Below are 115,343 nucleotides of genomic sequence, written 5' to 3'. Positions count from 1 at the left end.
CGCCGTGCTCGACGATCTGGCCGCGCAGGTCGAGGCCAACGCCGGTAACCACTTCTCGGCGCCGGACCGCGACGACGTCGCGGCGCTGCTGCGCTGGCTGGGCAACGGCAACTTCCTGCTGCTCGGCTACCAGCGTTGCCACGTGCACAACGGTCAGGTCTCCGGCGACGGGTCACCCGGCCTCGGCGTCCTGCGCACCCGCACCGGCTCCCGCCCCCGGCTGACTGACGACGACCGATTGCTGGTGCTCGCGCAATCCGTGGTGGGCAGCTATCTGCGCTACGGCGCCTACCCGTATGCCATCGCGGTGCGCGAATACGAGGACGGTGCAGTGATCGAGCACCGCTTTGTCGGGTTGTTCACCGTGGCCGCCATGAACGCCGATGTCCTGGAAATCCCCACGATTTCGCGCCGGGTCCGTGAGGCGCTGGCAATGGCCGACAGTGACCCGATCCACCCGGGCCAGCTGCTGCTCGACGTCATCCAAACCGTTCCCCGCTCGGAGCTGTTCACGCTCAGCTCCGAGCGGCTTCTGGCGATGGCCAAGGCGGTGGTGGATCTGGGACCGCAACGAAACGCGTTGCTGTTCCTGCGCGCCGACCGCCTGCAGTACTTCGTCTCCTGCCTGGTCTATCTGCCCCGCGACCGCTACACCACGGCGGTGCGGCTGCAGATCGAAGACATCCTCGTTCGCGAATTCGGTGGTACCCGACTGGAATTCACCGCCCGGGTCAGCGAATCACCTTGGGCCCTGATGCATTTCATGGTCCGCCTGCCCGCCGATAGCCCCGACGCTGCGCCGGTCGACGTCTCCGACGTCAACCGGATCCGCATTCAGGCGCTGCTGAGCGAAGCGGCGCGAACCTGGACCGACCGGCTCGTGGCCGCCGCCGCGGAGGGGTCCGTGGGGCACGCCGACGCCGAGTACTACGGGGCCGCCTTCCCCGAGGTCTACAAGCAAGCCGTCACCCCGGCCGACGCCATCGACCACATCGCCATCGTCAATGAGCTGCAAGACAACTCGGTCAAGCTGGTGTTCGCCGAGACCGGCGACGGCACCGCCCAGCTGACCTGGTTCCTGGGCGGACACACCGCCTCGCTGAGCCAGCTGCTGCCGATGCTGCAGAGCATGGGTGTGGTGGTGCTCGAGGAGCGCCCCTTCACGGTCAACCGGTCCGACGGGATGCCGGTGTGGATCTACCAATTCAAGATCTCACCGCACCCGACCATCCGGCTGGCCTCGACGCAGGCCGAGCGCGACGCGATGGCCGAGCGGTTCGCCGACGCGGTCACCGCGATCTGGCAGGGCCGCCTCGAGATCGACCGGTTCAACGAGCTGGTAATGCGCGCGGGACTGCGATGGCAGCAGGTCGTGCTGTTGCGGGCTTACGCAAAGTATCTGCGGCAGGCCAACTTTCCGTACAGCCAGTCCTATATCGAAGCGGTGCTCAACGAGCACCCCTCTACCGCGCGATCACTGGTCGCGCTCTTCGAGGCGTTGTTCGACCCCAACCCCGACTCCTCCGCCAGCCGCGATGCGCAAACGGCCGCCGCGGCGGTCGCCGCCGACATCGATGCGCTGGTGAGCCTGGACACCGACCGTATTCTGCGCGCCTTCGCCTCGCTGGTGCAGGCCACGCTGCGAACGAATTACTTTGTGACACGCGAGGGTTCGGCCCGAGCCCGCAACGTGCTGGCGATCAAGCTGGACGCCCAGCTGGTCGACGAGCTGCCACTGCCGCGCCCCAAATACGAGATCTTCGTCTACTCGCCCCGGGTCGAGGGCGTGCACCTGCGGTTCGGCCCGGTGGCCCGCGGGGGCCTGCGCTGGTCGGACCGTCGAGACGACTTCCGCACCGAAATCCTGGGTCTGGTCAAGGCGCAAGCGGTCAAGAACGCCGTCATCGTGCCGGTGGGCGCCAAGGGCGGGTTCGTGCTCAAGCGGCCACCGCTGCCCACCGGCGATGCCGCCGCCGACCGCGACGCCAGCCGCGCCGAGGGCGTTGCCTGCTATCAGCTGTTCATCTCCGGCCTGCTCGACGTCACCGACAACGTCGACCATGCGACCGGAAAGGTCAGTCCGCCAACGGAAGTCATTCGGCGCGACGGCGATGACGCATACCTGGTGGTGGCGGCGGACAAGGGCACCGCCACCTTCTCCGATATCGCCAACGACGTCGCCAAGTCCTACGGATTCTGGCTGGGGGACGCGTTCGCGTCCGGCGGGTCGGTCGGCTACGACCATAAGGCCATGGGCATCACCGCCAAGGGCGCGTGGGAGGCTGTCAAACGGCACTTCCGGGAGATGGACGTCGACACGCAGGCCGAGGATTTCACCGTGGTGGGGATCGGCGACATGAGCGGCGACGTCTTCGGCAACGGCATGCTGCTGAGCAAGCACATCAGGTTGCTCGCCGCCTTCGACCACCGGCACATCTTCTTAGACCCCGACCCCGATGCCGCGCGTTCCTGGGAGGAACGCCGGCGGATGTTCGACCTGCCGCGGTCCAGCTGGGAGGACTACGACACGTCGCTGATCAGCGCGGGCGGCGGGGTGTACAGCCGTGAGCACAAGGCGATTCCGGTCAGCCCCCAGGTCCGCGAGGCGTTGGGCATCGAGGGCTCCGACGACGGAGTCACCGAGATGACTCCGCCCAATCTGATCAAGGCGATCTTGCAGGCTCCGGTGGACCTGCTGTTCAACGGCGGCATCGGCACCTACATCAAGGCGGAGTCCGAATCCGACGCCGATGTCGGCGATCGCGCCAACGATCCGGTTCGGGTCAACGGAAGCCAGCTGCGCGCCAAGGTGATTGGCGAAGGCGGCAATCTGGGGGTGACCGCATTGGGCCGCGTCGAGTTCGATCTGTCCGGCGGTCGGATCAACACCGACGCCATGGACAACTCGGCCGGCGTGGACTGTTCGGACCACGAGGTCAACATCAAAATCCTGATCGACTCCCTGGTAACCGCCGGCAAGGTCAAGCCGCAGGAGCGCAAACCGCTGCTGGAGTCGATGACCGACGAGGTCGCGCAACTGGTGCTCACCGACAACGAGGACCAGAACGACCTGATCGGCACCAGCCGGGCCAACGCGGCCAGCCTGTTGCCGGTGCACGCCAGACTGATCCAGTACCTGGTGGACCAGCGCGGCATCCACCGCGACCTGGAGGCGCTGCCCTCGGAGAAGGAGATCGAGCGCCGCGCCGAGGCCGGCATCGGGCTCACCTCACCCGAGCTGTGCACCCTGATGGCGCACGTGAAGCTGGGACTCAAGGAGGAGATGCTGCAGACCGAGCTGACCGAACAGGACGTGTTCGCATCCCGGCTGCCCCTGTACTTCCCGAAACCGTTGCGGGAACGGTTCACCCCGGAAATCCGCACGCACCAGCTGCGCCGCGAGATCGCCACCACCATGCTGATCAACGACCTGGTGGACGCCGCCGGGATCAGCTACGCCTTCCGGATCACCGAGGACGTCGGCGTCGGTTCGGTCGACGCGGTCCGCACCTACGTCGCCACCGACGCGATCTTCGGTGTGGGGGAGATCTGGCGGCGCATCCGCGCGGCGAATCTGCCGGTCGCATTGTCGGATCGGCTCACGCTGGACACCCGCCGGCTGATCGACCGGGCCGGGCGCTGGCTGCTCAACTACCGTCCGCAGCCGTTGGCGGTCGGCGCGGAGATCAACCGGTTCGCCGCCAAGGTCAAGGCGCTGACGCCGCGCATGTCGGAGTGGCTGCGCGGCGACGACAAGGCGATCGTCGAGAAGGAAGCCGCCGAGTTCGCGTCCCAGGGCGCGCCCGAGGACCTGGCCTACATGGTGGCCGCCGGCCTCTACCGCTTCAGCCTGCTCGACATCATCGACATCGGCGACATCAACGACATCGACGCCGCCGAAGTGGCGGACACCTATTTCGCGCTCATGGACCGGCTCGGTACCGACGGGCTGCTGACCGCGGTGTCCGAGCTGCCCCGGCGGGACCGCTGGCACTCCTTGGCGCGGTTGGCGATTCGCGACGACATCTATGCTTCGCTACGGTCGCTGTGCTTCGATGTGCTCGCCGTGGGGGAGCCGGACGAAAGCGGTGAAGAGAAGATCGCCGAGTGGGAGCACCTGAGTGCCTCCAGGGTCGAGCGGGCCCGCCGAACACTGATCGAGATCCAGGAAAGCGGGAACAAGGATCTCGCAACGCTGTCCGTCGCCGCGCGACAAATCCGTCGCATGACCCGCACCAGTGGAAGAGGATCATCAAGTTGAGCGTCGGCTTCGTCGCGCCAGTGCTTGTGCGCTGGTCGGACATCGACATGTATCAGCACATCAACCACGCCACCATGGTCACGATCCTCGAGGAAGCGCGCGTTCAGTTCCTGCGTGAGGCGTTTGAGGTCGACATCTTGACCATCGGGTTGCTCATCGCCGAGGTCAAGGTGACTTACAAAGGCCAACTGCGGCTGGTCGATTCGCCGCTGCAGGTGACGATGTGGACCAAGCGGTTGCGGGCGGTCGACTTCACGCTGGGCTACGAGGTGCGCTCGGTCGCCGCGGACCCGGAGTCGAAGCCCGCCGTCATCGCCGAGTCGCAACTGGCCGCCGTCCATATCGAGGAGGAGCGGCTGGTGCGCCTCTCGCCACAACATCGGGAGTATCTACAACGGTGGATCAGGTAGCCGACCGAGGACTATGGCTGGGCGCCGACTCCAGGGACGCCCACCGTACGGATCTGGCCGCGTTCGTCGATCGCGCGCTGCGACTCGATGACGCCGCGATCATCCGATTCCGGACCCGCTCACCGGGGCTGCTGACGGCATGGGTAGCAACGGGTTTCGACGTGCTAGCCAGCAGGGTGGTGGCCGGCGAGGTGCGGCCCGAAGATTTGTCGGTGGGCGCGGACGCGCTGGCCCGCGGCCTGGCGGCGATGGACGAAACGGGTTACGTCGACCCCGGTTTCGCGATGGACTCCGCATGGCGCGGTGCCCTGCCGCCGGAATCGGGCTTCACCCACCTCGAGGACATCCCAGCCCGGGTGATCCTCGACCTCGCGCAGCGCGGCGCGCAACTGGCCAAGGAACACAGCAGTTCTCATGGCCCGCCGGTTTCGCTGCTCGACCAGGAGGTCATCCAGGTCAGCTCGGCCGACACGCACGTGGGGCTGCCGATGCGCTGCGTGTTCGCGTTGACCGCGATGGGTTTTCTGCCGCAGTCACCCGATGCGGTCGAGGCCAACGAGTTGATCCGGGTCCGGATACTGCCGACGTGGTTGCGGCTGGATGCCCGGTTCGGTTCGGTGTATCGCCGCCGCGGCGATCCCGCGCTGCTGCTGGGCTGACGCGGCCTGGCCGTGGGCGATTCTCCAAACGGATCAGGCTGAATTTAATGGCGACTACCGGCCGCCCGGGCCGCGGCGATCACGGGCCGTAGAGCAGCCAGAGCGGCAGCACGGCGTCGATAAAATCCATGAACTTCTTCAGGCCCACCCGGAACTGCCCGTACCCGTAGGGATCTTCGACGTACTGGGGGAACGCGATGCCCACCCCGAACAGGCCGGGGGCAAGGATTCCGTTGGTGCGGTTGTAGTCGAGTTGCCCCCACTGCGGGGTCTCGGGCAACTTCCTGCGCTCGAAGCCGACGGTGTAGACGGCGCGGTCACACTGGGCCAATGTCTCGGAGAATTCCGCGCTCGATACCCAGCACCTCTCCAAGCGGTCGGGAAGCACCCCGTCGATGTTCTCCCGCGCCCAGACGGCCGCTTGGCCCTTCAGCCCGGTGTCGTCAAAAAGTATCCAATCATCCAAATACACAGCGTATTTCAGTGGGCTGCGATAGAAGTTGACGATGCGCTTGACGGGGTGGCGCAGCAGGTTCGGCAGCACGATCATGGACGAGTGCGACGATCCGAACACGGCGACCGTCGCGCCCTCGAGTGGCTCCTGGGCGAGCTTTTCGGGATCCAGGGCGACCTCGACCGGGATCTCCGCCAGGTCGGGGTGGCCCAGCTTTTTGGGATCCGCGCCGACGGCCAGGATCACGTTCTCCGAAGAGATGTCGTGTTGGTCCGTCTCGATCCGCCATTGCCGATCGCGCAGGGTCAACGCGGTGGCGGTCGCCGTGAGGGCGTCGACCTGCTCACGCAGCTGCTCGGTGATCCAAACCAGGGGCTCGGCCACCAGTGCGAGCGCGCAGGTCTCCTGCGGGTCGATCTCCTTGAGCGGCATGGGCGGCGCCTCGGAGAACCGGAATGACTTGGCGCCGTTGAAGTATTCGAGAAACAGTCCGGCGTGGGTATTGCTCGAGACCGACCGCCACTTCCGGCCGATGTCGCCGGCGCCGAAGGCCGGGTCGACCCAGGCGATCCGTTCGGCCGCGACCCCGTGATCCAGCAGCCGTCCCACCGCGGCGATGCCCGCCGGCCCGGCGCCGATCACTGTCCACTCGTAGGAAGCCATGCACAACATATAGAGCAGTCGGCCGCGAAATGCCCACCGTGCCTCCGGCGGCGCGACCCGATCGGTTATGCCAGCCAGGCCGCCGAATCCGGCGGTAGTTTCCCGTCCAGCAGCGGTGCGCTCGCCAGGATCAGCTCGCCCGCCGGCAGCGGCATCGGCGCGTCGCCGCTGTTGAGCGCGCAGGTCAGCCCACCAGGGCGCCGGAAGATCACCACATCGCCGGACGCATCCAGCCACTGGACGCCCTTGCCGTCGAATTCCACGCGACGCCTTCGCAATTCGAGAGCCCGCTGGAAGAACGACAAGGTGGAGTCGGGGTCGCCGCTCTGCTTTTCGACGGTCAGCGCCGCCCATTCCTTCGGCATCGGTAGCCACGTGTCGGGTGAGGATGAGAAGCCGAACGGTGGAGCCTCGCCCGACCACGGAATCGGCACCCGGCACTTGTCGCGGCCCCGCTCGGTTCGTCCCGAACGTTCCCACGTCGGGTCCTGCAACACCTCGTCCGGCAGGTCCAACACGTCGGGCAACCCGAGCTCCTCGCCGTTGTAGATGAACACCGTGCCCGGCAGGGCGAGCATCGCCATCGCCATGGCTTTCGCCCTGCGCAGCCCGATTTCGCCGCCACCGTAGCGGGTGACCTCGCGGTCGACGTCGTGGTTGGACAGCGTCCACGTCGGGACGGCGTCATAGATTGCGGTGGCCGCGAGCGAGTTCTCGATGGCGTCGTGGATCTGGCCGGCGTCGAAGTCGATCTTGGTCAACCGGAAGTTGAAGCCGAGATGCAGTTCGTCAGGCCGCAGGTATTCCGCCCAGAGCTGGTTGTCCAGCACCCATACCTCGCCGATCGTCACCGCATCGGGGTACTCGTCAACGATCTTGCGGATCTTGCGGTGGATGTCGTGCACGCTCGGGTGGTTGAACCGCGGATCGTCGTCGCTGTGCGACAACACCTTGATGTCTTCCTCGGCGTCGGGCAGGCCGGACGGCTTGGCCATCCCGTGCGCCACGTCGATGCGGAAGCCGTCCACCCCGCGGTCCAGCCAAAATCGCAGCGACTTCTCGAAGTCGTCGAAGACGTCCGGGTGTTCCCAGTTCAGGTCCGGCTGTTCGGTGTCGAACAGGTGCAGGTAGTACTGACCGGGATTGCCGTCGGGCTCTACCACCCGGGTCCAGGCCGGGCCGCCGAACACCGACGTCCAGTTGTTCGGCGGCAGCGCCCCATCGGGACCCAGGCCGTCGCGGAAGTAGTACCGCTCCCGCGCGTCGGTGCCCGGGCCCGCGGCCAGCGCGGCCTGAAACCACGGGTGCGCCGAGCTGGTGTGGTTGGGCACCACGTCCATGGTGATCTTGATGTCCCGCTCGTGCGCGGCCGCGATCAGCCGTTCGATCGCGGGCATCCCGCCGAACAGCGGGTCGATGTCACGGGGATCGGCGACGTCGTAGCCGTGGTCGGCCATCGGCGAGACGGTGACCGGGCTGAGCCAAATCGCCTCCACGCCCAGGCGCACCAGGTGATCCAGATGGGCGACGATTCCGTCGATGTCACCAACACCGTCGCCGTTGCTGTCGGCGAACGATCGGGGATAGACCTGGTAAAAAACCGCGTTCGACCACCATGCTCCGGGGCTCATCCTGCTCCGTTCAGTTCGCTGGGTGTTAAAACGATGAGTTGACGAGTGAGTGGGCGGCCATTTCCAGATAGTTGAGCAACTCGCGACGGTGTTCGTCGTCGAGCGTCTGCGAATCGATGGACGCGACGGCCGTGTGCATGCACCGCAGCCACGCATCGCGCGCCAGGGGAGTGATCCGGAACGGCACGTGACGCATCCGCAGCCGGGGGTGTCCCCGCCGGTCGGAGTAGGTGCGCGGGCCGCCCCAGTACTGCTCGAGGAACATCCGCAGGCGCTCTTCGGCGCCCTCGAGGTCGTCCAGCGGATACAGCTCGCGCAGGATCTCGTCCTCGGGAACCTGGGCGTAAAAGCGCGACACGATCGTGTGGAAAGTGTCGGCGCCGCCGACCGCGTCGTAGAAGGACTCTGCTACCTGATCCATCGCCATCCATTGTGGTGCATCCTCGCGGCGCCGCGCGGAGGCGGCCCGACCCCCCGCTTGGTGTTCACCGGATCGACACGGCGTTCACCTGCAATAGGGTGCGATTGGCGGCGAATCATGGTGGACTGTTCGCGGAGGATCAATGGCGCAGGGCAAGAGACGCCGCAGCCACCGCAGTCCGGTAGCCGCGGCAGGGTTAACCGGGCACACAACCGCGTCGTCGCTGCATAGTGTTGAAACCCATCCGCCCGCGCGCCCGGAGAGCACTTCCATCTGGAGTCGCCGGCGGGTCCTGCTGCTGAATTCCACGTATGAGCCCCTGACCGCGCTGCCGATGCGCCGCGCGATCGTCATGGTGATCTGCGGTAAGGCCGACGTGGTCCATCACGATCCGGCCGGCCCGGTGATCCACTCGGCGACCAGCTCGATCGTGGTGCCCTCGGTGATCCAGTTGCGGACCTACGTCCGCGTTCCCTACCGGGCGCGCGTCCCGATGACCCGCGCCGCGCTGATGCACCGCGATCGGTTCTGCTGCGCCTATTGCGGGGCGAAGGCGGACACCGTCGACCACGTGCTGCCGCGCAGCCGCGGCGGTGACCATTCGTGGGAGAACTGCGTCGCGTGCTGCTCGACGTGCAACCACCGCAAGGGCGACAAGCTGCTCAGCGAGCTCGGCTGGGCGCTGCGCCGGGCGCCGCTGCCCCCGACCGGACAGCACTGGCGGCTGCTGTCGACGGTCAAGGAACTCGATCCGGCCTGGGCCCGATATCTCGGCGAGGGCGCGGCCTGATCGACAATCGGGTGTCCGGTCGCGCCGGCAACTCCCTCGGTGGGATACGGTTTGCGTCGTGAGCCTTATGCAAATCCACCTGATCTTCATTGGCATACCTCTGTTGCTGGTGGTCGCGCTGTCGGTGCTGATCTGGTCCCACAAGGGACCGCACCCAGCGGCCTACAAGTTGGGCGAGAAGTGGACGCATCCGCCGATCCTGTGGGCTGCCACCGGCGAGGATGTCGGCCACGCCCACGGCGGACATGGTGAGCACGGCACGTCGGAATTCTCAGTTGGAGGTGGCGCCAGTGGCACGTGGTGAGGTAGCGACGAGAGAACCCGCCGAACTGCCGTACGGCACGGTGATCACCACGAGCGGACGGATCTCCGGGGTCACCGAGCCCGGCGAGCTGTCGGTGCAGTTCCCGTTTTCGACCAAGGACCTGGTCGCCGTGGACGATGCGCTGAAATTCGGCTCGCGGGCATCCAAGACGCGTTTCGCGATCTATCTGGGCGATCTGGGTAGCGACACCGCCGCGCGGGCCCGCGAGATCCTGGCCGACGTGCCGACGCCGGACAATGCGGTGCTGCTGGCCGTCTCACCCGACCAGAAGGTCATCGAGGTGGTCTACGGCACGCAGGTTCGCGGCCGGGGCGCGGAGTCGGCCGCACCGCTGGGTGTCGCCGCCGCGTCCTCGGCGTTCGAGCGCGGCGACCTGGTCGACGGCCTGGTCAGCGCGATCCGCGTACTGAGCGCCGGGATTTCGCCGGCTTAGCCTCCGCTGTCTCGGCTCAGGCCTCGCCGGCGTCGAAGCGGCGCGCCCGCAACGAACGCTTCACCCCGGCCTGGCCCTCGAGCACCAGGCGTCGCAGCGCCGCCGGCACCTCTGGGTCGGACAGGAACTTGTCCGCGGCGGCGACGCCTTCGTCGCTGATGTCCCAATGCGGGTACAGGCCGATCACCACGGTCTGGGCCACTTCGCTGGACCGGCGCGCCCAGACTCCCGAGATCGCCTCGAAATAGCGCGCGGTGAACGGCTTGAGCAACTCGGCCTGCCCGGCGGGGGCGATGCCCGCGATGATCGAGCGGGCGGTGATGTTGGCCAGGGTGTCGTCCTCGACCACCGTCGTCCAGGCCTGCTCCTTGACCTGCAGCTGAGGACGCGCTGTCGCGGCCTGGGCGCCGTGCCGCTTCCCGGCGGCGGTCGGGTCGCGCTGGATCTCGGCATCGATGAACGGCGTCGCGGGCCCGTCGGCGTCGACCTTGCCCGCGGTGGCCAGCGCCGTCACGATCCGCCACCGCAGGTCCGTATCGATTTCGAGCCCGGCCAGCCCCAACTCGGCGGGGTCACGGTCGAGCAGACCCGCCAGCATCGCAACATGGTCGGTCGACAGCACCGACGAGCACAGCGTGTTGACGAAGGCGAGTTGGTGATCCGAGCCGGGCCGCGCGGCGCGCGCCAACTCCAGCAGCCGGTCGGCGAATTGCGGCCAGCCGTGCTCGCGCGCCCAGCCCTGCTCGGCGTAGGACGTCAACGCGGTCTGCGCCTGCAGCAGGAGCCGTTGTGCCACACCGACTTCGGATTCGGCGTGCACGCCGCCGGTCACCAGGGCCACGAAGTCGCGGGCCCGCAGCTCGGCCTCGCGCGTCATCTCCCAGGCGGCCGACCAGACCAGCGAGCGGGGCAGCGGCTCGGCGATGTCGGCGATGCGCTCCAGCGCGGTGCGCAGCGAGTCGGCGTCCAGCCGTAGCGAGCAATACGTCAGGTCGTCGTCATTGACCAGCACCAGCTGGCCCCGCGAAACACCAACCAGCCCAGGAACTTCGGTGACCGGGCCCTCGACGTCGAGTTCCTCGCGGTGCACCCGCACCAGCTTTCCGGTGCCACTGGAGTCGCTGTCGTCGTAGATCCCGACCGCCAGGCGGTGCACTCGGGTTTCGCCGGCGCCCGGCGCGGCGGCGCTCTGGGTCACCGCGAACCGGGTGAACTTGCCGCCTGAGTCCACATCGAACTCCGGCCGCAGCGTGTTCAGCCCGGTCGTCTTCAGCCACTGCTGGCCCCAGTCGGACAGATCCCGCCCGGACGCCTGCTCGAGCGCGGCGACCAGATCGTCGAACGTGGCGTTGCCGAAGGCGTGGGCCCGGAAGTAATCACGCAGCCCGGCCAGGAAGTGCTCCAACCCGACGTAGGCGACCAGCTGCTTGAGCACCGAGGCGCCCTTGGCGTAGGTGATGCCGTCGAAGTTCACCTCGACCGCGGCCAGGTCGGGGATATCGGCGGCAATCGGATGCGTCGAGGGCAATTGATCCTGGCGGTACGCCCACGACTTCTCGACCGTCGCGAACGTCGTCCACGCCTCGGTGAATTCCGTTGCCTCGCTTTGGCACAGCACCGATGCGAAGGTCGCGAAGGACTCGTTCAGCCACAAGTCGTCCCACCAGGCCATGGTGACCAGGTCGCCGAACCACATATGCGCCATCTCGTGCAGCACGGTCTCGGCGCGCCGCTCGTAGGAGGCCCGGGTGACCTTGCTGCGGAAGACGTAGTCCTCGAGGAATGTCACCGCACCCGCGTTTTCCATTGCGCCGGCGTTAAATTCGGGGACGAACAGCTGATCGTACTTCCCGAACGCGTAGGGCAGGCCAAAGTTCTTGTGGTAGAAGGCAAATCCCTGCTTGGTCTGGGTGAACAGCCGCTCGGCGTCCATATGTTGGGCCAGCGACGACCGGCAGAAGATGCCCAGCGGGATCTCGCCGTGCTCGTCGGTGTAGGAGTCGTTCCACTCGGCGTACGGGCCGGCGATCAGGGCCACCAGATAGGTGCTCATCCGCGGCGTGGTGGCAAAGGTGTGCAGGCCCTCGTTCACCGACACCGTCGCACCGTTGGAGATCACCTTCCAATGCGCGGGCGCGGTCACCCGCACGTCGAAGGTCGCCTTCAAGTCGGGCTGGTCGAAGCAGGCGAACATGCGCTTGGCGTCGGCGGTCTCAAACTGCGAGTACAGGTAGGTCTCGTTGTCAACCGGGTCGACGAACCGATGCAGACCCTCACCGGTGTTGGAGTAACGGCAGTCGGCGTCGACCACGACGACGTTGCGGTCGGCCAGCCCGACCAGGGGGATACCCGTCGACTCGTCGTAGCCGGAGACATCCAGATCGTGTCCGTTGAGCGTCGCGCTGCGGATGGTGTCGGCGGCGATGTCGATGACCGAGTCTGCGCCGGCGAGCGCGTCGAACACGACGGTGGTGACCGAGCGGAAGGTCCGTTCACCCGGAGGGCCACCGGGACCGGAGCCGTCGGTGAGATCGAGGTCGATTTGGTAGCTGGCGACGGTGATCAGAGCGGCGCGCTCGACAGCTTGTTCGCGGGTGAGATTCGGGAGAGCCACGAGTCCAACTTACGGGTCGGGCAAAGCGGGAACAGGATGCAGACGCCTACGGTTGTGCAGATCAGACTTTTCACCGACGAGAGGATGCGCCATGCCTGACACCGCCGCCGCGAAGAACAAAGCCGATTTCTGGTTCGATCCGCTGTGTCCGTGGGCATGGATCACCTCGCGCTGGATCCTCGAGGTCGAGAAGGTTCGCGACATCGAGGTGAACTTCCACGTGATGAGCCTGGCGGTGCTCAACGAAAACCGTGAGGGTCTGCCCGACGAATACCGCGAACGGTTGGCGAACGCCTTCGGTCCGGTGCGGGTGGCGATCGCCGCCGAGCAGGCCCACGGCTCCGAGGTGCTGGCACCGCTGTACACCGCGATGGGAACCCGGATCCACAACGAGGGCAACAAAGAGCTCGATGACGTGATCAAGCTGGCGCTGGCCGACGTGGGCCTGCCGGCCGAGTTGGCGGAGGCCGCCAACAGCGACGCGTACGACGAGGCCCTGCGCAAAAGCCACCACGCCGGTATGGACGCGGTCGGCGACGACGTCGGCACACCGACCATCCACGTCAACGATGTGGCGTTCTTCGGGCCGGTGCTCTCCAGGATTCCGCGCGGTGAGGAAGCGGGCAAGCTGTGGGACGCCTCGGTGACCTTCGCGTCCTACCCGCACTTCTTCGAGCTCAAGCGCAGCCGCACCGAGAAGCCCGAATTCGACTAGAGCCCCGCGTGCGATCGCCGCGAACAGGGCGGCGGGTGGCTGTGTAAGGATTGCGGGCATGCGCGTCTACCTCGGCTCTGACCACGCCGGATTCGAGCTCAAGCAGCAGATCATCGACCACCTCACGAAATCCGGGCACGAGCCGATCGACTGCGGCGCCTTCAGCTACGACGCCGAAGACGATTACCCGGCCTTCTGCATCGCCGCCGCGACACGCACGGTGGCCGACCCGGACAGCCTGGGCATCGTGCTGGGCGGGTCGGGCAACGGCGAACAGATCGCCGCCAACAAGGTCCCCGGCGCCCGCTGCGCGCTGGCCTGGAGCGTCGAAACCGCGGCGCTGGCCCGCGAACACAACAACGCCCAACTGATCGGCATCGGCGGTCGGATGCACACCGTGGCCGAGGCGCTGACCATCGTCGACGCCTTCCTGACCACGCCGTGGTCGAAAGCCCCACGCCACCAACGGCGTATCGACATACTCGCCGAGTACGAACGCACCCACCAAGCCCCGCCGGTGCCCGGCGCGGCGGGCTGACGCCGGAAAGGTCTGCGCGTGCCCGAAGGGCATACCCTGCACCGGCTCGCCCGGCTGCACCAACGCCGATACGCCGGCGCCCCCGTCGCGGTGTCCAGCCCGCAGGGCCGCTTCGCCGATTCGGCCGCGGTGGTGGACGGCCGGGTGTTGCAGCGCACCAGCGCGTGGGGCAAACACCTGTTTCACCACTACTCCGGCGGCCCGATCGTGCACGTGCACCTCGGCTTGTACGGCGCCTTCACCGAATGGGAACGCCCCGGGGACGGGCTGCTACCCGAGGCGACGGGGCAGGTGCGGATGCGCATGGTCGGCGCCGACTATGGCACCGACCTGCGCGGCCCGACGGTGTGCGAAGTCATCGACGAGGGCCAAGTCAGCGACGTCCTGGCCCGGCTGGGCCCCGACCCGTTGCGCGGCGACGCCGATCCGTCCTGGGCGTGGAAGCGCATTGCCAAGTCCCGCAGGCCCATTGGCGCGCTGTTGATGGATCAGACGGTGATGGCCGGGGTGGGCAACGTCTACCGCAGCGAGTTGCTGTTCCGCCACGCGATCGACCCGTTCCGGCCCGGCCGCAACGTCGGCGAGGACGAGTTCGCCGCGGCCTGGACCGATTTGGTCGCGCTGATGAAGGTCGGATTGCGTCGCGGCAAGATCATCGTGGTGCGGCCCGAACACGACCATGGCGCGCCGTCGTACCGGCCCGACCGGCCCCGCACCTACGTCTACCGGCGCGCCGGCGAGCCCTGCCGCGTCTCCGGCGATCCGATCCGCACGACGGTGCTGGAAGGCCGAAACGTCTTCTGGTGCTCGACATGCCAGAAATGAGGCAGCGGCACCCGGCCAAACCGAAGCCGGGGCGGCGCTGCGGATTGGCAGGAATCTCTCAGCGCAAGACACTGGCGGCACTTGTTTAGCCAAAGCACCGATATGGGTAAAAGTGCTTTCGTGAAAACTCTTCCACGTTTGGCCGCAACGGCTCTCGCAATCGGCGGGCTGGGTTTGGCGGGCTTGGGCGTCGCGACTGAGGCGCAGGCCCACCCCGGACCCTTCCCGCAATGGTGTCCGGGTGAGTGGTGGGACCCGGGCTGGGGCAACAACTGGGACTGGAACAACTGCCACGACTGGCGCGGGGGACCGCCTGGGCCGCAACCGGGCTGGGGCCACCCTGGACCGCCTCCGGGGGGACCTTGGGGCCCCGGCGGGCCGGGCGGGCCACCGCCGCCTCCCGGCTGGCATCCCTGATCCGACACACGTCCGCGTAGTCACAGCGTGCCCTGCCGACACCCGGCGGGGCGCGCTTCTCGTCGGTGCGAGCTAGATGACTCCCAGCACGGAGTAGACCTCGTTGGACAGGACCAGGCTGCGGGGATCCGCGTTGGCCTTGGTGGGATCGAAGTGATTCGCCACATAGGCGTAACCGATGCGGTGCTCCAGGTCGACGAACCCGAACGAGCCGCCCAGCCCACCGTGGCCGAAGATCCGCGGGTTGGGTCCGTTGACGCATCGCTGGTTGAGCATGTAACCCAAACCCCATCCGTGGTCGGCGACCCGCGGCCCCAGCACCAGATCGGTGTCCAGGCCGCCCTGGCAGACCCGCACCAGGTCCATGTGCTCGCGGCTGAGCACCTTCTCCTGGGCGAGCGCGTTGTAGAACGTCGCCAATCCCAGCGCCGAGACCTGCCCGTTGGTGCCGGGGAACTCGAGTTCGCGCCACAGGTCCAGGTCGTGCGAGCCGAGTTCGTCATCGGGGGCGAACCCCATCGAGATGGACAGCCCCGCCTTGGGGTGCTCGGCCAGGCTGGTCGGGTAGCCGGGGGCGTTCGCGTCGGCCAGCAGGTCGCGGGCGTGCGGCTTGTTGACCCGCTCGGCGCAGCGATGTTGTTCGCTCAGCGGCAACCCGATGTGGACGTCGGCACCGAACGGTTCGGCAATCTCGGTGCGCAGGTATTGGCCGATGGTCCGGCCCGTCACCCTGCGGAACACCTCGCCCATGATGAAACCGAAGGTGGTCATGTGGTAGCCCTGCGCGGTGCCCGGCTCCCACCACGGCTCGGCGGCGGCCAGCTGTTCGCAGACGTAGTCCCAGTCGGCGACCTGCTCCCACCGCATCCGGGCGCGCGGGCCGATCACCCCGGAGCGGTGGCTCATCACCATCGCCAGCGTGATGTCTTGTTTGCCCGCCTGGGCGAACTCGGGCCAGTAGCGGGCCACCGGAGCGTGCAGGTCCAGCTCGCCGCGGTCGGCGAGTTGGTGCACGCAGGTGGCCGACAAGCCCTTCGTACCGGACAACACCGTGGTCAGGGTGTTCTGCTGCCACGGTCGGGTGCGGGCCGCGTCGGCCCAGCCGCCCCACAGATTGACGACCAGAGACCCGTCGACCCACACCGCGACGGCCGCGCCGACATCGTCGCCGAGGGTGAAATTGCGCTCGAATGCGTCGCGAACCCCGACGAAGTCCGACGCGCATGAGCCGTGGATTGACGCGTCGGTCATCAGGTCGCTCATGGCGCCTCTCTATCGAGCAGATAGTTAGCCCGAGCGGGCGACGGGAATCGAACCCGCGTAGCTAGTTTGGAAGACTAGGGCTCTACCATTGAGCTACGCCCGCATGTATTTAGTCGAGCGTGACTGTAGCTGGCGACGGAGATCAAATCTAATCGACTCGGTTTTGTGATCGCTCCGTGAGGTCTGCGACGTCGCTGCGAAGCCCGTGGCCAACCCGGTGGTGAGGGGCCTTAGGATCATCGAGGTCAGCGCGGGGTGTAGCGCAGCTTGGTAGCGCATCCGCTTTGGGAGCGGAAGGCCGCAGGTTCAAATCCTGTCACCCCGACCAGCACGACCGGCCCCGTGCCCTGCGCACGGCCCACCGACCGCGAACAACGAGCCAGAACGAGGACTGAGGAGCACACCCGTGAAGAGCACCGTCGAGCAGTTGAGCCCCACCCGGGTGCGCATCAACGTGGAGGTTCCTTTCTCAGAACTCGAGCCCGACTTCCAGCGCGCCTACAAGGAACTGGCCCGGCAGGTGCGACTGCCCGGGTTCCGTCCCGGCAAGGCGCCGGCGAAGTTGCTGGAGGCCCGGTTCGGCCGCGAGGCGATGCTCGACCAGGTCGTCAGCGAGGCGTTGCCCGCACGCTACGGGCAGGCCGTCGCCGAGTCGGAGGTGCACCCCCTGGGCCAGCCCGAGATCGAGGTCACCAAGAAGGAGTACGGCGAGGAGCTCGCCTTCACCGCCGAGGTCGACGTCCGCCCCAGGCTCACCCTGCCGGACCCCGGCGAGTTGAAGGTCTCGGTGGACCCGATCGAGGTCAGCGAGGACGACGTCGACGCCGAACTGCAGTCGCTGCGCGCCCGATTTGGCACGCTGACCGGGGTGGACCGCCCCGTCGCCGACGGTGACTTCGTTTCGATCGACCTGTCGGCCACCATCGACGGCGAAGAGATCCCGGGCGCCGCCGCGCAAGGCCTGTCCCACGAAGTCGGCTCGGGCCGGCTGATCGCCGGCCTGGACGAAGCCCTCATCGGTTTGTCCGTCGACGAATCCAAGGAATTCACCGCGCAGCTGGCGACCGGCGAGCACGCGGGCAAGGACGCGCAGGTGACCGTCACGGTCAAGTCGATCAAGGAACGAGAGCTGCCCGAGCCCGACGACGAATTCGCGCAACTGGCCAGCGAGTTCGACACCATCGAGGAGCTGAAGTCCAACCTGCGCGACCAGGTCGGCCGCACCAAGCGCGCCCAGCAAGCCGAAAACATTCGCGAGGCCGCCCTGGACACACTGCTCGAGCAGGTCGAGGTGCCGCTGCCGGAAGCGATCGTGAAAGCCCAGGTCGACAGCGCACTGCACAACGCCCTGCACAGCCTCGACCACGACGAATCCAAGCTCGAGGAAGTGCTGGCCCAGCAGGGCAAGTCCCGCGAAGAGTTCGAAACCGAGACGCGCACGGCCGCCGAGACGGACGTCAAACGGCAGCTGCTGTTGGACGCCCTGGCCGACGAGCTTCAGGTCCAGGTCGGCCAGGACGATCTGACCGAGCGGCTGGTGGCGACGTCGCGGCAATACGGCATCGAGCCCCAGCAGTTGGTGGCCTACCTACAGGAGAACAACCAGCTGCCGGCCATGTTCGCCGATGTGCGCCGGGCGCTGGCCATCGCCGAGGTGATCCGGTCGGCGACCGTCACCGATACCGCCGGAAACACCATCGACACCAGTGAGTTCTTCGGCAAGCGAGCGGAGGCCGACGCAGCCGTGCCGGCTGGCGAGGCGGAGGAGGCCGACAATTCGAATGCGGAGGCCGACGCAGCCGTGCCGGCTGGCGAGGCGGAGGAGGCCGACGGCAACGGGGCCGACGAAGACTCGGACGAGGCCGCCGCGGGGGAGTGACCGCGCCATGAAGCTGTGAGCGAACGCGCCCGTTTCAGGGGCGCGTGGCCGCGAAACAGTCGGCGCGGTTGGTTAGTGTCGTGAATACAGATCTCGTAGAAAGCAGGTAACCCAGTCGTGACTGACATGCGTTCAAACTCGCAGGGTCTCAACCTCACGGACTCGGTCTATGAGCGCTTGCTGTCCGAGCGCATCATCTTCCTGGGTTCGGAGGTGAACGACGAGATCGCCAATCGGCTGTGCGCGCAGATTCTGCTACTCGCCGCCGAGGACGCGACCAAGGACATCAACCTCTATATCAACTCGCCGGGTGGATCGATCAGCGCCGGAATGGCGATCTACGACACCATGGTGCTGGCGCCGTGTGACATCGCCACCTACGCGATGGGCATGGCCGCATCGATGGGTGAGTTCTTGTTGGCCGCCGGCACCAAGGGCAAGCGCTACGCGCTGCCGCACGCCCGCATCCTGATGCACCAACCGCTCGGCGGGGTGACCGGCAGCGCGGCCGACATCGCCATCCAGGCCGAGCAGTTCCATGTCATCAAGAAGGAGATGTTCCGGCTCAACGCCGAGTTCACCGGCCAGACGATCGAGCGCATCGAGGCCGACTCCGACCGTGACCGCTGGTTCACCGCGCCGGAAGCCCTGGAATACGGGTTCGTCGACCACATCATCACCCGCGCCGCCCACATCACCAATGGAGAAGCCCGATGAACCCCGAAACCCAGCCCCAGGCGCGCTACATCCTGCCGTCGTTCATCGAGCACTCGAGCTTCGGCGTCAAAGAGTCCAACCCGTACAACAAGCTGTTCGAGGAACGCATCATCTTCCTCGGCGTCCAGGTCGACGACGCGTCGGCGAACGACATCATGGCGCAGTTGCTGGTGCTTGAGTCGCTGGACCCTGACCGCGACATCACCATGTACATCAACTCGCCCGGCGGCGGATTCACGTCGCTGATGGCGATTTACGACACCATGCAGTACGTGCGCGCCGACATCCAAACGGTGTGCCTGGGACAGGCCGCTTCGGCGGCGGCGGTGTTGCTGGCCGCCGGAACGCCGGGCAAGCGGATGGCGCTGCCCAACGCCCGGGTGCTCATCCACCAGCCGTCGCTGCAGGGCGTGATCCAGGGCCAGTTCTCCGATCTGGAGATTCAGGCCGCCGAGATCGAGCGGATGCGCACGCTGATGGAGACCACGCTCGCCCGGCACACCAACAAGGAGCCCTCGGTGATCCGCAAGGACACCGACCGCGACAAAATCCTGACCGCCGAAGAGGCCAAGGATTACGGGATCATCGACACCGTGCTGGAGTACCGGAAGCTTTCGGCGCAGACCGCCTAGCAGCTGGGCTTTCGCGGGCGTAACCGCATTGCGAATATCGGCACCGGAAATCGCCGCCTGGTTACGCTCGCGGGACGACGGCCGCCAGCGCGGCGATGTCGGCGGGCCCGATCCGGCAGCATCCTCCGACGATGCGCGCGCCGGCCGCGATCCACTCCGCCGCGAGGTTCGTGCTGAATCGCGACGGGCCGATCCAGCTGTGCCGCACGGCATCCCAGCGTTCACCGCTGTTCGGGTAGACGATGACGGGTTTGCCGACGGCCGTTGCGGCCGCGATCGCGGGCGTCACGTCGTCGGGCGCGCAGCAGTTGACCCCGATCGCCACAATCTCGTCGACGCCGGCCGCCACCGCGAACGCGTCGGCCAGCGGTTGCCCGGCGCGAGTCCTATCCCCGTCGATGGTGTAGCTCAGCCAGGCCGGTTTCCCGACCGAGCGGACCAGTTCGACCAGGGCCTGCGCCTCGTCGACGTCGGGCACGGTTTCGCAGGCGAGGACGTCGGGACCGGCGCCGGCCAGGGTCTCCAGCCGGGGCCGATGCCATCGCTCCAGGGCCGCCACGGACAGACCGTAGCGGCCGCGGTACTCCGATCCGTCGGCCAACGCCGCGCCGTACGGGCCGATGGACGCGGCGACGAGCACGCCGTCGGCGCCGGCCTCGTCCCGCGCGGCCCGGGCGAGCTCGACGCTGCGGCGCAACAGCCCGGCGGCCTTTCGTCGATCGATCCCGCGGGCCGCGAACCCCTCGAACGACGCCTGGTAGCTGGCCGTCGTCGCGATCTTCGCCCCGGCGCGGAGGTAGGCGGCGTGCACGGCGACGATCTCCTGCGGCGCATCCGTGAGCAGCCGGGCCGACCACAACGGGTCGGACAGGTCATGACCGCGCGCCTCGAGCTCGGTGGCCAAGCCGCCGTCGAGCAGCACGAATCCGCTGGGCCATGCAGCGTCCACAGCCAAACCCACGTCGCCACTGTAGGGTGATTTGTTGGGGGTCCACCCAGGCCTCGCATGATTATTGGCGTTGGGTTGGCACCTCCACACCGAAGCACGGTCGGAGGGCAGCCAGCCTCGGTCGTATTACGACCGCGACACGCCAAAGACACGCAAAGCGCGCCTTTCGCGAGTGACGGGCACCGTCTGGCTATATGTTTCATCCATACGGACGTTGCATGAATACCACTGACGCGATTCGGCACTTATTGTCGCGTCGGGCCCGATCCAACGGGTAGCGTCGGTGAATACATGCGGGGACAGGCAAGACCAACGGCGAACAGGAAGTAGGCCCTCAGCACCATGGCGCGCATCGGAGACGGCGGTGACCTGCTGAAGTGCTCGTTCTGCGGGAAGAGCCAAAAGCAAGTCAAGAAACTCATTGCTGGCCCCGGCGTATACATCTGCGATGAGTGCATCGATCTCTGCAACGAGATCATCGAAGAGGAGCTCGCCGACGCCGACGACGTGAAGCTCGATGAACTCCCCAAACCGATCGAGATCCGGGAGTTCCTCGAGGGATACGTCATCGGGCAGGACACCGCCAAGCGCACGCTTGCCGTCGCAGTCTACAACCACTACAAGCGGATCCAGGCCGGCGAGAAGGGTCGGGATTCGCGGCACGAGCCGGTCGAGCTGACGAAGTCCAACATCTTGATGCTCGGGCCGACCGGGTGCGGCAAGACCTACCTGGCCCAGACGCTCGCCAAGATGCTCAATGTCCCGTTCGCCATCGCCGACGCCACCGCCCTCACCGAAGCCGGTTACGTCGGCGAGGACGTCGAAAACATCTTGCTGAAGCTGATCCAGGCCGCCGACTACGACGTGAAGCGCGCCGAGACCGGCATCATCTACATCGACGAGGTCGACAAGATCGCTCGCAAGAGCGAGAACCCGTCGATCACCCGCGACGTCTCCGGGGAGGGCGTCCAGCAGGCGCTGCTGAAGATCCTGGAGGGCACCCAGGCCTCGGTGCCCCCGCAGGGCGGCCGCAAGCACCCGCACCAAGAGTTCATCCAGATCGACACCACCAACGTGCTGTTCATCGTCGCGGGGGCGTTCGCCGGCCTGGAGAAGATCATCTACGAGCGGGTCGGCAAGCGCGGCCTGGGCTTCGGCGCCGAGGTGCGCTCCAAGGCCGAGATCGACACCACCGACCACTTCTCCGACGTGATGCCCGAAGACCTGATCAAGTTCGGCCTGATCCCCGAGTTCATCGGCCGGCTCCCGGTGGTCGCCTCGGTCACCAACCTGGACCGCGAGTCGCTGGTCAAGATCCTCTCCGAGCCGAAGAACGCGCTGGTCAAGCAGTACACCCGGCTCTTCGAAATGGACAGCGTGGAGCTCGAGTTCACCGACGACGCCCTGGAAGCGATCGCCGACCAGGCGATCCACCGCGGCACCGGGGCCCGGGGGCTGCGGGCCATCATGGAAGAGGTCCTGCTGCCAGTGATGTATGACATCCCGAGCCGCGACGACGTCGCCAAGGTCGTGGTGACCAAGGAGACCGTCCAGGACAACGTGTTGCCGACCATCGTGCCACGCAAGCCTTCCCGGTCGGAACGCCGGGACAAGAGCGCCTAACTAGATCCTGGAGCGCTCCCGCACGCCCGATGAGAGCGCTGATGCCGTCCCACGGCGTCTTGCGCACGGCCTGGATCTGCTGAACTTCCTGCTGGCCGACGTTCGTGACGGCTTGGGCCCTTATCTGTCGATCTACCTGCTGCTGACCCATCACTGGGACCAGGAGTCGATCGGGTTCGTGATGGCGGTCGGCGGCATCGGGGCCATCGTCGCGCAGGCCCCGGCCGGTGCCTTGGTGGACAGAACCACCGCGAAACGGGCGCTGATCATCGTCGGTGCGCTGACGATCACGACGGCATCGCTGGCGATGCCGTTGTTCCCCGACTTGTATTCGATCTCCGTGCTGCAGGCGCTCACCGGGATCGCCGGATCCGTTTTCGCCCCGGCGCTGGCCGCGATCACGCTGGGTGTCGTCGGCTCCCGCCGGTTCTCGCGGCGGATCGGACGAAATGAGTCGTTCAACCACGCCGGGAATGCCTGCGCCGCGGCGCTCACCGGCGGCTTGGCCTACTTCTCCGGACCAGTGGTGGTGTTCTGGGTGCTGGCCGCCATGGCGGCCGCCAGCGTGGTTGCGACGCTGTGGATTCCGGGTGACGCGATCGACCACGACGTCGCGCGGGGTATGGACCATCTCCCCGGGGAACCGCATCAGGTCCCGTCGCGGCTGACGGCGCTGCTGGGCAACCGCCGGCTGATGGTCTTCGCGGCCACGGTCATCGCCTTCCACTTCGCCAACGCGGCCATGCTGCCCCTGGTCGGTCAGTTGCTGGCGTTGCACAACAAGGACCTGGGGACCGCCCTGATGGCCGGCTGCATCGTCGCCGCGCAGGTCGTCATGGTGCCGGTGGCTTACCTGGCCGGGGCCAAGGCAGATTCGTGGGGCCGCAAGCCGATCTTTCTGGTCGGCTTCGCGGTCCTGGCCGCCCGCGGATTTCTCTACACGTGGTCGGCCAACTCCTATTGGCTGGTGGGCGTGCAACTGCTGGACGGCGTCGGAGCCGGCGTGTTCGGCGCGCTGTTTCCCCTCGTCGTGCAGGACGTGACGCACGGGAGCGGTCGATTCAATGTCAGCCTGGGGGCGATAACGGCCGCGACGGGCGCCGGCGCCGCGGTCTCGAACCTTGTCGCGGGCTCGATCGTGGTCGCGGCCGGCTACAACGCCGCATTCGTCTTCCTGGGTGCGCTCGCCGCGGTCGGTTTCGTGCTGTATCTGGTCGCGATGCCGGAAACGGCGGGAACAAAATTCGGCGCCGAAATCGCGGCTACCGAAGGCCGACACGGTATGGACGACGGTAGTTAACGTTCAAGACGTGACCAACAACACAGTTTGTTATTCATACTCGCTAGTAGCCCCGCCTGACTTCGTGTTTTGCCGACAAAACAGCGGCGTGGGATGCATAAGAGACGGTCATACAGCCCTCAAAGAAATGCCATAATTGATACCGGCAGTGACATAAAAGCGCTGGTGCGCTGAGGCCGCTCCAACGGCGCGTAACCTGGAACGTCGGCGGAGTTTCTGTCCGGTGAACAAAGTGGAGGGCAAAGACGTGGATCCGAACGGCAGCGGAGCCGGATCAGACTCACAGAATGGGGCTTCCCCCACCGGATCTTCCCGTCAGCGCCTCGAACAAGTCGTCATCCGCTTTGCCGGTGACTCCGGCGATGGCATGCAGCTCACCGGAGACCGATTCACGTCCGAGGCAGCGCTTTTCGGCAATGACCTGGCGACCCAGCCCAATTACCCGGCCGAGATCCGCGCCCCCGCAGGCACGCTGCCCGGCGTCTCGTCCTTCCAGATTCAGATCGCCGACTACGACATCCTGACCGCCGGCGACCGGCCCGACGTCCTCGTCGCGATGAATCCCGCTGCGCTCAAAGCCAATATCGGTGACTTGCCCCGCGGCGGAATGGTGATCGCGAACTCCGACGAGTTCACCAAGCGCAACCTGACCAAGGTGGGCTACGTAACCAACCCGCTGGAGAGCGACGAGTTGTCGGACTACGTGGTGCATTCGGTCGCGATGACCACGCTGACACTCGGGGCGGTCGAAACGATCGGCGCCACGAAGAAGGACGGGCAGCGCGCCAAGAACATGTTCGCGCTGGGCCTGTTGTCGTGGATGTACGGGCGGCCGATCGAGACCAGCGAAAAGTTCATCCGGGAGAAGTTCGCGCGCAAGCCCGAGGTCGCGGAGGCCAACGTGTTGGCGCTGAAGTCGGGCTGGAACTACGGCGAAACGACCGAGGCTTTCGGCACCACCTACGAGGTGTCCCGGGCGACCCTGCCGTCAGGCGAATACCGCCAGATCTCGGGCAACACCGCGCTGGCCTACGGCATCGTGGCGGCCGGCCAGCTGGCCGACATTCCGGTCATGCTCGGCAGCTACCCGATCACGCCGGCCTCCGACATCCTGCACGAGCTGTCCAAGCACAAGAACTTCAACGTCATCACCTTCCAGGCCGAGGACGAGATCGGTGGCATCTGCGCGGCGATCGGCGCCTCGTACGGCGGCGCGCTGGGCGTCACCACCACCTCCGGCCCGGGCATCTCGCTCAAATCCGAAGCGCTCGGGCTGGCCGTGATGACCGAACTGCCGCTGCTCGTCGTCGACGTGCAGCGCGGCGGGCCCTCGACCGGGTTGCCCACCAAGACCGAACAGGCCGACTTGCTGCAGGCCATGTTCGGCCGCAACGGCGAGTCGCCGGTCGCGGTGCTGGCCCCGCGGTCACCATCGGACTGCTTCCAGACCGCGCTCGAGGCGGCACGGATCGCGGTGTCGTACCACACCCCGGTGATCGTGTTGTCCGACGGCGCAATCGCCAATGGGTCAGAGCCGTGGCGCATTCCGGACGTCAGCACGCTGCAGCCCATCACGCATACCTTCGCCAAGCCGGACGAGCCGTTCCAGCCGTACGCGCGTGACCCGGAGACGCTGGCGCGGCAGTTCGCCGTGCCCGGCACCCCGGGGCTCGAGCACCGCATCGGCGGGCTGGAAGCGGCGAACGGCTCGGGCAATATTTCCTACGAGCCGGTCAACCACGACCTCATGGTCCGGTTGCGCCAGGCCAAGATCGACGGGATTTCCGTCCCCGACCTAGAAGTCGACGACCCGACCGGCGACGCCGAGCTGCTCCTGATCGGCTGGGGCAGCTCCTATGGTCCGATTGGCGAGGCCTGCCGGCGCGCGCGGCGCAAGGGCATCAAGGTGGCGCACGCGCACCTGCGTTACCTGAACCCCTTCCCGGCCAACCTGGGTGAGGTGCTGCGGCGCTACCCGCAGGTGGTCGCGCCGGAAATGAACCTGGGCCAGCTGGCGTTCCTGCTGCGGGGCAGGTACCTGGTGGACGTGCAATCGGTCAGCAAGGTGCAAGGTGTCGCGTTCTTGGCCGACGAGATCGGCCGCGTCATCCGCGCCGCGCTGGGCGGGACGCTGGCCGAAGTCGAGAACGACAAGACGATGGTCGCCAAGATGGCGGCAGCAACGGTCGGAGCCGGCGCATGAGTTCAGTGATTCCGGCCGGCGACGATGCAGAGCGAAGCGATGAGAAGGAGCGGCGCTCGTGACTGACGTGATCGGCAATTTGGCGGGCAAAGACCTCGGTGTGACCGCGAAGTTGACCAAAAACGACGGGGTCCCCACCACGGACCAGCCACAGAAGTCCAAGGACTTCACCAGTGACCAAGAGGTGCGCTGGTGCCCGGGCTGCGGGGACTACGTCATTCTCAACACCATCCGCAACTTCCTGCCCGACCTCGGGCTGCGCCGCGAGAACATCGTGTTCATCAGCGGCATCGGCTGCTCGAGCCGGTTCCCGTACTACCTCGAGACCTATGGTTTCCACTCGATCCACGGCCGCGCGCCCGCCATCGCCACCGGTCTGGCGTTGGCCCGCGAGGACCTCTCGGTATGGGTGGTCACCGGTGACGGCGACGCGTTGTCGATCGGGGGTAACCACCTGATCCACGCGCTGCGCCGCAACGTCAACATCACCATTCTCCTGTTCAACAACCGGATCTACGGGCTGACCAAAGGGCAGTACTCCCCGACATCCGAGGTCGGCAAGGTCACCAAGTCGACCCCGATGGGCTCGCTGGACCACCCGTTCAACCCGGTGTCGTTGGCGCTGGGTGCCGAGGCGACCTTCGTCGGGCGCGCGCTGGACTCCGACCGCAACGGACTGACCGAGGTGCTGCGCGCCGCCGCCGGGCACCGGGGCGCCGCCGTGGTCGAGATCCTGCAGGACTGCCCGATCTTCAACGACGGCTCGTTCGACGCGCTGCGCAAGGAAGGCGCCGAGGAGCGGGTCATCAACGTCCGCCACGGCGAGCCGATTGTGTTCGGCGCCAACGGCGAATACTGCGTGGTGAAATCCGGCTTCGGGCTGGAGGTGGCCAAGACCGCCGACGTCTCGGTCGACGAGATCGTCGTGCACGACGCGCACAGCGATAACTCGGCCTACGCCTTCGCCCTGTCCCGGCTGTCGGACCAGAACCTCGAGCACACCGTGCTGGGCATCTTCCGCGACATCAGCCGGCCCACCTACGACGACGCGGCACGCTCGCAGGTCCAGGCGGCCCAGTCGGCGAAGCCGTTCGACTCCGCCGCGCTGCAGTCGTTGTTGCGCGGGCGCGACACCTGGACCGTCGACTGACGTGGGCGAGAACATGCCCGACAAAAAACAGGCCGGGTCGCTCGCGGGGATAGTGCTGGCCGGCGGTGAATCGCGGCGCATGGGCCGGGACAAGGCCACCTTGCCGGGCCCCGGCGGGGCCGCCACGCTTCTCGAATACGTCGTCGGGGTCATCGCGCAGCGCTGCGAGCCGGTTTTCGTGATGGCAGCACCGGGCCAGCCGCTGCCCGCGGTGCAGGCGCAGGTCATCCGTGACGAGGTGCGCGGCCAGGGGCCGCTGCCGGCGACGGGACGCGGGCTGCGGGCGGCCGCGGAGGCGGGCGCCCGGCATGCCTTCGTCTGCGCCGTCGACATGCCGCTGCTGTCTGCGGAACTGATCGATGACCTGATGCAGCTGGCCACCGAGACCAACGCCGAAATCGTCCTGCCATGGGACGGTCACAGCCACTATCTGGCCGCGGTGTACCGCACCGATCTGGCTGAGCGGATCGACGGCCTGGTCGCCGGCGGCGCCCGCTCGATGCGCGCCTTGATCGATGCCTCCGACGCCCAGCAGATCGTGTTGCCGGAATCGCGCTTCCTGGCCAACGTCAACACGGAGAGCGACCTGCTGGCTCTGGCACAGTCCCGGAGCTGACGGCCGAGCGTCGGCCCGGTCGGACCGGCGGGCCCTGTTTTCGGCGTATTTGACGCGGCAGTAATTCGACCCGCTATGACAGCGGCTTTGAGTAATCCCATATTCCGGAATAGTGATCCTGTAATTCCGTTGTGGTGAGGCGGCGTCGATCTGCGTTGAGTTCAAGGCCGTCGATTGCCTGGTCGTCGTGATCTGTTGCGACAGTAGCGGTTTAAGCATGCTCGAAGCTCATCTTACGGGGGTGTCGAGGAGCCACGCGTGCGTCGTCGCTAAAGAGAAGGATGTCATTCCGGCAAATTCGTCCAGCGCGAAATCGCACGCGCCGCTGTTGGCGGAAGTCACTCGATTAGCCGTATCAGCCGGTGCTCATGGTGGCCTGGGCTTCGCCAGGTGTAGCCGAAAGAGGTTGCCGCTGTGTTTATTTGGTGAAGAAGTGTTGTGCGGCAGGGTAATACGTAGGGCGGGCGCCGTTGCGTGCGGAACACGTCGGCCCGACGTGGTCACCGGCTATTCAATTATGTTGGTGCATAGTACAAGTCGATACCACTCGGCTTTTCGTCTAGCGCTTGACGGGCGAAGCCTTGAAACGGCCACAAGTTGCGGTACTCTGCGCCGTGCTGGCGGCGGCGAGTTCGGATCCGTTGAAGCGCTGGCAAATCGGAGACAGCTTGCAAATAAACGTGTGCCAGCTCACAAAACGCAGGTGATTCGGGTCACCATTTGTTTGCCGACCTCGTCCACGCGTCGATTCCGGAAAGGCCACTATGACCTGCGTAAATGGAAGCGCAACCGCGGCGTGATGGGCTCGTTACCGAACGGAGATATCCGATTTCCGAAGATGACGAACGCGCCGGGGTCTTCTACGGTCCCTGTTAGCCCACAACGGGTTACGGAAGAGTAGATCGAATAATTGAATCCACGGACCCGCGTGTGAGCGGCGCTACGGACGGCGAAAGCCCGACCGTGGTCGGTGGGTAACCCCCGCCGGGCAGACTTGGCCCGCCGCTGCCGTGCCTGACCCAGACGGCACGTTTCAAAGCAGGCACCAAACAAACAGCTTCAGCCCACATCCGTGGGCTTGCTTTGGCGCGCGCACCGCGAAAGGAAGTAACTTGCAGAACGTCCGAAAGACGCTCATCCTTGCCGCGGTCACGGGCACGCTCGTGACCATCCCATCGGCCGCCGCTCACGCGGACCCGGCACCGGCGGGCTTCGACCCGAACGCGCCGGCGGCCGGCCCCGCCCCGGACGCTCCGCCGCCGCCGGCCCCGGACGCTCCGCCGCCGCCGGCTCCGGACGCTCCGCCGCCGCCGGCTCCGGACGCTCCGCCGCCGCCGGCTCCCGACGCTCCGCCGCCTGGCCCGGACGTCCCGCCGCCTCCTGCTCACCGGGCGTACAGCGTGAACTGGGATGCCATCGCGCAGTGCGAGTCGGGTGGCAACTGGGGGATCAGCACCGGTAACGGGTTCTCCGGTGGCCTGCAGTTCACCCCGAGCACCTGGCACGCCAACGGCGGGTCGGGCTCCCCGGCCGGCGCAAGCCGCGAGGAGCAGATCCGGGTCGCCGAGAACGTGCTGCACTCGCAGGGCATCGGCGCCTGGCCGGTCTGCGGACACCGCGGCTGAGCCGCAGCCGCAATCGACGGCTTCGCTGTCACACATATATAAGAGGTGCCGGGCCATTGTGCCCGGCACTTCTTAGCTCCAGGTGGCCCGAGCGTCGGGTAGCGTCGGGCCCGTGACCGCAACGCCGCGCGAATTCGACATTGTGCTGTATGGGGCGACCGGGTTCGTCGGGAAGCTCACCGCCGAATACCTGGCCGGCTCGGGACCGGACAAGAGGATCGCACTGGCCGGCAGATCGACCGACCGGTTGCGCGCCGTCCGCGACACGCTGGGCGAAACCGCGCAGTCTTGGCCCATTCTCAACGCCGACGCCGCCTCGCCCTCGACACTCAACGAGATGGCGGCCCGCGCCCAGGTCGTCATCACCACGGTCGGGCCCTACACTCGCTACGGGTTGCCGCTGGTGACCGCCTGCGCCGCCGCGGGCACCGACTACGCCGACCTGACCGGCGAGGCGATGTTCGTCCGCGACAGCATCGACCAGTACCACAAGCAGGCCGCGGATACCGGCGCTCGCATCGTACATGCGTGCGGATTCGATTCCGTCCCTTCGGACCTCAGCGTGTATGCGCTCTACCGGGCGGCGCGAGATGGCGGCGCCGGAGAGCTTCTCGACACCGACCTGGTGGTTCGCTCCTTCTCGGGCGGCGTGTCCGGCGGGACCGTCGCGTCGATGTTGGAGGTGCTGGACACCGCCTCCCGCGATCCCGACGCCCGCCGCCAACTCGCCGACCCGTACACCCTGACCACCGACCGCAGCGCCGAACCCGAAATCGGTCCCCAGCCGGATCTGCCCTGGCGGCGCGGTCGTCGGATTGCACCGGAACTGAGCGGGTTGTGGACGGCAGGCTTCCTGATGGCGCCCTACAACACCCGAATCGTGCGGCGCAGCAACGCATTGCTCGACTGGGCCTACGGCCGCCAGCTGCGCTACAGCGAGAGCATGAGCCTGGGCTCGTCGCCGCTGGCTCCGGTGGCATCCGCCGTGGTGGGCGGCGTCGGCGCCGCGACGTTCGGATTGGGCAGCCGGTACTTCCGGCTGCTGCCACGCAAACTGGTGGAGCGCATCGTGCCCAAGCCCGGAACCGGCCCGAGCGAGGCCGCCCGGGAACGCGGCTACTACCGGATCGAGACCTTCACCACCACAACCACCGGCGCCCGCTACGTGGCACGCATGGAGCAGCGCGGTGACCCGGGCTACAAGGCGACGTCGGTGTTGTTGGGGGAGTGCGGCCTCGCGCTGGCATTGGACCGCGACAAACTTCCCGATCTGCACGGCGTTCTCACCCCCGCAGCCGCGATGGGCGACGCACTACTGGAGCGATTCCCCGCGGCGGGCGTGACATTGGAGGTCGAGCGGCTGGGTTAGTGACCCGGCTCACGCATTTGGGCGCTTACACGAGGGCAAATACCGCTCCCTAGAATTGACGGGTGACCGCCAGCCGCAGCCCCGCCACCGACCTCCCCAAGTCATGGGATCCCGGTGCGGTAGAAAGCGCCATCTACCAGAAGTGGGTGGACGCGGGATACTTCACGGCAGACCCGAACAGCGCCAAGCCCGGGTATTCGATTGTGCTGCCACCGCCGAACGTGACCGGCAGCCTGCACATGGGCCACGCGCTCGAACACACCATGATGGACGCCCTGACCCGCCGCAAGCGGATGCAGGGATGTGAGGTGTTGTGGCAGCCGGGCATGGACCACGCGGGCATCGCGACGCAGAGCGTGGTGGAAAAGCAGCTTGCGGTCGACGGCAAGACCAAAGAGGACCTCGGCCGGGAGCTGTTTGTCGAGAAGGTCTGGGAGTGGAAGTGGGAGTCCCGCGGCGCCATCGGCGACCAGATGCGCCGGCTCGGCGACGGGGTGGACTGGAGCCGCGACCGGTTCACCATGGACGAGGGCCTGTCCCGTGCGGTCCGCACCATTTTCAAGCGGCTCTATGACGCCGGGTTGATCTATCAGGCCGAGCGGCTGGTCAACTGGTCGCCGGTGCTCGAGACGGCGATCTCCGACATCGAGGTCGTATACGAGGACGTCGACGGCGAGCTAGTGTCGTTCCGGTACGGCTCGATGGACGATTCGCAACCACACATCGTCGTGGCCACCACCCGGATGGAGACGATGCTCGGCGACACCGCGATCGCGGTGCATCCTGGCGACGAGCGCTACCGCCACCTGGTCGGTTCCAGCTTGCCGCATCCTTTTGTGGACCGGCAGCTTCTCATCGTCGCAGACGAGCACGTGGATCCCGAATTCGGAACCGGCGCAGTCAAAGTCACGCCCGCGCACGACCCCAACGACTTCGAGATCGGTTTGCGGCATCAGCTGCCGATGATCTCGATCATGGACACCAAGGGCCGAATCGCCGACACCGGAACCCAATTCGACGGCATGGACCGCTTTCAGGCCCGCGTTGCGGTGCGGGAGGCGCTGGCGGCGGAGGGCCGGATCGTCGAGGAGAAGCGGCCGTACCTGCACAGCGTTGGGCACTCTGAGCGCAGCGGGGAGGTCATCGAACCGCGGCTGTCGCTGCAGTGGTGGGTCCGGGTGGAATCGCTGGCCAAGGCCGCCGGCGACGCGGTGCGCAACGGGGACACCGTGATTCACCCGGCCAGCATGGAACCGCGCTGGTTTGCCTGGGTCGACGACATGCGCGACTGGTGCATCTCGCGTCAGCTGTGGTGGGGCCACCGCATCCCGGTCTGGTACGGCCCCGACGGTGAACAGCGCTGCGTGGGTCCCGACGAAACGCCGCCAGAAGGCTGGGAGCAGGATCCCGACGTGCTGGACACCTGGTTCTCGTCCGGGCTGTGGCCGTTCTCCACGCTGGGCTGGCCGGAGAAGACCCCGGAGCTCGAAAAGTTCTATCCCACAAGCGTTCTGGTTACCGGCTACGACATCCTTTTTTTCTGGGTGGCCAGAATGATGATGTTCGGCACCTTCGTCGGCGACGACGATGCCATCACCCTGGACGGCCGCCGCGGCCCGCAGGTGCCGTTCACCGACGTCTTCCTGCACGGGCTGATCCGCGACGAGTCGGGCCGCAAGATGAGCAAGTCCAAGGGCAACGTCATCGACCCGCTGGACTGGGTGGAAATCTTTGGGGCCGATGCCCTGCGGTTCACGCTGGCCCGCGGCGCCAGTCCCGGCGGTGACCTGGCGATCGGCGAAGACCATGTGCGGGCCTCGCGCAACTTCTGTACCAAGCTGTTCAATGCCACCCGCTACGCGCTGCTCAATGGCGCCAAGCTGGCCCCGCTGCCCGCGCCGGCCGAGCTCACCGATGCCGACCGATGGATCCTCGGACGACTGGAAGAGGTTCGGGCGGAAGTCGATTCGGCATTCGACAACTACGAGTTCAGTCGCGCCTGCGAGGCGCTCTATCACTTCGCGTGGGACGAATTCTGCGACTGGTATGTCGAATTGGCCAAGACTCAACTGGCCGAAGGGATTACGCACACCACCGCCGTGCTGGCGGCGGTGCTGGACACCCTGTTGCGGTTGTTGCACCCGGTGATCCCGTTCATCACCGAGGCCCTCTGGCAGGCCCTGACCGACGGAGAGGCCCACCATGAGTCGCTGGTGATCGCCGAGTGGCCGCAGTCGTCCGGGATCGTCCTGGATCATGTTGCCGCGCAGCGGATCACCGACATGCAGAAGTTGGTGACCGAGGTCAGGCGGTTTCGCAGCGATCAAGGACTGGCGGATCGGCAGAAGGTGCCGGCCCGGATGGCCGGTGTCGACGAATCCGATCTGGGCGCCCAGGTGAGCGCGGTGACGTCGCTGGCGTGGCTCACCGCCCCGGGCCCGGAGTTCAGCCCTTCGGCGTCGGTGGAAGTGCGGCTGAGTGGCGGCACCGTCGTGGTCGAGCTCGACACCTCGGGCACCATCGACGTCGACGCCGAACGTCGCCGGCTGGAAAAGGATTTGGCCGCGGCGCACAAGGAGCTGGCGTCGACCACCGCCAAGTTGGCCAACGAAGCCTTCTTGGGCAAGGCCCCGCAAAACGTCGTCGAGAAGATCCGCGACCGTCAGCGCCTGGCCCAGGAGGAGACCGAGCGGATCAACGCGCGGCTGGCCGGACTGAAGTGACCGATCCGCCCGAGTGGCCGCAGGACGAGCTTCCCGACGCGGTTCCCGACGCGGCCCCCACCCCGGACGAAATCGCGTCGTTGCTGCAGGTCGAGCACCTGCTGGACCAGCGCTGGCCGGAGACCAAGATCGAGCCGAGCCTGACCCGGATCAGCGCGTTGATGGACTTGCTGGGCTCACCGCAACTGGCCTACCCGTCGATCCACATCGCCGGCACCAACGGCAAGACCTCGGTGGCGAGGATGATCGACGCGCTCATCACCGCGCTGCATCGGCGCACCGGGCGCACCACCAGCCCGCACCTGCAATCGGCGGTGGAACGCATTTCGATCGACTCCAAGCCGATCAGCCCGGCCCAGTACGTGGCGACCTACCGCGAGATCGAGCCGTTCGTCCAGATGGTCGACGCGCAGTCGCAAGCCGACGGCGGACCCGCGATGAGCAAGTTCGAGGTGCTGACCGCGATGGCGTTCGCCGCGTTCGCCGACGCCCCCGTCGACGTCGCCGTGGTCGAGGTGGGAATGGGCGGACGCTGGGATGCCACCAACGTGATCAACGCCCCGGTAGCGGTCATCACCCCGATCTCCATCGACCACGTCGAATACCTGGGCGACGATCTCGCCGGCATCGCGGGGGAGAAGGCCGGGATCATCACCAGGGCTCCCGACGGCGCACCCGATACCGTCGCGGTCATAGGGCGTCAGGCCCCCGAGGCGATGGAAGTGCTGTTGGCGCAAACCGTGCAGGCCGATGCCGCGGTGGCCCGCGAGGATTCGGAGTTCGCCGTGCTGGACCGCCAGGTCGCCATCGGCGGGCAGGTGCTGCAGCTGCAGGGCCTGGGCGGGGTGTATTCCGATGTCTACCTGCCGCTGCACGGCGAACACCAGGCGCACAACGCCGTTTTGGCCCTCGCGGCGGTTGAGGCATTCTTCGGCGCCGGTGCGCAGCGGCAGCTCGACGTCGAGGCGGTTCGTGCCGGTTTCGCCGCCGTCGCCAGCCCGGGCCGGCTGGAGCGGATGCGCAGCGCGCCGACGGTGTTCATCGACGCCGCCCACAATCCCGCCGGCGCGGCCGCGCTCGCGCAGGCCCTGGCCGGCGAATTCGACTTCCGCTACCTCGTCGGGGTGCTCGGCGTGCTCGCCGACAAGGACGTCGACGGGATCCTCGCCGCGTTGCAGCCGGTGTTCGACGCCGTCGTGGTGACCCACAACGGATCCCCGCGCGCGCTCGACGTCGAATCGCTGGCCCTGGCGGCGCGCGAGCGGTTCGGACCCGACCGGGTGAGCACCGCCGAAAACCTTCGCGACGCCATCGACGTCGCGACCGCTTTGGTGGATGACGCCGCGGCCGACGGGCCGGCCGAAGCGTTCTCCGGGACCGGGATCGTCATCACCGGCTCGGTGGTCACCGCCGGGGCGGCGCGAACGCTGTTTGGGCGTGACCCGCAATGAGTGACGTTCCCGACAACCCCGAGGAGCAGGTCCCGGCGTCACCGGCTGACCCGTGGCGAAGCTTCGGCGCCGTGATGGCCCTGACGCTGTTCCTGGAAGCGATCGTGGTGCTGCTGGCCATCCCGGTGGTGGGCGCGGTCGGCGGCGGCCTGACGACCGCGTCGCTGGTCTACCTGATCGGGCTGGCCGTCCTGCTGATCCTGATGGCCGGGGTGCAGCGCAAACCCTGGGCGATCTGGGCCAACCTGGGCGTGCAGGTGATCCTGCTCGCCGGCTTCGTGGTCTACCCCGGGGTCGGGTTCATCGGCTTGCTGTTCACCGGGCTGTGGGGCCTGATCGCCTACTTCCGGGCCGAGGTCCGGCGCAGGCAGGGATAGGACGCGATAGGGCGGGTGTCGCGGGCCCGGCCGCCGTCGCCCGACCCCGGGGCGCGGGATTATGTACTCTGTCCGCCGTGACCGAACGGACATTGGTAGTGATCAAGCCCGATGGCGTCCAGCGGCAGCTGGTGGGGGAGATCATCGGCCGCATCGAGCGCAAAGGCCTCGCCGTCACCGCGCTGGAGCTCCGGTCCGTCAGCCGCGACCTCGCCGCCCAGCACTACGCGGAACACGAGGGCAAGCCCTTCTTCGAGTCTCTGCTGGAGTTCATCACCTCGGGACCGGTGGTGGCGGCCATCGTGGAGGGGCCCCGGGCGATCGCAGCGTTTCGGCAGCTCGCGGGTGGTACCGACCCGGTGGAGAAGGCGATCCCCGGCACGATCCGCGGCGATTTCGGCCTTGAGACGCAGTTCAACCTGGTGCACGGGTCCGACTCGATCGAGTCCGCGAAGCGGGAGCTCGCGCTCTGGTTCCCCAACGCTTAGAGCTGCGGCGATAGCGCCCGCGGCGGCATTCCGAGCGGCTTTGCTGACGCCGTCTGCATCAGGTGTGGCTGGGCCCGCGACGTGATGTGGGATACTGGTTTCGGGTGAACGTCGCCGGACCGGCGTCAGACACCCGAATGAAGACTTAGACAAGCGCGACCATAGCCCCGTCGCCTTGGTTCGCTGCATGTCAGGCCGTCATTCAGCACGGCGCCGAGTGGGTTCTTACCTGGGCCGCTCGGGGCGAGACCATCACAAGCCCGGGAAGAAGTGACCCGGGCCCATAGCGAAGCCCTCGCGTGGCCGCGTCGCAACGACGCGCCCGGGGGCTTGAGGAGAATACGTGGTAGACGGTGCACCGACTGCAGACCCATCAGAAGAATCGACTCGGCCTGGGGAACTGCCGGACCGCCTGAGAGTTCATTCGCTGGCCAGAACGCTGGGAACCACCAGCAAGCGGGTGCTGGACGCGCTGAGCGAGCTGGACGGGCGCATCCGCAGCGCACACTCCACCGTGGACCGTGACGACGCGGTCCGGGTACGGGACCTGCTGGCAGCCGCGCAGCCTCCGGCAGGCGCGGAGAACGCGGACAGCGCCGAAGTGAAAGCCGCCGCGGAGGGCGAACCCGAATCCCGGCTGATGCTCGAGACCCCGGACAGCGCCGCCGAGCGGCCGCACTACATGCCGCTGTTCGTCGCGCCGCAGCCGATCGACCCCCGCGAGGAGGCCGGCACCGACGACAGCTCCGACGACTCCGACGACTCCGACGACTCCGACGGCGACGACGACGAGCAGGCCGACCGGCCGTCGAACCGGCGTCGGCGCCGCGGCCGCCGCGGTCGTGGCCGCGGGCGCGGTGAGCAGGGCGGACCCGACGGCCAGGGCGACGACGGCGACGACGACGAGGTGCAACCGCGGGGCAAGAAGGGCGCTCAGGCGGACTCCGCCGATTCCGAGGACTCCGACGGCCAAGACTCCGACGACTCCGATGACGCGGACGACTCCGACAATGGTGACGACGGCTCGGGCGACGGCGGCAGCCGTCGCCGCCGGAGGCGCCGCCGGCGCAAATCCGGATCGGGCGACGACAACGACGAGGGGTCATCGCCCGACGACCCGCCCAACACGGTGGTGCACGAGCGGCCGCCACGCAACGGCAAGGCCGGCGGAGACGACTCCGGCGGCCCGAACAACGAGATCAAGGGCATCAACGGCTCCACCCGGCTGGAGGCCAAGCGGCAACGGCGCCGGGACGGCCGCGACGCCGGACGGCGCCGCCCCCCGGTGCTGAGCGAGGCCGAATTCCTGGCGCGCCGCGAGGCCGTCGAGCGGATGATGGTCGTGCGCGACCGGGTCCGCACCGAGCAGCCGCATCAGGGGTCGCGCTACACCCAGATCGCGGTGCTCGAGGACGGCATCGTCGTCGAACACTTCGTCACGTCGGCCGCGTCGGCCTCCCTGGTGGGCAACGTCTACCTGGGCATCGTGCAGAACGTGTTGCCCTCGATGGAGGCGGCGTTCGTCGACATCGGCCGCGGCCGCAACGGCGTGCTCTACGCCGGCGAGGTCAACTGGGAGGCCGCCGGACTCGGCGGATCGGACCGCAAGATCGAGCAGGCGCTCAAACCCGGCGACTACGTCGTCGTCCAGGTCAGCAAGGACCCGGTCGGGCACAAGGGCGCACGGCTCACCACGCAGGTGTCGCTGGCGGGTCGCTACCTGGTCTATGTGCCGGGCGCGTCGTCGACCGGGATCAGCCGCAAGCTGCCCGACACCGAACGCCAGCGACTCAAGGAGATCCTGCGCGAAGTGGTGCCATCCGACGCCGGGGTGATCATCCGGACCGCGTCCGAGGGCGTCAAAGAAGAGGACATCCGGAGCGACGTCACCCGCCTGCAGGAGCGCTGGAAGCAGATCGAAGCCAAGGCGATCGAGATCAAGGAGAAGGCGGCCGGCGCCGCGGTGGCTCTCTACGAAGAGCCCGATGTGCTGGTCAAGGTCATCCGCGACCTGTTCAACGAGGACTTCGCCGGCCTGGTCGTCTCCGGTGACGAAGCCTGGACCACGATCAACGACTACGTGAATTCCGTTGCCCCCGACTTGGTTTCGAAGCTGACGAAGTACGAGCCGCCCGCCGGGCCGGAGGGGCAGGCCGGGCCGGACGTGTTCGCGGTGCATCGCATCGATGAGCAGTTGGCCAAGGCGATGGAGCGCAAGGTGTGGCTGCCGTCGGGCGGCACGCTGGTCATCGACCGCACCGAGGCCATGACGGTGGTCGACGTCAACACCGGCAAGTTCACCGGATCCGGGGGCAACCTCGAGCAGACGGTCACCAAGAACAACCTCGAGGCGGCCGAGGAGATCGTCCGCCAGCTGCGGCTGCGCGACATCGGCGGCATCGTGGTCATCGACTTCATCGACATGGTGCTGGAGTCCAACCGCGACCTGGTGCTGCGGCGACTGACCGAGGCGCTGGCCCGCGACCGCACCCGCCACCAGGTGTCCGAGGTGACGTCGCTGGGTCTGGTCCAGCTGACCCGCAAGCGGTTGGGCACCGGCCTGATCGAGGCCTTCTCGACGTCGTGTCCGAACTGCGGCGGACGCGGGATCCTGCTGCACGCCGACCCGGTGGATTCGGCCCCGTCGAACGGGCGCAAGTCCGAATCCGGTGGGGGTGGCCGCCGGGGCAGGCGCAAGAAGAACAAGCCCGAAGAGCAGGTGGTGGCCAAGGTGCCCACCCACGCTCCCGGTGAGCACCCGATGTTCAAGGCGATGGCCGCCGGCTCCTCGACGCCGTCCGACGGCGAGGAATCCGACGAGACCACCGAGGACACCGCCGAGGAGTTCGACCAGGAGAAGGCGGCGCGCGCGGGCGACGTCGGGGACACCGACCAAGAGGACTTCGAGGACAACGACCAAGAGGACTACGACGACACCGACGACGAGGACTCGGATGACGACGAGGACGACGACGAGGACTCGGATGACGAGGACTCGGATGACGATGACGCGGATGACGACGAGGACCTCGACGACGAGGATATCGATGACGAAGAGGATCTCGGCGACGACGACGAGGATCTCGAGCTCGACGACGACGATTTGGACACCGAAGACGACGATTCCGACGACGCCGATGCCCGACGGGGCTCTGCAGTGGCCGACCAGGCCGGCCCGGGACGCCCCCGGCGCAGACGCGCCGCGGGAAGGCCGGCCGGCCCGCCGATCCATGCGGACTGAACCGGCTGACCGGCAGGCGAAGGCCGGGTCCGGTTTGACCCTGTAGCCGCTGGTCACGTACCCTTGGACAGTTGTCGTCAGGCCGGGCGAGGAAAACTTTGGCCGGCGGCAGCGGGACTCCCGGGGAATCGGCGCAGGCCCGCAACCCAGACCCACCACGTGCACCGCGGCTGGTTCGCGCGCGACGCGCAGAGCAGCGGTTAGAAGAAGGAGCAGGAGCGACGATGGCGACCTACGCAATCGTGAAGACCGGCGGCAAGCAGTACAAGGTCGCCGTCGGGGACGTGGTCAAGGTCGAGAAGCTCGAATCCGAGCCCGGCTCGAACGTGTCGCTGCCGGTCGCCCTGGTGGTGGACGGCGCCAAGGTGACCACCGACGCGGCCGCGCTGGCCAAGGTCGCGGTGACCGGCGAGGTCCTCGAGCACACCAAGGGCCCCAAAATCCGTATCCACAAGTTCAGGAACAAGACCGGCTATCACAAGCGTCAGGGGCACCGTCAGCAGCTGACGGTCCTGAAGGTCACCGGAATCAAGTAGCGGAGGCGAAGACATGGCACACAAGAAGGGCGCTTCCAGCTCGCGCAACGGTCGCGATTCCGCCGCGCAGCGGCTGGGTGTGAAGCGATTCGGCGGCCAGGTCGTCAAGGCGGGCGAGATCATCGTTCGCCAGCGCGGCACCAAGTTCCACCCGGGCGTGGGTGTCGGGCGCGGCGGGGACGACACGTTGTTCGCCAAGGAAGCCGGCGCCGTCGAGTTCGGTCTCAAGCGCGGCCGCAAGACCGTCAACATCGTGGCCGCCGGGCAAGCCACCGACTGACCGTGTTCCCGGGCCCAGCCCGGTGATTTCGGCGCCCGGTGGTAGGTGAGAGGACCCACGATGCCTCGGTTCGTCGACCGCGTCGTCATCCATGCGCGTGCCGGTGCCGGGGGTAACGGCTGCGCGTCGGTCCATCGCGAGAAGTTCAAGCCGCTCGGCGGCCCCGACGGAGGCAACGGCGGCCGCGGCGGCAGCATTGTCTTCGTCGTCGATCCGCAGGTGCACACCCTGCTCGACTTCCATTTCCATCCGCACGTCTCCGCGCCCTCGGGCAAGCAGGGGATGGGCAATAACCGCGACGGCGCCGCCGGCGCCGACCTGGAAGTCAAGGTGCCCGACGGCACCGTCGTCCTCGACGAAAATGGTCGGTTGCTGGCCGACCTGGTCGGCGCGGGCACCCGCTTCGAAGCCGCCGCGGGTGGACGCGGTGGGCTGGGCAACGCCGCTCTTGCATCGCGGGCACGCAAGGCCCCCGGCTTTGCGCTGCTGGGCGAACAGGGCCAGACTCGCGACCTGACTCTGGAACTCAAGACTGTCGCCGACGCCGGCCTGATCGGCTTTCCCTCGGCCGGCAAATCTTCGCTGGTGTCCACGATCTCGGCGGCCAAGCCCAAGATCGCCGACTACCCGTTCACCACGCTGGTTCCCAACCTCGGCGTGGTGTCGGCGGGTGATCACACCTTCACCGTCGCCGACGTGCCCGGCCTGATCCCGGGTGCCTCCCAGGGCCGCGGCCTGGGCCTGGATTTCCTCCGGCACATCGAGCGATGCGCCGTGCTGGTGCATGTCGTCGACTGCGCGACTGCCGAACCCGGCCGCGACCCGATCTCCGATATCGACGCGTTGGAGGCCGAACTCGCCGCGTATACGCCCACCCTGCAAGGGGATGCGACGTTGGGTGATCTCACCGAGCGGCCCCGCGCGGTGGTACTGAACAAGATCGACGTGCCGGAGGCGCGCGAGCTCGCCGAATTCGTTCGTGACGAGATCGCCGAGCGTGGCTGGCCGGTGTTCCTGGTGTCAACGGTGACGCGAGAGGGTCTGCAGCCGTTGATTTTCGGGCTGTGGAAGATGATCTCGGACTATCAGGCCGCCCAGCCCGAAATCGTGCCGCGGCGTCCGGTGATTCGCCCGGTTCCCGTCGACGACAGCGGCTTCAGTGTCGAGCCGGATTCTCAGCAGCCGGGCGCCTTCGTCGTCAGCGGCGCGCGGCCCGAACGCTGGGTCCGCCAGACCAATTTCGACAACGACGAGGCCGTCGGATATCTCGCCGACCGCCTGGCGCGCCTCGGTGTCGAAGAGGAGTTGCTGCGGCTGGGTGCGCGACCGGGTTGCGAAGTGACCATCGGGGACATGACTTTCGATTGGGAGCCGCAAACGCCTGCAGGGCAACAGGCTGCCTTGTCGGGCCGCGGCACCGACGCACGGTTGGAGCGTACCGAGCGTATCGGCGCGGCGGAACGTAAGGCCGCCCGGCGCCAGCGCCGCGAACGCGGTGAGGAGTCGTGAGCCCCCACCGCGACGTCATCCGCAATGCTCGCAGCCTGGTGGTCAAGGTCGGGACCAACGCGCTGACCACCCCGGCCGGGGTGTTCGACGCGGGCCGGCTGGCCGGGCTGGCCGATGCGATCGAGGCGCGGATGAAGGCGGGTACCGACGTCGTCATCGTGTCGTCGGGAGCCATTGCGGCCGGCATCGAGCCGCTCGGATTGTCTCGTCGTCCCAGGGATTTGGCGACAAAGCAGGCCGCGGCCAGCGTCGGTCAGGTCGCCCTGGTGAATTCGTGGAGTGCCGCGTTCGCCCGCTATGGCCGCACGGTCGGGCAGGTGCTGCTGAGCGCGCACGACATCTCGATGCGGGCCCAGCACACCAACGCCCAGCGCACGCTGGACCGGCTGCGCGCACTGCACGCGGTGGCCATCGTCAACGAGAACGACACCGTGGCCACCAACGAGATCCGGTTCGGCGACAACGACCGGCTTTCGGCGCTGGTGGCTCACCTGGTTGGCGCCGAGGCCCTGGTCTTGCTGTCCGACATCGACGGGCTCTATGACTCGGATCCGCGAAAGTCCGACGGCGCGCGGTTCATCCCGGAGGTGTCGGGCTCCGTGGATCTGATCGGCGTAATCGCCGGTCCCGGAAGCGATTTGGGCACGGGCGGGATGACCTCGAAGATGTCCTCGGCGCTGCTCGCCGCCGACGCGGGCGTCCCGGTATTGCTGGCGGCCGCAACCGACGCCGCTACCGCGCTCACCGACGCTTCGGTCGGCACGGTGTTCGCCGCGCGACCGGTGCGGATGTCAGCACGGCGGTTCTGGGTGCGTTATGCCGCCGAGGCGGCCGGCGCACTGGCCCTGGACGAGGGCGCGGTGCGCGCCGTGGTGCGGCAGCGCCGCTCGTTGCTGCCCGCCGGGATCACCGCGGTGTCGGGAAGGTTCTACGCCGGCGACGTCGTCGAATTGCGCGGCCCGGACGCGGTGCTGGTGGCCCGTGGCGTGGTCGCTTACGACGCCACCGAGCTGGCCACCATGGTGGGCCGCTCAACCTCGGAACTGCCCGGTGAGCTGCGCAGGCCCGCCGTGCACGCCGACGACCTGGTGGCCGTGTAGGGGACGATCCCGGCGTGCGCCGTGGCCGGCGCAGCTAGGGGACTAAGCCGTGGTCGCCACTTCGGGACTAATAGGTGATTCCCAAACCTGCTCGCGCATGCGTTAGCACGTTTGGGATTGACCTCATGGTCGGACTGTCGGCTCATCGAGATGAGTCGGGGTCAGTGCTCTGAGGTTGGCTTCAGATACAGTGCGCCCCAGACGATTTCGGCCAGGGTGGCGGCCAGCTCGGCGTCGTAGTCGGGGGGCTTCGTCGGCAGGTTCTGCTGGCAGGCCCGCTCGACCATCCAGGTCAGCGCGCTGGCGGTGGTGAGCGCGGCCAGCTCGGGACGGATCGAGCCGTCGGCCTGGCCATCTTCGATGACATGGGTCAGCTGCTCGGAGATGCCGGTCAGCAGCTCGCGATACGTTTCCGCCGTCGGGGGGTCGTAGGCGGCCATTTCGTTGAGCGCGACCAGCACCGCCTGATGGCGCCGGTAGGTGGCGATGATGCGGCCCATCGCGGTCCGCACGTCGTCCGGGTCGTGCCGCCCCGCCACGCTCCACCAGCTCCGCGCGCCGTCGGTCAGATCGCCGAACACCTGGCTCGCCAGCCGGCGCAGCAGATGACCCTTGTCCTCGAAGTAGATGTAGAAGCTGGCCCGGGAAATGCCGGCCTCGCCCGAGAGCCGGTCCACGCTGAGTTCGGTGAAGCTCGCGCCGTCGCGCATCAGCCGTTCGGTGGCGTCCAGCAGGCGGCGCTCCATCTGTTCGCGGCGCTGCTCACGCGCCGCACCTCGGTGTCCCTGCGGCTTGCGGGTCAGCGACGGCATGCGCCGAGCATAACCGAGCCCTCGACATATTGACTAGACATAGTGTCTAGGCATATTGTCGCGAGGAATCTGTGACCGGGGTCATACGAGACGGAGGATCACCATGGCCGTGATGACGGGTAAGTCTGAGACCGGCAAGTCCGGTCGCGCCTACGACGAGATCGATCTGTCCTCGCGGGCGTTCTGGTCCACCACCGCGGCGGACCGGGAACGCTCGTTCGCCGTGCTGCGGGCCGAGCGGCCGGTGAGCTGGCATCCCCCGGTCGAAGACTCCCTGATGCCCGATCCAACCGACCCCGGCTTCTGGGCGGTCACCCGGCGCGCCGACATCGTCGCCGTCAGCCGCAACAGCGAGGTCTTCCTGTCCGGCCAGGGGGTGATGTTCGAGAGCATCCCGGTGGAGCTGCTCGAGGCGTCGCAGTCGTTCCTGGCGATGGACCCGCCGCGACACACCAAGTTGCGCAAGCTCGCGCACGCCGCGCTCAGCCCCCGCCAGGTCCGCCGCATCGAGGACTCAATCAAAGCCAACGCCAAGGCCATCGTCGACGAACTGCGGACCGCCGGCAGCGGTGTGGATTTCGTCGACCACTGCGCCAAAGAACTGCCCATCCGCACCCTGTCGGACATGATGGGGATTCCGGAATCCGAGCGGGACCGCATGGCGCACGCCACCGACGCCCTGGTGTCCTGGGCCGACCCGGAATTCCTCAACGGGCGCCCGGCGATGGAAGTCTTGGTGGAAAACCAGCTGTATCTGCACCAAGTCGTCGGCGCCCTGGCCACCGAACGTCGTGAGCACCCCGGCGACGATCTGATCAGCAGCCTGGTCACCGCCGAGGTGGACGGCGACCGTCTGGAAGACGCGGAGGTGGCCGCGTTCTTCGTCCTGCTCTCCGTCGCGGGCAACGACACGACCCGCCAGACCATCAGCCACACCCTGAGGGCGCTCACCGATTTCCCCGGCGAAAAAGCGTGGCTGCTGGAGGATTTCGACAACCGGATCGGAACGGCCGTCGAGGAATTCATCCGCTGGGCGACGCCGGTCATGACCTTCCGCCGCACCGCCGCAACGGATACCGAGCTGGGTGGTCAGACCATTCGGGCGGGGGAGAAGGTGGTGATGTTCTATCCTTCGGGCAACTGGGACACCGACGTGTTCGACCACCCGGAACGGTTGAATTTGAGCCGCGATCCCAATCCGCACGTCGGCTTCGGCGGTGGCGGACTGCACTTCTGCCTCGGTGCGCACGTGGCCCGGGCGCAGCTGCGGGCCATCTTCGCGGAGCTGTTTCGGCAGTTGCCCGACATCCGGGCGGGTGAGCCGGCCTACCTGGCGGGCAATTTCGTGCACGCCATCCGCAGCATGCCGTGCACCTTCTAATGCGTTGACAGGGGCGCCAACTCGTCGGCAAGCAGCGTCAGCAACTCCGAGCACCCGCCGTCGACCTTGACGGTGGCCAGGTCGTCGCCGCGGGTCCCGCCGCGGTTGATGATGGCGATCGGGATGCCCAGCGCGGCGGCGTGGCGCACGAACCGGTAGCCGGAGAACACGGTCAGCGACGAGCCGGCGACCAATAGCGCTTCGGCCTGCTCCACCAACCTAAACGATTCTGCCACAACGCCTTTGGAGACGCTTTCGCCGAAGTAGACGATGGCCGGCTTGAGCATGCCGCCGCAGCGGTCGCAATCCAAATACCGGAACGACGCGGTGTCCGCGACGACGGCGTCGGCGTCGGGAGCCACCGCCAGCCCGCCGATCGCTTCGGCGCGCTCGATGAACCCGGGGTTGAGCGCCTCCAGCCGTTCGGCCAATGCCGCACGGGTCATGATGGCTCCGCAGCTTAGGCAGACCACCTGCGCGAAGGTGCCGTGCAGGTTGATGACGTTGCGGCTGCCGGCCTTGGAGTGCAGCAGATCGACGTTCTGGGTGATGACGCCTGTGACCACCGACGCGTCCTCGAGTGCGGCCAGCGCCCGATGGCCCGCGTTGGGCAGGGTGTCGTCCATGTGCCGCCAACCGACGTGGTTGCGTGCCCAGTACCGCTGCCGAAACGCCGGATCGCCGGTGAACTGGCGGATGGTCATGGGATTGCTCGGCGGTGAATCCGGCCCGCGGTAGTCGGGAATGCCCGAATCGGTGGAGATGCCCGCACCGGTCAGCACCGCGATCCGGCGACCGGCCAGCAGCGCGACCAGTTCAGGAGATTCTGCGCAGCCGACGGTCACCTGATCCAGCGTAGGAGATTCAGCCCAGGCAGTCGGCCGCGGTCGTGAGCTCGGCAGACATGTTCCGCTGCATCATCTTGCACGCCGCCTCGCCCAGGTCGGCGTCGATGTGTGCGACCGCATCGGTCGGGATCACGACGGGGAAGTGCCGAACGTAGGCGTCCAGCGCCGTATAGAGGATGCATTGCTCGGTGACCTGACCGGTGATGATCAACCGCTTGGTGTCCAGCCGGCCGAGCAGATACGCCAGCGCCGTGGCATAAAACGCGCTGTGCCGGACCTTGGTCATCACGCGGCAGGCGTCGGTCGGCAGGATCGGCTTCACCAGATCGGGCCGGTCCCCGTCGCACGCGGAATGGACGATGTCGGAGAACTCCGCGGTGAAATCGCCGTAGTTGTCGTTGACGTACACCAGGTCGACGTCGTCGGATTCGCGTGCCCGCCGAACCAAATCGGCCAACGGGTCAATGATCTTCTCGACATTGGGTATTAGATTTTCAGCGTCGGGATGCTGATACGTATTCATCATGTCGACTACTAGGACGGCCGTGTCGCTCATGCCCTCGGGGATACCCGGCGGCTACGAGTTGACACGCATGGGGCGACAATGGAAGGGCGATGGACTTTTACAACGCTTACAGCCAGGGCTTTGCCCGTGTCGCCGCCTGCACGCACCACACCGCCATCGCCGACCCGGCGGCGAATGCCGAGTCGGTTCTGCGGATGGCCAGCCAGTGCCACGACGACGCCGTCGCACTGGCCGTCTTTCCGGAACTGACGCTGTCCGGGTATTCCATCGAAGACATCGTGCTGCAGGACCTGTTGCTCGACGACGTCGAAAAGGCCATCGCGGACATCGTCGCGGCCTCCGCCGAGCTGTTGCCGGTCTTGGTCGTCGGTGCCCCGCTGCGCCATCGACACCGCATCTACAACGCCGCTGTGGTCATCCACCGCGGCGCCGTGCTCGGGGTGGCGCCGAAGTCGTATCTGCCCACCTATCGGGAGTTCTACGAGCGCCGCCAGATCGCGCCGGGGGACGACGAGCGCGGCACCATCCGCCTCGCGTGCGTCGACGTCGAGGTGCCGTTCGGCCCGGATCTGCTTTTCGAGGCCTCCGACCTGCCGGGCTTTGTGCTGCACGTGGAAATCTGCGAGGACATGTTCGTACCGATTCCGCCCAGCGCGGAAGCCGCGCTGGCGGGCGCCACGGTGCTGGCCAACCTGTCCGGCAGCCCGATCACCATCGGCCGCGCCGAGGAACGCTGCCTACTGGCCCGTTCGGCCTCATCGCGTTGCCTGGCCGCCTACGTGTATTCGGCTGCGGGAGAGGGCGAATCGACGACCGACCTGGCGTGGGACGGTCAGACCATGGTGTTCGAGAACGGTGTGATGCTGGCCCAGTCCGAGCGCTTCCCCAAGGGCGAGCGACGCAGCATCGCCGACGTCGACATCGAATTGCTCCGCTCCGAACGGCTCCGGATGGGCACGTTCGACGACAACCGGCGCCACCACCGGACGACGACGGAGGCGTACCGGCGCATCGAGTTCCGGCTGGACCCGCCGGGCGGCGACGTCGGACTGCGGCGCGACATCGAGCGCTTCCCGTTCGTTCCCGCCGATCCGCAACGGCTGGAACAGGATTGCTTCGAGGGTTACAACATCCAGGTCGCCGGTCTCGAACAGCGGCTGCGTGCGCTGGATTTCCCGAAGGTCGTCATCGGAATTTCCGGTGGGTTGGACTCGACGCACGCCCTGATCGTTGCCGCGCGCGCGATGGATCGCGAACAGCGGCCGCGCAGCGACATTCTGGCGTTCACCCTGCCCGGGTTCGCGACCGGCGACCGCACCAAACGCAACGCGGCCGAGCTGTGCCGCACGCTGGGCGTGACGTTCTCCGAGATCGACATCCGCAAGTCCGCGGAGTTGATGCTCAAGGAGATGGATCACCCGTTCGCGCGCGGCGAGAAGGTGTACGACGTCACCTTCGAAAACGTCCAGGCCGGTTTGCGCACCGACTACCTGTTCCGGCTGGCCAACCAGCGGGGCGGGATCGTGCTGGGCACCGGCGACCTGTCCGAGCTCGGGTTGGGCTGGTCGACATACGGTGTCGGCGACCAGATGTCGCACTACAACGTCAACGCCGGCGTGCCCAAGACGCTGGTCCAGCACCTGATCCGCTGGGTGATCTCGTCGGAACAGTTCGAGCCCGAGGTCAGCGAGGTGCTGCAGTCGGTGCTCGACACCGAGATCACCCCCGAGCTGGTGCCCAGCGGCGAGGAGGAAAAGCTGCAGAGCAGCGAGGCGAAGATCGGTCCCTTTGCGCTGCAGGACTTTTCACTGTTCCACGTGCTGCGCTACGGATTCCGGCCGTCGAAGATCGCCTTCCTGGCGTGGCACGCATGGAGCGACCCCGAACACGGTATCTGGCCGCCCGGCTTCCCCGACGACAAGCGGCCGTCCTACTCGCTGAAGGAAATTCGGCACTGGCTGCAGGTCTTCGTGCAGCGGTTCTACTCGTTCAGCCAGTTCAAGCGCTCGGCCTTGCCCAACGGGCCCAAGGTATCGCACGGGGGTGCACTGTCGCCGCGGGGGGATTGGCGCGCGCCGTCCGATATGTCCGCGCGCATCTGGCTCGACGAGATCGAACGCGAAGTCCCCGAGGACTAGCGCGCGCCGAGGGCCCGCCCGGGCGCGCCGAGCGGGCCCATCGGCATTCGTGCTCAGGCCTTTGCGCGGCGCCATCCCTGGTATTGCACTTCGGCGAACACCAGCGTGTAAACGCCGGCCGCCAGGTTCAACACCACGCCGGTCGACGTCAACGGAAAGACATCCGCGAGCACGAGAACTGTTGCGGCCACCGTGTATGCCACGTTCGCGATGATGACGGCCATGCCGGCGCGCCGCACCGACGGCAGGCTGGCCAGCCCGAACACGACCACGCCGTAGGCGATCAAGAACGCGCCCATGCCGTATTCGAATGCCTTCGTGGTGCCCGAGAGCTCGGCGAGCCAGCCGGCCACCGGCATGCCGGCCAGGCCGACCAGTCCACTGATGGCGGCGTCGGCGCGCATGGCAAGGCGTAGCAGGCCGTCCCGGGTGCCCGTGCGGTCAATCGTGGGAGCGGACATGATGTTCCTTTCTCGATGGCGAACTGCGATCGCCACCGACGCTGCCCGCAAACCACTGCCAGATCGACGCCAGCCGCTGCCAAACACTGCCAACCGCAGGTCAATAGGGGTGACGCGCGCTCAGCGCTCGTAGGTCCCGGTCAGCGTGCCCCGCGCCAGCACGTGCCCGCGCATGGCGGCCAGCAGTCCCTTGGCGTTGGTCACGGTGTCCGGGAGGACGGCGTCGAGCGCGAACACGTGAAAGCGGTAGTGGTGTGGCCCATGCCCGGGAATCGGTCGTGGTCCGGCGTAGCCGTGGTGCCCCAGATCGGCCCGCAGGAAGCGGATTCCCGGGCAACCCGGTTGCAGTGCGCCCGCGGCCACGTCGTCCACACTCGGTTCGATCAGCGCGGCGCTGTGCACCAGGGGGCGGGGGAACGGAACGTCGACGTCGTCGATGACGAGCGCCAGCTGCCGCGTGCCGGGCGGCGGTCCCGCCCAGCGCAACGGCGGCGACATGTTGTCACCCACACCCTGTCCCGCGCTGGACGCCGGCATGGCGCCGCCGTCGGCGAACGCGGTGCTGGTGACCGTGATGGTGGTGGGCGCCTCGAATGCGGCACCGGCGAGCGGACTCCGGTGGGCACCCGCGCGCACACCGCGCAGCATCCGGCCCAGTCGCTCGATCATGCGCCGCTGCCCGCGCCGCGCATCGCCACCGCGGGTGAGCGCAGCAGGTCGCCCAATTCGCCGGGCAGGTAGCCCTGCCGGGCAAGCCGGGGCAATACGCCGCCGCTCTCGATGATGTCGAGGATGAGGTCGGGCAGCCTCGGGACGGTACCCGAGGCGCCGGTGGTGTCGTTGCGCCAGCTGCCGTCGGCGAGGTCGAACGTTCCGGTGTCGCGGTCGCTGAACGCCGAGGTGGCCCCGGGGACGGTGATTGCCGGCAGCCCGGAGTTCACGGCGTTGCGGAAGAACAGCGAGTTGAATTCCTCGGCGACCAGTCCGGCGACGCCGAGCTCGACGAACAACGCCGCCACCGGTCGTGAAGAGCCGAGCCCGAAGTTCTTGCCGGCCAACACGATATCGCCCTGGGATACCTCGTCGGTCCAGCCGGGCCGGACCTCGTAGAAGACATGCTTGGCGGCTTCGGCCGGTTCCATCTTCATGGCGAACGCGGGATACATGCCGTCGGTGTTCAGGTTGTCGCCGAACACCCATACTTTGCCGCTGAAACGTAGCGTCATGCGGTCACACTCCTGGGGTCGCTGATGTAGCCGGCGATCGCGGACGCGGCGACGGTGGCAGGGGAGGCCATGTAGATTTCGGCTTCGGGGCTGCCCATGCGCCCGGTGAAGTTGCGGGTGCTGGCCGTGATGCACACCTCGCCCGGCCCCACCACGCCCATGTGGTAGCCGAAACAGGCTCCGCAGGTGGAGTTGGTGACGACCGCGCCGGCGTCGGCGAGGTCCTGCAGGTAGCCGCGTCGCATCGCCTCGCGGTAGACGGCCTGCGAGGCGGGCGTCACCAGCAGCCGCACGCCCGGTGCGACGGTCTTGCCGCGCAACACCTGTGCGGCGATCTGCAGATCCTCCAGCTGACCGTTGGCGCAGGAACCGATGAACGCCTGGTCGATTTTCTGCTTGCCCAATTGCGAGACCGGCGAACCGTTGCGGCTGACGGTGCCCGGACGCGCGACATAGGGTCCAGCGCCGTCAGGTCGACGTGCCGGATGTCGTGGTAGTCGGCGCCGGAATCCGGTGTGACGGTGTCGAATCCGGTGACCCCTCGTTCGTCGAGGAACGATGCCAACACGTCGTCGGGCTCGAATGTGCTGAAATCGGCCGACACCTCGGCGCCCTGGGTCGCGATGGTCCGCCGATCGTGCATCGGGATGCCGGCCAGGCCGGGCCCGCCGAACTCGAGGTTCAAATTGGGCGCATCACCGTACTCGTTGGCGATGTGCAGGAAGATGTCCTTGCCGCTCACCACGTCCGGTTTGGCGCCGTCGAATTCGTAGCGGAGGGTCGGCGCGACCTGGAACCAGGTGGAACCGGTGCACATGATCGAATAGATCTCGGCGGGACCCAGTCCGCGCGCCGCGGTGTTGTATGCGCCGGCGGCACACGTGTGAGAGTCGGTGCAGGCCAGCACTTCTCCCGGGCGGGCCAGCCGGTTCTCCGCGATCACCTGATGGCAGATGCCATGCCGGCCGACGTCGTAGAAGCGCTCGATGCCGAAGTCGGCAACGAATTTGCGGGCGTGGTGGCCGCCCTCGGCGTCCTTGATGGTCGGTGCGGGCACGGCGTGATCCATGATCACCGCGAGCTTGTCGGGGTCGTGGATCCGGTTGGGCTGTATCCACATGGTGGCGAACTGCAGGTCGATTAGGACGGTCATGTCGACGTCGACCACGACGGTGTCACCCGGCGCCACCGAATCCAGCCCGGCCTTACGAGCGAAGATCTTTTCGATGATGGTCATGCTCATGAGCGGTCCTTGGTGGTGTGTGCGTACTTGTCGTCGAGCGCCCGCCATTCCGACATACCCACCAGGTTGAAGAAGTCACCCGGGGAGGTCGGCAACTGGGCGGCGAGGTCGGTGCCGTTGAGCTCGCACAGGCTTTGCAGCATGGCGAATGTCGTTTGCATCAGCAGATTGCTGGGGTGGATGGCGATCGCGTATCCAAGCTCCTGCAGGCGCGACGCCGACTGCGGTGGTGTCAGGCCGCCGAGCACCAGGTTGATCGGCAGGGGAGCGTCCACTTCGTGTGCGATGCGTTCGATTTCGCCGACGTCCTGCGGCGCCTCGACGAAGATGATGTCGGCACCCGCCTGCGCGTACCGGTTGGCGCGCTCGATCGCGGCATCCAGGCCGAGCGGTCCGCGCGCGTCGGTGCGGGCCACCACCAGCAGGTTGTCATCGGATCGGGCGTCCAGTGCGGCCGCGAGCGTCTGTTCGAACACCGCCGCGTCGACGACCTGCTTGTCCGGCAGATGACCGCAGCGCTTGGGCAGCACCTGGTCCTCCAGCTGGATGGCGGCCACCCCGGCCGCGTCGTAGGAACGAACCGTGCGCACCACGTTCATAGGTCCGCCGTAGCCGGTGTCGGCGTCGGCGATCAGCGGGAGATCGCCCAAGGCGCCGGTGATCATCGCGACCCGCTCGGCCATCTCGGTCGCGGTGACCAGGCCGATGTCGGGCAATCCGAAACCCGACGCCGCCACGCCGGCGCCGGTCATGTATGCCGCGACCTGCCCGGTTCGTCTGGTCAGGTGCGCCGATATTCCGTCGAAAACACCTGGTGCAACGATGAGTTCGCGCTTGTCCAGCAATTCTTTCAACCGCTGACGGGCGGGTGTTGTTGCCATCTTGCGTCCTTTCAGTCCAGCGCGCCCGAGACGGGGCCGGCGAGCAGATCGATCAGGTTGTTGATGTCGGTCAGATCGTCGAGCCCCACCACCGCGCGCTCGATCGCCGCGGCGCGGCCGTGGCTGGTGACCCGGTCGGCGAGGGCGTGGAACTTGGCCACCAGTTCGTCGTTGGTGACCGGATCGTTGGGCGCGCCGTGCGGCAGGGCCACTCGCGCGTGGTGCGCGGTTCCGTCCCGGGTGGTCACCGCGATATCGGTGCGGAATTTCTCGGCGATGCCGGCGTCGGCCAGTGATTCGTCGAGGTGCACGGTCGTGGCGGCGATCAGTGACCAGATGTCGTCGGAATCGAGGCGGGCTTCGGTGAACTGTTCGGGCAGCACGTTGCCGTCGAGCAGCGCGGCCGCGGTGGCGTACCCGATGTTCATCTGTGCCCCGATCGGGGTGAGCGGGCGTTGCGGCAACCACCAGCCGTGTTTGTACACGGTTTCTCCGACGGTGATGTCGATCGATGAGATATATTCCGGCGCAACCGAACTCCGCAATCGCCGGGCGGCGTCGATGGCACCGTGCAGCCCACCCATCGCGGCATAGGACTTGACCATGATGATGGTGGTCTCCCAGCGGTGGCCGAGTTCACCGGTCAACAGTGCGGCATCCGGATCGTGGCCCTCGCCGAAAACGCTGAGGAAGCCGCCATATTCGCGCTCGAACACCCGCTTGATGCCGGTGTAGCCGGCGGCCGCCAGCCCCGCCGCGTAGAACCCATTGCGGGCGGCCAGCCCGTGGTGCATGCGCTTACTCATCGCTTCGTACTGCGCCGCCATCAGGCCCGCCGACTGGGTCGCGGCCAGGCCCAGTGCATCCTCCAATTGCGCCGGTGGCAGCCCGCGTAACTTGCCGGAAGCCATTGCCGCCGAATGGGTGCCGAAGACCGGGCCCGAATGCCATCCGCGGTCAAGCATTTGGGTGCCGTGCAGGGTGTAGCCGACGCGGGGCCCGACTTCGAACCCGGCTATGGCCGCGAGCAGGAGTTCGGCGCCGGTCGTCGACACCAGACGTGTGGACGCCGTCGACAGCAACGCCGGGATGAGCAGCGAGCAGCTGTGCAGCGGGGCCACCGGATGGAAATCGTCGAGTTCGAAGCCCTGGATGAACGTGCCGTTGAGCACCGCGGCCGCGGGCGCGCTGGTCCGATGACCGGTACCGATGACGGCACTGTCGCCGGTGCCCTCCAAGCCCAACACGGCGCCGGTGGCGATGCGCGACCACGGCAATTGCGCCCCGACCAGGGCGCAGCCGATGCCGTCCAGCAGGAGGTGTTTGGCGCGGTCGACGACGGTGGAGGGGACGTCGTCGAGCGTGAGATCGGCGACCCAGGCGGCAAGGCGCCCGGTTGGGCCGTCCGGATCGGTGGCGGCCCACTGCTGCACCGCGGTCATCGCGACCCCCTGTAGATTGCCGATCAGTTGTTATATGTTTATAACAACTGATCGCATCGCGCAAGAGAGGCGGTGTGGGAGCATTGAGCACCGTGCAGCAGCGCAGCGCAAAGGCCGGGCCGGTGACCACGACCGCCGGCGTGCCGTTGCACCGGCAACTGTTCTTGGTACTGCACGACGAGATCGACCGCGGTGTCATCGCTCCCGGCGAGGCGTTGCCCACCGAGCAGACCCTGTGCGACCAGTTCGGGGTGTCTCGGATCACCGTGCGCCGCGCGCTGGCCGACCTCGCCGAACAGGGCTACATCGATCGCCGGCACGGCGTTGGTTCGTTTGTGCGCCAACATGACCCGGCCGATGTGCCGGCCGGCCGCTCATACCTGCAAGAACTGCGCCAGACCCAATTTGAGACCGAGGTCGAAGTGGTCGAATTGGGCACGCGGTCGCCCGCCCGGCCCGTCGCCGAAAACCTCGGGCGCACCGGCGAGTTGCTGCACATCGTGCGGGTGCGGCGGCAACGCAGGACCGGCGAACCGCTGATGGTGACCGACGCCTGGCTGCCCCCGGAGCTGGCCCCGGTGCTGACCGAGACCGCGTTACGGCGCGCACCGCTCTACGAGCTGCTGTCCGACAGCGGCATCACGATGAACCGGGTGCGGCACGAGATCACCGCCGAAATCGCGGGCCCGCGCATCGCGCACCTGCTGGACATGCCGATCGGCGCCGCCCTGTTGCGGGTCAACCGGCTCGTCTACGCGGCCGACGCACCGCATCACTATCTCTCGGCCCTGCTGTCGCCGAGCCGAAGTCGCGTGCTGCTCAGCCAGACAGCGGACGAGATGGAGACCGGCGACGGCCTGAGAATCGCCCACGACGTGGGCGGACAGGGGGGCTAGGACGCGTCCCGCAGCGCCTTGTCGATCGCCGCGGCGTCCGGTGCGCAATCACCGGCGCCGGCGACCAGCGTCGCCAGCGCACCCGCCGCGCAGGCGCGCCGCAAGGCGATCCGCCGCTGGCCCGGCGAGCCGGGATTGGGTGGCCAGTTGGCGGCCAGCACGCCGGCGAACACGTCGCCGGCCCCGGTGGTGTCCACCGCATCCACCGCCGGCGCGGAGACGGTGAACTCGCCGTCGGCGCCAACGTAGCGGGCGCCGCGCGCACCCAGGGTGACCACCAAATGCTGTGGACGCCATGGCCATTTATCAGCTTCTTCTTCGTTGGTGATCACCACGTCTGCGGCGGCCGCCAACTCGCCCAACGAGTCGGCGTCCCGACCGGCAGGCGAAGCGTTCACGACGACGACCGCGCCAGACGAGCGGGCGTGTTGCGCCGCGGCGACCGCGGTGCGCAGCGGGATCTCCAGCTGGGTCAACATCACATCGCAGCCACCGACGACCGCGCGGGCACGGTCGTCGGTCAGGGTAAACCGCCCGTTGGCACCCGGCGCGACCACGATGGTGTTTTCGGCGTTCGCGTCGACCACCACGATGGCCGTGCCACTGGGGCCGGGAATTTCGATGGCTCCGTCCAGCCCGACGCCGTTGGCCTCCAGGTGTGCGCGCAATTGTCCGGCGGCTGCGTCGTCGCCGATCGCTCCGACGAACTGCACCTGCGCGCCGGCGCGCGCCGCCGCCACCGCCTGATTGCCGCCCTTGCCGCCGGGGGCGTGTGTCAACGACGATGCCAAAACGGTTTCGCCGGGCCGTGGCAGGGCGTCGACACCCAGCGACAGGTCGAGATTCACGCTGCCCACCACACAGACCCCTGCCATGAGGCCGACGTTAGTCGTGCCGGGATGGCGAAGCACGCCAGGGCCACCAAGCGCTTTCGACGCCGAATCGCGTCACGGCAAACGCTGAATAACTCGATGTCCGCACGATATTCTGCTGCGTTGGGGGTGCTGAATCCCAAGAAAAGGGGCAGGCGATTGACCACGAGCGAGCTGACCGACGCTGAACCCCATATCGATCCCGGCCCTGCCCAACCGGCCACCAAGCGTCCCCGCCGGCAGCGCCTGGGGCGCTTCCGCTTCGGCATCCAGTCCAAGATTCTGGTCATGATGCTGCTGTCGAGCATCCTGGGCGTGGCGGTGATCGGGGCCATCGGGGCGGTGTCCGGGCGTAACGCGTTGCGGCAGGTCGAATCGGAACGTTTGATCGAGATGCGCGAGTCACAAAAGCGGGCGGTGCAGGCGCTGTTCCGCGAGGTGTCGAATTCGCTGATCACCTGGAGTGGCGGGTTCGGCATCACCGAGGCGACGACGGCGCTCACGGCGGGCTTCGCTCAATTGAGCAACGCAACGATCTCGCCCGCCCAACAGCAGTCGCTGGTCGATTACTACGACAACGACATGATCAGACCGATCAAGCAAATCACCGGGGACACCATCGATATTCGAGCCGTCCTGCCAAGTTCCAACGCGCAGAAATACATTCAGGCGTACTACACGGCCGGGCCGCGGCCGAACCCCGATGCCCTGCCCATCCAGGACGCCGGCGACGGCAGCGCCTGGTCGGCGGCCAACGCACGTTTCGACTTCTACATGCGCGGCATCGTCACCCGCTTCGACTACCGGGACGCCCTGCTGTTGGACATGCAGGGCAACGTCGTCTACAGCGTGTTGAAGGGCCCCGACCTCGGCACCAACGTCCTGACCGGACCGTACCGCGAATCCAAGCTGCGGGAGGCATACCAGAAAGCCCTGGCGTCCAACGACCTCGATTTCGTCTGGATCACCGATTTCCAGCAGTACCAGCCCGCGCTCGACACCCCGACGGCGTGGGTGGTGTCACCGATCGGCATGAACGGCAAGTTCGACGGCGTGATGGCGCTGCCGGTGCCGGTCGCCAAGATCAACAAGATCATGACCGCCGACAGGCACTGGGACGCCGCCGGGATGGGTCCCGCGACCGAAACGTATCTGGCGGGCCCCGACGACCTGATGCGCTCCGATTCCCGGGATTTCATCGAGGACCCAAAGGGATACCGGCGCTCGGCGATCGACGCCGGCACGCCGCCCGACGTGGTGGACCGGGCGATCCGGTTGGGCGGCACCACCCTGGTGCAGCCGGTTGACACCGCCGGGCTGCGCGCCGCCCAACGCGGCGAGAGCGGCGTGGTCAGCGCCACCGACTATCTGGGTAACCGGGAGTTGGAAGCCTATGCCCCGCTGAGCATCCCGAACTCCGACCTGCACTGGTCGATCCTTGCGACGCGCGACAACTCCGATGCGTTCGCCCGGCTCGGCAGGTTCAGCAAGAATCTGGTGATCGCCGTCGCCGGAATGATCTTCGCCATCTGTGTGGCCTCGCTGTTCGTCGCCCAGGCCGCCGTGCGGCCGGTCCGTCGTCTCGAGGAGGGCACCCGCAAGATCAGCTCCGGCGACTACGAGGTGAACATCCCGGTCCGGCGGCGCGACGAAATCGGTGATCTCACAGCGGCTTTCAACGAGATGAGCCGGAATTTGGCGATCAAGGAAGAGCTGCTTGACGAGCAGCGCCGGGAAAACGACCGCCTGTTGCTGGCGCTGATGCCCGAATCGGTGCTGCAGCGCTATCGCGAGGGCGAGGAGACCATCGCCCAAAGGCATCAAGACGTCGCCATCATCTATGCCGACATCGTGGGGCTCGACGAGTTTTCCAACGACGTGCCCGAAGACGAGTTGGTCGCGACCGTCGACGATCTCTTCCGGCAATTCGATTCGGCCGCAGACACTCTCGGCGTCGAACGAATTCGCACATTCCACAACGGCTACCTGGCCAGTTGCGGGGTGGTCACCCCCCGGCTGGACAGCATTCACCGCGCCGTCGACTTCGCCCTCGAGATCGGCCGCATCATCGATCGATTCAACAATCAAGCGGCGCGCCAGCTGGGTCTGCGGGTCGGTGTGAACACGGGCAACGTGGTGAGCGGGCTGGTCGGCCGCTCCAGCCTGGTTTATGACATGTGGGGCGGCGCGGTCAGCTTGGCGTATCAAATGCACAGTGGCTCACCGCAGCCGGGCATCTACGTCAGTGCGCAGGTGTACGAGGCGATGCGGGATGTTCGGCAGTTCACGCCCGCCGGCACCATCTCGGTCGGCGGTGTCGATCAGGCCATCTACCGGTTGCTGGAGCGCTGATGAACGTCTTCAACTCGACGTGGTTCTACTGGGCGATCGGCATCGCGGTCGGACTACCGCTCGGGTTGATCGCTCTCACCGAGCTGCATGACGCGCTGCTGCGCAGGAACAGCCCGCTGGCCCGGCAGGTCGGCTTGCTGCGCAACTACCTGCTCCCGCTCGGCGCGCTGTTGCTGCTGCTCGTTCAGGCCTCCCAGGTCCCGTCCCGCGACGTTCCGGTGCGCGTCCTCACCACGGTGTTCGGCTTGCTGGTGCTGGTGCTCGTGCTGTCCGGTCTCAACGCGACGATGTTCGAAGGTGCGCCCGAAAAGAGTTGGCGCAAAAGGCTACCCACCATCTTCCTGGACTGCGCCCGGTTTGCTGTGATCGGTGTCGGTCTGGCGGTGATGTCGTCGTACATCTGGGGTGTGCGGATCGGCGGTATCTTCACCGCGCTGGGTGTCACTTCGGTCGTCATCGGCCTGATGCTGCAGAACTCGGTGGGCCAGATCGTGTCGGGCCTGTTCATGTTGTTCGAGCAGCCCTTCCGCATCGACGAGTGGCTGGACACCGGCACGGCCCGCGGACGCGTGGTCGAGGTGAACTGGCGCGCCGTGCACATCGACACCGGCAGCGGAATTCGGGTCATGCCGAACTCGATGCTCGCCAGCAACGCCTTCACGAATCTCAGTCGTCCGTCTGGCGCCCACAAGCTGGCGGTGACGACGATGTTCTCCAGCGTCGACCCGCCGGACCGGGTGTGCGCGCTGCTGTCGCGTATCGCCGAGGGATTGCCGCAGCTCAAGGCGGGCAGCGTGCCGCGGTCGATCCCGGCGGGCGCGGGCGAGTACCGGACGACCATCGGGTTGAACTCACCCGCGGACGCCGGCGCCGCCAAGGCGACCTTCCTGCGCTGGACCTGGTATGCCGCGCGGCGGGAGAATCTGCACCTCGACGACGCCGACGACGATTTCTCCACGATCGAACGCGTGGAGCATGCGCTGCACACGGTGGTGGCGCCGGCATTGCGGATCGGCGCCGAGGAGCAGCGATCGCTGCGGTCGGCGGCGAGGATCGTCCGATACGGCGCCGACGAGGTGGTGGAGTACGCCGGCCAGGTGCCCACGACCATGACGTTCGTGGTCGCCGGGCGGGTGCAGCTGACCACCACCGCGGACGACGGGTCGATGGTGCCGATCAGCACGCTGGATGAGGGATCGTTCCTGGGGCTGACGGCGCTGACGCGGCAACCGAACCTGGCCAGCGCGTACGCGCTGGAAGAGGTTACCGCGCTGGAGATCGATCGGGAGCACATCGAGCATCTGGTGATGCGTGCGCCCCTGCTGCTGCAGAACTTCGGCAACATCATCGAAGAGCGGCGCAGCAAGGTGCGCAGTGCCCGCCACGGCGAGCGGGTCGGCTGATCGCGGGCGCAAAAGGTTGCGCACGGGTCGCCTCACCCGGGCTTTTCCCGCCCGATACCCTGGTTCAATGAGTCTGCAAGCACCATCGCTTCCTGACTTGCGCCAGGAGGTGCACAACGCCGCACGCCGCGCCCGCGTTGCATCCCGCGTCTTGGCTTTGCTGCCGACGGTCGCCAAGGACCAGGCACTGCGCTCGGCGGCCGACGCGATAGCCGCCCACACCGAGTTGATCCTGTCGGCCAACGCCGAAGATCTGGAGGCCGCCCGGGCCGCCGGCACACCGACCGCGATGCTCGACCGGTTGGCGTTGGACCCCAAGCGCGTTGAGGGCATCGCCGCCGGCCTGCGCCAGGTCGCCGGGCTACCCGACCCGGTCGGGGAGGTGTTGCGCGGTTACACGTTGCCCAACGGGTTGCAGCTGCGACAGCAACGGGTTCCGCTCGGCGTGGTCGGCATGATCTACGAGGGCCGGCCCAATGTCACCGTCGACGCTTTCGGCTTGGCGCTGAAGTCTGGTAACGCCGTGCTGCTGCGCGGTAGTTCGTCGGCGACGCGGTCCAACCAGGCGCTGGTCCAGGTGTTGCGGGCGTCGCTGGTCAGCGAAGACTTGCCCGCCGATGCGGTGCAATTGCTGTCCGCCGACGACCGGTCGACGGTAACGCATCTGATCCAAGCTCGCGGCCTGGTCGACGTGGTGATTCCGCGCGGTGGGGCGAGCCTGATCGACGCGGTGGTTCGCGACGCGCAGGTGCCCACCATCGAGACCGGCGTCGGCAACTGCCACGTCTACGTGCACGAAGGCGCCGACCTGGAGGTGGCCGAGCGAATCCTGCTGAATTCCAAGACTCGTCGGCCCAGCGTCTGCAACGCCGCCGAGACATTGCTGGTCGACGTCGGCATCGCCGAAACGGCACTGCCCCGGCTGGTCACCGCCCTGCAGGACGCCGGCGTGACCGTGCACGGTGGCTTTTCCAGGGATGCGCAGGAGGACGACCTGCGCCGCGAGTACCTGTCGATGGACATCGCGGTGGCGGTGGTCGACGGTATCGACGCCGCGATCGCCCACATCAACGAGTACGGCACCGGACACACCGAGGCCATCGTGACCACCAATATGGCTGCGGCGCAAAAGTTTACGGACGGTGTCGACGCCGCCGCGGTGATGGTGAACGCGTCCACGGCATTCACCGACGGTGAGCAGTTCGGTTTCGGTGCCGAGATCGGCATCTCCACCCAGAAACTGCATGCCCGCGGCCCGATGGGACTGCCCGAATTGACCTCGACCAAATGGATTGCGTGGGGAGACGGACAGACTCGTCCGGCCTGATACCCGCGTGCAGAAAGTGTTTTAGGAGAACCGATTGTGAGTGTGCCCGCCCGGCCCAAGCCGTTGTTCGACGACATCGACGACGTCTCGCGGCGGTTGGCCGAGACCGGTTATCTGCCCGACACCGCCACCGCGACGGCGGTGTTCCTGGCCGACCGGCTCGGCAAGCCGCTGTTGGTGGAGGGCCCGGCCGGTGTGGGCAAGACCGAGTTGGCCCGCGCCATCGCCCAGGCCACCGATTCGGGCCTGGTGCGCCTGCAGTGCTACGAGGGCGTCGACGAGGCTCGCGCCCTCTACGAGTGGAACCACGCCAAGCAGATACTCCGTATTCAAACCGGCAACGCTGCCGGACAAGGCGACTGGGATCAGACCAAGGACGACGTGTTCAGCGAGGAGTTCTTGCTGCAGCGTCCGCTGCTGACCGCCATCCGGCGGACCGAGCCCACGGTGCTGCTCATCGACGAGACGGATAAGGCCGACATCGAGATCGAGGGCCTGTTGCTGGAGGTGCTGTCGGACTTCGCGGTGACCGTTCCCGAACTGGGCACGATCACCGCCGAGCGGACGCCGCTGGTGGTGCTGACCTCCAACGCCACCCGCGAACTGTCCGAGGCGCTCAAGCGTCGGTGCCTGTTCTTGCACATCGACTTTCCGAGTCCCGACCTGGAACGCCGCATCCTGTTGTCCCGGGTTCCCGAACTGCCCGCGCACCTGGCCGAGGAACTCGTTCGCATCATCGGCGTCCTGCGCGGCATGCAACTCAAGAAAGTCCCGTCCATCGCCGAGACCATTGACTGGGGCCGCACGCTGCTCGCGCTGGGCCTGGACACCATCGACGACGCGGTCGTCGCGGCCACGCTCGGCGTGGTCCTCAAACATCAATCCGACCAGCAGCGCGCGACCGGCGAGCTGCGGCTGAATTAGGACGACCGCGATGGCCACCCGCCGTATCCGCCCCTCCCGGCCGCTCGCCCCGCACGGGCTGCCGGGTCATCTGGTGGGGTTCGTGGAAGCGCTTCGCGGGGCGGGGATTTCGGTCGGCCCGTCCGAGACGGTGGACGCCGGCCGGGTGATGGCGACGCTCGGCCTGGGCGATCGGAAGGTGCTGCGCGAGGGCCTGGCGTGCGCGGTGCTGCGCCGGTCGGATCACCGCGAGACCTATGACGCCATGTTCGACCTGTGGTTCCCGGCCGCGCTGGGGGCACGCGCGGTGGTCACCGACGACGAGGCCGACGACTCGTCCGACGACAACGCGTTGCCGCCCGACGACGTCGAGGCGATGCGCCAGATGCTGGTGGATCTGCTGACCGACAACCCCGATCTCGCCGACATGGACGAGCGCCTGGTCGCGATGATCGCCCGGATCGTCGAGGCCTACGGAAAATACAGCTCCAGCCGGGGCCCGTCCTTCTCGTCGTATCAGGCACTCAAGGCGATGGCGCTCGACGAACTCGAGGGCAAGCTGCTGGCCGGGCTGCTCGCCTCCTACGGCGACGAACCCACTCCCAGCCAGGAGGAGATCGCCAAAGCGCTTGCCGCGCAGCGGATCACCCAATTGCGCAAGATGGTCGACTCCGAGACCAAGCGGCGCACCGCCGAGCAGTTGGGGCGCGATCACGTCCAGATGTACGGCATTCCGCAGCTTTCCGAGAACGTGGAGTTCCTGCGCGCCTCCGGTGAGCAGCTGCGTCAGATGCGGCGGGTGGTGGCGCCGCTGGCCCGAACGCTGGCGACCCGCCTGGCGGCCCGCCGCCGGCGGGCCCGGGCGGGGTCGATCGATCTGCGCAAGACGCTGCGCAAGTCGATGTCCACCGGCGGGGTGCCGATCGACGTGGTGCTGGCCAAGCCGCGCCCGGCGCGGCCGGAACTGGTGGTGCTGTGCGATGTCTCCGGCTCGGTCGCCGGGTTCAGCCATTTCACCCTGCTCCTCGTACATGCTCTGCGCCAACAGTTCTCACGCGTTCGCGTGTTCGCCTTCATCGACACCACCGACGAGGTGACGCACATGTTCGGCCCGGAAGCCGATTTGGCCGTGGCCATCCAGCGGATCACCCGGGAGTCGGGCGTCTACAGTCGCGACGGCCATTCCGACTACGGCAACGCGTTCGCGTCGTTCGTGCAGGCGTTCCCCAACGTGCTGTCACCGCGCACCTCGCTGCTGGTGCTCGGCGATGGGCGCACCAATTACCGCAATCCGGAGATCGAGCTGCTCACCCACATGGTGACCGCCAGCCGGCACGCGCACTGGCTGAATCCCGAGCCCAAGCATCTCTGGGGCAGCGGTGACTCGGCGGTACCGCGCTATCAAGAGGTCATCCCGATGCACGAGTGCCGGTCCGCCAAGCAGCTGGCCGCGGTGATCGACCAGCTGCTGCCGGTGTGAGGTCGATCTTCGTGCCTGCGCCGCGCTGGCGTGACGCTCGAGCGCCACGGTTGCGCCAGCGTGATGTTCGCGGGCGGCTCTCCCAGGATGTGGCGCATGTGACCAACGCCTGGGAAATGGGGCCGTAACAGCGGCTCAAGTAAGCTGGCACATCGTGCAAAAGCAGCTTCGCAGGTTAGGTGTGATGGGTGGGACGTTCGACCCCATCCATTACGGCCACCTGGTTGCCGCCAGTGAGGTCGCCGACCTGTTCGACCTCGACCAAGTGGTGTTCGTGCCCAGCGGTCAGCCCTGGCAGAAGGATCGGCACGTGTCCGCCGCCGAGGACCGGTATCTGATGACGGTGATCGCCACGGCGTCCAATCCCCGCTTCTCGGTCAGCCGGGTCGACATCGACCGCGCCGGCCCCACCTACACCAAGGACACCTTGCGCGACCTGCACGCGCTGAACCCGGACTCCGAGCTGTACTTCATCACCGGCGCCGACGCGCTGGCCTCCATCCTGTCGTGGCAGGGCTGGGAGACGGTGTTCGAACTGGCGCGCTTCGTCGGCGTCAGCCGGCCCGGCTACGAGCTGCGACGCGAACACGTCACCGGCGTGCTGGGTGAGTTGCCCGAGGACGCGCTGACCCTGGTCGAAATCCCGGCGCTGGCCATCTCCTCGACCGATTGCCGCCGCCGCGCGGCGCAGCGACGTCCGCTGTGGTATCTGATGCCCGACGGCGTCGTGCAGTACGTCTCCAAGCGCCGCCTCTACCGCGACGATGCGGAGCCGCCGGTAATCGTGGGCGAAACACGCCTGACCACAGGGGATCACCAATGAGCGCCACCCAGGAGGCCATCGACATGGCGGCGGTGGCTGCCGGCGCCGCCGCCTCGAAGCTGGCCGACGATGTCATCGTCATCGACGTCTCGGCCCAACTCGCCATCACGGACTGCTTCGTGATCGCCTCGGCGTCCAACGAGCGGCAGGTCAACGCCATCGTCGACGAGGTCGAGGAGAAAATGCGCAGGGCGGGCTACAAGCCGGCGCGGCGCGAGGGCACGCGGGAAGGCCGCTGGACGCTGCTGGACTATCGCGACATCGTCGTCCACATTCAGCACCAGGAGGACCGCGACTTCTATGCGCTGGAGCGGCTGTGGAGTGATTGCCCGGTGGTGCCGGTAGACCTGGACGAGGACCGTGGCAACTCCGCAGAGTCGGGCACGCGATGAAGATTCGCCGTCTGATCATGTTGCGTCACGGGCAAACCGATTTCAACGCCGGCAGCCGAATGCAGGGCCAGCTGGATTCCCAACTCAGCGAACTCGGTCGGGCGCAGGCGATCGCTGCCGCCGAGGTGCTGGGCAAGCTGCAGCCGTTGCTGATCGTGTCGTCGGATCTGCATCGCGCCTACGACACGGCGGTCAGGCTGGGGGAGGTGACCGGCCTGCCGATCCGGGTCGACCAGCGGTTGCGGGAGACCCATCTGGGCGACTGGCAGGGCTTGACCCACACCGAGGTCGACGCGCAGGCTCCCGGCGCCCGGCTGGCCTGGCGCGAGGACGCCACCTGGGCACCGCACGGCGGCGAGAGCAGGGTCGACGTCGCCGCTCGCAGCGTGCCGCTGGTCACCGAACTGGTAACCGGCGAGGCGGAATGGGGTGACCCCGACGGGCCGGATCGCCCGGTAGTGCTGGTGGCCCATGGGGGCCTGATCGCCGCGCTGTCGGCCGCGCTGCTGAAGCTTCCGGTCGCCACCTGGCCGATCCTGGGCGGCATGGGCAATGCCAGCTGGGTGCAACTTTCCGGCCACAACGACGATCCCGCCGACGAATTCGCCAGCATCCGTTGGCGTCTCGATGTGTGGAACGCTTCGGCGCAGGTGTCCAACGATGTCCTCTGAGCAGCGGCAAAAGCCCACACTGCTGATCTTCGCCGACTCGTTGGCCTACTACGGGCCGACCGGGGGGCTACCCGCCGACGATCCCCGAATCTGGCCGAATATCGTCTCCGCGCAATTGGGCTGGGATGTCGAGCTGATCGGCCGCATCGGCTGGACGTGCCGCGACATCTGGTGGGCGGCGACCCAGGACCCGCGGGCCTGGGCGGCGCTCCCCAAAGCCGGCGCGGTCATCTTCGCCACCGGCGGCATGGATTCACTACCGTCGGTGCTGCCCACCGCCCTGCGTGAGCTGATCCGCTATGTGCGCCCGCCGTGGCTGCGGCGCTGGGTCCGCGACGGCTACGGCTGGCTGCAGCCCCGGCTCTCACCGGTTGCCAGATCGGCGCTTCCTCCGCACCTGAGCGCCGATTACCTCGAACAGACCCGTGGCGCAATCGATTTCAATCGCCCCGGCATCCCGATGGTGGCATCGCTGCCGTCGGTGCACATTGCGGACACCTACGGCAGGGCGCACCACGGGCGCACGGGGACCGCTGCGGCGATCACCGAATGGGCGCAGGACCACGAGGTGCCCCTGGTCGATCTCAAAGCCGCTGTCGCCGAACATATTATGAGTGGGCGGGGAAACCCCGACGGCATCCACTGGAATTTCGAGGCCCACCAGGCGGTCGCGGAGCTGATGCTCAAGGCGCTCGCCCAGGCCGGCGTACCGCATGAGAAGCCCCGCGGGTAGCGCTCGTGACCGTAATAGTGGTGACCGACTCGTCGGCACGTCTGCCGGGCGACCTGCCGGAAAAGTGGGGGATACGCGTCGTTCCGCTGCACATCCTGCTCGACGGCGGCGACCTGCGTGACGGTGTGGACGACGTTCCCGACGATATCTACAAACGCGCGGCCACCACCGCGGCGGCCACTCCGGCCGAACTGGCCGACGCGTACCAGCAGGCCCTGGCCGACAGCGGCGCCGACGGGGTTGTGGCTGTGCACCTTTCGTCGGCGCTGTCGGGCACCTGCCGCGCCGCCGAACGCACCGCCGCGGACCTCGATCCGAACGTGCGCGTCGTCGACTCCAGGTCGGCCGCGATGGGCACCGGCTTCGTCGCTCTGGCCGCCGCGCGGGCCGCGGCCGACGGCGGAGACGTCAACACCGTCACGGCCGCGGCGCGCGCGGCCGTGGACCGCGGGCATGCCTTCATCGTGGTGCACCGGCTGGACAACCTGCGCCGCAGCGGACGCATCGGCGGGGCGAAGGCGTGGCTGGGCACCGCGCTCGCGCTCAAGCCGCTGCTGCGCATCGATGACGGCAAACTCGTTCTGGCTCAACGGGTGCGCACGGTGAGCCATGCGACGGAGGCGATGATCGAGCGGGTCTGTCAGGTCGCGGGCCACGACGCCGCCGCCCTGGCGGTTCACCACGTCGACAACCCGGACGGCGCCCGCGAGGTGGCGACGGCGCTGGCCGAGCGGCTACCGACATGTGAGCCGGCGATCGTCACCGAGCTGGGACCGGTGCTCGCGCTGCACGTCGGCGCGGGCGCGGTCGCGGTATGCGTGCAGCTGCCGGCGAGCTAACCCGCCGGGGCCGGCACCGGGCGTCGCGCGTGGTCACCGCGCGGATGCACGACCTGAGGCCACCAGAACCACCGCCCGAGCAGGGTGGCGATCGAGGGCATCAGCAGCGTGCGCACGATCAGCGTGTCGAGCAGCAGACCGATGCACACGGTCGACCCGAACTGCCCGAGCACGCGCAGATCGCTACCCAGCATGGAGGCCATGGTGAAGGCGAACACCAGGCCCGCCGCCGTCACCACACCACCGGTGCCGGCCATCGACCGGATGATCCCCGTCTTGAGACCGCGGTGGATCTCTTCGCGGAACCGGGAGACGAGCAGCAGGTTGTAGTCGGACCCGACGGCCAGCAGGATGATGACCGACAGCGCCATGACGATCCAGTGGATCCGGATGCCGAACAGGTCCTGCCAAATCAGCACGGACAGACCGAATGACGCCGCGATCGAGCTGGCCGCGGTGCCGACGATCACCAGCGCGGCCACCACGCTTCGGGTCAGCAGCAGCATGATCATGAAGATCAGTGTCAGGGCCGACACCACGGCGATCATCAGGTCGTACTTCTCGCCGTCGGCCATGTCCTTGAACGTCGCGGCGGTTCCGCCGAGATACACCCGGGCATCCGACAGCGAGGACTGCTTCAGCCCCTCCTGCGCGGCGGTGCGTTCGGCGTCGACCCGCGCGATGCCGTCCGGTGACATCGGATCGCCCTGGTGGGTGATGAAGAACCGTGCCGACTTACCGTCCGGCGACAAGAACATGCGAAGGCCGGTCTGGAAATCCGGGTTGTCGAAGGCTTCCGGCGGCAGGTAGAAGAAGTCGTCGTTCTTGGACTGATCGAAGCTCTGCCCCATCACGATCGCGGTGTTGCTCATCGCCTCCATCTGGTCGATCATCGCCTTGAACGTCTGGTAGAGCGTCAGTGTGATGCCCCTGGTGGTCTTCAGCGTCGTGATCAGCGTGGGGAACAGCGCAGTCAGGTCGCGTGACGCTTGGGCGGTGTGCGCGATGTCGGTCGTCAAATAGTGGAACTGCTCGGCCAGTTGGTCGAAGCCGTCGAACGTGTCGAAGAGGGACCGCAACCCGATGCACACCGGGATGTCGTAGCAGTGCTTCTCCCAGTAGAAGACACTGCGTATCGGCCGGAAGGTGTCGTCGAAATCCGCGATGTGGTCGCGCAGGGTGTCGGTGATCTGCGACGTCACCGCCGTCGTCTTTGCGCTGTCGTCGGCGGCGTTGGCCAGGTCCAGCGACACCTCGTACTGGCGCTGCGTGGTGTTGATCTGTGTCTGCAGGTCATCGGCCATCTTCAGGATGTCGTTCATGCGCTCCTTGAGGAAGCCCATGTTCTGCATCGTCGTCTGGCTTTGGATGCTGTTCTGGAACGGGATCGAGCTGTGCTGGATCGGAATGCCCAGCGGCCGGGTGATGTCCTGGACCATGGCGATTCCCAGCGTGCGCATCTCGTTCTTGGCCACCCGGTCCAGCACCAGCATGTCGGCGGGGTTGCGCATGTCGTGGTCGGACTCGACCATCAACAGGTCGGGGTTCATCCGCGCCTCGGAGAAATGCCGGTTCGCGGCCTCTTGCCCTTGGTTCGACGGGGCCGACAACGGCAGGTAATGGCGGTCGTTGTAGCTCGTGTGGAAGCTCGGCAGGGCGATCATCCCGACCAGCACGACCGCGGCGCTGACGGCCAAAACCGGTGCGGGCCAACGCACTACGGCGGTGCCCACCCGGCGCCACAGCCGACCGCGCTTGGCCTGTCTTTCGAACAGGTGGAAGCGACTGCCGATGAAGACCACCGCGGGGCCCAGCGTGACGCCGGCCAGCACCACGACCAGCATGCCGATCGCCACGGGCGCGCCCATGGTGTTGAACCACGGCAGCCGCGAAAAGCTCAGGCAATAGGTCGCGCCCGCAATCGTCAGGCCGGAGCCCAAGACGACAGGGGCGACGCCCTTGAAGGTGGTGTAGTACGCGGTTTCTCGATCCTCGCCGGCGGCCAACGCCTCCTGATAGCGGCCGACGAGGAAGATGCCGTAGTCCGTCCCCGCGGCGATCGCCAGCATGGTGAGGATGTTGGCGGCGAACGTGGTGAGCCCGAATGCGTTGTGGTAAGCGAGAACCGCGACGACCCCGCGCGAACACGCCAGCGCGACGAAGGTCATGAACAGCTGGATCAGCGTGGTGACGATGGACCGGTAGACCAGCAGCAACATGATCGCGATCGCGCCCAGGGTGAACAGCGTGATCTTGGCCAGGCTGGCATTACCGATGATGTGCATGTCGTCGGACAGCGCCGCGGGACCGGTGACGTAGGCCTTCACCCCGGGCGGCGCCTTGTTCGCGTCGATGACCTTGCGGACGGCGTCCACGGACTCGTTGGCCAGCGTGGTGCCCTGGTTACCGGCGAGGTTTATCTGCACATAGGCGGCCTTGGCGTCTGCGCTCTGCGCGCCCGCGGCCGTCAGCCGGTCTCCCCAGAAATCCTGGATGTGCTGAATGTGTTTGGGGTTCTGGCGGAGTTGCCGAATGAGTTTGTCGTAGTACTGGTGCGCGTCCTGGCCCAGCGGGTGCTGACCCTCCAGCACGACCATGACCGTGCTGTTGGAATCGAACTCGCGGAAGTTATGGCCCATGCGCATCATCGCCTTCATCGACGGCGCGTCCAGCGGCGTCATCGGCGCCGAGTGCGCCTCGCCGACCTTTTCCAGCGTCGGGACGATGACGTTCACCAGGACCGTCGCGAACACCCAGATCAAGATGATCGGTATCGCAAAGATGCGGATCGCGTGGGGCAGGTAGGGCCGGTGGCCGCGCTGGGCCTTGGACAATCCCTGAGTGGTGATCGGGCCGGTGTCGGCGACGCTCAGGTCCCGCTCGGTCTTGTTGTTTGTTTCGCTCATGCGGACTTCACCAGGCAGAAGGTCTGGGCGTTATGGCCGTCGGAGTTTTGCTGTTCGCGGACCACGCCGTCCACGGTGATCTTGCAGGCGATCGTGGGGCCGTCGCTCTGCGCCATGATGTTGGCGCTCACCGAGGGCAGCGTGGTCGAGATCGTGGTCGACCAGGGCAGCGGGGCGTTGTTGACCTGGTGCGTGTTGGCGTCCGCGTCCCAGTAGTTGATGTTCGCCGTGCTTCCGGGGGCGCCGGAGATTTCGTAGACGACGACCTTCGGATTGAACTGCACAATTTCGATCCCCTTGCCGGCGTTTGCGTTGAGATCTTCCGAGCCGAAGATCTTGTGCAGTCGCGACACGATCAGTGCCGACAGCGCCAGCACGACCACCAGCAGCAGCGGGATCCACCCTTTTTTCAGGACGCGGCTCATGAAGCCGGGGCGGGGACCTGAGTTTGGACTAGCCACCACCTGACCGCCTTCCGCAAAGCTCACCAACCGCCGCCGACGACACCGATGTCAACGCAACATTTGCTCAGTTAGGGATCCTAACCTTAGTGCACGCAAGCGTTCCTCCCGGGGGCTGTCCGTTGTGGCGAACGGCATACCCGCTAGTGGGCCAGCCGACCGGTGACCGGCGGCAAATCCGCCAGTGTCACGATCCCCGGCTCGGCGGCCACCACCGCCGGGACGGCATTGGTCACCGGCATCGCGGTGTAGATCATTCCCAGTCCCATGAACCCGGGCTCCGTCCAATCCTTCGGCGGCAGGCAGTGCAACACGGTGCGCATGTTGGGCAGCCCGAACACCTGGATGACATGCCCGTGCTCGAGCGGTTTGGGCGGGACCACGTGACTGCCCATGGTCCAGTTGAACCCGACGCTGACGACGTTGCGATCGCCGACCCAGCCGCGGTGGTAGCCGTAGACGCTGCCGACCGTCCCGGTGGGAATCTTCATGAAGCCCAGGTCGGAGTCGTCGGTGGCCGCGGTGAAGGTGACGTCGAAGGTCATCTTGTCCAGCTTCGCCCCGATCGCGTCGGCCATCATCGCGGCCGATTCCGCGAAGACTTCGCTTTCCCGCCGCACGCTCTCGGCCAGTCCCGGGGTGTCGGGATCTTGCGAGAACCCCATGGCCGTCTGGGTTTCCGCCGATTCGTAGGTCGAGCAGTCCACCGACTCGGTGATCCGGATCTCGTCGACGCGCTCGCACGAGGCGGACAGCACCATGCCGACCATGTTCGTCATACCCGGGTGCGCGCCGCTGCCGAAGATCGTCGAATTGCCCTTCTGACAGGCGTCCTCGATGCGTTTGCGGTCGTGCGGCGTCTGCTTGCCGCCGGTGATCCACGCGGCGCTGGTGCACACGTTGACTCCCGATTCGAGCAGCCGCACCAGTTCGTCGACGTTAGGCCACAACGGGTTGTAACAGCACGCGTCGGCGCCCAGGGCCAGCAGCGCATCGATGTCGTTCGTGGCCCGCACGCCGGTGGGTTCGGGCCAGCCCGCCAGTTCCGCGGCGTCGACACCGACCTTGTCGGCGCCATGCGCATACACCCCGGCCAGTTCGAGGTCGGGTCGCCCGATGATGGCGTGCAGGGAACGCCGGCCGATGTTGCCGGTCGTCCATTGGATCACCCGCAGCGGACGATCTGTGCTTGCCTTGCTCATCGCGGCTCCTTTTGCCGTCGGCGAATTGGACCCATTATCAGTCAGCGGTAACGCGGCGTTTGAGAAAGGGTCAAAGCCCGGCAGCGCCGACCGCGAGGAAGGCGCAGCCGGCCGCGGCCAGCAAAAGAGCGACGTCGACGCGTCGACGCGACCGAATCCAGCCGTGCAGCGCCGACACCCACGTGGCGGTTGCCTCGGGTGCCAGCAGATGGGCCAGCAGCGGGATCTCGATGAGCGCGAAGGCCACGGCGTTGAACATCAGCAGCACCGCGACCTGCGTCAGGGCCGTCGCGTCCGAGGCCAGGATGACGGCCAGCGCGGCGAGGTAGTCGACGGACGGCAATGCGACGCCGAGGCCGGCGATCCCCGCAACCGACAGCGAATGCCGGCTCAGCAATCGCTGCACCGGCGTCGCCACTCGGGGCGGCCGCGAACCCAGCCGCGCGGGGAGATTCGCCGCCACGACCACCGCGACCGCCAATGCCAGGAGACCGACCAGAATCTGCACCTTGGGCAACGCGAAATAGGTGGAACCCAGCAGGCTGCGCCGAAAGGCGAACAAGACAACCAGGCCGACCGCCATTCCCATGGTGAAACCGCCGGACAGAAACGCGAGGAGTTGCAGCGCCGGTCGGGGCCTGTTCAGCATCAGCACGGTCATACCGATGCGGAACGGTTCGACACTGACGGCAACGGCCATCACCAGGACAGTGACCAACATCGGCATCGTGGGGGGCGCCCGACCGCCGGCTCAGGCGTCCAACCGGGCGAATTGGTGCCGGCGATATTGCTCGATACAGGCGGCGCGCCGGATTTTGCCACTCGTGGTGGTGGGAATCGAGCCGGGCGGCACCAGGACGAGGTCGCCCACATTCACGCCGTGCGCATTGGAAATCGCCGAGGTGACGTCCCGCTTGACGCAGGTCAGCGATTGCACGGCCTCCTCGGTGGAATCGCCTCGCTTCTTGAACTCGATGACGGTGACGAGCTTCTCGGTACTGTCCACCGGAACCGATATCGCCGCGACACGACCACCGGTGATCTCTTGGACCGTCGCCTCGATGTCCTCGGGATGGTGGTTCCGTCCACGGATTATCAGCAGATCCTTGATACGCCCGACAATGAACAGGCCGCCCTCATGGACGAAACCCAAATCGCCGGTTTTCAGCCAGGGTCCGTCGGGCGTACCCGGCGACGGGTCGACGAGCGACGCGCCGAAGCAGCACTGTTCCTCCGGGGGTTTGCGCCAGTAGCCCTCGGCCACATTGGCGCCGTGCACCCAGATTTCGCCTACCACGCCCTGTGCGCATTCGCGGTTGGTGTCGCCGTCGACGATTCGCAGCGTCGGTGATTGCGGTAGCTCGTATCTCACCAGCGATGAGCCGGCCCCGGTCGCGCACGGCCGGGCGCGACCCGCGGACAGCTCGTCGATGTCGAAGTGAACCGTCGAGTACTCGCACCAGGTACCGCTGGCCACGAAGACGGTCGCCTCCGCCAAGCCGTACGAAGGACGCATCATCTGGTCCCGAAAGTTGAAGTGCGCGAACCGATCAGCGAAGCGATCCAAGGTGGCCGGCTCGACGCGTTCGGCACCGCTGATGATGCCCAGCACCCCGCCGAGGTCGAGCCCGGCCAGATCGCGGTCACTCGTTTTGCGGGCGGCCAGGTCGAAGGCGAAGTTGGGCGCCGCCGACCACGAAGAGGTATTCGCGGCCAGCGATCGTACCCACCTGGCCGGCCGTTCCAAGAACGCGACGGGGCTCATCAGCTCACCGCGCCAGCCGCCCAGGATCGGCGCGCAGACTCCCAGCACCAAACCCATGTCGTGGTAAAAGGGCAGCCACGAAACAATCGTGGTGTCCGCCGGGGCTTTCAGGTGGGAGTCGGTGAAGAAGCTGCGCATCAGCTGCTCGAAATTCACCTGAAGATTGCGGTGCGAGACGATCACGCCGGTCGGCGTTCGGGTCGATCCGGAGCTGTACTGCAAATACGCGACACTGGGCAAATCGGTTGCCGGAACGCTTGTTCCGCAGTCGACCTCGAGATTCATCGAATCGATTTCGACGATCTTCGGAAGATCGTCCATCCGCGCGCGATCGACATATTCGGCGACCTCTTCCGCGACCGCGGAGGTGGTGAGAACGACCGAAGGCGAGGTGTCGGCAAGGACCGCACTGACCCGCTCGTCGCTCGAGCCGCGATGCGGCAGGGGGAGCGGAACCGCGATGAGCCCGGCCTGCATGGATCCCAGGAACGCCGCAATGTAATCAAGGCCCTGCGGCGCCAGAATCACCGCCCTGTCCCCGACCGACCCGTGCTGGCCGAGGTCGCGCGCCACGTTGAATGTCCGGCGGGACATTTGCGACCACGTGACACTCTCGGGAACACCCTCCCGGTCGTCCTCGTAATTCGTGAACGTGTACGCCACGTCGTTGGGCCGCAGGCTGGCACGTCCGTGCAGCATGGAGAGAATCGATGATCCGGACATAAGCGCGATGTCTAGCCGTTGCCGCCGGACAGCGCGGACATGGCGCCGCTGACCAGTTGCGAGAGAGGGTCCCCGCTGCCGAGTGCCGCCTGGTTGACCGGCGCGATGACTTCCGCCGGGTCGAAGCCGTGCACCGGGTCCACCTGGACCGGTGCAGTCGCCGGGTCGTCGTTTCGCGAATAGCCCGCATTCACCCGGGGAATCAGGATTGCGTCGAGCTTGTTCAGCGTGTCTTCCGGGATGCCGAGGTAGGCCAGCGGCATGACAAGCGGCAGGTGCTTTTCCGGAACCATGATCGTGGTGTCTTTGGCACCCCGGGAGTTGATCGTTGTCCTGATGTTCTGCGGCGGCACCATGCTCGGGTTGGTGAAGGCCACCGCCGTGTGACCGGTGGCGAGGCCCAGTAGCGTGTTGGCAAGAGCGAACATGTTGTCCGGCCGGTCGGGGAAGTCCGCGATCAAGTCGTACGCAGCCACGAATCTGTTTGTGTCGTACTGGCTCTCGTACTGCGGTGGCATGGTGTAGTCGAGTGCGGGAACAACGCTGCCGACCGGGAACATGGCGGTCAGGAAGCTCTGACCGAAGGCGTGATGCCCGATCGGGTCACCGAATGTCGCGAAGTTCAGTTTGTCCGGCGGGGGAGCGGTCGGGTCATTCGCCAGCCGAGCCTGCTCGCCATCGACCACGAACCCGCCCTCGGACAAGCCGATCGCCGTACCCGGGCGTCCGGTGCGGATCGCCGCGTCGAGGTTGTCTACTCCCTCGACGACCGACTCGCCGATGCTGGGGCCGTCTATGCCCAGGCCCGGAAACTGCTGATTGAGCTTGCCGATGCCCGGGAAGAGCCGCTCCAGCACATGTCCCTGAATCTGGCCCGCCGGGTAGGGGACGATTTCGCGCTTCTGGCCGGGGAACCAGCGGGCGCCCTCCTGGCGTATGTACTCGTCGTAGGGGATGCCCGCGACGTGAGCGCCTCCGAGGGCGAACGCGGTCTGGTCGCCGGGTGCCCCGGGGGTCGGCGGACCGCCGACCGGCGCCTCGTCCGCCGTCGCCGTGTTGACGCCGAAACATCCTGTGGCAGCTACGGTTACCAGTGCGGTAACTGTCGCGACTAGTGTCTTCATTCTTAATCCTGCCCGCTCGGATTCGCCTCGTAGTCTCACATACGTCATGTTTGCGCGCTAGCTGGGTTGCGCCTCGGCGCGTCGGATCGGCGGTCGTCGCACGCCCACCGGCGCACCCGCTCGGGACGGCCACCAGTTCGCCCGTCCGACCAGCGCGGCCATGGCGGGAACTGTGATGGTGCGCACCAAGAAGGTGTCCAGCAAAATACCCACCCCGATCACGAAACCGCCCTGGACCACGGTGCTGATGCCGGAGAACAAGAGGCCGCACATCGATGCAGCGAAGATCAGACCCGCCGCGGTGATCACGCCGCCCGTTGAACCCAGGGTCCGGATGATGCCGTAACGCATGCTGTGCGGGGACTCCTCCCGCATTCGCGAGACGAGCAGCATGTTGTAGTCGGCGCCGACCGCGACCAGCACCACGAATGCCAGCGGGGGCACACTCCAATGCAATTGCTGGCCCAGCATGTATTGGAATACGAGCACGCCGATACCCACCGCCGATAAATACGAAATGACCACGGAGGCAACCAGATACAGTGGCGCAACGATCGCACGCAGCAGCGCGATCAAGGTCAGCAGCACGACCAGGAGGGTTACCGCGATGATGAACCGGATGTCGTGCTGGTAGTAGTCACGAGTGTCCTTCAGGGCGACGGTGTATCCCGCCATCGACACCGTGGCGTCCGCCAATGCGGTGTTCGGTTGGGCTCCGCGTGCGGCCGCACTGATCGCGTCGACCTGGTCCATGGCTTCGGTGCTGAACGGATTGAGTTTCGTTTGGACCAGGTACCGCACAAAGTGGCCGTCCGGCGAGATGAATGCCTTGGCGGCCTTTTGGAACTCCTCCAAGTGCAGCAACTGAGGCGGGATGTTGAACCCGGCCATTGCCGGTTGTGCCGCATCGCGTTTCAGCGACAACAGAAACGCCGCCGACTCATCAAGTCCGCTACCGAGCTGTTTGACCTGGTCGACGACTTGGGCCACCGCGTCGGCCACTTGGCGGCTCCCACCGGCGAACCGGTTTGCGCCATCTTGCAAGCTGTTCAGGTTCGCGTGCAGCCCACCGGGCTTGTCCATCCCCAGGGAATGCAGCACGTTGGTGAGCTTCGCCAACGCCGCACGCAGACGGTCCGTCGACGCCTTCAGCGCCCTCTTGTCCGGATACTCCTGCAGCTGGTGGGCCAGATCATTGATCGCGTCGAGGTCTGCCTGGTCGTGCGCGCCAAGGAGCTGCTCGAATGTCCCCCGGGTGGCGCTACACGACGGGTCGACGTCGCATCTCGGGTTGCCCTGCAGCGCCGCCAGCACCGGGCCTATCCAGGCGAACATGTTCTTGGCCGCGGAGAAGTTCCAGCCCATGGAATTGCTGAGCGCGTTGACATGGTCGACGAGCTGGGCCGCGATGTCGACCTGTTTCACCAGCGCGTCGCCGGTGTACTGGTTCTTCGCCGACGAGAAGGCGCTCTCCAACTCGCCTATGCTGGCGGCGAGCTGGACGACCTGGCCCCGCACATTGCTGAGGTTGTCGGCCAGTGTGCCGGCGCCGTCGACCAGCCGGTTGAGGTCGTTGGTGTGGTCCTTGATCAGGGTGGACCCGCCGGCCAGCAGGGTGCCGATGGCGCCCGCCTGATAGGTGGCTCTGAATTGTTCCGGCACATTTCCGGTGGGGCGCGTAATGCCGCTGACTACAGCAACATTGGGCAATTGACTGACGCGGTCCGCCATTTGTTCCAGGTCCGCGAGGGCCTTCGGCGTGCGGAGGTCATGCGGTGATTGGACCAGGATGTACTGCGGAATGGACTCATTCACCGGGAAGTGACGGTCCAGCGCCGCATAGCCGATGGAGCTTGGAGCGGAAGACCGCAGGGCCTTGCGATCGTCGTAGTTGTACCGCACCAGGCCGGCGCAGCTGGCCAGGACGATCAGCACGAGCACGCTGGCAATCAGATTGACCTTCGGTCGCCGCACGATTCGGATGCCCGAACGCCGCCAGAACCGGGAGGTCAGCTCGCGCCGCGGCCTGACCCAGCCGCGCCGTCCCGCGAGCACCAGAATCGCCGGCAGCAACGTCATCGCGGCGAGGAACGCCACACCGATCCCTATCGCCGCCGACGCTCCGACCGTTTTGAAGACCCCCATCTGGGCGAAGCTGATGAGGAAGAACGTGATTCCGACGGTGGCGGCGGATGCGGCGATCACTTTTCCGATCGAGAACATCGCGCGCCTGACCGCTCGATCGGAATCGGCACCCGACCGCAGATAGTCGTGGTAGCGGCTGATCAGAAAGACTGCGTAATCCGTTCCGGCGCCGGCCATTATGGCGCTCAAGAACACGACGGACTGGTTTGAGACGCCCGAGCCGGTCAGTTGGGAGTAGCCCGCTACCACCGTCTGCGCGATAACCAGGGATATCCCGATCGTCAGCAACGGCAGCAGCATGGTGACCGCGCTGCGGTAGATGACCAGCAGGACGATGAGCACCAGAACCGCGATGGCCAGCTCGATCGGCATCCGATCCCGCGCGCCGGCGACCGTGAGGTCGGCGACGGTCGCCGCGGGGCCGGTGAGGTTCACGGTCAGCGGCGTGCCGCGGACGGTGCGTTCGACGATGTCGCCGATGCGGTTGAACGCGGCGTACGCGCGGGGAGTGCCCAACTCACCCGCGACGCCGACCGGCAGCACCCACGCCTTATGGTCTTTGCTGGTGACGACCGAGCGCAGTGCCGGCGTACTGACGAAGTCCTGCACCATCAGGACGTCCCGGGGGTCCCGACGCAGCGCGTCCACCAGTTTGCCGTAAGTGGCCTCGTCGGCGGGGCCGAGCCCCCTTTCGTCGGTCAGGACCACTAGCAGGAGGTTTTCTGAGCCCGATTCGTGAAACGCCTCGGTCATCTTCCGGGCGGTGACGGCCGATGGCGCATCGCTGGGCAGGATGGCGAGCGGATGCTTCTCGGCCATGTCGTTGAGCGATGGAACGGTCAGCGGCAGCGCGACCGCGATCGCGACCCAGATCCCCACCACGACCCAGGGCCACCGCACCACAAAATCGGCTAGCCGTCGCATACCGCCCTCACTCCCGGTCGGGATGCGCCCGCCGGCGACGCTCGGCCGCACTCGCCCGAGCCCGGTCAAACCACGCAATCTCGCATCACGAGCCATCGAAGTGCCCCACGCTACGCGACGCGTCCCCAACTCCCGCTGCCGGCGACCCGCACGCAGACCGACTTCATCGCTTCCATATAGCGGACAACCGATTTCCGGGCGACCGGGTTGTCCGGATGCATGATCGCCATGACCGTGCCCTCTCCGTACCGGAATACATAAATCGTCAGTTGATAGGAGTACCGGCCGTCGGGATAAATGCCGATATTGTCCGCAAGCCCCAGGTCGGCCGCGGCAAGAATGGCGTTGAGCGGAGCAGCGCCGCCATGAAAGAAGTTCGACACCGGAAAGTTCGGCCGCGGCCAGCGCAACCACGGCGCCAATTCCAACACGCGGTAGTAGGGAACCTTCGCCATGTCCAGGCCCGAATCGAAGGAAGCCTGTGCCGCCCACGCGGCATCTCCGAAAGAGGCCGCAGCTATCGGCACGGTGATGGGAATCAAGCCGGTAAACCAACCCTGCGTCATGAAATTGTCCGTGCCTTTGCGGGAATCCCTGGGAGTGAGCCCGTAATACGTGAGAGCGCCGGTGAATTCGTGCTCCACCAGGGCGAGGCAGGCGAACAGGCCCCCGACAAAGCGCGCGCCGACCGCCGCGCAGGCCGACTCGAATCGTTCCGTCTGTGCCGTGTCCATCAGGAGTTGGGAGGTCATGTCGCTGCTGCTCGAGTCCAGCGGGTTGCCCAGCGGCAGCGGGAATTCGGGAAAGCCAGCATTATTGTTCTCGGCGAAGTCAATCCATGCGCGCACCTCGGGTGAATCGACGGTTAACGTCGACGTGTACTCGCGTTCGCGGGTGCAGAAATCATCGAAGCTGCCGGCATCGGGAAGAGCGAGGGCTTCACCGCCACCGCTCAACGCCGTGTACATGCCGTTGGCCTCCATCATTGTGGTGCCGATCAATGTCGCATCCCCGTGGACATGATCCATGGCGGCAAAGAATGTGAATTGGCTTTCGCCTTGGATGATTCCGAAGGTAAAGCAACCCCACTCCAGCGGGTTCGGTATGGCCACGACGTGAGCGTGTATTTCGTGAACCGTCATCTCACCGTGCTCGATCGGTGCGAATTCAATATCGGCGGGGTCGCTGGTGGTGTGCCTGATGAACTCTCCGTTACCGGTGTGCTCGAACCAGCTGCGGAATGTGTCATGCCGACGCAGGTACGCGTTGACGGCGTGATTCATCGCGGGAATATCGCATCTCCCGGGCACTTCGCAGGTGGCGATGATCTGCCGGGAGAAATTCAGCCCTGCGGCCGTGCGCTCGCAGTAATTGCGAAGGTGCTGGCCCTGCATATAACTGACTGGTACTGAGCTCACCGGCGCCTGCCGGACCTTTTCGGTGGCCGCGGCCGTCGGGTGCCACGAGGTGACCGAGCCGGGGGTCAGCGTCCAATCACCGAGTGAGCCGATCGTGATCTTCCCGATGCGCAAAGCTTCGTCCTCCTCGGTAACAGCTGCGGCCACGGCGGCGGCGAGACCAAGATAACCCTTTCGGTGAAAGCCGTCGCAGGCTTGCGCGAGCCAAGGCCTACACTCACTCACGGATCCGCCGGCCGTTGTCGCGATCGAACGGCCGAGCGAGCGAGCAGGGCGGCAGCCGCACCGGCTGTCGTGCGCGGTGCTGACGTTGCAATTGCAGCGCTGGCCTGCGGACATGCTTGTAGAAGCGCAACCGGCCTCGCGCCGGATCGAACCTTGATCGGGCAAGGGAGGACAAGCGCATGGCATCTGTCGAGGGTCTGGGCGAGTCGGCATCGGGCTTTGCGATTGTCGGCTATGCGGCGCGATTTCCGGGAGCCGCTGATGCGGATGAGTTCTGGGACGTGCTGCGACACGGCCGGGATGTCATATCCGAAGTGCCGCAGGATCGCTGGGATGTCGACGAATTCTTCGACCCGGAACCGGGTGCGCCCGGCAAGGTCGTCACCCGCCGTGCCGGTTTCGTCGACGACGTAACGGGATTCGACGCCCCGTTCTTCGGCATGTCGACGCGCGAGGTCAGGTTGATGGACCCGCAGCACCGGATCCTGCTCGAAACGGCATGGCGCGCGGTCGAGCATTCGGGCACTGCGCCAACGGATCTGGAGAACAGCAACACCGGTGTCTTCGTCGGTCTGGCCACGCACGACTACCTGGGAATGGTTTCTGACGAGCTGACTTATCCCGAAATCGAGGCCTACATGGCCATCGGGACGTCCAACGCCGCCGCGGCGGGCCGGATCAGCTACCGGTTGGGGCTGCAGGGCCCCGCGGTCGCCGTCGACACGGCATGCAGCTCGTCGCTGGTGGCCATCCATCAGGCGTGCCAAGCGCTGCGTCTCGGCGAATGCGACCTCGCTCTGGCCGGCGGGGCGAACGTCCTGCTCTCCCCGGCGACCATGATCACGTTCTCCAGCGCGCACATGCTCGCACCCGATGGCCGGTGCAAGACATTCGATGCCGCCGCGGACGGCTATGTGCGCGGCGAGGGCTGCGGTGTCATCGTGATCAAGCGCCTCGAGGACGCGATTCGCGACGGTGATCGGATTCGCGCCGTGATCCGCGGCAGCGCGATCAACCAGGACGGCGCTTCGGGTGGATTGACGGTGCCGAACGGCGTTGCCCAGCAACGGGTTATCGCCGATGCGCTGAAGCGCGCCGGCCTGCAACCCCGTGACGTCGGGTACCTGGAAGCGCACGGCACCGGGACGTCGCTGGGTGACCCCATCGAAGCCCAGGCCGCGGGTGAGGTGCTCGGCGCGGGACGTGAACCCGGCAGGCCGCTGCTGATGGGCTCGGTGAAGACGAACATCGGACACCTGGAAGCAGCCGCGGGCATCGCCGGGGTGATCAAGGTAATCCTGGCGCTCGAGAACGAACTGCTGCCGCAGCACCTCCACTTTCAGAACCCGTCGCCCCACATTCCCTGGGACCGGCTCGCGGTGCAGGTGGTCGAGGAGCCCACCGCCTGGAAACGCAGCGGTGAGCCGCGCATTGCGGGAATCAGCTCATTCGGATTCGCCGGCACGAACGCTCACGTCATTCTTTCCGAGGCACCCAAGCAACCGGCACCGGTTCCGGTCGAGCATCCCGCGGACCAACGGTTCGGCATCCTTCCGCTCTCGGCGCGGACGCCCGCCGCGTTGGCACGGCTTGCAGCCGACTACCGCAGCTGGTTGGGCGCGCACCCGGAAGCCACTCTGGCGGACGTGTGCTTCACCGCCGGCGCGGGGCGAGCACACTTGGAGCAGCGCGCCGCTTTGGTGGTCAATTCGAGAGAATCTGCCGTGGAGCTACTCGGCGCGCTCGCGGAAGAGCGCCCGGCGCCCGGTTTGTTCCGCGGGGAATCCCATGACGCACCGAAGACGGCGTGGCTGTTCACCGGTCAAGGCAGCCAATACCCCGGCATGGCCCGCGAGTTGTTCGAAACCGAGCCGGTGTTTGCCGAAACGCTGAAGCGTTGCGCTGCCGCGGTCGCTGGCGTTCTCGAAAAGCCGTTACTGGACGTAATTTTCGATGTGGACAGTCCGGATTGCGAAGCGACGCTGCAGCAGACCTCTTACGCACAGCCCGCCTTGTTCGCGGTGGAACTGGGCCTGGCCCGGCTCTGGCAGTCGTGGGGCTTCGAGCCGGACGTGGTGCTGGGTCACAGCGTGGGCCAGTATTCGGCTGCCTGCGTCGCGGGCGTTTTCAGCCTCGAGGACGGCGCGCTGCTGATGGCCGAACGCGGTCGCCTCTTCGGCAGTTTGCCCGTTGGCGGCCGGATGGCCGCGGTGTTCACCGCTGCGGAGCGGGCCGAGCGGCTGACCGACGAGTTTCCCGATCTGTCCGTCGCCGCCTACAACGGCGCCAACACCGTATTGTCCGGACCCGCAGGGGATCTGGAGAAGGCGGTGGCCGCGCTGACGGCCGACGGCGTTCGATGTGACTGGCTGGACACCAGCCACGCGTTCCATTCGGCGCTGCTGGACCCGATCCTGGACGAATTCGAATCGACGGCCGAACGGTTCAATTTCGGTACGCCACAACGGATTCTGATCGACAACCGCACCGGTGCCGCGCTCGGCAGGAGCGTGAAACTCGATGGCGCCTATTGGCGCCGGCACGCGCGCCAACCGGTGGAGTTCGCCAAGAGCGTGCGCACTCTAGCCGAGCTGAACTGCAAACTGTTGCTCGAGATCGGTCCGCGGCCCGTGCTCACCGCCGCGGCCCTCGGCGCATGGCCCGACCCGGCGACCGCACCGCGGGCTATCGCGTCGCTGCGCCGAAACACCGCTGACCACCGACAGGTCATCGAAGCCCTCGCCGACGCCTATGTCTTAGGCCACCTTCCCGAATTCGCCGCGTTGCGGCAGGGCCAGGCGCAGAAACTCGACCTGCCGACCTATCCGTTCGAGCGCCGCCAGTATTGGTTCCGAGACGATCGCGAGCGTGCCGACTTGCATGTCGGCGGACCGCGCACGCAGGCCGTACGCCTTCTCGAGGACGGCCGAATCGAGGAACTTGCGGCCCTGCTCGACGGTGGCAGCGCCGATCATCAGGTGCTGGATGTGCTGACCAAGCTTGCGGCGCAGCACAACCAAGAACGCAGGACCCAATCCATCGCAGACGACCGCTACGAGATCTGCTGGGAGAAGTCCCCGACACCGCTCGGCAGTGCCGAGGCAGGTGAGGGATTCACGTGGCTCCTCCTGGGTGCCGATTGCCCGGCGCTTCAGCCGTTGCTCGACGCGCTCACGGCGCGCGGACAACGGCATCGGTTCGTCGGTTTGCCGATGTCGGACGCCGACGAGGAACAGCTGGTCGCCGCGTTGCGTGCTGCGCTGTCCGAGGATCCGACGCTGCGTATCGTGCACGTAGCGGCGGTGGAGGCTGAAGCCGTGCCGTCGATGCAGTCGCTGCTGCGGATGCAACACCAAATTCTGGCTGGAACGCGGCGACTGTTCCGCGCTGCGGTCGTCGCTGACCTGCGCACCCCCATCTGGATGGTGACCCGTGGCGCGCAGCGGGTCACCGGAGCGGACACCGTGGCGCCCGACCAGAGCTCCCTGTGGGGCTTCGGACGCGCCGCGTCGCTGGAGCATCCGCAGGTGTGGGGCGGCCTGGCCGATTTGTCGGACTGCAGTAGCGAAGAGTGGACTCAATTGATTTCCCGGATCACCGCGTCGCACGATGCGACTTCGCGGGAAGATCAAGTCGCGCTTCGCGATCACGCGGTCTACGTGCCCCGGCTGGTTCGACCGGACCGGCCGTCGACTGCTACGCCGATGGAATTGCGTTCTGATGCAACGTATCTGGTGACCGGCGGGCTGGGATCGATCGGATTGGAGATCGCCGGATACCTGGCCGCGCACGGTGCCGGGACTTTGATGCTGACCAGCCGTCGCGCGCCGGACGATGCCGCGCGACAGCGTATCGACGCGCTGGCCGCAGAGCATGGCTGCGACGTCCGGGTTGTCGCCGCCGATGTCGCCGATGCGCATGACGTCGCTCGGCTGTTGGCAGGCGTGCGGGCCCAACTCCCACCGCTGGCCGGCATCGTTCACGCTGCCGGCGAGATCGGCACGACACCGCTGAGCCAGCTGGACGACGCCGAAGTGGACCGGGTATTCGCCGGGAAGGTCTGGGGTGCTTGGTATTTGAGTGAGGCCTCGGCCGATCTGCAGCTCGACTTCTTCATCAGCACCTCCTCGATCGCCTCGGTGTGGGGCGGCTTCGGCCAGACCGCCTACAGCGCCGCCAACGCATTCCTCGATGGGCTGGCCTGGCGCCTACGCGAGCGAGGCGTCCGCGGGACCAGCGTCAACTTCGGCCCGTGGTCGGCGGGCATGGCCGACGCGGAATCCCGTGCGCGACTGGAGCAGCGCGGGATACGGACGCTGGCACCTGCGGAGGCGCTGGCGGGACTGGCTGACGTCGTGTCCTCGGCTGCGGCGCAGGGCGTAGTGGCCAGAATCGACTGGGGCCGCTTCTTGCCGCTCTACGAGCAAGCCGGCAGGCGGGCATTCCTGACCGGGTTGGAGCACGAGGTGCCCGGTGCGGTGCCGGCCATGACGCCCTCCGGAAAGACGCCGCTGGTCGAGCGCCTCACGAATGCCCCAGTGCAGCAACGAAAGAAGCTGCTGACCGATTACCTGCGCGACGCGGTGGCGGAAGTGACGCGGGTCGATGTCGCCGAGATTCGGGAGAATGCCGGGTTCTTCGATCTCGGCATGGATTCGCTGATGGCCGTGGAAATGCGCCGCCGCATCGAGCACGGGGTGGGCAGGGAGATACCGGTCACGCTGGTGATGGATCACCCCCGGCTGTCGGACGTGGCCGACTACCTGCTCGGTGACGTGCTCCGGCTCAGCGAGGCGCCGGCTACGTCGGCGGCTCAGCCCACCTCGGTGCCGACGCGCACGGACGAGCCGATCGCGATCGTTGCGGTGTCATGTCGTTTCCCCGGCGCGCCCGACCCGGAAGCGTTCTGGGACCTGCTGTCCGGCGGTGTCGATGCGATCCGCGAGGTCCCGGAGGACCGATTCGACATCGACGAGTTCTACGACGCCGATCCGGACGCTCCGGGCAAGACCTACACGCGATTCGGCGGATTCCTCGACGGGATAGACGGATTCGATCCCGAGTTCTTCGGGATCTCACCCCGCGAGGCGGTTTGGATCGAGCCCCAGCAACGGCTGATGCTCGAAACGGCCTGGGAAAGTCTGGAACGCGCCGGGTACTCGCCAGGGGCATTGCGTGGCAGCAGGACCGGGGTTTTCGTCGGTGTGGCGGCCAACGAGTACGCGCACCTGCTGTCGTCGGAGTCGGTCGACAAGATCGAACCGCACTTCATCACAGGCAATGCGCTCAATGCGATCTCCGGTCGGGTTGCGTTCGCGCTGGGCCTCGAAGGGCCGGCGATGGCGATCGACACGGCGTGCAGCTCGGCGTTGGTGGCCGTCCACCAGGCTTGTCAGGCGTTGCACTCCGGTGACTGCGACATGGCGCTGGCCGGCGGCGTGAACGTGTTGCTGAGCCCGGTGACGGTCATCGCGGCCTCCCGCGCGAGAATGCTTTCCCCGGTGGGGCGTTGCAAGACCTTCGACGCCTCCGCCGACGGTTACGTGCGCAGTGAGGGCTGCGGAGTTCTGGTGCTCAAGCGGCTCAGCGATGCCGAGCGCGACGGCGATCGGATCTGCGCGGTCATTCCCAGCAGCGCAGTCAACCAGGACGGGGCATCCAGCGGGTTGACCGTGCCCAATGGCGGTGCGCAACAACGCCTGATCGGGATGGCGCTGGCTCGCGCCGGTCTGGCCGGCGCGGACGTCGACTACCTCGAGGCGCACGGGACGGGCACCCCGCTGGGTGACCCTATCGAGGTGCAGGCGGCCGCGGCCGCCTACGGTGCTTCGCGCGACGCCGACCGGCCGTTGCTGATGGGGTCGGTGAAGACCAACATCGGACACACCGAATCCGCTTCGGGTGCAGCGGGTTTGATCAAGGTGGTGTTGTCGCTGCAGCACGAGGTGTTGCCGCCGAGCCTGCACTTCGAAGAGCCGTCACCGCACATCCCATGGGATTCGCTGCCGGTGCGGGTCGTGGACCAGGCGAGGCCGTGGCATGCCAACGGCAGGCCGCGGCGCGCCGGCGTGAGCTCCTTCGGGTTCACCGGCACGAACGCGCACGTACTGGTCGAGGAGGCGCCTGCGCGAGCCGCATCCGCCGACGGACACCCCGGCGACCTTGCGACGGAGTCGGCGCCGGAATCCCGGCCTGACCAGGTCAGGGTGCTGGCGCTGTCCGCGCGTTCACCGGAAGCGCTGGTGGCGTTGACGAAGCGCTACGAGGTCTGGCTGAGCGCCCACCCGGATGTGGACCTTGCCGAGGTATGCCGCACCGCCGGAACGGGCCGTTCGCACTTCGAACATCGGGCCGCGCTTGTCGTGGATTCGGTCGAGGGTGCCCGCGAGGCCCTGGCCGAATTGGCCGAGAACCGCCTGCGGCCCGGCGTCGTTCGTGGCGAGCACACCCACCACCCGACGACGGCATGGTTGTTCACCGGCCAGGGCAGCCAGTACCCGGGGATGGCGCGTGAGTTGTTCGACACCGAACCGGTTTTCGCCGAAACGGTGACACGGTGCGCGGACGCGGTCAGTGACATACTGCCGCAGCCGTTGCTGGAGGTGCTGTTCGCCACCGATCGAGAAACGGGTGGCGAAGCCGGAGACAGGCTGCGGCACACGTCGTACGCGCAGCCGGCACTTTTCGCCGTCGAGATGGGACTGGCCCGCCTGTGGCAGTCGTGGGGGATCGGACCCGATGTGGTGCTGGGGCACAGTGTGGGCCAATATGCGGCGGCGTGTGTGGCCGGTGTCTTCAGTCTTGAGGACGGCGCCCGGCTGATGGCCGAGCGCGGCCGGATGTTCGGCAGCCTGCCCGAGGGTGGGCGCATGGTGGCGGTGTTCGCCGACGCCAAGCATGTCGAGGCGGTGGCCAGCGAATTTCCGCGGGTGTCGGTCGGCGCCTATAACGGACCCAACACCGTGCTGTCGGGTCCGGGTGAGGATCTGGAGCAGATCGTCGCAAGGTTCGGTGAGGAGGCGATCCGCTGCACCTGGCTGCAGACCAGCCACGCCTTCCACTCGGAACTGCTCGACCCTGTGCTCGACGAATTCGAGTCGTACGCAGCGCAATTGCAGTTTGCCGCACCCACGATGCCGCTGGTCTGCAACCGCACCGGGGCCGTGCTCACGGCGCAGACCCCACTCGACGCTCTGTACTGGCGGCGGCACTCCCGACAGCCGGTGCAGTTCGCCGAAAGTGTGCGCACCGTGGCGGCGCTCGGCTGCTCGGTGCTGATGGAGATCGGCCCGCAGCCGGTGCTGACCGGCGCCGCGGTGCAGGTCTGGCCCGAGCACCTGGCCGCTCCGCGGGCGATCGTCTCGCTGCGGAAGGGCGTCGGCGATCGGCGCCAGATCGCCGACGCGCTGGCCGCAGCCTACGTCGGTGGCTACCGTCCCGATTTCGTTGCGCTGCACGGTCGGCCACGTCACACCATCGAACTGCCCACCTATCCGTTCCAGCGCCGCCGCTTCTGGCCCAAGACGTCTGGGCTCGCCATGGAGGGAGGTGTCGGTCCGGCTGTATCGGGAATCCTCGGCAATGGCAAAGACCTCGCCTCGGGCGACTCCGTCTACACGAGCAGGCTGTCCGTCAAATCGCAGCCGTGGTTGTCCGATCACGTCATCTACGGCACCGTCGTGGTCCCCGGGGCCACGTACGCGGCAATGGCGTTGGCCGCGGCCGGTACTCCGGCACGGGCGAGGGACGTCTTCTTCTACGAGCCGATCATCCTGCCCGAGAAGAGTTCTCGCGAGGTGCAGCTGACCTTGCATCCGTCGCAGGATGGCCGAGAGTCCACCTTCCAGGTGCACAGCCGGCCCTACGGTGAACGCGACGCCGAATGGTCGTTGAATGCCGAAGGCACCATCGTGCCCGGCGTCGACGACGAACCGGTGTCCGAGGATGCGGTTCCGGTCGACCAAGCGATCGAGCGACTGAACCGCATGCGGCCACAGGAGTTGTTCGAGACCTTTGCCGATTTGGAACTGGCCTGGGGGCCAACCTGGTCCGGTTCCCTGAAGTCGGTGTGGCTCGGCGAGGGCGAGGCGATCGGCGACATCCTGGTCGGCGAGGAACTTGCCGAACAACTCGGTAGCGAGCCGATGCACCCGGTGCTGATGGACCTGTGCACCGGTGTCGCCTTCCCGGCCTTCCCGGCACTGCTGGCGGCCGAGCAGGGCGTCAACGACCTGTTCTTGCCGTTGCGCTACGGGCAGGTAACGCTGCGCGAGAAGATGCCGCGGCGGTTCTACTGCCGCGCGAAGTGGCACAGCAGTGAACTCAACAGCGAAACCCAGGTCTTCGACCTCGATTTCGTCGATCGGGACGGCCATCAGCTGGGTGGCATCCGCGAGTTCACGGTCAAGCGCGCACCCCGCGAGGCACTGCTGCGCGGCCTGGGTGGTGACGCCACCCGGTTGCTTTACACGCTCGGCTGGCACGAGGTGCCGCCGCCCTCTGGCGACGAGGCCGGGCAGGTCAGCGGCACTTGGCTGATCGCCGGATTCGACGAACTGGCCGCCAAGGTGCCGGGATGCACCCCGTTTGACCGGGCAGTCGGTTCGGAGCCGTTGGGGCAGTTGCTCAACGAGGCGGCGGAGTGCGGGCAACCGTTCTCGGGCGTCGTCTGGCGCAGCAGCGGACCGAACGGCGAAGAGTCGAGCGCCGATGTCGCCGCGCGACTCGAGGCGGAGATCGCCAATCTGCTCGGCGCCGTGCACGCGGCGCAGGGCGGCGAGCTGAAACTGCCCGGCGGATTGTGGATCGTCACCGAGCGGGCCGTGGCATGCGAATCCGGCGAGCCGGTCGATCCGGTGCAGGCTGCGCTGTGGGGATTCGGGCGCACCACGATCAACGAGGAACCCGCGCTGCGGGCCAAGTTGGTCGATTGCGACGGGTCGCCGGAGGCCGTGCAGGCACTGGCCGACTTGTTGGCCACCCCGGTCGACGAACCGGAACTCGCGGTGCGACAAGGGAAGCTGTTGGCATCCCGGTTGTTGCCATGGGCGCGTAGCGGTCATCTCACGGTGCCGCGCACTGGTGACTACGCGTTGGCGCCCACCGAACGCGGCGCGATCGACAACCTGCGGCTGACCGAAGTGGACGTGCCGGCACCGGACGAGGGCTACGTGCAGGTGCGGGTGGAGGCCGCGGGCCTCAACTTCCGCGATGTGCTCAACGTCCTCGACCTCTACCCGGGCGACCCCGGGCCGATCGGTGGCGACTTCGCCGGCGTGGTCACCCAATTGGGTGAAGGCGTCACCGGAGTCGAGGTGGGCCAGCGGGTCTACGGCTTCATGCAGGGCGCGTTCTCCAGCCGGTTCAACGTGCCTGCCCAGCTCCTGGCGCCGATCCCCCCTCGCGTGAGTGCGGTCGACGCGGCGACGATTCCCGCCGCGGCGTTGACGGTTCGGCTCGCGTTCGACTGGGCGCAGCTGAAGCCCGGTGAGCGGGTGCTCATCCACGCCGCCAGCGGCGGTGTCGGCCTGGCGGCGATCCAGATGGCACAGCAGTGCGGTGCCACGGTCTTCGCCACGGCGAGCACCTTCAAACGCGCGACGCTGCGCAAGCTGGGTGTCGAGTACGTCTACGACTCGCGCACAACGGATTTCGCCGACCAGATCCTGGCCGATACCGACGGTGCGGGCGTCGATGTGGTGCTGAACAGCCTGACCAGTGAGGGATTCCTCGAGGCGACCGTGCGGGCCACCGCCCAGAACGGCCGCTTCGCCGAGATCGCCAAACGCGACATCTGGACGCCCGAGCAGATGGCCGAAGCCCGTCCCGACATCGCCTACGAGATCGTGGCACTGGACACGGTGACCTTCCAAGAGCCCGAACGCATTCGGGGCCTGCTGACCGAGGTGTCAGAGGGGTTGGCCAACGGCGAATGGATGCCGCTGCCCGCCGAGATCTACCCACTGACCGAGGCCAGGGCCGCGTTCCGCCGCATGCAGCAGGCGCGCCACATCGGAAAGATCGTGGTGCAGATGCCGAATCCGCTGCAGCCGCGGGCCGATCGGAGCTACCTGATCACCGGCGGGCTCGGGGCCATCGGGCTGCACACGGCGTCGTATCTGGCGCAACTCGGCGCCGGTGACATCGTGCTGACCAGCCGGCGCGCGCCCGACGCGGACGCTCAACGGGTGATCGAGGACATCGCCGAACGCTACAAGACGCGCATCCACGTCTTCGCTGCCGACGTGGGCGAGGAGTCCGAGGTTGCGCGGCTGTTGGAGCGAATCCGCGCGGAATTGCCACCGCTGGCCGGTGTGGCACATTTGGCGGGTGTGCTCGACGACGCTCTGCTATCACAACAGAATCTGGAGCGATTCCGAACAACATTGGCGCCCAAGGCGTTTGGTGCCTGCCACCTGGACAGGTTGATGAAAGCCGACGAGCTGGACTTCTTCATCGTGTCCTCCTCGGTGTCCAGCCTGTTCGGTTCACCCGGGCAGTCCAACTATGCGACTGCCAACGCGCTGCTCGACGGTCTGGTCGCGCGGCGACGCGCGCAAGGTCTGCCTGCCACTGGAGTCAACTTCGGTCCGTGGGCCCAAGGTGGCATGGCCTCCTCGGAGGCCGCCACCGCCAATATCGCTGCGCAGGGCCTCATTCCGCTGAATCCGTCGGCGGCGCTGGCGGCCCTCGCCGAGGTCGTCGCCAACGGCACCGGCCAGGCCACCGTCATCAAGGCGAATTGGCAGCGTGCCGCGAAGGTGCTGGGAAGTTCGCGGCCACCGATCCTCGACCTGGTGCTGCCGAGCGCCGTGGGAGAGGTGACCGGCGACAGTGAGTTGCTCAAACAGCTGCAGGAGATTCCGGTGCCGCAGCGCGCCGGTTTCGTGACCGAATTCCTGCAGCGCGAAGTGCAGAACTTCCTGCGACTGGCGCAACCGCCCGCCGCGAGCAGTCGGTTCCTGGACCTGGGTACGGATTCGCTGATGGCGATCGAGCTGCGCAACCGGCTGCACAGCCAGTTCGGCGGCGCGTTCACGATCAACGCGACGGCGGTGTTCGACTATCCGACCATCGGCGGGCTCGCCGAATACCTCGCAGGCCAGCTGCCCGACGCCGACGCGGAGCCGGTAGGGACGGAATCGGTTCTGGCGCCGGAGTCGACCTGATTCAGGCGCTGATGTCGAATCCGGTGATGACCTTGGTCGGGCGGACCCGCACCACCAGTTCGCCAGGGGCGGAGTTGCGGCGGCCGAACTCCTCGGCGCGGTCGGCGCCCATGTACCGACCGCCGGTGCGGGTGGCGATGTCCAGCACGTCCCGCGGATCCTCCGTCACCGTCGCGACACCCTGCACCTGCACGAACGAATAAGGCGGGTGCGGGTCGTCCACACAGATCACGACCCGCGAATCACGCGCCAGGGCACGGCCTTTCGACGTGTCGCGCCCCGTGTTGAACGCCAGCTGTGCACCGTCTGGTCCCACGTCGACGACGAACCACACCGGGGCGACCAGCGGCCTGCCATCGGCGGCGACGTACCCCAGCATCCCGGTGCGGGTGCCGGCTGACAGGAACTCGACGACCCTGTCGGATAACTCGGCCATGCGTTAGAGGCGGGCCAGGTCGTAGTCGCCGAGGTGGTCGATCAGGTTGTGCAGGTGCTCACTCGAGGTGCCCAGCGTGTGTTCGATAGCGGTGAGCCGGGCGGCATAGTGACTGACCGGGTATTCCGCGGTCACCCCGATGCCGCCGTGCATTTGGACCGACTCCTGCGCGATGTGCCGGCCCGAGCGGCCGATCTGCAGCTTGGCCCGCGAGGCGATCACCGGATCGATGTTGCCGTCGGCGATCGACATCGCCGCGTACAGCGTCATGCTGCGCGCCAATTCCAGCGACACGTACATGTCGGCGGCGCGCTGTGTGAGTGCCTGAAATTTGTTGAGCGTGACGCCAAACTGCTTGCGTGTCTTGAGGTAATCGGTGGTCAGGCGCAGCGATTCCTCCATCGCCCCCAGCGCCTCGGCGCACAACGCCGACTGGATGCGCACGATGGCGCCGCGGATGGCGTCCGACGCGTCGACCGCCTCGCCCAGTGGCTCGGCGGGCGTGGAGTCCAGATCGATCTGGGCGCCGCGCTGTCCGTCGAACGTCCGGTACGGGTGCCTTGTCGCCGATGCCGCATCGACCAGGAACAGACCGGTGCCGCCGCTGGGCAGGGCCGCGCTGACCAACAAGGTGTCGGCGCAGTCCCCGGCGAGCACCGGGTTCTTCCGACCGCTGAGTGACCACGAATCACCTTGCTGCGCAGCCTTGGTGCTCACCTCGGCGGACGGGTCGCGCTGGCCCGGCTCGAGGTGCGCGAACGCCAGCAGCCGTTGCCCGCCCGCGACCTCGTCGAGCAGTTGCTTCTGTTCCGCGCTGCCCAGCTCCGCGATCAGCGCGCCGGGCCCCAGCGCGGCGTGCAGCACCGGTTCGGGGGCCAGCCGGCGTCCGACCTCGTTGAGCACCACCATGATCTCGATCTGGCCGGATTCCTCTCGCTCGAAACCCAGACCGAGGATTCCCGTGTCGGCGAGCTGGTTCCAGACCTCGCGGCTCCAGCCGAGATCGGAGCCGATGACCTTGTTGCGGCTCTCCGGGTCATAGCTTCGCGACAATAGATCGCGGGTGGTGTCGCGGAGCAGGGCCTGCTCGTCGCTCAACTGAAAGTCCATGGCTGCCTCACAATCCCAGAATCGTCGACGCGATGATGTTGCGCTGTACCTCGCTGCTACCGCCGTAGATCGACGTCTTGCGGTAGTTGAGGTAGTGCGGGGCAGAATGTTGCGCCCAGGACGGCGATGCGATGTCTTCGCCGTCGGCCGGCAGCGCATCCGGCCCGGCGACCTCGACGAGCAGTTCGGTGGCCGCCTGTTGCAGCTGGCTGCCGCGCAGCTTGAGCACCGACGACGCCGGATTGGGCTGCCCGTCGGCGGAATCGGTGACCACTCGCGACTGCGTGAGTTCCAGTGCCAGCAGCTCGTTTTCGGCCTCGGCCAGCCGCGCCGCGAACAGCAGGTCGTTGAGCACCCCGGTGGCCGCGGCGCGTTTCTTCACCTCGGCGAGGCGCACCTTGGTCCGCCCCACTCCGGCGATGCCGGTGCGCTCGTTGCCGAGCAGGAATTTCGCGTATGTCCAGCCCTGATTCTCTTCTCCGACAAGCTGATTGGCGGGCACCCGGACGTCTTCGAAGAAGACCTCGTTGATCTCGTGGCCGCCGTCGATCGTCTTGATGGGCCGCAGGGTGACGCCCGGCGTCTTCATGTCGAACAGCAGGAACGAGATGCCGGCCTGCCGCTTGGGCGCCTGCGGGTCGGTGCGGACCAGGCAGAAAATCCAGTCCGCATACTGGCCCAGCGTGGTCCAGGTCTTCTGGCCGTTGACGATGTAGTCGTCGCCGTCGCGGACCGCGGTGGTGCGCAGCGACGCCAGGTCGGACCCCGCCTCGGGCTCGGAGAACCCCTGGCACCACCAGATGTCGAGGCTGGCCGTCGGGGGCAGGAAGCGCTTTTTGACCTCCTCCGAACCGAATTCGGCGATCACCGGGCCCACCATCTTGGTATTGAAGTTCAGCGGCTCCGGGACGCACGCCAGCTGCATCTCGTCGGCCCAGATCTGATGCTGGGTCGGCGTCCAGTCCTTGCCGCCCCACTCGACCGGCCAGTTCGGTACCGCCAGGCCGTGCTCGTGCAGGATCTTGTGGCTGGCGAGGATGTCCTCGTGGTTCACTTCCGCCGAGCCGCGGCGCACCCGCTCGCGCATCTCCTCCGGAATCTTGGTCGTGTAGATGCTGCGAAGTTCGTCGCGGAACGCGGCTTCCTCGGGCGTGAGCGCCAGTTGCATGGCAGCCTCCTGTCGTTTCGGGGTGACCGTGGCGACCCGCCGCCGAGAGCTGTTTGCGGCGATGCTGGTCGGTCGCTCGACTTCCATATTGACCCATCCCTCGGGAGGCCCGTGCACAGCCTCGGGTTAATCCACAGATCGGCCCGGCGGCACCATTGAGCGGTGCCGTTGTGGCGGTCCGCGGACTTACCGTCGGCGCATGCGAACAGAACTTCCGGCGGAGCGCCTGCAGCGACGGCTCAACGCCGAACCGGAGACCGGGTCCGAGGACGCCGGCTCGGCCTCGACAGAGGAATCCCCGGACGACGACCAGAATTCGCTGCTGCCGCGGTGGCTTCCCGACGCGTCGCAAGAACGGGGTTGGGTGGCCAGGGTGCGCGCCGACCCCGGACGCGCCGGCGCCATCGGGCTGGCGATCGTGGCCGCGCTGGCGGTGCTGGTCACGGTTTTCACGTTGCTGCGCGACCGGCCGGCGCCGGTGATGTCGGCCAAGCTGCCACCGGTGGAGAAGGCGTCGACGGCCGGCCCCAGATCATCGGCGAGTCCGGGTGCCGCGCAGCCGCCGACCCCCGACCGCCCGCTGGTGGTCAGCGTGGTCGGTCTGGTGCACACCCCCGGCCTGGTGACCCTGGCCCCGGGCGCGCGCATCGCCGATGCGCTGCAGGCTGCCGGCGGGGCGGTGAACGGCGCGGACACCATCGGACTGAACATGGCCCGTCCGCTCGATGACGGAGAACAGATCGTGGTCGGGCTCGCTCCCGTTCCTGGACAGCCGGCGGCGCTGGGCAGCTCGGTGGCCACCGCGACGACACCGACGTCGAAGGCGCCGCCACCCGGGTCGGGGTCGGTCAAGCCGAAGCCCGGCCAGGCGGTCGACCTGAACACCGCGACCGTTCAGGAACTCGATGCCCTGCCCGGCGTGGGGCCGGTGACCGCCGCCGCGATCGTGGCGTGGCGGCAGGCCAACGGCAGATTCACCAGCGTCGACCAGCTCGCCGATGTCGAGGGCATCGGGCCGGCGCGGTTGGAGAAGCTGCGCGCCCTGGTCCGTGTCTGACCCCGGTGGTTCATCCCGGGCCGGGCGGTTCGCCTTCGGGTCGCGTCGATGTGCGGCTGGTGCCGGCCGCATTGACGTGTTGGTCGGTGACGGCCGGGGGGATCTGGTGGTCGTCCGGCCGGGTCCTCGCCTGGTGTTGCGTCGCGCTCATCGCCGCGTCCGGTGCACTGGCGTGGCGCGCGGTACACCGGCCCGACCGGGATGCGCGGCTACTTGCGTTCAGCGCCGGCATCGCAGCGATCGGTGTGGTCGGGGCGGGATACGGCTTCGCCGTTGCGCTGCGCACCGATGCGGTCGGTCGCCACCCGATCACCGCCGCCTTCGGATCAAGCGCTCCGGTCACGGTCACCCCCAGCGAGAGCCCGGTGTCGTTGGGCAGCGGCCGGTTGATGTTTCGGGCCACCCTGCAGCGCCTGCGCGCGGCGCAAATATCGGGCCCGGTCGTCGTTTTCGCGCGCGCCTCCGACTTCGGTGTCGTGCTGGTGGGGCAGCCGGTGCAATTCACCGCGCGGATCACCCGTCCGACCCGTCGCGACCTGACCGTCGCGGTGCTCAACGCGTCGGGCCCGCCGACCACCGGCACCGCGGGCGCCGTGCAACGGGCCGCTCACGGCGTGCGCAGCCGATTCGCGGCCGCCGTCCGTGACGCGCTGCCCGGCGAGCAGGCAGCGCTGCTGCCCGCGCTGGTGCTCGGTGATACCTCGGCGGTGCCGAGCGAAACGAGCCGCGACTTTCGTGCGGCCGGCATGACACACCTGATGGCCGTATCGGGTGCCAACGTCACGATCGTCTGTGCCGCCGTGCTGTTCTCGGCCCGATTGATCGGTCCCCGGGCAGCCGTCGTGCTCGCCGCACTGGCGCTGGTGGCCTTCGTCATCGTCGTGCAGCCGACGGCAAGCGTCTTGCGGGCGGCGGTGATGGGCGCCGTCGCGCTGGCGGGAATGCTGTTTTCGCGCCGGCGGCAAGTCATTCCGGCGCTCGCCGCCACCGTGCTGGTGTTGCTGGCCGTCGCCCCCGCGCTGGCCGTCGACGTGGGGTTTGCGCTGTCGGTGGTGGCCACCGCCGCGCTGATCGTCATCGCGCCGGTCTGGTCGCGGCGCCTGGTGGGCAAGGGGTGGCCCAAGCCGCTGGCCGACGCGCTGGCCGTCGCCTGGGCCGCGCAGGTGGTGACCGCGCCTCTGGTTGCGGCGATCTCCGGCCGATTCAGCGTGGTCGCCGCTCTCGCGAATCTCGTCGTGGCCGCCGTCATCGCGCCGATCACGGTGCTGGGCACCGCGGCGGCCGCGCTCTGCGCGATATGGCCCGCGGCCGCACGACTGCTGATCCGGTTCACCGGCCCGGAGTTGTGGTGGGTGGACGGCATCGCCCACTGGGCGGCCACCATGCCTGGCGCCACCGTGCCGGTCCCGGACGGTATGCCCGGCATGGTGATCGTCGGCGGTGTCACGGTGCTGGCGGCGGTGCTGTGGCGGTGGCGACCCTTCCGCGTCGGGGCGGGGGTGGCTGCGCTGGCCGGGGTGGCCTGGGCGCTGTCCGGGCTGGGGTAGGACGGGCCTCGGGCTGTTGGATCCCCGGGCGGCGTGGTCGGTGGGTCGTGACACCATCGTGGGGTGAGCGAGCTTTCGCCGTTGCACCTGGTCCTGGGAGACGAGGAACTGTTGGTCGAGCGGGCCGTGGCCGACGTGCTGCGGTCGGCGCGGAAACGGGCCGGCACCGACGACGTTCCGGTCAACCGGATGCGGGCGGGCGACGTCAGTACCTATGAGCTCGCCGAGCTGCTGAGTCCGTCACTGTTCGCCGACGAGCGCATCGTCGTGCTGGAGGCCGCCGGCGAAGCGGGCAAAGACGCTGCCGCGGTGATTGTTTCGGCCGCGAGCGACATGCCGACGGGTGTGGTGCTGGTGGTGGTGCACTCGGGCGGTGGCCGGGCCAAAGCGCTGGCCACCGAGTTGCAGTCCCTCGGCGCCGTCGTACATCCGTGCGCTCGGATCAGCAAGCTCGGCGAGCGCGTCGATTTCGTCCGCAAGGAGTTTCGCGGCCTGCGGGTCAAGGCCGACGAGGAGACGGTGACCGCCATGCTGGACTCGGTCGGTTCCGATCTGCGGGAGTTGGCTTCCGCCTGCTCCCAGTTGGTCGCCGACACCGGCGGGGTGGTCGACGCCGCCGCGGTGCGCCGCTATCACAGCGGCAGGGCCGAGGTTAAGGGCTTCGACATCGCGGACAAGGCGGTGGCCGGGGATATCGAAGGAGCCGCCGAGGCGTTGCGGTGGGCGATGATGCGGGGGGAGCCGCTGGTGGTGCTGGCGGATGCGCTGGCCGAAGCGATCCACACGATCGGCCGGGTCGGGCCGCTGTCGGGCGATCCCTACCGGCTGGCGTCACAGCTCGGGATGCCGCCCTGGCGGGTGCAAAAGGCCCAGAAGCAGGCCCGGCGTTGGTCGCGTGACTCGGTGGCGTCGGCGATGAGGGTGGTGGCCGCGCTCAACGCGAACGTCAAAGGAGCGGTGGTGGACGCCGACTACGCCCTGGAATCCGCGGTCAGACAGGTTGCCGAGCTAGCGGCCGAGCGCTAGAGCGGCGCTGTGTCGGCCGATCAGGCCTCAGATCTTGTTGAGGACCTGCGCCAGCGCCGACTTCTTGTTCGCCGCCTGGTTCTTGTGGATCACGCCCTTGCTGGCCGCCTTGTCCAGCTTGCGGTTGGTCGACACCAGCAACTCGGCGGCCTTCTCCTTATCGCCGGCGTGGGCGGCCTCGCGGAACGCGCGGACGGCGGTACGCAGCGACGACTTCACCGACTTGTTGCGCAGGCGAGCGCGCTCGTTGGTCTTGTTGCGCTTCTGCTGCGACTTGATGTTGGCCACGCTGGAGTTCCTTCTTCGATGAGACGTTTTGTTGGGCGCCGGTTGATCACCACAGCGACTGCCCAGGTTATCAGTGAGTTACGTTTTCTCCCAAAATGGGAACACCTGGGCTGCCAGAACGTCGACTTGAGGCAGCATCTGAACAGTGAGTCTTAGCAACCAGCTTGACGACACCAAGCGGGGTTTTCGCGCTGTGCGTTCTGAGCGCATCTTCGACGGATACAACGTGTCGTCGGACGCCTACGAGATGGCGTTCGACGAGATGTTCGATGCCCAAGGCGCTGTCCGCGGCCCCTACAAGGGCATTTACGCCGAGCTTGCGCCATCGGACGCCTCTGAGCTGAAAGCTCGCGCCGAAGCGCTATCCCGCGCCTTCCTCGACCAGGGGATCACCTTCTCCTTGTCGGGCCAGGAGCGGCCCTTCCCGCTGGACCTGGTGCCGCGGGTGATCTCGGCCGCCGAGTGGAACCGGTTGGAGAGCGGCATCGTGCAACGGGTCAAGGCGCTCGAGATGTATCTCGATGACATCTACGGTGACCAGGAGATTCTCAACGACGGGGTCATCCCACGCCGCCTGATCACCTCTTGTGAGCATTTCCACCGTCAGGCGATGGGCATCGCCCCGCCCAACGGCGTGCGGATCCACGTCGCCGGCATCGATTTGATCCGCGATGACAAGGGCACGTGGCGGGTTCTCGAGGACAACCTGCGCTCGCCGTCGGGTGTGTCCTACGTCATGGAGAACCGGCGCACCATGGCGCGCGTCTTCCCCAACCTGTTCGCCACCCACCGGGTGCGCGCGGTCGACGACTACGCCTCGCACCTGCTGCGGGCGTTGCGCAACTCCGCGGCCACCAACGAGGCCGACCCGACGGTGGTGGTACTGACCCCGGGCGTCTACAACTCGGCATATTTCGAACATTCGCTGCTGGCCCGCCAGATGGGGGTCGAGCTGGTCGAAGGGCGCGACCTGTTCTGCCGCGACAACCAGGTGTACATGCGCACCACCGAGGGCGAGCGCCAGGTCGACGTCATCTACCGGCGCATCGATGACGCCTTCCTGGATCCGCTGCAGTTCCGCGCCGACTCGGTGCTTGGGGTGGCCGGCCTGGTCAATGCGGCCCGCGCGGGCAACGTGTCCATCTCCAGCGCGATCGGCAACGGCGTCGGCGACGACAAACTCGTCTACACCTACGTGCCCACGATGATCGAGTACTACCTGGGCGAGAAGCCGCTGCTGTCCAACGTGGACACGCTGCGCTGCTGGCTCGACGACGAACGCGAAGAAGTGCTGGACCGCATCGGCGAGTTGGTCCTCAAGCCGGTCGAGGGGTCCGGGGGTTACGGGATCGTGTTCGGACCGGATGCCTCCGAGAAGGAGTTGGCCGCGGCCGCCAAGAAGGTGCGCGACGATCCGCGGAGCTGGATCGCACAGCCGATGATGGAGCTTTCGACGGTGCCGACCCAGATCGGCAACACCCTGGCACCCCGCTACGTGGATCTGCGGCCCTTCGCGGTCAACGACGGCAACGACGTGTGGGTGCTGCCCGGCGGGCTGACCCGGGTGGCCCTGGTCGAGGGGTCGCGGGTGGTCAACTCCAGCCAGGGTGGTGGCTCTAAGGACACCTGGGTGCTGGCGTCGCGGGCGTCTGCGGGCGACCACGAGCTCGAGGCGGCGGAGGTGGTGCGTTCGTTGCCCACCTCGATGCCGGACCCGGCGGACGACGCGCCGCGGCTCACGTCGCTGACGTCCCAGCAGGCGCAACCCACCGAACCGCCCCGGCACGAGCAGCGACAGCGACAGCGACAGCAACAGCAACAGCAACAGCAAAGGGCGGTGCACGATGCTGGCACGTAACGCCGAGGCGCTCTACTGGATCGGCCGCTATGTCGAACGCGCCGACGACACCGCACGCATCCTGGATGTGGCGCTGCACCAGTTGCTCGAGGACTCCAGCGTCGATCCGGACCTGGCTTCGCGCCTGCTGCTGCGGGTGCTCGGTATCGACCCGCCGGATCATGACCTGGACGTGTGGTCGTTGACCGACCTGGTGGCCTACAGCACCAACACCCAGGGTGGCTGCTCGATCGTCGACGCCATCACCTCGGCGCGGGAGAACGCGAAGTCGGCCCGCGAGGTGACCTCCAGTGAGATATGGGAGTGCCTCAACACCACCTACCACGCCCTGCCCGAGCGCGAGCGCGCCGCGAAACGTCTTGGGCCACACGACTTCTTGTCGTTCATCGAACGGCGCGCGGCAATGTTCGCCGGCTTGGCCGACTCGACGCTCTCGCGCGACGACGGTTACCGCTTCATGGTGCTGGGCCGCGCGATCGAACGGGTCGACATGACGGTGCGGCTGCTGCTGTCGCGGGTCGGCGACAGCGCCTCGTCCCCGGCGTGGGTGACGCTGTTGCGTTCGGCGGGTGCGCACGACACCTACCTGCGCACCTACCGCGGAGTGCTGGACGCCGGTCGGGTGGTCGAATTCATGTTGCTGGACCGGCTGTTTCCGCGTTCGGTGTTCTATTCGCTGCGACTGGCCGAACACAACCTCGACGAACTGGTGCACAACCGGCAGAGCCGGATCGGGGCCACCGCCGAGGCGCAGCGGTTGCTCGGTCAGGCCCGCAGCGAATTGGAGTTCGTCCAGCCCGGCGTGCTGCTGGAATCATTGGAGAGCCGCCTGGCGGCGCTGCAGCGAACCTGTCGCGATGTCGGAGATGCCTTGGCGCTGCAGTACTTCCACGTGACGCCCTGGGTGGCGTGGTCGGACGCCGGCCAGCGCGCCCGACTGGTCAGCAGGAAAGGGGACGGCTGATGTGGCGGCTGCGGGTGGTGCACACCACGGGATACGCCTACCAATCGCCGGTGACCGCCTCCTACAACGAAGCCCGGCTGACCCCGCGGTCGAACACCCGGCAGAACGTCATCCTCAACCGCGTCGAAACCATCCCGGCGACCCGGTCCTACCGCTACATCGACTACTGGGGTACCGCGGTCACGGCGTTCGACCTGCACGCGCCCCACACCGATCTCACGGTGATGTCGTCCTCGGTCGTGGAAACCGAACGGGCCGAGCCACTCTCGGCGGAAGTGGGCTGGAGCGACCTGCAATCGGTGGCGGTGATCGATCGCTACGACGACCTGCTGCGCCCCACCGAGCACACCCCGGCCAGCAAGCGGGTGACGTCGGTGGGTAAAAAGATCGGCAAGACCCATGAACCGGCCGAAGCCGTTGTCGCCGCCGCGAACTGGGTGCGCGACGAACTGGAATACCTGCCGGGCACCACCAGCGTGCACTCGTCCGGGCTCGACGCGCTCAAGGCGGGCAAGGGCGTCTGCCAGGACTTCGTACATTTGTCGCTGATGTTGTTGCGCAGCATGGGAATTCCCGCGCATTACGTCTCGGGGTACCTGCATCCCAAACGCGACGCGGTCGTCGGGGACACTGTGGACGGGCGAAGCCATGCCTGGATCGAGGCGTGGACGGGTGCCTGGTGGAGCTATGACCCCACCAACGGCACCGAGATCACCGAGCAGTACGTCGGCGTGGGCGCCGGCCGCGACTACGCCGACGTCTCCCCGTTGAAGGGCATCTACTCCGGGGAGGGCGCCACCGACCTCGACGTGATCGTGGAGGTGACTCGGCTCGCCTAGCCGGGGAGCGAGCCCGCGGCGGTGAACCGACCCAGCGATACCGTTGCAGGGATGACTGATGCGGCCGAAGGCGCGGCTCGGCTCGAGAAGAACCGGCCCGGGCGTGGCGGGTCGCCCCTGGCGGCGCTGTCCCTGCTTTGTATCGGGCTGCTCATCGGCGGCATCTCCCTCGGGGTCGCCGTGGGCGGGATCATGCCGTTGCCGTACGGCCCGGCGGGCGCCGTCGCGGCCTACGTCCGCGCCCAGCCGGGGGCGGTGCGCATCATCGCCGTCGCGACGTTCGCGTCCTCGGTGCCGTTGGCGCTCTATGCGGCGCTGGCCGGTGCGCGGTTGAGGCAACGCGGGGCGGGCGCCGGGTCCACCGCGATCGCGCTGACGGGCGGCACGTTGGCCGCCGGTGCGCTCGGTCTGGCCGGACTGCTGGGCTGGGTGTTGTCGATGCCGGACGTCGCCGCGAACGCGGGGCTGGTCAGGGCGCTTTATCTGCTGGTCTTCCTCACCGGCGGCCCGGGGCACCTGGTGGCCTTGGGCCTGCTGGTCGGCGCCCTCGCGTTGCCCGGCAAGATATTGCTGCCCGGCCCGATCGCCCGGCTCGGTCTGGCGACGGCCGCCCTCGCCGAGCTGACGACGGTGGTGCTGATCTGGCCGGCGCTGGGCGTCATTTTGCCGATCGCCCGGGTCCTGGCGCTGACCTGGCTGATGGTGGCCGGCGTTGCCCTAACGCATGCGACGCAACGGGGTTCGGGAACCCCGCGAGCGGTCGCCGATGGCCGTCACGAGGGCGCGTCGACCTGAACGCGGAGCAGGTCGTCACCGAGTTCGATGCGACCGCCGAACTCCGTGGCCGCCAAGGCCCGCCACTGTTCTTCCTGACCGGGCACCAGTGCCGGCACGTAGTGCGTCATGACCAGGGTGCCCACCCCCGCGCGGGCCGCGGTCGCGGCCGCTTCCTGCACTGACGAGTGGTAATCGCAGATGTCCTGCAGCCGCTGCTGGGGGATGGTGGCGACGATGTCCTTGCGGATCACGGTGTGCACCAGCGCGCCGGCGCCCGCCGCCAGCTCGTCCAGGCCTGCGCACGGGACGGTGTCACCGGCGAGCACCACCGAGGCGCCCTGGTAGTCGACGCGAAATCCGATGGTCGGGGCCACCGGCCGGTGATCGGTGGGGGCCACCCGGATGGCTACGCCGTCGCGGTCCCAGACGCCGCCTTCGGTGTATTCGTGGACGTCCACCGCCGGCGGCTCGTTGATATCGCTGTGGTGGGCGATCCGGTAGCCGATGTCGTGGCGGAACGCGTTCAGCGTGGCCGCGACCGCCTCGGCGGTGCCCGGCGGTCCGATGATGGGGAGCGGCACCGGATCGGGGGTAAAGGTGCTGATCCACCGCGTGATGAGGACGTCGCCGAGGTCGCCGATGTGGTCGCTGTGCAGGTGGGTGAGCAGCAGCGCGGATAATCCGGCGGCGCCCACGCCGACCGCGGCCGCACGCTGCAGCACGCCACGCCCGCAATCGACCAGGAACACCTGCCCGCCCGCGCGCACCAGAGTTGACGGCCCGGCGCGGTTCGGGTCGGGGATCGGACTTCCGGTTCCCAGCAGCGTGACCTCGATCATGGCCCTATCTTGCAAGCCCGCGGTGCCCGGAGTGGCTCAATCGGCCGATCGGCGCGGCATTCACCGAATGGACACGATCTGTTTGCAGGTTCTGTTAGTGGCTTTTCCGCCGCGCGAGTTAGCCGTAGCCTGATGTGAAGCGGATCACAAACCGGTGGAGGCCTCAATGCGGATAGCGGATGTCTTGCGGAACAAGGGCGCGGCGGTGGTGACCATCAACCCGGATGCGACGGTTCGCGAGCTGCTTGCGGGGCTGAGCGACCAGAACATCGGCGCCATGGTCGTGGTCGGCGACGAAGGCGTGGTCGGCATCGTGTCGGAGCGCGACGTGGTGCGTCAGCTGCACACTCACGGGGCCAGCGTGCTGTCTCGGCCGGTGTCCAAGATCATGACGTCCATGCTGGCCACGTGCACCAAGACCGACGAGGTCGACGCGATCAGCGTGTTGATGACCAAGAATCGGGTGCGGCACGTGCCGGTGCTGGACGGGAAGAAGCTGATCGGCATCGTCAGCATCGGTGACGTGGTGAAGACCCGGATGGAAGAACTCGAGGCCGAGCAGCAGCAGCTGCAGTCCTACATCACCCAGGGCTGATCGGCCCCCTCGCTGAACGTGCACTCAGCGCGGAAATTCCGACGTTTTCTTCGCCGTAGGTACACGCGCGGCGAACGTCAGTCGGCCCCCTGCGTCGACGGACTAGCGCCAGGAGTAGTCGGCGCGCAATCGGGCGGCCACCACATCGAAGGTCTCGCGATCCAGAATGGCGCCCTCGCGGCGGATGCCCTCTTCGGGGACGTCGAGCACCCGGTCCAGCCGGACCCAGCTCTGCCTGCCCTCGTAATCCCATGAGCCAGAACCGATTCCGACCCAGTCGGGGTCCGCGGCGTGGCGCTCCTGGCTGGACACCATCAACCCCAGCAGCACGCTGCGGTCGCGCCCCACGACCAGGACGGGACGATCCTTGCCCTGGGTGGGATCGTCCTCGTAGACCACCCACGTCCAGACGATCTCGCCGGGATCGGCCCGGCCGTCCAGGCTCGGCGCATACACCAGCCTGCGAGCCCGCTGCGCGGTCGGGAGGCTGGCGTTGGTCACCGGCCGGCCGCTGACGGGCACGTCGGCGGGAGGCGGCGCCACCGCGGCGATGACGTTCGCGGTGATCCGCACGGCCTGCTGCAGTTCGCGCAGCACGGTCTGGGAATTCTGCACCTGCCGGACCAGGCGCGGAGCACCGTTGAACACCAGATTCTCGGCGAACCGCTGAAACGTCTTCCACTGGGATTTCCGGGGAGACGCCATATTCGCAGCATAGACGCGAGCGGCGGCGTGCGATTGTGTCCAAGTAGGTCCAGACGGCCCTGTCTGGATACGCTGGACATACCCGCGAACCGCCCCGGAAACGGCCGCGACGCGCCCCGTCAAGCTTGCACGCACCAGGAGATTCCCATCAGCAATTTCGCCGACAAGACCTTCACTGCGCCGGCGCAGATTCGGAATTTCTGCATCATCGCCCACATCGACCACGGGAAGTCCACGCTGGCCGACCGGATGCTCCAGCTCACCGGCGTCGTCGACGAGCGGTCGATGCGGGCCCAGTACCTGGACCGGATGGACATCGAGCGCGAGCGCGGGATCACCATCAAGGCGCAGAACGTGCGCCTGCCGTGGAAAGTCGGCGACACCGAATACGTACTGCACCTGATCGACACCCCGGGCCACGTCGACTTCACCTACGAGGTGTCGCGGGCGCTGGAGGCGTGCGAGGGCGCGGTGCTGCTGGTCGACGCCGCGCAGGGCATCGAGGCGCAGACGCTGGCCAACCTCTACCTGGCGCTGGACCGCGACCTGCACATCATTCCGGTGCTGAACAAGATCGACCTGCCCGCCGCCGACCCCGACCGCTACGCCGCCGAGATCGCCCACATCATCGGCTGCGAGCCGGGCGACGTGTTGCGCGTCTCCGGCAAGACCGGCGAGGGCGTCGCCGACCTGCTCGACCACGTGGTGCGTGAGGTGCCGCCGCCGCAAGGTCAGGCGGACGCGCCGCTGCGGGCCATGATCTTCGACTCCGTCTACGACATCTACCGCGGTGTGGTGACCTACGTCCGGGTGGTCGACGGCAAGATCACCCCGCGCGAACGCATCGCGATGATGTCCACCGGCGCCACCCACGAATTGCTCGAGGTCGGCATCGTCTCGCCCGAACCGAAGGCCAGCGGCGGCCTGGGCGTGGGCGAAGTGGGCTACCTGATCACCGGCGTCAAGGACGTCCGCCAATCCAAGGTGGGTGACACCGTGACGACCGCACGCCACGGCGCCGCCGAGGCGCTGACCGGATACCGCGAACCCAAGCCGATGGTCTACTCGGGTCTGTATCCGGTGGACGGTTCCGACTACCCGGATCTGCGCGACGCCCTGGACAGGCTGCAGCTCAACGACGCGGCCCTGACCTACGAGCCGGAGACCTCGGTGGCGCTGGGCTTCGGATTCCGTTGCGGCTTCTTGGGTCTGCTGCACATGGAGATCACCCGCGAGCGCTTGGAGCGCGAGTTCAACCTGGACCTGATTTCGACGTCGCCCAACGTCGTTTATCGCGTGATCAAAGAGGACAACACCGAGATCCGGGTGACCAACCCGTCGGACTGGCCGGAAGGCAAGATCCGCGAGGTCTACGAGCCGGTGGTCAAGACCACGATCATCGCGCCGAGCGAATTCATCGGCACCATCATGGAACTGTGCCAGTCGCGCCGCGGCGAGCTGGGCGGCATGGATTATCTGTCACCCGAACGGGTCGAGCTGCGCTACACCATGCCGCTGGGCGAGATCATCTTCGATTTCTTCGACTCGCTGAAGTCGCGCACCCGCGGCTACGCCAGCCTCGACTACGAGGAGGCCGGCGAGCAACAAGCGCAACTGGTCAAGGTCGACATCCTGTTGCAGGGGGAGGCCGTCGACGCGTTCAGTGCGATCGTCCACAAAGACGGGGCCTCGGCGTACGGCAACAAGATGACCACCAAGCTCAAAGAGCTCATTCCGCGCCAGCAGTTCGAGGTGCCCGTCCAGGCGGCCATCGGATCGAAAATCATTGCGCGCGAGAACATTCGCGCGATCCGCAAGGATGTGTTGTCCAAGTGCTACGGCGGCGACATCACCCGTAAACGCAAGCTTCTGGAAAAGCAGAAGGAAGGCAAGAAGCGGATGAAGACCATCGGGCGCGTCGATGTGCCGCAGGAGGCGTTCGTCGCGGCGCTGTCCGCCGACGCCGCGGGGGACAAGGGCAAGAAGTAGCCATGCGGATACAGGGCGCGGCGACGGCGCTGATGGCGGTCGCCGCAGTGGCGACGGGCTGCGGCGGGGTTGTGGCGGGCACGGCGAAGCCGGCGCCGAACCTGAAGCCGCGGCCGATCAGCGGCGCAACGGTCAAGCAGGTGCTCCTCGACGGCGCGACGCTGTCGCGGATGCTCGATCAGACCTTCGTGGCGCGGGATCCGGCCGAATTCGGCGGACCCGAAACGCTTTACGACGTCAAGCGATCCATGTCGCAGGCCGGTTGCCTGGGCGTGACGGCGATGCTGCAGAAGGACGTGTACGGGTCCGCCGACGTCAAAGATGTTGCGTCGGAGTCGTGGTGGAACAACGGCGAACCCGCACAGGTGATCACCGTCGAAGAGGGCGTGGTCTCGCTCTCGTCGCCGTCGCAGGCCCAGGCGCTGCTCGCGCAGTTCTCCGGGCAGTGGCAGCAATGCAACGGCATGACGACGTCTGAACAAAGCGGCCCGATCAGCACCACGAACGTCATCAGCGATGTCCGCGTCACGGATTCCACCATCGCGGCGACCAAGACGGCGACATCGATCCTGCCTAACATGCCGCCCCTGCGGCCCACCCCGCAGGCGCGCGCCATCGGTATCCGGTCGAACTGCCTCGTCGAGGTCCAGGTGGTGTTCTTCGGCGGGCGACGGTCCTCCGATCCGGGATCGGCCGACATCAACTCCAGCGCCATCGACATCGCGCACGCCCTGATGGACAAAGTCAGCGCGCTGGGCTGACGCGAGCAGACTGCCGGTACAACGGCGCCGGGAAGGGCATTGACACAAGTGACAAGCCGCTGGTGTTCGGTCGCCCTGGGGGCGGTGGTGCTGGCGAGCGGGTGCACCGCAACGACCGGTGGCAAGGCGGGACCGGCGCCGACCTCGGTGCCGCACGCGCTGACGGGCCCAATCATCAAGCGGGCCTTGATCGATGGCGCCGCATTGGCGAAGCTGCTCAACCAGCCGTTCCAGACCGCCCCCAAAATTCTCGGAGTTCGGCGGCAGCGACAAATTGGGAAGCGCGTGGGAGAACGCGCAGCCCGCCGACTGCCTCGGCGTGGTCCACATGATGCAGCGGGGGCCGTATCGCTCCGCGCCGATTCAAAACACGGTCAGTGAAATATGGGACCACAACGGTACTTCCGTGAAGGTCGACAACGTCGACGAGGGCATCGTCGCGTTGCGGACGGCCGCAGACGCCAACGCGTTGTTCGCCGCGTTCGCCGCACAGTGGCAGCACTGCGATGGCACCACGGTGACGACGCCGCCCGTCGATGTGTACGGCCAGAACGCCATACCCGACATACGCGTCACGGATTCGGTTGTCGCGGCCACAGTCTCGATGGGGTCGGGCCCGCACTCGATCTTGACCACCATCCCCGAAGCCCGGGCCCTGGGCGTGCGGGGCAATTGTTTGGTCGAGGTCATGGTCAGCTTCGTTCCCACCTCCTACCCGGGAGACGAGGGGACCGGCGACATCAACACCAGCGCCATCGACATCGCGCACGCGGTACTCGACAAACTCAGCACCCTGATCTGACACGGCCTCACCATCGGAAACCTGAGACATGCCTGACGTTGCGCTGTGTCCTCGGTGTGGCATGCGGTGTGCCCGTCGCCGCGAACGTAAAGTCCAGTTAAGGCGGTATCAAACGGGCTAGTGGATCGGGAGGCACGGCAAGAAGTGTGAGGACCGGTACGAGTAACTCCCGGCGCGTCGGTGCCCTGATGGCCATCGTGATGCTGGCCTCGGGCTGCTCCGTGGCGGTCGACGGCACGGCGCGGCCGGCGCCCGGCGCCGCACCGCGATCGCTCAGCGGATCGACCATCAGGCGGGTGCTGCTCGGCAAGAGTGCGCTGTCGCGAATTGTCAGGCAGCCACTGAATATTGATCCCGGATTCCCACCGAGTTTCGCGGGCCCCGAGTCGCTGCCGGGGGACAGGTCGGCGTCGCCCGACGACTGCATCGAAGTTGCGGTGATGCTGCAGCAAAGCGCCTACCGATACCGGAAGGTCAGAAGCGTCGCGCAGGAGACGTGGCGGCCCGAGTCCACGACCGCCGCGGTGGTCAGGGTCAAAGAGGGGGTGGTCGACTTGCCGACGCCCGACGACGCCGGGGCGCTGTTCGTGACGTTTACCAGGCAGTGGCAACGCTGTGAGGGCAAGACGGTTCCCCTGACCGGTGGGGCGTTCAGGCTGAAGGCGAAGGTGAACGAAGTCCACGTTGAAGCTTCGGTTCTCGCGGCGACGACGTCGATCGAATTGGACTCGCCGAACCAGCTTCTCGACGATTCCCTGCCGGTCGGACGGGCCATCGGTGTGCGGGACAACTGCCTCATCGAAGTCGAGGTCGACTTTGCGAGCATGCCGGACCGGACACCCCGGCAACTAGACGATGTCGACGCCAGCGCACTTGACATCGCGCAGATCATGCGGGACAAAATCGGCGCGCTGCGCTAGGCGGGCGCTGCGGCGCTTACGTTGTCGCGCACCATTTTTCGGCGCCCAACATGACTGCGCGGCCCTTCGCCACTACATCGGCGCGTTGGCGGGCTGGAACATCCCGGAGCCGTCGGCTTCCTCCTCGGCGCGGATCACGTGGACCACCGCGTTGATTAGCGCCAGGTGCGTGAACGCCTGCGGGAAGTTGCCCAGCTGCCGGCCGGTGCGCGGTTCGATCTCCTCGGCGTAGAGGTGCAGCGGGCTGGCGTAGGACAGCAGCCGCTCGCACAGGCGTTTGGCGCGCCGCACCTCGCCGATCTCGACCAGCGCCGAGACCAGCCAGAACGAGCAGATCGTGAAGGTGCCCTCCTCGCCGGACAGCCCGTCGTCGGTTTCCTCGACCCGGTAGCGCAGTACCAGGCCCTCCTGGGTGAGTTCGTCGGCGATCGCCAAAACGGTGTTGCGCACCCGCGGGTCATCCGGCGGCAGGAACCGGGTCAGCACCACCAACAGCAGCGAGGCGTCCAGCGCGTCGCTGCCGTAGCGCTGAGTGAAGACGCCGCGGGAGTCCACGCCGTGCTGCAGGATGTCGTCCTTGATCTCCTCGGCGATCGCCCGCCACTGCTGGGCGTAACTCTTCTCGCCCTGCCGCTGGGCCAGCTTGGCGCCGCGGTCGAGCGCCACCCAGCACATCACCTTCGACGACGTGAAGTGCTGCGGTTCTCCGCGCACCTCCCAGATCCCGCGGTCCGGCTCGCGCCAGTGCTTGATCGCCTCTTCCACCTGCTTTTTCAGCACCGGCCACAACGTCTCCGGGACTTGCTCGCGCGACTTGGCGTGCAGGTAGAAGGAGTCCAGGATGGAGCCCCAGATGTCGTGCTGGATCTGGTCGTAGGCGCCGTTGCCGATGCGCACCGGGCGGGCGTGGTCGTAACCGGACAGGTGGTGCAGCTCTTCTTCGACCAGACTGCGCTCGCCGCCCACGCCGTACATGACCTGCAGCGGGTGCCGCTCGTTGTGGTTGGCGCCGGAGACGTCGGCGATGAAGGCGAAGAAGTCGTCGGCCTCGCGGTCCAGTCCGAGCGTGTACAGGCCCCACAGCGCGAACGTGGAGTCGCGCACCCAGGCGTAGCGGTAGTCCCAGTTGCGTTCGCCCTGCGGTGTTTCCGGCAGCGACGTGGTGCTGGCCGCCAGCAGCGCTCCGGTGGGCGAGTAGGTCAGGCCCTTCAACGTCAGCGCACTGCGCTGCAGGTATGCCCGCCACGGGTGGTCGGGGAAGTTGCCGATGTTGATCCACTGCCGCCAGCACTCGGTGGTCTGCCACATCTTGTCGGCGGCTTCCTGGTAGGTCTGCGGTGCCGGGTGCTTGGTCCAGCTCAGAGCGACGAACACGTCGTCGCCCTCTTTCATCCGGGTGCGCGCGCGTGCCTCCCGGCCTTCCAGCCCGATCCGCAGGTTGCTGGTGAGCCGCAGCGTCGGGTGAGCGTCGGGTTCCCTGGTGGCGCGTGCGACGGCCTCGCCGTACGCGTTGGCGGAGTACTCCCAGCTGGCGCCGATGCGGTGGTAGTCGAACGCGGGCTCGCAGCTCATCATCAGTTCGACGGTGCCGCTGACGCAGCGCACCGTGCGCAGCAGGATGTGCTCGGCATCCCAGTCCATCGGGGTGCGGCGATGCGTCCGTGACCGTCGTTCCAGATCATGCCAGGGGCCCATGACCAGCGCGTCGCGCACAATCAGCCACCCGGTGTGGGTCTGCCAGGTGGTTTCCATGATGAGGCTGCCGGGCAGGTACCGGCGGGCCGAGGGCACCGAGACGCCGTAGGGACCGAGCCGGAAATGGCCGGCGCTGCGGTCCAGGATCGCGCCGAACACGCTGGGGGAGTCCGGCCGGGGCACGCACAGCCATTCCACCGACCCGGCCGGCGAGATCAGGCAGGTGGTTTCCCAGTCCGACAGGAACGCATAGTCGGCGATCGGCGGGAATGGGTTCCGCAGGGCTGCGCTGGGGGCGAGCGGTCCGGGCGTGCGCAGGTCGATGGACGACGACATCGTCGTTGCGGGAGCAGCTTCGAACGCGTCCTCGGGCATGGCTTCGTCCGAGTGGGCCGGCTGGTCTTCGGGCTGGGCATGCAGAACCATCTGGACATCATCGCTGCTCAGCGATCCCGCGTCCAACGTTTCGCCAACCGCGGCGTTGCGCGCTGCACATTGGTCTTCGGCGGCCGGGCCGAATAGGGTGAGCCACGTGAACGCGTTCCTCAATTGGTGGGACGGCAACGAGCTGTGGCTTTCCGGGCTGCCCTTCGTACTGCAGGCGATGGTCGTGATGCCGATCGTGCTGGCGGTGGCCTACGCCACGGCGGCCGTGCTGGATGGCCTGCTTGGTAGGGGCATCAAGCTGATGCGCCGTGCCCGTCACGCCGACGGGACGCCCGGGTAACGCGCATGCCCCGGTCGCACGTGACGCTGGTGCTCGGCATCCTGGTTGCGCTGGTGGTCATCACCTGGTTGGTCACCCATTTGATGCATCGCTGACGCGCGCGCCGAGCCACCGTCGCGGTGGCGGCAACGTCAATTCCTGTTAGGCTTCCCGCCATGCGCATGGCAATCGGCATTCCAGGGTGCTATGCCTTCGTGCACTGTTGTCGCTGACTCCCAAACCCGTGCGCGGTCTGGTCTGGAGTTTTCGAATTCTCCTGAAGTTCTAGGTGCCCTTCCGCAGAAACGGGACCGCAATCCCATACGTTTCGCACCGGAAGGCCCTCAATGGACATCAGGACCGCATCGCGCTGGCGGCCCGTCCTTGCCCTTGCCCTGATTGCCGGCGTCGTCGCCGGATGCCACGGCGGCGCCAGTGACGCCGTCGGTGGCGGCGGGCTGCCCAACGCCCGCACCAGCATCACTCTGGTCGCCTACTCGGTCCCAGAACCGGGGTGGAGCAAGATAATTCCGGCGTTCAATGCCTCCGACGAGGGCAAGGGCGTGCAGGTGGTCACCTCCTATGGGGCCTCCGGTGATCAATCCCGCGGTGTCGTCGACGGCAAGCCGGCCGACGTGGTGAACTTCTCCGTCGAACCCGACATCGCTCGGCTGGTCAAGGCCGGCAAGGTTTCCAAGGACTGGAATGCCGACGCCACCAAGGGAATTCCGTTCGGCTCGGTGGTCACGCTGGTGGTGCGCAAGGGCAATCCGAAGAACATCAGGGATTGGAATGACCTGTTGCGGCCCGGCATAGAAGTCATCACCCCCAGCCCGCTGAGTTCCGGATCGGCCAAGTGGAACTTGCTTGCGCCGTACGCCGTCAAGAGCGAAGGCGGCGCCCACAGCGACGCCGGTGTTGATTTCATCAAGAAGTTGGTGACCGAACACGTCAAATTGCGCCCCGGATCGGGGCGGGAGGCCACCGATGTCTTCGTGCAGGGCAGCGGCGACGTGTTGATCAGCTACGAGAACGAGGCCATCGCCACCGAGCGGGCGGGAAAACCGGTCGAACACATCAACTTGCCGCAGACCTTCGAAATCGACAACCCGGTGGCCGTGGTCAACACCAGCCCGCACCTGGATGCCGCGGTTGCCTTCAAGAACTTCCAATACACGGCCGCGGCCCAAAAGGTCTGGGCGCAGGCCGGTTTCCGCCCGGTCGATCCTGCCGTCGCCGCCGAATTCCGAAACCAGTACCCGGTACCGGCGAAACTGTGGACCATCGCCGACCTGGGTGGCTGGAGCACGGCGGATCCGCAGCTGTTCGACAAGACCACCGGCAGCATCACCAAGGTCTACACGAAGGCCACCGGATGACGGCCATCACGCCGGACCCGCTCGCAATCCGGCCCGAGCTCGGCGGCGACGTGCCACCGCCTCCCGGGCGTGGCCGCGGGACCACCGCCCTGCGGGTCGGCGCGGCCACGGTGTGGCTGTCGGTGATCGTGTTGCTGCCGCTGGCGGCGATCGCTTGGCAGGCCGCGGGCGGCGGCTGGCACGCGTTCTGGCTCGCGGTCTCCTCGAATGCCGCGCTGGAGTCGTTCCGGGTGACCCTGACGATCTCGGCGGGGGTCACGGTGCTCAACCTGATCTTTGGCCTGGTGATCGCGTGGGTGCTGGTGCGTGACGACTTTCCGGGCAAGCGCCTCGTCGACGCGATCATCGATCTGCCCTTCGCGCTGCCCACCATCGTCGCGAGCCTGGTGATGCTGGCGTTGTACGGCAACAACAGCCCGGTCGGTCTGCATCTGCAGCACACGTCATGGGGTGTGGCGGTGGCGCTGGCCTTCGTCACGCTGCCGTTCGTGGTGCGCGCCGTGCAGCCGGTGCTGCTGGAACTGGACCGCGAAACCGAGGAGGCCGCGGCGTCGCTGGGTGCCAGCGGCCCGAAGATCTTCACCTCCGTGGTGCTGCCGTCGCTGCTGCCCGCGTTGTTATCCGGTGCGGGCCTGGCGTTCTCGCGGGCGATCGGCGAATTCGGATCCGTGGTGCTCATCGGAGGTGCGGTGCCGGGCAAGACCGAAGTGTCGTCGCAGTGGATACGAACCTTGATCGAGAACGACGACCGCACCGGTGCCGCCGCGATATCGATTGTGCTGTTGTCGATTTCGTTCGTTGTGCTGCTCATCTTGCGAATCGTGGGTGGACACGCGGCCAAACGAGAGGAACTGTCCGCATGACATCGTCTGCGGGGGTGCGCTATTGGTTGCGGTTCATCGCGCTCGGATACGTCTTCGTGCTGCTCGTCGTCCCGGTGACGTTGATTCTGTGGCGGACATTTCAACCCGGGCTCGGTCAGTTCTACGCCTGGGTGAGCACCCCCGCGTCGATCTCTGCGCTGAATCTGACGCTGCTGGTCGTGGCCATCGTGGTGCCCCTCAACGTCATCTTCGGTATTCCCACCGCATTGGTCCTCGCGCGCAACAGGTTTCGCGGTAAGGGCGTGCTGCAGGCGGTTATCGATCTGCCGTTCGCGGTCTCGCCCGTCATCGTGGGCGTCGCGTTGATCGTGTTGTGGGGGTCTGCCGGTGCGCTCGGGTTCGTGGAGAAAGACCTCGGGTTCAAGATCATCTTCGGCCTGCCGGGAATCGTGCTGGCCAGCATCTTCGTTACGCTGCCGTTCGTGGTCCGCGAAGTCGAGCCGGTGCTGCATGAGCTGGGAACCGACCAGGAGGAGGCCGCCGCCACCCTGGGTTCGGGCTGGTGGCAGACCTTTTGGCGGATCACCCTGCCATCCATCCGGTGGGGTCTGACCTACGGCATCGTGTTGACCATCGCACGTACCCTGGGGGAATACGGTGCCGTGCTCATGGTGTCGTCGAACCTGCCGGGGAAGTCACAGACGCTGACATTGCTTGTCTCCGACCGGTACAACCGCGGTGCGGAATACGGCGCCTACGCGCTGTCGACGCTGCTGATGGGAGTTGCCGTGCTGGTGCTGGTTTTCCAGGTGGTGCTCGACGCGCGCCGCGCACGAGCGGCGCGACAGGCCTGACGGGGGGAATGACCGTGACAAACGCCAACCGGGGCGACCTCGCCATCATCGTGCGCGACGCCAACAAGCGTTATGGCGACTTCGTCGCGCTCGACCATGTGGACTTCGTCGTCCCCACCGGCTCGCTGACGGCGTTGCTGGGGCCCAGCGGCTCGGGCAAATCGACCCTGCTGCGCACCATCGCCGGCCTCGACCAACCCGACACCGGAACCGTCACCATCTACGGACGTGACGTGACCCGCGTGCCGCCGCAGCGCCGAGGCATCGGGTTCGTGTTCCAGCACTACGCGGCGTTCAAGCACCTGACGGTCCGCGACAACGTGGCCTTCGGGCTCAAGGTCCGCAAGCGTCCCAAAGCCGAGATCAACGCCAAAGTCGACAATCTGCTCGAAGTGGTGGGGCTGAGCGGTTTTCAGGGCCGCTATCCCAACCAACTCTCCGGTGGTCAGCGGCAGCGGATGGCGCTGGCGCGGGCGCTGGCGGTCGATCCGCAGGTGCTGCTGCTCGATGAGCCGTTCGGCGCGCTGGACGCCAAGGTGCGCGAGGACCTGCGAGCCTGGTTGCGCCGCCTGCACGACGAGGTGCACGTGACCACGGTCCTGGTCACCCACGATCAGGCGGAGGCATTGGACGTCGCCGATCGGATCGCGGTGCTCAACCATGGCCGCATCGAGCAGATCGGCTCTCCGACGGACGTTTACGACGCCCCGGCGAACGCGTTCGTGATGTCGTTCCTCGGTGCGGTGTCCACCCTGAACGGCACGCTCGTGCGGCCGCACGACATCCGGGTGGGACGCACCCCCGAGATGGCGGTGGCCGCCGAGGACGGCACCGCCGAGTCCACGGGTGTGGCGCGGGCCGTCGTCGACCGGGTGGTGAAGCTCGGCTTCGAGGTGCGGGTGGAGTTGACCAGCGCCGCGACGGGAGGATTCTTCACCGCCCAGATCACGCGCGGTGACGCCGAAGCGCTCGCGTTACGCGAGGGAGACACCGTCTACGTGCGTGCCACCCGGGTGCCGCCCATCACCCCCGGTGCGACGGACGCTGGTCGCGAGGCCGACGAGGATGAGACCACGCTGACGTCGGCGTGACGGCCGGATCGGTCCTGTCGCACGCGCTACGACGCGTGCAAACCGCATTCGGTCTTGGCCCGTCCCTGCCAGCGTCCGCTGCGCGGGTCGGCGCCCGCCAGCGGCTTGGCCGTGCAGGGGGCGCAACCGATCGATGAATAGCCGTCGTAGATAAGCGGATTGACCAGCACACCGTGCTCGTCGATGTAATTCTGGACGTCCTCGTCGGACCATTCGACCAGCGGGTTGACCTTCACCAGCTTGAAGCCCTCGTCGAAACCGACCACGGGGGCGTTGGCGCGCGCGGCGGTCTCGCCCCGCCGCAGCCCGGTCACCCACGCCGAATATCCGCGCAGCGTCTTGCCCAGCGGCTCGACCTTACGCCGCCGGCAGCACTCACCGGGATCCCGTGCGAACAGGTCCTTGCCCAGCAGTTTGTCCTGCTCGGCGACGCTCTGCTCAGGCATGACATTGAGCACCCGGATGTCATACACCGACTCGATCGCGTCCCGTGTGCCGATGGTCTCCACGAAGTGATAGCCGGTGTCCAGGAACACCACCGGCACACCCGGACGGGCCTTGGCCGCCAGATCGATCAACACCGCCTCCTGCATGCTGGAGGCCACCACGTAGTTGCAGGTGGCCCAGCCGCGCGGCCCGTTGATGCCGCCGAAGGTTTCGTCGGTCCAACGCAACACCTCGGCGGCGCTGGCACCTTCGAGCTCGGCCGCGCCACGGGCGGCAAGCGCGCGCAGTTCGGCTTCCGAAAGTTTGGTCGTTCGTTCGCTCATCGCAAATCGTCCTCGTCTGCCCTCATAGCCCACTGTGCGAAACGTTCACCCTCGCCGCGATATTTCAAGTAGTTGCGTGTCACCCGCTCGATGTAGTCGCCGAGCTCGTCGCCGGTGACCTTGTGCTGGCGCAGTTTTCGACCGAAGCCGCTGTCCAGGCCCAGGCTGCCGCCCAGGTGCACCTGGAAACCCTCGACCGAGCCGCCCTCCCCGTCGTCGACCATCTGGCCCTTGAGCCCGATGTCGGCGACCTGGATGCGTGCGCACGAATTGGGACAGCCGTTGATGTTGACGGTGATGGGCACATCGAGCTGCTGATTGATGTCCGCGAGCCGGCGTTCCAGCTCGGGCACCAATGACTGCGCCCTGACCCGGGTTTCGGCGAAGGACAACTTGCAGAACTCAATCCCCGTGCACGCCATCACATTTCGGCGCCAATGAGACGG

Annotated in this window: 90 protein-coding genes, 2 tRNA genes and 2 pseudogenes (2 of these 94 running past the window's edge); 60 read left to right on the top strand and 34 right to left on the bottom strand. The window is 67.1% G+C overall.

The window, feature by feature from the left end:
- The 3 genes in view from G6N50_RS11835 to G6N50_RS11825 are tightly spaced (each overlapping or abutting the next) and all read left to right on the top strand, a layout consistent with a single transcriptional unit that may run on beyond the window.
- A protein-coding gene (locus G6N50_RS11835) for an NAD-glutamate dehydrogenase (protein ID WP_083096929.1) crosses the window boundary here: on the top strand, positions 1–4,261 show its 3' portion. It extends 590 nt beyond the left edge of the window; only the last 4,261 of its 4,851 coding nucleotides appear in the window; its start codon lies beyond the left edge, outside the window; it ends in the stop codon at positions 4,259–4,261.
- On the top strand, positions 4,258–4,671 hold the full coding sequence (locus G6N50_RS11830; RefSeq protein WP_067829708.1) for an acyl-CoA thioesterase: 414 nt from the start codon (positions 4,258–4,260) through the stop codon (positions 4,669–4,671). Before G6N50_RS11835 ends, G6N50_RS11830 begins: the two co-directional genes overlap by 4 nt.
- Positions 4,659–5,330 (top strand): hypothetical protein, encoded by a 672-nt coding sequence (locus G6N50_RS11825; RefSeq protein ID WP_083096931.1) that lies wholly within the window; start codon positions 4,659–4,661, stop codon positions 5,328–5,330. The genes G6N50_RS11830 and G6N50_RS11825 overlap by 13 nt, the downstream gene beginning before the upstream one ends.
- A gap of 79 nt (positions 5,331–5,409) precedes the next feature.
- Here G6N50_RS11825 and G6N50_RS11820 read toward each other — a convergent pair whose 3' ends face one another.
- The 3 genes from G6N50_RS11820 to G6N50_RS11810 all read right to left on the bottom strand — a co-directional run bounded on the left by G6N50_RS11820 (position 5,410) and on the right by G6N50_RS11810 (position 8,499).
- Positions 5,410–6,426 (bottom strand): pyridine nucleotide-disulfide oxidoreductase, encoded by a 1,017-nt coding sequence (locus tag G6N50_RS11820; protein ID WP_083097031.1) that lies wholly within the window; start codon positions 6,424–6,426, stop codon positions 5,410–5,412.
- Positions 6,427–6,512: 86 nt separating this feature from the next.
- Positions 6,513–8,078 carry a glycoside hydrolase family 13 protein gene (locus tag G6N50_RS11815; protein ID WP_083096932.1) on the bottom strand — a complete coding sequence of 522 codons (1,566 nt, stop codon included), beginning with the start codon at positions 8,076–8,078 and terminating at the stop codon, positions 6,513–6,515.
- 25 nt (positions 8,079–8,103) lie between these two features.
- Entirely contained in the window at positions 8,104–8,499 is a 396-nt protein-coding gene (locus tag G6N50_RS11810; RefSeq protein WP_067830371.1) for a globin, read from the bottom strand.
- 142 nt (positions 8,500–8,641) lie between these two features.
- On the opposite strand from G6N50_RS11810, the gene G6N50_RS11805 reads away from it, so the two are divergent.
- The 3 genes from G6N50_RS11805 (at position 8,642) to G6N50_RS11795 (ending at position 10,047) form a co-directional block, all read left to right on the top strand.
- Entirely contained in the window at positions 8,642–9,289 is a 648-nt protein-coding gene (locus tag G6N50_RS11805) for an HNH endonuclease (protein ID WP_083096934.1), read from the top strand.
- A gap of 67 nt (positions 9,290–9,356) precedes the next feature.
- Positions 9,357–9,593, top strand: coding sequence for an aa3-type cytochrome oxidase subunit CtaJ (gene ctaJ / locus G6N50_RS11800; protein WP_083096935.1), 237 nt, complete (start codon positions 9,357–9,359; stop codon positions 9,591–9,593).
- Positions 9,580–10,047 (top strand): DUF5130 domain-containing protein, encoded by a 468-nt coding sequence (locus G6N50_RS11795; RefSeq protein ID WP_083096937.1) that lies wholly within the window; start codon positions 9,580–9,582, stop codon positions 10,045–10,047. The genes ctaJ and G6N50_RS11795 overlap by 14 nt, the downstream gene beginning before the upstream one ends.
- Positions 10,048–10,063: 16 nt before the next feature.
- Here the strand turns inward: G6N50_RS11795 and pepN are convergent, their stop codons facing one another.
- The gene (pepN, locus tag G6N50_RS11790) at positions 10,064–12,661 is read right to left on the bottom strand and encodes an aminopeptidase N (RefSeq protein WP_083096938.1); all 2,598 of its coding nucleotides are present in this window, start codon (positions 12,659–12,661) and stop codon (positions 10,064–10,066) included.
- A 91-nt stretch (positions 12,662–12,752) separates the two neighbouring features.
- Here pepN and G6N50_RS11785 point away from each other — a divergent pair, with 91 nt between their 5' ends.
- From G6N50_RS11785 to G6N50_RS11775, 3 genes are read left to right on the top strand one after another with little or no spacing between them, the layout of a single operon-like run.
- Positions 12,753–13,376 carry a mycothiol-dependent nitroreductase Rv2466c family protein gene (locus G6N50_RS11785; RefSeq protein ID WP_083096940.1) on the top strand — a complete coding sequence of 208 codons (624 nt, stop codon included), beginning with the start codon at positions 12,753–12,755 and terminating at the stop codon, positions 13,374–13,376.
- A 58-nt stretch (positions 13,377–13,434) separates the two neighbouring features.
- A complete protein-coding gene (locus G6N50_RS11780) occupies positions 13,435–13,914 on the top strand; it encodes a ribose-5-phosphate isomerase (RefSeq protein WP_083096942.1) in 480 nt (159 codons plus the stop codon).
- Positions 13,915–13,932: 18 nt separating this feature from the next.
- The gene (locus G6N50_RS11775; RefSeq protein WP_083096944.1) at positions 13,933–14,739 is read left to right on the top strand and encodes an Fpg/Nei family DNA glycosylase; all 807 of its coding nucleotides are present in this window, start codon (positions 13,933–13,935) and stop codon (positions 14,737–14,739) included.
- Positions 14,740–15,228: 489 nt separating this feature from the next.
- Here the strand turns inward: G6N50_RS11775 and G6N50_RS11770 are convergent, their stop codons facing one another.
- Positions 15,229–16,419 (bottom strand): serine hydrolase domain-containing protein, encoded by a 1,191-nt coding sequence (locus G6N50_RS11770; protein WP_083096947.1) that lies wholly within the window; start codon positions 16,417–16,419, stop codon positions 15,229–15,231.
- Positions 16,420–16,451: 32 nt separating this feature from the next.
- Positions 16,452–16,522: transfer RNA gene (locus G6N50_RS11765), tRNA-Gly, on the bottom strand.
- Between the two features lie 148 nt (positions 16,523–16,670).
- Between G6N50_RS11765 and G6N50_RS11760 the strand changes: the two genes are divergently transcribed.
- The 4 genes from G6N50_RS11760 (at position 16,671) to clpP2 (ending at position 19,647) form a co-directional block, all read left to right on the top strand.
- Positions 16,671–16,747: transfer RNA gene (locus G6N50_RS11760), tRNA-Pro, on the top strand.
- Positions 16,748–16,825: 78 nt separating this feature from the next.
- The gene (gene tig, locus G6N50_RS11755) at positions 16,826–18,298 is read left to right on the top strand and encodes a trigger factor (RefSeq protein WP_083096949.1); all 1,473 of its coding nucleotides are present in this window, start codon (positions 16,826–16,828) and stop codon (positions 18,296–18,298) included.
- 126 nt (positions 18,299–18,424) lie between these two features.
- Positions 18,425–19,015 (top strand): ATP-dependent CLP protease proteolytic subunit ClpP1, encoded by a 591-nt coding sequence (gene clpP1 / locus G6N50_RS11750; RefSeq protein WP_067829744.1) that lies wholly within the window; start codon positions 18,425–18,427, stop codon positions 19,013–19,015.
- Positions 19,012–19,647, top strand: a complete 636-nt coding sequence (clpP2, locus tag G6N50_RS11745; RefSeq protein ID WP_083096951.1) for an ATP-dependent CLP protease proteolytic subunit ClpP2 — start codon at positions 19,012–19,014, stop codon at positions 19,645–19,647. The genes clpP1 and clpP2 overlap by 4 nt, the downstream gene beginning before the upstream one ends.
- Before the next feature lie 61 nt (positions 19,648–19,708).
- Here clpP2 and mmuM read toward each other — a convergent pair whose 3' ends face one another.
- Positions 19,709–20,569: a homocysteine S-methyltransferase gene (mmuM, locus tag G6N50_RS11740; RefSeq protein ID WP_083097033.1), complete on the bottom strand. Its 861-nt coding sequence runs from the start codon at positions 20,567–20,569 to the stop codon at positions 19,709–19,711.
- A 369-nt stretch (positions 20,570–20,938) separates the two neighbouring features.
- Between mmuM and clpX the strand changes: the two genes are divergently transcribed.
- The 16 genes from clpX to proB all read left to right on the top strand — a co-directional run bounded on the left by clpX (position 20,939) and on the right by proB (position 42,187).
- On the top strand, positions 20,939–22,219 hold the full coding sequence (gene clpX, locus G6N50_RS11735) for an ATP-dependent Clp protease ATP-binding subunit ClpX (protein ID WP_067829749.1): 1,281 nt from the start codon (positions 20,939–20,941) through the stop codon (positions 22,217–22,219).
- 7 nt (positions 22,220–22,226) lie between these two features.
- Positions 22,227–23,519, top strand: coding sequence for an MFS transporter (locus G6N50_RS11730; RefSeq protein WP_083096952.1), 1,293 nt, complete (start codon positions 22,227–22,229; stop codon positions 23,517–23,519).
- Between the two features lie 247 nt (positions 23,520–23,766).
- Positions 23,767–25,722 carry a 2-oxoacid:acceptor oxidoreductase subunit alpha gene (locus G6N50_RS11725; RefSeq protein ID WP_142275645.1) on the top strand — a complete coding sequence of 652 codons (1,956 nt, stop codon included), beginning with the start codon at positions 23,767–23,769 and terminating at the stop codon, positions 25,720–25,722.
- Positions 25,723–25,780: 58 nt separating this feature from the next.
- Positions 25,781–26,872, top strand: a complete 1,092-nt coding sequence (locus G6N50_RS11720; protein WP_083096953.1) for a 2-oxoacid:ferredoxin oxidoreductase subunit beta — start codon at positions 25,781–25,783, stop codon at positions 26,870–26,872.
- A 13-nt stretch (positions 26,873–26,885) separates the two neighbouring features.
- Positions 26,886–27,488 carry a molybdenum cofactor guanylyltransferase gene (gene mobA, locus G6N50_RS11715; RefSeq protein ID WP_083097037.1) on the top strand — a complete coding sequence of 201 codons (603 nt, stop codon included), beginning with the start codon at positions 26,886–26,888 and terminating at the stop codon, positions 27,486–27,488.
- Between the two features lie 1,112 nt (positions 27,489–28,600).
- Positions 28,601–29,113, top strand: coding sequence for a transglycosylase family protein (locus G6N50_RS11710; RefSeq protein ID WP_083096954.1), 513 nt, complete (start codon positions 28,601–28,603; stop codon positions 29,111–29,113).
- A 112-nt stretch (positions 29,114–29,225) separates the two neighbouring features.
- The gene (locus G6N50_RS11705) at positions 29,226–30,482 is read left to right on the top strand and encodes a saccharopine dehydrogenase family protein (protein ID WP_083096955.1); all 1,257 of its coding nucleotides are present in this window, start codon (positions 29,226–29,228) and stop codon (positions 30,480–30,482) included.
- A 62-nt stretch (positions 30,483–30,544) separates the two neighbouring features.
- The gene (locus G6N50_RS11700; RefSeq protein WP_083096957.1) at positions 30,545–33,205 is read left to right on the top strand and encodes a valine--tRNA ligase; all 2,661 of its coding nucleotides are present in this window, start codon (positions 30,545–30,547) and stop codon (positions 33,203–33,205) included.
- Entirely contained in the window at positions 33,202–34,656 is a 1,455-nt protein-coding gene (folC, locus tag G6N50_RS11695; RefSeq protein WP_083096959.1) for a bifunctional tetrahydrofolate synthase/dihydrofolate synthase, read from the top strand. The genes G6N50_RS11700 and folC overlap by 4 nt, the downstream gene beginning before the upstream one ends.
- Positions 34,653–35,033 (top strand): DUF4233 domain-containing protein, encoded by a 381-nt coding sequence (locus G6N50_RS11690; protein WP_083096961.1) that lies wholly within the window; start codon positions 34,653–34,655, stop codon positions 35,031–35,033. The genes folC and G6N50_RS11690 overlap by 4 nt, the downstream gene beginning before the upstream one ends.
- A 77-nt stretch (positions 35,034–35,110) precedes the next feature.
- Positions 35,111–35,521, top strand: a complete 411-nt coding sequence (gene ndk, locus G6N50_RS11685; RefSeq protein ID WP_083096962.1) for a nucleoside-diphosphate kinase — start codon at positions 35,111–35,113, stop codon at positions 35,519–35,521.
- A 343-nt stretch (positions 35,522–35,864) separates the two neighbouring features.
- Positions 35,865–38,762: an Rne/Rng family ribonuclease gene (locus G6N50_RS11680; protein ID WP_083096964.1), complete on the top strand. Its 2,898-nt coding sequence runs from the start codon at positions 35,865–35,867 to the stop codon at positions 38,760–38,762.
- 224 nt (positions 38,763–38,986) lie between these two features.
- Complete coding sequence (rplU, locus tag G6N50_RS11675; RefSeq protein ID WP_007769829.1) at positions 38,987–39,298, top strand: 50S ribosomal protein L21; 312 nt, start codon at positions 38,987–38,989, stop codon at positions 39,296–39,298.
- Positions 39,299–39,311: 13 nt separating this feature from the next.
- Positions 39,312–39,578, top strand: coding sequence for a 50S ribosomal protein L27 (gene rpmA / locus G6N50_RS11670; protein ID WP_067829783.1), 267 nt, complete (start codon positions 39,312–39,314; stop codon positions 39,576–39,578).
- A 60-nt stretch (positions 39,579–39,638) separates the two neighbouring features.
- Complete coding sequence (obgE, locus tag G6N50_RS11665; protein ID WP_083096966.1) at positions 39,639–41,087, top strand: GTPase ObgE; 1,449 nt, start codon at positions 39,639–39,641, stop codon at positions 41,085–41,087.
- The gene (gene proB, locus G6N50_RS11660; RefSeq protein WP_083096968.1) at positions 41,084–42,187 is read left to right on the top strand and encodes a glutamate 5-kinase; all 1,104 of its coding nucleotides are present in this window, start codon (positions 41,084–41,086) and stop codon (positions 42,185–42,187) included. Before obgE ends, proB begins: the two co-directional genes overlap by 4 nt.
- A gap of 161 nt (positions 42,188–42,348) precedes the next feature.
- Here proB and G6N50_RS11655 read toward each other — a convergent pair whose 3' ends face one another.
- Positions 42,349–42,999, bottom strand: coding sequence for a TetR/AcrR family transcriptional regulator (locus G6N50_RS11655; protein WP_083096970.1), 651 nt, complete (start codon positions 42,997–42,999; stop codon positions 42,349–42,351).
- Positions 43,000–43,102: 103 nt separating this feature from the next.
- Between G6N50_RS11655 and G6N50_RS11650 the strand changes: the two genes are divergently transcribed.
- Positions 43,103–44,380 (top strand): cytochrome P450, encoded by a 1,278-nt coding sequence (locus G6N50_RS11650; RefSeq protein ID WP_083096972.1) that lies wholly within the window; start codon positions 43,103–43,105, stop codon positions 44,378–44,380.
- Here G6N50_RS11650 and G6N50_RS11645 read toward each other — a convergent pair.
- Positions 44,377–45,225, bottom strand: coding sequence for an SIR2 family NAD-dependent protein deacylase (locus G6N50_RS11645; RefSeq protein WP_083096974.1), 849 nt, complete (start codon positions 45,223–45,225; stop codon positions 44,377–44,379). The two genes, G6N50_RS11650 and G6N50_RS11645, sit on opposite strands and share 4 nt — an antisense overlap.
- 19 nt (positions 45,226–45,244) lie before the next feature.
- The gene (locus tag G6N50_RS11640) at positions 45,245–45,784 is read right to left on the bottom strand and encodes a cysteine hydrolase family protein (RefSeq protein WP_083096976.1); all 540 of its coding nucleotides are present in this window, start codon (positions 45,782–45,784) and stop codon (positions 45,245–45,247) included.
- A gap of 59 nt (positions 45,785–45,843) precedes the next feature.
- Between G6N50_RS11640 and G6N50_RS11635 the strand changes: the two genes are divergently transcribed.
- Positions 45,844–47,892, top strand: coding sequence for an NAD(+) synthase (locus G6N50_RS11635; protein ID WP_083096978.1), 2,049 nt, complete (start codon positions 45,844–45,846; stop codon positions 47,890–47,892).
- Positions 47,893–47,945: 53 nt separating this feature from the next.
- Here G6N50_RS11635 and G6N50_RS11630 read toward each other — a convergent pair whose 3' ends face one another.
- From G6N50_RS11630 to G6N50_RS11605, 6 genes and pseudogenes are all read right to left on the bottom strand, one after another.
- On the bottom strand, positions 47,946–48,353 hold the full coding sequence (locus G6N50_RS11630) for a hypothetical protein (protein ID WP_083096980.1): 408 nt from the start codon (positions 48,351–48,353) through the stop codon (positions 47,946–47,948).
- A 120-nt stretch (positions 48,354–48,473) separates the two neighbouring features.
- Positions 48,474–49,022: a YbhB/YbcL family Raf kinase inhibitor-like protein gene (locus G6N50_RS11625; RefSeq protein WP_083096982.1), complete on the bottom strand. Its 549-nt coding sequence runs from the start codon at positions 49,020–49,022 to the stop codon at positions 48,474–48,476.
- The gene (locus G6N50_RS11620) at positions 49,019–49,579 is read right to left on the bottom strand and encodes a LeuD/DmdB family oxidoreductase small subunit (protein ID WP_083096984.1); all 561 of its coding nucleotides are present in this window, start codon (positions 49,577–49,579) and stop codon (positions 49,019–49,021) included. The genes G6N50_RS11625 and G6N50_RS11620 overlap by 4 nt, the downstream gene beginning before the upstream one ends.
- Positions 49,576–50,822: pseudogene (locus G6N50_RS11615) on the bottom strand (3-isopropylmalate dehydratase large subunit). The gene G6N50_RS11620 and the pseudogene G6N50_RS11615 overlap by 4 nt, the downstream one beginning before the upstream one ends.
- Positions 50,819–51,703, bottom strand: a complete 885-nt coding sequence (locus tag G6N50_RS11610; RefSeq protein WP_083096986.1) for an isocitrate lyase/PEP mutase family protein — start codon at positions 51,701–51,703, stop codon at positions 50,819–50,821. Before G6N50_RS11610 ends, G6N50_RS11615 begins: the two are co-directional and overlap by 4 nt.
- A gap of 11 nt (positions 51,704–51,714) precedes the next feature.
- The gene (locus tag G6N50_RS11605; protein ID WP_083096988.1) at positions 51,715–53,145 is read right to left on the bottom strand and encodes an MmgE/PrpD family protein; all 1,431 of its coding nucleotides are present in this window, start codon (positions 53,143–53,145) and stop codon (positions 51,715–51,717) included.
- An 83-nt stretch (positions 53,146–53,228) separates the two neighbouring features.
- Between G6N50_RS11605 and G6N50_RS11600 the strand changes: the two genes are divergently transcribed.
- Positions 53,229–54,041 carry a GntR family transcriptional regulator gene (locus G6N50_RS11600; protein ID WP_142275647.1) on the top strand — a complete coding sequence of 271 codons (813 nt, stop codon included), beginning with the start codon at positions 53,229–53,231 and terminating at the stop codon, positions 54,039–54,041.
- Here the strand turns inward: G6N50_RS11600 and G6N50_RS11595 are convergent.
- A complete protein-coding gene (locus G6N50_RS11595; RefSeq protein WP_083096990.1) occupies positions 54,038–54,916 on the bottom strand; it encodes a ribokinase in 879 nt (292 codons plus the stop codon). The genes G6N50_RS11600 and G6N50_RS11595 overlap by 4 nt on opposite strands.
- A 156-nt stretch (positions 54,917–55,072) precedes the next feature.
- Here G6N50_RS11595 and G6N50_RS11590 point away from each other — a divergent pair, with 156 nt between their 5' ends.
- The 10 genes from G6N50_RS11590 (at position 55,073) to G6N50_RS11545 (ending at position 65,836) form a co-directional block, all read left to right on the top strand.
- Positions 55,073–57,265: an adenylate/guanylate cyclase domain-containing protein gene (locus G6N50_RS11590; protein ID WP_083097041.1), complete on the top strand. Its 2,193-nt coding sequence runs from the start codon at positions 55,073–55,075 to the stop codon at positions 57,263–57,265.
- A complete protein-coding gene (locus tag G6N50_RS11585; RefSeq protein ID WP_083096992.1) occupies positions 57,265–58,668 on the top strand; it encodes a mechanosensitive ion channel family protein in 1,404 nt (467 codons plus the stop codon). The genes G6N50_RS11590 and G6N50_RS11585 overlap by 1 nt, the downstream gene beginning before the upstream one ends.
- A 67-nt stretch (positions 58,669–58,735) precedes the next feature.
- Positions 58,736–59,995 (top strand): glutamate-5-semialdehyde dehydrogenase, encoded by a 1,260-nt coding sequence (locus G6N50_RS11580; RefSeq protein WP_083096994.1) that lies wholly within the window; start codon positions 58,736–58,738, stop codon positions 59,993–59,995.
- Positions 59,996–60,031: 36 nt separating this feature from the next.
- Positions 60,032–60,919 carry an AAA family ATPase gene (locus tag G6N50_RS11575; RefSeq protein WP_083096996.1) on the top strand — a complete coding sequence of 296 codons (888 nt, stop codon included), beginning with the start codon at positions 60,032–60,034 and terminating at the stop codon, positions 60,917–60,919.
- Between the two features lie 10 nt (positions 60,920–60,929).
- A complete protein-coding gene (locus G6N50_RS11570; RefSeq protein ID WP_083096998.1) occupies positions 60,930–62,378 on the top strand; it encodes a vWA domain-containing protein in 1,449 nt (482 codons plus the stop codon).
- Positions 62,379–62,532: 154 nt separating this feature from the next.
- Positions 62,533–63,201: a nicotinate-nucleotide adenylyltransferase gene (gene nadD, locus G6N50_RS11565; RefSeq protein ID WP_083097000.1), complete on the top strand. Its 669-nt coding sequence runs from the start codon at positions 62,533–62,535 to the stop codon at positions 63,199–63,201.
- A complete protein-coding gene (rsfS, locus tag G6N50_RS11560; protein WP_083097003.1) occupies positions 63,198–63,593 on the top strand; it encodes a ribosome silencing factor in 396 nt (131 codons plus the stop codon). The genes nadD and rsfS overlap by 4 nt, the downstream gene beginning before the upstream one ends.
- The gene (gpgP, locus tag G6N50_RS11555; protein ID WP_083097005.1) at positions 63,590–64,264 is read left to right on the top strand and encodes a glucosyl-3-phosphoglycerate phosphatase; all 675 of its coding nucleotides are present in this window, start codon (positions 63,590–63,592) and stop codon (positions 64,262–64,264) included. Before rsfS ends, gpgP begins: the two co-directional genes overlap by 4 nt.
- Positions 64,254–64,997: a diglucosylglycerate octanoyltransferase gene (gene octT / locus G6N50_RS11550; protein WP_083097007.1), complete on the top strand. Its 744-nt coding sequence runs from the start codon at positions 64,254–64,256 to the stop codon at positions 64,995–64,997. The genes gpgP and octT overlap by 11 nt, the downstream gene beginning before the upstream one ends.
- A 5-nt stretch (positions 64,998–65,002) precedes the next feature.
- Complete coding sequence (locus tag G6N50_RS11545) at positions 65,003–65,836, top strand: DegV family protein (RefSeq protein WP_083097009.1); 834 nt, start codon at positions 65,003–65,005, stop codon at positions 65,834–65,836.
- Here the strand turns inward: G6N50_RS11545 and G6N50_RS11540 are convergent.
- The 8 genes from G6N50_RS11540 to G6N50_RS11505 form a co-directional block, all read right to left on the bottom strand.
- Positions 65,833–68,742, bottom strand: coding sequence for an MMPL/RND family transporter (locus tag G6N50_RS11540; RefSeq protein WP_083097011.1), 2,910 nt, complete (start codon positions 68,740–68,742; stop codon positions 65,833–65,835). The two genes, G6N50_RS11545 and G6N50_RS11540, sit on opposite strands and share 4 nt — an antisense overlap.
- Positions 68,739–69,167, bottom strand: a complete 429-nt coding sequence (locus G6N50_RS11535; RefSeq protein ID WP_083097013.1) for an MmpS family transport accessory protein — start codon at positions 69,165–69,167, stop codon at positions 68,739–68,741. The genes G6N50_RS11540 and G6N50_RS11535 overlap by 4 nt, the downstream gene beginning before the upstream one ends.
- A 179-nt stretch (positions 69,168–69,346) precedes the next feature.
- Entirely contained in the window at positions 69,347–70,405 is a 1,059-nt protein-coding gene (locus tag G6N50_RS11530; protein ID WP_083097015.1) for an NAD(P)H-dependent amine dehydrogenase family protein, read from the bottom strand.
- Between the two features lie 70 nt (positions 70,406–70,475).
- Positions 70,476–71,126, bottom strand: a complete 651-nt coding sequence (locus G6N50_RS11525; RefSeq protein WP_083097043.1) for a GAP family protein — start codon at positions 71,124–71,126, stop codon at positions 70,476–70,478.
- Between the two features lie 30 nt (positions 71,127–71,156).
- Positions 71,157–72,893 carry an AMP-binding protein gene (locus G6N50_RS11520; protein ID WP_083097017.1) on the bottom strand — a complete coding sequence of 579 codons (1,737 nt, stop codon included), beginning with the start codon at positions 72,891–72,893 and terminating at the stop codon, positions 71,157–71,159.
- A gap of 11 nt (positions 72,894–72,904) precedes the next feature.
- On the bottom strand, positions 72,905–74,017 hold the full coding sequence (gene pe, locus G6N50_RS11515; protein WP_142275643.1) for an acyltransferase PE: 1,113 nt from the start codon (positions 74,015–74,017) through the stop codon (positions 72,905–72,907).
- A 57-nt stretch (positions 74,018–74,074) separates the two neighbouring features.
- Entirely contained in the window at positions 74,075–77,086 is a 3,012-nt protein-coding gene (locus G6N50_RS11510; protein WP_142275644.1) for an MMPL/RND family transporter, read from the bottom strand.
- Positions 77,087–77,196: 110 nt separating this feature from the next.
- Positions 77,197–78,618: a condensation domain-containing protein gene (locus G6N50_RS11505; protein ID WP_083097047.1), complete on the bottom strand. Its 1,422-nt coding sequence runs from the start codon at positions 78,616–78,618 to the stop codon at positions 77,197–77,199.
- 290 nt (positions 78,619–78,908) lie between these two features.
- Between G6N50_RS11505 and G6N50_RS11500 the strand changes: the two genes are divergently transcribed.
- Positions 78,909–89,897, top strand: coding sequence for a type I polyketide synthase (locus tag G6N50_RS11500; protein ID WP_083097021.1), 10,989 nt, complete (start codon positions 78,909–78,911; stop codon positions 89,895–89,897).
- 1 nt (position 89,898) lies between these two features.
- On the opposite strand, the gene G6N50_RS11495 is transcribed toward G6N50_RS11500, so the two are convergent.
- From G6N50_RS11495 to G6N50_RS11485, 3 genes are read right to left on the bottom strand one after another with little or no spacing between them, the layout of a single operon-like run.
- On the bottom strand, positions 89,899–90,333 hold the full coding sequence (locus G6N50_RS11495) for a PPOX class F420-dependent oxidoreductase (RefSeq protein WP_083097023.1): 435 nt from the start codon (positions 90,331–90,333) through the stop codon (positions 89,899–89,901).
- 3 nt (positions 90,334–90,336) lie between these two features.
- Positions 90,337–91,443: an acyl-CoA dehydrogenase family protein gene (locus G6N50_RS11490; protein ID WP_083097025.1), complete on the bottom strand. Its 1,107-nt coding sequence runs from the start codon at positions 91,441–91,443 to the stop codon at positions 90,337–90,339.
- A 7-nt stretch (positions 91,444–91,450) separates the two neighbouring features.
- Complete coding sequence (locus tag G6N50_RS11485) at positions 91,451–92,611, bottom strand: acyl-CoA dehydrogenase family protein (protein WP_083097049.1); 1,161 nt, start codon at positions 92,609–92,611, stop codon at positions 91,451–91,453.
- A 199-nt stretch (positions 92,612–92,810) separates the two neighbouring features.
- Here G6N50_RS11485 and G6N50_RS11480 point away from each other — a divergent pair, with 199 nt between their 5' ends.
- The 3 genes from G6N50_RS11480 to holA all read left to right on the top strand — a co-directional run bounded on the left by G6N50_RS11480 (position 92,811) and on the right by holA (position 96,241).
- Complete coding sequence (locus G6N50_RS11480; protein ID WP_083097027.1) at positions 92,811–93,668, top strand: ComEA family DNA-binding protein; 858 nt, start codon at positions 92,811–92,813, stop codon at positions 93,666–93,668.
- 50 nt (positions 93,669–93,718) lie between these two features.
- Positions 93,719–95,215: a ComEC/Rec2 family competence protein gene (locus tag G6N50_RS11475; protein ID WP_163650955.1), complete on the top strand. Its 1,497-nt coding sequence runs from the start codon at positions 93,719–93,721 to the stop codon at positions 95,213–95,215.
- 81 nt (positions 95,216–95,296) lie between these two features.
- Positions 95,297–96,241 carry a DNA polymerase III subunit delta gene (gene holA, locus G6N50_RS11470; protein WP_142275606.1) on the top strand — a complete coding sequence of 315 codons (945 nt, stop codon included), beginning with the start codon at positions 95,297–95,299 and terminating at the stop codon, positions 96,239–96,241.
- A gap of 27 nt (positions 96,242–96,268) precedes the next feature.
- Here the strand turns inward: holA and rpsT are convergent, their stop codons facing one another.
- Positions 96,269–96,529, bottom strand: coding sequence for a 30S ribosomal protein S20 (gene rpsT / locus G6N50_RS11465; protein ID WP_066862701.1), 261 nt, complete (start codon positions 96,527–96,529; stop codon positions 96,269–96,271).
- A gap of 145 nt (positions 96,530–96,674) precedes the next feature.
- On the opposite strand from rpsT, the gene G6N50_RS11460 reads away from it, so the two are divergent.
- From G6N50_RS11460 to G6N50_RS11445, 4 genes are read left to right on the top strand one after another with little or no spacing between them, the layout of a single operon-like run.
- Complete coding sequence (locus G6N50_RS11460; protein ID WP_083096093.1) at positions 96,675–98,387, top strand: circularly permuted type 2 ATP-grasp protein; 1,713 nt, start codon at positions 96,675–96,677, stop codon at positions 98,385–98,387.
- Positions 98,374–99,351 (top strand): alpha-E domain-containing protein, encoded by a 978-nt coding sequence (locus tag G6N50_RS11455; RefSeq protein ID WP_083096091.1) that lies wholly within the window; start codon positions 98,374–98,376, stop codon positions 99,349–99,351. Before G6N50_RS11460 ends, G6N50_RS11455 begins: the two co-directional genes overlap by 14 nt.
- A complete protein-coding gene (locus tag G6N50_RS11450; RefSeq protein ID WP_083096089.1) occupies positions 99,351–100,190 on the top strand; it encodes a transglutaminase family protein in 840 nt (279 codons plus the stop codon). Before G6N50_RS11455 ends, G6N50_RS11450 begins: the two co-directional genes overlap by 1 nt.
- A 51-nt stretch (positions 100,191–100,241) precedes the next feature.
- Positions 100,242–100,985: a hypothetical protein gene (locus G6N50_RS11445; RefSeq protein WP_083096086.1), complete on the top strand. Its 744-nt coding sequence runs from the start codon at positions 100,242–100,244 to the stop codon at positions 100,983–100,985.
- Here G6N50_RS11445 and G6N50_RS11440 read toward each other — a convergent pair.
- Positions 100,964–101,806 (bottom strand): ribonuclease Z, encoded by an 843-nt coding sequence (locus G6N50_RS11440; protein WP_083096083.1) that lies wholly within the window; start codon positions 101,804–101,806, stop codon positions 100,964–100,966. The genes G6N50_RS11445 and G6N50_RS11440 overlap by 22 nt on opposite strands.
- Before the next feature lie 166 nt (positions 101,807–101,972).
- Here G6N50_RS11440 and G6N50_RS11435 point away from each other — a divergent pair, with 166 nt between their 5' ends.
- Positions 101,973–102,401: a CBS domain-containing protein gene (locus tag G6N50_RS11435; protein ID WP_067830401.1), complete on the top strand. Its 429-nt coding sequence runs from the start codon at positions 101,973–101,975 to the stop codon at positions 102,399–102,401.
- A 102-nt stretch (positions 102,402–102,503) separates the two neighbouring features.
- Here G6N50_RS11435 and G6N50_RS11430 read toward each other — a convergent pair whose 3' ends face one another.
- Positions 102,504–103,106 carry a type II toxin-antitoxin system PemK/MazF family toxin gene (locus G6N50_RS11430; RefSeq protein ID WP_083096080.1) on the bottom strand — a complete coding sequence of 201 codons (603 nt, stop codon included), beginning with the start codon at positions 103,104–103,106 and terminating at the stop codon, positions 102,504–102,506.
- Here G6N50_RS11430 and lepA point away from each other — a divergent pair.
- The 4 genes and pseudogenes from lepA to G6N50_RS11410 all read left to right on the top strand — a co-directional run bounded on the left by lepA (position 103,088) and on the right by G6N50_RS11410 (position 107,578).
- A pseudogene (lepA, locus tag G6N50_RS11425) lies at positions 103,088–105,095 on the top strand (translation elongation factor 4). The gene G6N50_RS11430 and the pseudogene lepA overlap by 19 nt on opposite strands.
- Before the next feature lie 2 nt (positions 105,096–105,097).
- Positions 105,098–105,856, top strand: a complete 759-nt coding sequence (locus tag G6N50_RS11420; protein WP_083096077.1) for a sensor domain-containing protein — start codon at positions 105,098–105,100, stop codon at positions 105,854–105,856.
- Between the two features lie 193 nt (positions 105,857–106,049).
- Positions 106,050–106,658: a sensor domain-containing protein gene (locus tag G6N50_RS29350; RefSeq protein WP_332108051.1), complete on the top strand. Its 609-nt coding sequence runs from the start codon at positions 106,050–106,052 to the stop codon at positions 106,656–106,658.
- Positions 106,659–106,846: 188 nt separating this feature from the next.
- Positions 106,847–107,578: a sensor domain-containing protein gene (locus G6N50_RS11410; RefSeq protein WP_083096075.1), complete on the top strand. Its 732-nt coding sequence runs from the start codon at positions 106,847–106,849 to the stop codon at positions 107,576–107,578.
- Between the two features lie 72 nt (positions 107,579–107,650).
- On the opposite strand, the gene G6N50_RS11405 is transcribed toward G6N50_RS11410, so the two are convergent.
- Positions 107,651–109,699, bottom strand: coding sequence for a glycoside hydrolase family 15 protein (locus tag G6N50_RS11405; protein WP_083096115.1), 2,049 nt, complete (start codon positions 109,697–109,699; stop codon positions 107,651–107,653).
- A gap of 106 nt (positions 109,700–109,805) precedes the next feature.
- On the opposite strand from G6N50_RS11405, the gene G6N50_RS11400 reads away from it, so the two are divergent.
- From G6N50_RS11400 to G6N50_RS11380, 5 genes are all read left to right on the top strand, one after another.
- A complete protein-coding gene (locus tag G6N50_RS11400) occupies positions 109,806–110,000 on the top strand; it encodes a hypothetical protein (protein ID WP_083096072.1) in 195 nt (64 codons plus the stop codon).
- 326 nt (positions 110,001–110,326) lie between these two features.
- Positions 110,327–111,358, top strand: coding sequence for a sulfate ABC transporter substrate-binding protein (locus G6N50_RS11395; protein ID WP_083096071.1), 1,032 nt, complete (start codon positions 110,327–110,329; stop codon positions 111,356–111,358).
- A gap of 26 nt (positions 111,359–111,384) precedes the next feature.
- The gene (gene cysT / locus G6N50_RS11390) at positions 111,385–112,221 is read left to right on the top strand and encodes a sulfate ABC transporter permease subunit CysT (RefSeq protein ID WP_372509936.1); all 837 of its coding nucleotides are present in this window, start codon (positions 111,385–111,387) and stop codon (positions 112,219–112,221) included.
- A complete protein-coding gene (gene cysW, locus G6N50_RS11385; protein WP_083096067.1) occupies positions 112,218–113,036 on the top strand; it encodes a sulfate ABC transporter permease subunit CysW in 819 nt (272 codons plus the stop codon). The genes cysT and cysW overlap by 4 nt, the downstream gene beginning before the upstream one ends.
- A gap of 8 nt (positions 113,037–113,044) precedes the next feature.
- Entirely contained in the window at positions 113,045–114,127 is a 1,083-nt protein-coding gene (locus tag G6N50_RS11380) for a sulfate/molybdate ABC transporter ATP-binding protein (protein ID WP_083096065.1), read from the top strand.
- Positions 114,128–114,153: 26 nt separating this feature from the next.
- Here G6N50_RS11380 and G6N50_RS11375 read toward each other — a convergent pair whose 3' ends face one another.
- Positions 114,154–114,897 carry a phosphoadenylyl-sulfate reductase gene (locus G6N50_RS11375; protein ID WP_083096062.1) on the bottom strand — a complete coding sequence of 248 codons (744 nt, stop codon included), beginning with the start codon at positions 114,895–114,897 and terminating at the stop codon, positions 114,154–114,156.
- A protein-coding gene (locus G6N50_RS11370) for a nitrite/sulfite reductase (RefSeq protein WP_083096060.1) crosses the window boundary here: on the bottom strand, positions 114,894–115,343 show its 3' end. The gene runs 1,218 nt beyond the window's last position; 450 of the gene's 1,668 nt are visible here — the last part of the coding sequence; its start codon lies beyond the right edge, outside the window — the gene reads right to left on this strand; its stop codon occupies positions 114,894–114,896. Before G6N50_RS11370 ends, G6N50_RS11375 begins: the two co-directional genes overlap by 4 nt.

Source organism: Mycobacterium mantenii (assembly GCF_010731775.1).
Classification (GTDB): domain Bacteria; phylum Actinomycetota; class Actinomycetes; order Mycobacteriales; family Mycobacteriaceae; genus Mycobacterium; species Mycobacterium mantenii.
This window is presented reverse-complemented; position numbering and strand designations above follow the sequence as displayed.

Excerpts from the sequence above, each read along its gene's own strand:
- clpP2 (WP_083096951.1), top strand. The coding sequence starts at position 19,012 with ATGAACCCCGAAACCCAGCCCCAGGCGCGCTACATCCTGCCGTCGTTC.
- G6N50_RS11620 (WP_083096984.1), bottom strand. The coding sequence starts at position 49,579 with ATGACGCTACGTTTCAGCGGCAAAGTATGGGTGTTCGGCGACAACCTG.
- G6N50_RS11380 (WP_083096065.1), top strand. The coding sequence starts at position 113,045 with ATGACCGTGACAAACGCCAACCGGGGCGACCTCGCCATCATCGTGCGC.
- rsfS (WP_083097003.1), top strand. The coding sequence starts at position 63,198 with ATGAGCGCCACCCAGGAGGCCATCGACATGGCGGCGGTGGCTGCCGGC.
- G6N50_RS11450 (WP_083096089.1), top strand. The coding sequence starts at position 99,351 with ATGTGGCGGCTGCGGGTGGTGCACACCACGGGATACGCCTACCAATCG.
- mobA (WP_083097037.1), top strand. The coding sequence starts at position 26,886 with ATGCCCGACAAAAAACAGGCCGGGTCGCTCGCGGGGATAGTGCTGGCC.
- G6N50_RS11405 (WP_083096115.1), bottom strand. The coding sequence starts at position 109,699 with ATGGTTCTGCATGCCCAGCCCGAAGACCAGCCGGCCCACTCGGACGAA.
- octT (WP_083097007.1), top strand. The coding sequence starts at position 64,254 with ATGTCCTCTGAGCAGCGGCAAAAGCCCACACTGCTGATCTTCGCCGAC.
- rpmA (WP_067829783.1), top strand. The coding sequence starts at position 39,312 with ATGGCACACAAGAAGGGCGCTTCCAGCTCGCGCAACGGTCGCGATTCC.
- G6N50_RS11610 (WP_083096986.1), bottom strand. The coding sequence starts at position 51,703 with ATGGCAACAACACCCGCCCGTCAGCGGTTGAAAGAATTGCTGGACAAG.
- G6N50_RS11435 (WP_067830401.1), top strand. The coding sequence starts at position 101,973 with ATGCGGATAGCGGATGTCTTGCGGAACAAGGGCGCGGCGGTGGTGACC.
- G6N50_RS11440 (WP_083096083.1), bottom strand. The coding sequence starts at position 101,806 with ATGATCGAGGTCACGCTGCTGGGAACCGGAAGTCCGATCCCCGACCCG.
- G6N50_RS11805 (WP_083096934.1), top strand. The coding sequence starts at position 8,642 with ATGGCGCAGGGCAAGAGACGCCGCAGCCACCGCAGTCCGGTAGCCGCG.
- G6N50_RS11640 (WP_083096976.1), bottom strand. The coding sequence starts at position 45,784 with ATGAGCGACACGGCCGTCCTAGTAGTCGACATGATGAATACGTATCAG.
- G6N50_RS11455 (WP_083096091.1), top strand. The coding sequence starts at position 98,374 with ATGCTGGCACGTAACGCCGAGGCGCTCTACTGGATCGGCCGCTATGTC.
- G6N50_RS11655 (WP_083096970.1), bottom strand. The coding sequence starts at position 42,999 with ATGCCGTCGCTGACCCGCAAGCCGCAGGGACACCGAGGTGCGGCGCGT.
- G6N50_RS11430 (WP_083096080.1), bottom strand. The coding sequence starts at position 103,106 with ATGGCGTCTCCCCGGAAATCCCAGTGGAAGACGTTTCAGCGGTTCGCC.
- G6N50_RS11485 (WP_083097049.1), bottom strand. The coding sequence starts at position 92,611 with ATGCAACTGGCGCTCACGCCCGAGGAAGCCGCGTTCCGCGACGAACTT.
- rplU (WP_007769829.1), top strand. The coding sequence starts at position 38,987 with ATGGCGACCTACGCAATCGTGAAGACCGGCGGCAAGCAGTACAAGGTC.
- G6N50_RS11585 (WP_083096992.1), top strand. The coding sequence starts at position 57,265 with ATGAACGTCTTCAACTCGACGTGGTTCTACTGGGCGATCGGCATCGCG.
- G6N50_RS11495 (WP_083097023.1), bottom strand. The coding sequence starts at position 90,333 with ATGGCCGAGTTATCCGACAGGGTCGTCGAGTTCCTGTCAGCCGGCACC.
- G6N50_RS11420 (WP_083096077.1), top strand. The coding sequence starts at position 105,098 with ATGCGGATACAGGGCGCGGCGACGGCGCTGATGGCGGTCGCCGCAGTG.
- cysW (WP_083096067.1), top strand. The coding sequence starts at position 112,218 with ATGACATCGTCTGCGGGGGTGCGCTATTGGTTGCGGTTCATCGCGCTC.
- G6N50_RS11445 (WP_083096086.1), top strand. The coding sequence starts at position 100,242 with ATGACTGATGCGGCCGAAGGCGCGGCTCGGCTCGAGAAGAACCGGCCC.
- G6N50_RS11410 (WP_083096075.1), top strand. The coding sequence starts at position 106,847 with ATGGCCATCGTGATGCTGGCCTCGGGCTGCTCCGTGGCGGTCGACGGC.
- G6N50_RS11630 (WP_083096980.1), bottom strand. The coding sequence starts at position 48,353 with ATGTCCGCTCCCACGATTGACCGCACGGGCACCCGGGACGGCCTGCTA.
- G6N50_RS11650 (WP_083096972.1), top strand. The coding sequence starts at position 43,103 with ATGGCCGTGATGACGGGTAAGTCTGAGACCGGCAAGTCCGGTCGCGCC.
- G6N50_RS11595 (WP_083096990.1), bottom strand. The coding sequence starts at position 54,916 with ATGGCAGGGGTCTGTGTGGTGGGCAGCGTGAATCTCGACCTGTCGCTG.
- G6N50_RS11490 (WP_083097025.1), bottom strand. The coding sequence starts at position 91,443 with ATGGACTTTCAGTTGAGCGACGAGCAGGCCCTGCTCCGCGACACCACC.
- G6N50_RS29350 (WP_332108051.1), top strand. The coding sequence starts at position 106,050 with ATGGCGCCGCATTGGCGAAGCTGCTCAACCAGCCGTTCCAGACCGCCC.
- G6N50_RS11525 (WP_083097043.1), bottom strand. The coding sequence starts at position 71,126 with ATGTTGGTCACTGTCCTGGTGATGGCCGTTGCCGTCAGTGTCGAACCG.
- G6N50_RS11530 (WP_083097015.1), bottom strand. The coding sequence starts at position 70,405 with ATGAGCAAGGCAAGCACAGATCGTCCGCTGCGGGTGATCCAATGGACG.
- G6N50_RS11520 (WP_083097017.1), bottom strand. The coding sequence starts at position 72,893 with ATGTCCGGATCATCGATTCTCTCCATGCTGCACGGACGTGCCAGCCTG.
- G6N50_RS11605 (WP_083096988.1), bottom strand. The coding sequence starts at position 53,145 with ATGACCGCGGTGCAGCAGTGGGCCGCCACCGATCCGGACGGCCCAACC.
- G6N50_RS11375 (WP_083096062.1), bottom strand. The coding sequence starts at position 114,897 with ATGAGCGAACGAACGACCAAACTTTCGGAAGCCGAACTGCGCGCGCTT.
- G6N50_RS11780 (WP_083096942.1), top strand. The coding sequence starts at position 13,435 with ATGCGCGTCTACCTCGGCTCTGACCACGCCGGATTCGAGCTCAAGCAG.
- ctaJ (WP_083096935.1), top strand. The coding sequence starts at position 9,357 with ATGCAAATCCACCTGATCTTCATTGGCATACCTCTGTTGCTGGTGGTC.
- clpP1 (WP_067829744.1), top strand. The coding sequence starts at position 18,425 with ATGCGTTCAAACTCGCAGGGTCTCAACCTCACGGACTCGGTCTATGAG.
- G6N50_RS11395 (WP_083096071.1), top strand. The coding sequence starts at position 110,327 with ATGGACATCAGGACCGCATCGCGCTGGCGGCCCGTCCTTGCCCTTGCC.
- G6N50_RS11580 (WP_083096994.1), top strand. The coding sequence starts at position 58,736 with ATGAGTCTGCAAGCACCATCGCTTCCTGACTTGCGCCAGGAGGTGCAC.
- G6N50_RS11815 (WP_083096932.1), bottom strand. The coding sequence starts at position 8,078 with ATGAGCCCCGGAGCATGGTGGTCGAACGCGGTTTTTTACCAGGTCTAT.
- clpX (WP_067829749.1), top strand. The coding sequence starts at position 20,939 with ATGGCGCGCATCGGAGACGGCGGTGACCTGCTGAAGTGCTCGTTCTGC.
- G6N50_RS11535 (WP_083097013.1), bottom strand. The coding sequence starts at position 69,167 with ATGAGCCGCGTCCTGAAAAAAGGGTGGATCCCGCTGCTGCTGGTGGTC.
- G6N50_RS11500 (WP_083097021.1), top strand. The coding sequence starts at position 78,909 with ATGGCATCTGTCGAGGGTCTGGGCGAGTCGGCATCGGGCTTTGCGATT.
- G6N50_RS11635 (WP_083096978.1), top strand. The coding sequence starts at position 45,844 with ATGGACTTTTACAACGCTTACAGCCAGGGCTTTGCCCGTGTCGCCGCC.
- G6N50_RS11540 (WP_083097011.1), bottom strand. The coding sequence starts at position 68,742 with ATGAGCGAAACAAACAACAAGACCGAGCGGGACCTGAGCGTCGCCGAC.
- G6N50_RS11510 (WP_142275644.1), bottom strand. The coding sequence starts at position 77,086 with ATGCGACGGCTAGCCGATTTTGTGGTGCGGTGGCCCTGGGTCGTGGTG.
- G6N50_RS11570 (WP_083096998.1), top strand. The coding sequence starts at position 60,930 with ATGGCCACCCGCCGTATCCGCCCCTCCCGGCCGCTCGCCCCGCACGGG.
- G6N50_RS11785 (WP_083096940.1), top strand. The coding sequence starts at position 12,753 with ATGCCTGACACCGCCGCCGCGAAGAACAAAGCCGATTTCTGGTTCGAT.
- G6N50_RS11770 (WP_083096947.1), bottom strand. The coding sequence starts at position 16,419 with ATGAGCGACCTGATGACCGACGCGTCAATCCACGGCTCATGCGCGTCG.
- pe (WP_142275643.1), bottom strand. The coding sequence starts at position 74,017 with ATGAAGACACTAGTCGCGACAGTTACCGCACTGGTAACCGTAGCTGCC.
- obgE (WP_083096966.1), top strand. The coding sequence starts at position 39,639 with ATGCCTCGGTTCGTCGACCGCGTCGTCATCCATGCGCGTGCCGGTGCC.
- G6N50_RS11480 (WP_083097027.1), top strand. The coding sequence starts at position 92,811 with ATGCGAACAGAACTTCCGGCGGAGCGCCTGCAGCGACGGCTCAACGCC.
- gpgP (WP_083097005.1), top strand. The coding sequence starts at position 63,590 with ATGAAGATTCGCCGTCTGATCATGTTGCGTCACGGGCAAACCGATTTC.
- G6N50_RS11625 (WP_083096982.1), bottom strand. The coding sequence starts at position 49,022 with ATGATCGAGCGACTGGGCCGGATGCTGCGCGGTGTGCGCGCGGGTGCC.
- G6N50_RS11690 (WP_083096961.1), top strand. The coding sequence starts at position 34,653 with ATGAGTGACGTTCCCGACAACCCCGAGGAGCAGGTCCCGGCGTCACCG.
- G6N50_RS11810 (WP_067830371.1), bottom strand. The coding sequence starts at position 8,499 with ATGGATCAGGTAGCAGAGTCCTTCTACGACGCGGTCGGCGGCGCCGAC.